Source organism: Streptomyces sp. A0592 (genome assembly GCF_004795115.1).
Classification (GTDB): Bacteria; Actinomycetota; Actinomycetes; order Streptomycetales; family Streptomycetaceae; genus Streptomyces; species Streptomyces erythrochromogenes.
In genome coordinates this window covers 226,781-339,178 of record NZ_SSBM01000006.1, presented here as the reverse complement: position 1 = coordinate 339,178, position 112,398 = coordinate 226,781, and the positions used below count along the sequence as shown (strand labels likewise).

The following is a 112,398-nucleotide window of genomic DNA, read 5'->3' as shown; positions in this document are numbered from 1 at the left end:
CGGTTCTCCTGTACGCCGGCCACCGTGTCCGGGAGCCCGGCGGCGATGGCCGCGATACGGGCGATGTCGGAGCCCTGGTCGCCGACCGGGCCGACGACGCCGAGCACGATGTCGTCGATGGTGGCCGGGTCCAGGCCCGGGTTGCGCTCGCGCAGGGCGTCGATGAGTCCGACGACGAGGTCGATCGGCTTGGTGCCGTGCAGGGAGCCATTGGCCTTGCCGCGGCCGCGCGGCGTGCGGATCGCGTCGTATACGTACGCTTCGGTGCTCACTGGTCAAGCCTTTCGGTGTGCTGGAAGGTCCTGGGAAGGTCCTCGGCGCAGCCGCAGGGGTGGGACGAGGGCTGGGACGGGGACTGGAACGAGGTCTGGGACAAGGGGGTTCAGCTGAGGAGGGACCGGCCGATGATCTCCTTCATGATCTCGGTCGTGCCGCCGTAGATCGTCTGGATCCGGCCGTCGGTGAAGGCCCGCGCCACCCGGTACTCGGTCATGTACCCGTACCCCCCGTGGAGTTGCAGGCAGCGGTCCGCCACGCGCTTCTGCAGCTCGGTGGCCCACCACTTGGCCATCGAGGCGTGCACGTGGTCCAGTTCGCCGTTGGAGTGGTCGGTGATGCACCGGTCGAGGAAGGTCCGGGTGACGGCGACCTCGGTGGCCATCTCCGCGATCTCGAACCGGATGTGCTGGAGCTTGGACAGCGGGCGCCCGAAGGCCTCGCGCTCCTTCACGTACTGCGTGGTGATCTCCACCAGGTACTCGGCGGCGGCGATCCCGGCCATCGCGATGCCCATCCGCTCCTGCGCGAGATTGGTCATCAGGTGGAAGAAGGCGCCGTTCGGTTCACCGAGCAGGTTCTCCTTCGGGACCCGCACGTCGTGGAAGAACAGCTCGGCGGTGTCCTGCGCCTTCTGGCCGATCTTGTCGAGGTTGCGGCCGCGCTCGAAGCCCTCCGCGCCGCGCTCGACGACCAGCAGCGACAGGCCGTGCGCCCCGCCCTCGGGGGTGGTCCTGGCGACCACGATCACCAGGTCGGCGAGGATTCCGTTGGAGATGAACGTCTTGGAGCCGTTCAGCACCCAGTGGTCCCCGCGGTCCTCGGCGGTGGTCCGGATCCCCTGGAGGTCGGAGCCCGCACCCGGCTCGGTCATCGCTATGGCGGTGATGGTCTCGCCGGAGCAGAAGCCGGGCAGCCAGCGGCGCTTCTGCTCCTCGGTGGCGAGCGAGGTCAGATACGGCCCGATGATGTCGTTGTGCAGGCCGATGGCCAGTCCGGGGGCGCCCGCCCTGGTGAACTCCTCGGCGATGACGGCGGCGTAGCGGAAGTCGGTGTTCCCGCCGCCCCCGTACTCCTCCGGGACGGCCAGCCCGAGCAGCCCCTGGCGTCCGGCGGCCCGCCACGCCTCGCGGCTGACGATGCCGTCCTTCTCCCACTGCTCGTAGTGCGGCAGCACCTCCTTGGTGAGGAAGGTGCGGACGGTCTCACGGAACGCCTCGTGGTCGGCGTCGAAGATGCGTCGTTGCATCGGGGCCCCCTAGAGCCAGCTCTTGACGGTTGAGATCAGCTCGGCCGGGTCGGGGCCGACGGGTGTGACGTTGAGCATGGTGACGCCCGCCTCGCGGAAGGCCTCGACACGCTCGCGTACGTAGCCCTCGGGCCCGCACAGGGTCATCAGCTCGCAGAACTCGTCCGGGACGGCGGCTGCGGCGTCGCGCAGGCGCCCGGCGAGGTACAGCTCCTGGATCCGGCGGGCTTCTTCCCCGTACCCGTAGGCGACGGCCAGGTCGTTGTAGAAGTTCTTGCCGACCGCGCCCATCCCGCCGACGTACAGCGCGATCTGCGGGCGTGCGCGGTCCCGTACGGCGGCCGCGTCGTCGCCGATGGCGAGCAGGCCGCCCGCGACCGTCTGCAGCGGTCCGAGCTCCGGCGACCGCCGGGCCGCGCCCTCGGCGAGCGGGCCGCCCCATACCGCTGCGGCCTTCTCCGGGATGAAGAGCGTGGGCAGCCAGCCGTCCGCGATCTCGGCGGTCAGCCGCACGTTGGCCGGGCCGAGCGAGGCGATGTACACGGGGATGGCGGGGCGGACCGGGCGGGTGAGGATCTTCAGCGGCTTGCCGAGCCCGGTGCCGCGCTCCGGCGGGAGCGGCATGTCCGTGAGGCCGTGGTGGTCGATCGTCTCGCGGCGCCAGATGCGCCGGCACAGCTCGACCGTCTCCCGGGTGCGGCCGAGCGGCTTATCGTACGGCTTCCCGTGCCAGCCCTCGACGACCTGCGGGCCGGAGGCGCCGAGGCCGAGGAGCGCCCGGCCGCCCGAGAGGGCGTCCAGGCCGGCGGCCGTCTGCGCGATCAGGCCGGGGGTGCGCGAGTAGACGTTCATGATCGCCGAGCCGATCTTCAGCCGCTCGGTGCGGGCGGCGAGATAGCCCATGATCGTCGGCGAGTCGAAGCCCCAGGCCTCGGCCACCCACAGCGCGTCGAGGCCGGCGGACTCCAGCGCGGCCGCCTCGTCGGCGGCCCGGCGCGGGTCCCCCGCGTAGTCGAGCATCATCGACAGTTCCATCAGGCCTCCTTCGGGAGCAGGGCCGGTACGTCCCAATCGGCGGCCACCGACTCGGTGTGGGCGCCCGGCCGGGCGGGCCCCGCGGTGACGGAGACCGGGGTCGCGGAGAACCGCGGGGCGGGTGCGGGCTGCACGATCCCGCCGAAGTCCGTGAAGGTGCCCCGGGCGGCGAGGTGGGGGTGGCCGGGAGCCTCGCGCAGCGACAGCACCGGGGCCACGCAGGCGTCGGTGCCCTCGAAGACCGCCGTCCACTCCTCGCGCGTACGGGTCCGGAAGCGTGCTGCGACGGCCTCGCGCAGTTCGCCCCAGCGGGCGATGTCCTTGCGGGCCGGCGCCCGGTCCGCGATGCCGAGGAGCTCCGTGAAGGTGTCGTAGAACTGCTGCTCCAGCGCGCCGACCGCCATGTACCCGCCGTCGGAGGTCTCGTAGGTGCCGTAGAAGGGACACCCGCCGTCGAGGAGGTTGGCTCCGCGCCGGTCCTGCCAGCCGCCCGCCGCCATCATCCCGTGGATCATGGCGGTGAGGTGGGCGGTGCCGTCGACGATGGCCGCGTCGACGACCTGCCCGGTGCCTGTGTCCCGGGCGTGCCGGAGGGCGGCGAGGACGCCGATCACCAGGTAGAGCGAGCCTCCCGCGTAGTCCCCGACCAGGTTGGCCGGGACCGCCGGGGGCTCTCCCGGGTTGCCGATCATGCCGAGGGCCCCGGTGACGGCGATGTAGGCGATGTCGTGCCCCGCGGTGTGCGCGAGCGGGCCCTCCTGGCCCCAGCCGGTCATCCGCCCGTAGACGAGGCGGGGGTTGCGGGCGTGGCACTCGGCCGGGCCCACGCCGAGCCGCTCGGCGACCCCGGGGCGGAAGCCCTCGACGAGGACGTCGGCCCGCTCCACCAGGTCCAGGACGCGGGCCGGCCCATCGGCCGACTTGAGGTCGACCAGGACGGAGCGCTTGCCGCGGTTGGTGACGTCGTAGGCGGGGTCGACCGCGAGCCCGCCGCCGCCGGGCCGGTCCACCCGTACGACGTCCGCCCCCAGGTCGGCGAGGAGCATGGCGGCGAACGGTCCCGGGCCGATGCCGGCCAGCTCGACGACGCGCACTCCGGCGAGCGGGCCGCTGCCGCTCGCCGTCCCGGTGCCGGTGCCGGTGCCGGTCCCGTTCCCTGTCACTGCCATCGAGCCCCCAGCGTCTGCGGTGTGGGTGGTGTGCCTGGTGTGCCTGGTATGTGTGGTGTGGCGACTGTGTGACACAACTGATGTAACACCGGTGATGCTAGGAACGCGTTCCACCGAGCACAAGCCCCCGGGCCGCGCTCCCGCGGGATCGGCCGGAAGCGGAGGTTCCACCCCCTCTGGAAGAGCCCGGGATCCAGGGGCGCACCCCCCTGATAGATCGTCCCGCGACTCTGTACTCTGAACGAGCTTTCGAGCTGATCAAGCGTTCAATCAGATAAGTGGGGGACTGGTGCGTCGTCGCCGCCTTGTAATTTCCGCTGCCGCCATCGCGGCGGGCGTTGGTCTCATCCCGGGCGTCGCCCAGGCCGACCCGGCCAAGCCGGACGCACGCGGCACCACCGCGCCGGACCTGGATCTGGGCCTCGGCAAGGACGCGAAGTCCAAGAGCAACACCTTCACCAGCCCCGCCGACCGCACGGTCCGCAAGGCCACAGCCCCGTCCGCCAAGACCGGAGCGGCCGCGGCGCAGTCCGTCGCCTCCGCCAACCCGGACCTCGCTGTCGGCCTGACCGCGTACGGCGTCACGGCGCACGGCGCCGAGGTGGACACCACCATCACGAGCGTGGACACCGCGCTCAAGGTCACCGTCAACTGGGGTGACGGGAAGTCGGACGTCTTCGACGCCTACGGCTCCGAGACCCGGACCACGGCGCACACCTACGCCGAGGTCGGCTCCTACACGGTCAAGGTCACCGTGACGGACGCCGCGAACGCCGTCTCGGCCGTCAACGAGGTTGTCTTCGTCACCGCCGGCGCGGACTTCACCCCGTACGCCCCGACCCGCCTGCTGGACACCCGCAACGGGACCGGCGCGCCGGCGGGCATGGTCCAGCCGTACAGCTCGACCCGCGTGAAGGTCGGCGGCAACGGCGGGATACCGGCCGGCGTCACCGCCGTGGTCCTCAACATCACGGTCACCAACACCTCCACCGAGGGCCACATCACCGCCTTCCCCGAGGGCACCGAGCGTCCGACCACGTCGAACGTCAACTACAAGGCCCGCCAGAGCGTCCCGAACCTGGTCATCGTGAAGGTCGGCAAGAACGGCTACGTCGAGATCGCCAACCGCGGCGGCGCCCCGGTCGACCTGATCGCCGACGTCACCGGCTACTTCTCCAAGACCGAGTCCAGCGGTTACACGCCGGTCACCCCGTCGCGCTTCGTCGACACCCGTGACGGCCTCGGCACGGCGAAGGGCCAGCTCGGCGGCCGGAAGACCTTCACCACCCAGATCAGCGGCCTGCGCGGCGTGCCCCAGGGCATCAGCGCCGTCGCGCTGAACGTGACGGTCACCAACCCGAAGGAGGCCGGCCACCTGTCGGTCTTCCCGGGCGGCGGCGCCACCCCGACCGCGTCCAACCTGAACTTCACCCCGGGCCAGACCATCGCCAACTCGGTGATCGTCCCCGTCAGCGCGGACGGCAGGATCAGCGTCTTCAACGGTGCCTGGGCGGGCACCGACGTCGTCGTCGACGTCGTCGGCTACTACAGCGCCGACAGCAAGGGCGCCTTCCTGCCGCTCTCGCCCGAGCGTCTGGTGGACACCCGCGACCCCCAGGACCCGGTCTACGGGAAGCTGTGGGGCCAGGACTACATCTACATGCCGATGTCCTACGACGACCCGAGCATCACGGGCTTCGTGCTGAACACCACGGTCACCAACCCGGAGGGCGACGGGTACCTCACGGTCACCCCCGACCCGAACTCGCTCGACGACTACATCAACAAGACGGCGGGCTGGCCGACGCCGCCGAACTCCTCGAACCTGAACTGGACGAAGGGCGCCACCGTCCCGAACCTGGTCCAGGCGAGCACCGGCAGCAACGGCATCATCGACCTCTGGAACCGGGGCTGGGACGACGTCGACCTGATCGTCGACCTCTTCGGCCTGTACCAGCAGGACTGATCCACCGGCAGGTGGACCCCACGGCGCCCCGGGCGCGGCCGCACGGCCGTTCCCGGGGCGCCGTCGTCGTGACGGGCCGTCCGGCGTTCCGCCGCACCCGTCCGACGTCGTCGGCGTTGTCCGGCGTTACGCCGTACCCGGCCGACTTTCCGCCACACCGTCCGGCACCTGCCCGCGCGGACGCCGCAGCCCCGCGCTAGCCTCGGCCACCCACACCACCCGCACCACCCACTCGGAGGAGCTCCCATGAACGCAGGGGTCCCGCAGGACCGACCGGAACGCGCCTACGACGTCGTGCTCTTCGGCGCCACCGGGTTCGTGGGGGCGCTGACCGCCGAGTACCTCGCCGCACAAGCGCCCGCCGGCTGCCGGTGGGCCCTCGCCGGCCGGGACCTCGCGAAGCTGGAGCGGCTGCGCGAGCGGCTGGCCGCGATCGATCCCGCGTGCGCCACGCTGCCGCTGCTGCGGGCCGACGCCCAGGACGCCGCCGCCGTGCGCGAACTGGCCGCGTCCACCCGGGTGCTGGCCACGACCGTGGGACCGTACGTCTGGTACGGGGCCGCTCTCGTGGCCGCCTGCACCGAGGCGGGCACGGACTACGTGGACCTCACCGGCGAGCCGGAGTTCGTGGACCGGATGTACGTGGAGCACGACGCGCGGGCCCGCGAGACCGGCGCCCGGCTCGTGCACGCCTGCGGCTTCGACTCCATCCCGGCCGACCTCGGCGCGTACTTCACGGTCCGGCAGCTGCCGGAGGGGGTCCCGCTGGCGGTCGACGGGTTCATGCGGTCCAACGCCTTCTTCTCCGGCGGGACCCTGGCCTCCGCGCTGACCGCGCTGGGCCGCGGCCCCCAGACCCTGGCGGCCGCGCACGCCCGCCGCCTGCACGAGCCGCGGCTGCTGGGACGGCGGGCGCGCGGCCCGCTGGGCGTGCCGCGGTTCAGCCGCGAGACCGGCACCTGGGCGCTTCCGCTGCCCTCGCTGGACCCGCGGATCGTGACCCGGTCGGCCGCCGCGCTGGAGCGCTACGGCCCGGACTTCCGCTACCGGCACTACGCCTCCGTCAAGCACCTGCCCGTGGCACTGGGCGGTACGGCGGCGGTCGGCGCGACGGCGGCCCTGGCCCAGGTGCCGCCGGCCCGGCGGTGGCTCATGAACCGCTGGGAGCCCGGCCGGGGGCCGGACGCGGAACGGCGGGCGCGCAGCTGGTTCACCGTACGGTTCGTGGGCGCGGGCGGCGGGCGCCGCGTGCTCACCGAGGTGTCGGGCGGCGACCCGGGCTACGGCGAGACCGCGAAGATGCTGGCTGAGTCGGCGCTCTGCCTGGCCCACGACACCCTGCCGGAGTCCGCCGGGCAGGTGACGACCGCCGTGGCGATGGGCGACGCCCTCATCCACCGCCTGCAGAAGGCGGGGATCACCTTCCGGGTGGCCGACGCCCGCTGAGGGACCGGCTCAGGAGGCCTCCCGCAGCGCCCTGCGGCACAGCGAGTCGGCGTGGCGGGTGGTCTCCGGGATCCGGAAGCGAGGGCTCAGGGCCAGGGCCTGCGCGCAGGCGTTGTCGAGCGAGACCTTGTGCCCGACGGAGACGTACACCGGCTTGACCGCGTCCTGCGTGCGCAGGGCCCGCCCGACCTCGACACCGTCGGCGGCGACCAGGGCGGAGGCGTCGCCCCGCCGGGTGCCCGGCTCCTCGTAGGTGAAGGTGAACGGGTTCTTCGCGACGCCGATGGACGGGAGCCCGGTGACCACGCCGAGGTGGCACGCGAGGCCGAAGCTGCGGGGGTGGGCGAGGCCGTAGCCGTCGCAGACCACGAGGCCGGGTTCGGCGGTCAGGGCGTCCAGGGCGGCCAGTACGGTCGGCAGCTCGCGGAAGGCGAGCAGCCCCGGCACGTAGGGGAAGCTGACGTGCCCGACGGCGGTGGCCTCCTCGACGACCTCCAGGGTCGCGGCGTCGAGCACCACGGCCGCGGCGGCGACCAGGTCGCGGGTGTCGTCGTAGGCGACGTCCACTCCGGCCACGAGACCTCGGCCGGGCGGGGGGCCGGGCTCGTCGAGCACGACGTGATGGCGCAGTTCGTCCTGTATCGCCCGGGCCTCGGCCTCGTCGGCGGGGGTCTTCACACTCGTCATGATGGACCGAGAGTAGCCTGGCGATCATGTTCGTCATGGAGCTCTCCTACACCGCGCCCCTCGAAGCCGTCGAGGACGAGATGGACGCCCACATCGCCTGGCTGGACGGCTACTACGCCGCCGGCGTCTTCCTCGCGTCGGGACGCAAGGTGCCGCGCGACGGGGGCGTCGTCCTGGCCGGAGGGGTGTCCCGGGCCGAGATCGAGAAGATCGCGGCCGAGGACCCCTTCGTGGTCGCGGGCGTCTGCGTCTACCGCATCACCGAGTTCATCGCGACGAAGACCTCGTCGGACCTGGCAACGGTCCGCGAGAACCCGGTCGTCTAGTGCTGTGACCGGGAACGGCCGGCCGGGGGTCAGCGGCGTTCCAGCCGTGCCACCCTGCCCTTCTCCCCCGCCGCCCAGCAGCCCGTGTCGGGCGCGCAGTCGACCGTGTCGAAGGATCCCGCGTCCAGCGGCCGCCAGGTGCGGCCCCCGTCCGTGGTCACGTCCGTGCCCGTGGGCCCGACCGCGAGGGCCGTCCCCCCGGTGTACGGGTACCAGGCCGCGCCCGACCGGTAGGCCGGCGGCGGGGTCGTCGCCCCGCGCCAGGTGCGGCCCCCGTCCGCGGACACCGCCGCGGCCTGCGGCGAGGCCTGCCCGGTGCGGTAGTCGCCGCCCACGGCGAGGCCCCTCGTACGGTCCCGGAAGGCGAGGGCGAAGACCCCTCGTGCGGGATCTCCCGCCGGAACGGTGGATTCGGCCACCCGCCAGGACCGGCCGCGGTCCGCGGAGTGCAGGACCCGGGCGGTCGCTGCGCCGCCGGTGGCCAGCCAGACGTCGCGCGGACCGGCGCTGACCAGGCACTGGCCGCTCGCGGCGAAGCCCGCCTCGCCCGGCAGCGCCTCGGGCATGCCCTCACTGGGCAGCACCCGCCAGTGGCGGCCGCCGTCGTCCGTGGACAGGATGCGGAACTTCCCGTCCACCGGATCGCTCATGGCCAGCCCGTGGCGGGCGTCGAAGAACGTGAGGCAGTCGTAGAAGGCCCGCGGGTCCGGGTTGCGGAAGGTCTCGGTCCAGGTGGCACCGCCGTCCTCGGTCCGCAGCACCCTGGAGGCCTCGCCCTCGCCGATGGACAGGGCCACGGCGCGCCGGGCGTCGAAGGCCTCGATGTCGCGCAGTTCCAGTTGCTCCGCGACCGCGCCGGGCGGCGAGACATCCTGCCAGCTGCGGCCTCCGTCGAGCGTACGCAGCACGGTGCCCTTGGAGCCGGCGACCCAGGCCGTGCTCCGGCTCACCGCGGCGAGTCCCCGGAAGCGGGAGGTCTGCCCGGTGTCCTTGAGTGCCCAGCCGGTCGCGCGTAAGTCCCGTCCCGGGCCCTGTTCTTCGGCGTGGGCGGGGCCGGCGAGCACCCCGACCGCAAGGATTGCCGCGCACATGCCAATTCCCGCATCCAGAAGTCTCATGGCGCCGGAAGCTAACGCACCCCGGATCCGCCCGTCCAGAGGGCGTCCCGGCCGCTTCCCCGCCGGCGCTCCGGCGCTTCCCCGGCGCCTCCGGCCGCCGCGTCGCCCGGCCCCCGCCACCAGCGCTTGCGACCGTGCGTTGCGCCTGTGGAGTGAGCGACAACCGGCCCTTCTGAAGGGCCCCCGGGCCCTTCGCGGTACACCGCCCCGCCTTCGCGCACTTCCGCCCACCCGGTCACTCTGTGCGATCACACAGGCAGGTTCCGGCCAGTCGGTGACACAGCTCACTCAAACGCCCATGCACGGATTTGCCGATTCCGGCGTCTATCGGGTTGCCGGGCCCCACCCCGCAGTCCGGCAGCAGATCCGCCGCAAGGGAGTGAGCCTTGATCACTGTCATCGAGCAGGCCGCGCAGGCCCGTCTGGTCGCCACCGCGCCGAAGGTCGAGACCGTTCCCGTCACCCTCTGTTACGACCGGGCGGATCCGTTCGCCGTACGCATGGCATTCCCCGCCCCGGCCACGCTGGAGGGAGTCGAGGTCTCGTGGACGTTCTCGCGCGAGCTGCTGGAGTCCGGGCTGGACCGCCCGTCCGGCTGGGGCGACGTGCGCGTGCGGCCGTACGACGGGGACCGGACCACGATCGAGTTCCACGCGGTGGAGGGCGTCGCGATCGTCCTGATGCTGACGGCCGAGCTGCACCGGTTCCTTGAGCGCGCCGCGGCCGTGGTCCCGCCCGGTCTGGAGCACCTCTACCTCGACATGGACCACAGCCTGGCCGAGCTGATGCGCGACACCTGCTGATCACCCCGCCGCGCCCGACCCGCCCCGCCCCGCCCCCGCCCCGCCTTAAATCGTTTGCGGGCGGCCGGGGCCGCCCGTAGCTTCGTTGATGCCCCATTGCCGTCGAACGGAGCAGGACGTTGCTCTTCTGAGGTCCGAGACACCGACCTGCGCGACCAGCGCGACCACCGCGGTCACCACGACCGCCGAGAACCGCCGTGATGCCCGACATCACGGCCACGGTCGCCGCCCCGCCCCTGCCGTGATCGCGTTCGCGATTCCGAGCGTCGGCTGTCTCCCCGCGTTGCACTCACCACTCACGCAACCTGGAGGCCTCCATGAGCCACGCCCCCGCATTCATCACCTGCTCCGCCCTGTCCTTCGACTGGCCCGACGGGACCCCCGTGTTCGACGGGTTCCAGCTGGCCGTCGGTCCCGGACGCACCGGCCTGATCGGACTCAACGGGAGCGGCAAGTCCACCCTGTTGAAGCTGATCGCCGGTGAACTGACCCCGTCCGAGGGACAGTCGTCCGTCGCCGGCTCGGTCGGCTACCTCCCCCAGACGGTCACCCTCGACACCGCGCTGCGCGTGGACGAGGCGCTCGGCATCCGCACCGCCCGCGCCGCGCTGCACGCCATCGAGGCGGGCGAGGCCACGGAGGCGAACTTCGCCGCCGTCGGCGACGACTGGGACGTGGAGGAGCGGGCCCTGGCCACGCTCGACCAGCTCGGTCTCGCCCGGATCGGCCTGGACCGCACCGTCGGCGAGCTCTCGGGCGGCGAGTCCGTCCTGCTGCGCCTGGCCGCACTGCTCCTGGACCGTCCCGACGTGCTGCTGCTGGACGAGCCGACCAACAACCTGGACCTGCGCGCCCGGGGCCGGCTGTACGCGGCCGTCGAGTCCTGGTCCGGGGTGATGCTCCTGGTCAGCCACGACCGCGAGCTGCTGGAGCGGGTCGACCAGATCGCCGACCTGCGCGACGGCGAAGTCCGCTGGTACGGAGGGAACTTCACCGACTACGAGGAGATGCTCGCCGCCGAGCAGGACGCGGCCGAGCGGATGGTCCGGGTCGCGGAGGCCGACGTACAGCGGCAGAAGCGCGAACTGGCCGATGCTCAGGTCAAATTGGCCCGGCGCAAGCGGTACGGCCAGAAGATGTACGAGAACAAGCGCGAGCCGAAGATCGTGATGGGCGCCCGCAAGCGTGCGGCACAGGAATCGGCCGGCAAGCACCGGATCATGCACACCGAGAAGCTGGCCCAGGCGAAGGAGCGGCTGGACCAGGCGGCGGAGGCGGTCCGCGACGACGCCGAGATCCGCATCGAACTGCCCGCCACCCTGGTTCCGCCGGGGCGGCGCGTCCTGACCCTCAGCGATGTGCACCTGCCTCACGGGGCCCGCGTGCGGGGGGAGTGGGAACTGCGGGGCCCGGAGCGGATCGCGCTGGTGGGCCGCAACGGCTCGGGCAAGACCACGCTGCTCCGCACCATCGCGGGCCAGCTCGCACCGGAGTCCGGGACGGCCGAGACGCACGTGACCACGCGGTTCCTGCCGCAGCGGCTGGACGTGCTGGACGAGGACCGCTCGGTGGTGGAGAACGTGGCCCGGTTCGCCCCGCAGGCCACCAACAACCTGATCCGGGCCCGGCTCGCGCACTTCCTCTTCCGGGGCGGGCGGGCGGACCGGCCGGCCGGCACCCTGTCGGGCGGCGAGCGGTTCCGGGCGGCACTGGCGGCACTGCTGCTGGCGGAGCCCGCCCCGCAGCTCCTCATGCTGGACGAGCCGACGAACAACCTCGACCTGTCGAGCGTGCGGCAGCTGACCGATGCGCTGGAGTCGTACCAGGGCGCGCTCGTGGTGGCGAGCCACGACGTGCCGTTCCTGGAGTCGATCGGGGTGACGCGCTGGCTGCTGCTGGACGGCGAGCTGCGGCCGACCACGGCCGAGGAGGTCCGGGAGGTGCTGTGGCACGGCTGACTGACCGGCTGACCGGCTGACCGGCTGACGGAGCAGGGTGCATGCGGGTCCCCTTCCCGCGCGAGGGTGAGTCATACGGGGCGCTACCGTCGCCCCGTGTGAGACTTACGCTACAGACCGTAGCGAAACTCGGTGCAGCGGGAGAGGGGAACCGTGCCGCCCAGGAGCACACCCACCGCCAGGCAGCGGCGCCTCGGCTCCGAGCTGCGCAGACTCCGCGAGGAGTCGGGCACGTCGGTCCAGTGGGCCGCGGCGCTGCTCGCAGTCGACCGCACCCGGATCCCCAACATCGAGTCGGGCCGGATCGGCATCAGCGCCGAGCGCGTGCGCACCCTCGCCCGCCACTACGGATGCCAGGACCCCGAGCTCGTGGACCTGCTCGCGGCGATGGCCCAGGAGCGGGACAAGGGCTGGTGGGAGCGGCACCGGGGGGCACTGCCGCCCGGGCTGCTCGACATCTGCGAGCTGGAGCACCATTCGGTCGGCCTGCACACCGCGGTGACCACGCACATACCCGGACTGCTCCAGACCGAGGCGCATGCGCGCGCCGTCTTCGGCGTCGCCGACCCGCCGCTGCCGGAGTCCGAGCTCCAGGCCCGCCTCGCGCTGCGGATGCGCCGCCAGCAGGTGTTCGCGCGGGAGCGGCCGCCGCTGTACGAGGCGGTGGTGCACGAGGCGGCGCTGCGGATGCGGTTCGGCGGGCCCGGGGTGGTCCGGGAGCAGCTGGAGCACGTACTCGTGCAGTCGGAGCGGGAGCGTACGACGGTCCGGGTCATCCCGTTCAGCGCGGGCGGCTTCCCCGGGTCCGGGCAGTCCTTCACGTATGCCGCGGCGGCACTGAACCGACTGGACACCGTGCAGCTGGACAGCTCGCACGGCTCGATGCTGGTCGACGCGGGTCCGAAGCTGGCGCGGTACCGGGGGCTGCTGGAGCGACTGCGGTCCCTGGCGCTGCCGGCGGCCGCCTCCCGCGATTTCATCCACGCCGTCGTGCGGGACCTGTGACCTGGGCCGGGTCGCGACCCAGGGCCGATGAGGAGACCGGAGATCGAGATGACACCTTCCGAGGCCGCTTCGGCCACCCACCGGGACATCACCTGGTCGGAGCCCTTCTGCAGCGAGGGCGCCAACTGTTTCCGCTTCGGCCGCGACGCCGCCGGGCGGGCGTACATCGGAACGACGGGGTCCGGTGTGCACGTGACCGACTCCGTCGAAGCCCTCCGCGCGCTGGTCTCGGCCGTCAAGGCGGGGGCGGCCGACCACCTCCTGGCGTGATTTCGCCTTTTGCTTTCCCCTTCAGGGCACCCTCAAACTGCATAGATAACGGGAGGCAATCGGACATAGGGACACGGGGGGCTTGGCTGGCCTTGATGTCGCGCTTAACCTACGACTCCGTAGGCTACGGAACCGTAGGTAATTCGCTTTGCACCCAGGAGTACCCGTGACGATCACCTCTCCCCACCTCGGCAGCTCGGAGGCGTGGACCGACGCCAAGCTGCTGTACGCGCTGGAAGAGGTGGTCGAAAAGGAGCTCAACCGCCATTTGAAGGTCACCAAGGACTGGATGCCCCACGAGTACGTTCCGTGGAGCGACGGCCGGAACTTCCCGGGCTTCTTCGAGGACGGCGAGGCCTGGGACCCGGAGCAGTCCAAGGTCACCGACATCGGCAAGATCGCGCTGGTCGTGAACCTGCTGACCGAGGACAACCTCCCCAGCTACCACCACGAGATCGCGTCGCTCTTCGGCCGCAACGGCGCCTGGGGCACCTGGGTGCACCGCTGGACGGCCGAGGAGGGCCGCCACGGCATCGTGATGCGCGACTACCTGCTGGCCTCGCGCGCCGTGGACCCGGACAAGCTGGAAGCGTTCCGGATGCAGCACATGTCGGAGGGCTTCGAGTCCGACAACCGCCACTCCATGCTCCACTCGGTGGCGTACGTGGCCTTCCAGGAGCTCGCCACGCGCATCTCCCACCGCAACACCGGCCACCAGTCCGGTGACCCGGTCTGCGACCGCATGCTGGCACGCATCGCGCAGGACGAGAACCTGCACATGGTCTTCTACCGCAACCTGCTGGGCGCGGCCTTCGAGCTCGCCCCGGACCTGACCATGCAGGCGGTACGGGACGTCGTCGTCAACTTCCGGATGCCCGGACACGGCATGCCGGGCTTCGAGCGCATGGCCGCGCAGATGGCCATCGGCGGCGTCTACAACCTGCGGATCCACCATGACGACGTGCTGTCGCCGGTCCTCCGCTTCCTCAAGGTCATGGACATCGCCGACCTCGGCCCGGAGGGCCAGAAGGCCCAGGACGAGCTCGGCCTGTTCATGAACGGCCTGAACTCCGAGGCCACGAAGTTCGACGAGAAGCTGGCCGCCCGCGCCGCGCGCCTCGCGGCCCGCAAGGGCTGACCGATTTCCGCCCGCTCGGGCGGGTGACGCCGATTGCCCTGGCAGAGCCGTGCTCTGCCAGGGTTTCGCGTCATGACGTCACTCCAGGTGGACATCGACCAGCTGACCCGCTTGACCCGCGCCCTGGACTCCTCGCTGAGCTCCCTGCGGGAAGCCCGTCGGGCCCTGGACCACGTACGGCCCGACGAGCTGGGCACGGCGGATCTCGATGCGGCCTGCGACGGCTTCCAGGAACGGTGGGCCCACGGCACCCGGGAGCTGACCAAGCGCGTCAAGGCCGTACGGGAGGGCGTGGACCGCAGCGCGGCGGAGTACGCGGAGCTGGAACAGGCCATCCGTGCGGCCTTCCTCCGCGCGGCGGCCGCCCATGGCTGAGCACCCGGCACTGGGCTTCGACCCGGCCCCCGGAAATCCGGCCGCGGTCCTGGCGCTGACCAAAAAGCTCGGCGCGTCGGCGAAGTCGCTGGACGAGGCCTCCCGCGTGGTGACGGACCTCGTCTCGCACAGCTCGTCCTGGCAGGGCGAGGCGGCGACCGCCTTCCGGGCCTCCCTCTCCCGGGACCTCCCCCGCTACCTGGCCTCGGCCCACACCTCCCTGGCGGAGGCCGCCCGCCGGCTCACCGGCTGGCACGACACCCTGGTCGCGCACCGCGAGCTGGCCGCAGCCTACGAGGCCCGGGCCGCGGCGGCGAAGACCGAGGAGGCCCTCACCGACACCCGCCGCCTGGCCCGCGAACTCGCCGCCGAACACGCGGCGGCGGCCCGCCGCGTGGCCGCGACGCTGAACGCCGCGACGGACAAACTGGCCCCGAAGGAACCGGGCCTCCTGGCCTCGATCTGGCGCAAGATCACCGAAGACCCGGCAGACGCCCTCTCCAACGCCTCGGCGATCCTGGGCGCAATCGGCGCCGGCGTAGCCCTGTTCTTCCCCCCGGCGGGGCTCGCCATCATGCTGGTGGGCAGCGGCCTGTCCTTGGCGGCCCTGGCCATGCACACCTCGGACCCGAAGTTCCGCAAGTCCCTGACGGACGGCTTCACCAAAGGCCAGTTCGACGCGGACTTCTGGAAGAGCAGCGTGACCCTCCTCGGAGACACCGCAGGATCCGTCCCCGGCGTGGCGGCAGTCGCCTCCGGCGCCAAGGCCGGCACGGCGGCCGCCCGCGCGGCCATGGCAGCCGCACCCGAGGCCAGCGCCCTGACAGGTCTCGCACCGGGCGCCACGGCCTTCCGGCAAGCGGCGTGGTCCACGGCCGATGATGTGCGCCAGGTCGAAAGCCCACTCACGGGGTGGGCATTGCGGACCTCGACTCAGGAGACACGCGACCGGGTAGGTGCGGTCGTCGCTGCTACAGGAGCGGTGACTGCTGGGTCCGACTACGGGACGGACAACGAGGCTGTGGAACACGGCTCCACAGCGGTGGACGGCACCCGTGGGGTCCTCGACGACGCCCCCACAGCAATCAAGAGGACCGGCCACGCCTGGTCGGTGTTGAGGCCATGACACAGCAGATCTCCGCACCGCCGGTCTGGTTCCGCCTGCCTCCCGGATTTCATGACGTGAGCCCCGGCGACAGGGCGGCACTGGACGCGTTCGCCGAGGCCCTGGGTAGCGCCGCTGCCCATCGGGAACTGTGCCAACTCATGGACGGCCTCGACGAACTCGCCAGCCACAACGTCGTGCACACCGCTATCGGCTTTCACCCGGAGGAGCCGGTCGGCGTCGCAACGTCGTTGTTCTCCTTAATCGTGCGGCAGGCCGGTCAACCCAACCCCCGGCTTACCGTGGCACGTACAGCTTTGGCGATCGCACGCTCGCCACACTGGACCAACTCCATCCGCCGGTTCATCGATCTGCCTTCCAAGCTTCCCTGCTGCCTGGTTGCGGGCACCATTTCCGTGCCCGCCGTGGAGCATCGTCTGTTTCAGGCCAGAGTTGCGACTGTGCACCCGGACGGTCTCCACCTGCTGATCTTCGATCTCACCAGCGCCTCGACACAGCACGCTGAGGCTTACACGGACATCCTTGAGGCTGTCACTCACACAGCCCTCTTCTCCGACCCGGAGGTAGGTGCGCCGAAGGCAGACGGGACCTCACGCATCCTGGAGGTACTGCTGTGAGCCCGTCGCTCACCAAAGTGGCCTGGGACCACCCGCCCACAGCAGTCGGCTACAGGAGGTTGGCCGTCCGCCGTCTCGGGTGGGTGCTCAGTCTGGGCGGCCCTCCGCTGGTGGCCTTGGCCTGCATCAATCGCGTCCCCCATGCAGGCATGGCCTTTGCTCTGATCACCCTGCTCGTCGTGCCCTACCTACCCTGGGTGATCATCGCGTACGTCAGGCGCCATCGGGTCAAGGCCGTACTGCGGTCCTACCCCTGGTGCGAGTGGCCGTGCCGGCACCCGATCCGCCCGCCGGGGAGCCCGGCGACGATCGTGATTCCTTTTCGGGAGGACTTCACGGCCACGCTGCGGATCCTGCCGTTCCCCATTGCGCTCGCGCAGTTGGAGAACGATCACCCGGACCGGATCTGGTTCGCGGGCGACCCCCGCTTCGGGGGAGTCGTGTCGCCCGTCGGGGGGCATTACCCCGTGCGGGTCGTGCCCCACACGCCGCGGCGCGAGGAGTGTGGTGGCGAGGGGTTCGACCTCGCGCGGCGGGTGGGGTTGGTCCGTGCCAGCGGGAAGGCCACGCGGACCTGAGTCAGCGGCGGCGGGGGCGCAAGGCGAGGCGCTCCGCCTCCGAAAGGCCGCCCCAGACCCCGAATCGCTCGTCGTTGGCCAGTGCGTACTCCAGGCACGCCACCCGCCCCTCGCACGCCCCGCACAGCCGCTTCGCATCGCGCAATGAGGAGCCCGGCTCCGGGAAGAAGAAGCCCGGGCCGGTCTGGGCGCACAGGGCGAGTTCGTACCAGGCGGAGGTGTCGGTGGTTGCGGTAGAGGTGTTCGTAGACATGCCGCCGATACTGGTCAGCGCGGATGGACGTCCGCTATACGCCCGATCAACATGACGTACGCGGCGGCTTCCAGAGCATCGCATCCCCCGCCGACAACGGCCCTCCCCCGAGTAGGTGGTGAACGTGCGGCAGGATGCGGGCACATGATGCTCTTGTCGCGCTTCGACTTACCGGGACAGATATGGTCCGTCGCCACCCAGCACCCTTCCGGCCCCCTGTACACGACCACCTACGGGGCGAATCCCCTGGAGACGGTCGTCTCGTCCGTCGATCTGGCGGGGCAGGTCCGGTGGCAGCGGGCGTACCCGGGCACCGGACGCCCCCGGTCCCGGCTGTCGCCGGGCGGCACGCTCTGGCTCGCCCGACCGGCGGACGGCGGCGGCCGGACGCTGGAGGGCATCCTCCCCGACGGTTCCGTGGACCGGTCCGTCCCCCTGCCCTGCCGGGCTGGAGAGGAGGTGGCAGCCTTCGTCGTGCTCGGCGTCGGATTCTGCGTCAGTTGGGCCGGCGCCGCCCCGATGCTCCTCGCACCGGGCGTGCGTCCGTCGCGTGTGCCCCGTGTCGCCCGGTACAGCAGGGAGGGACGCTGTCTGTGGTCGACGCCGATCGACCTCGGCCCGGTCTCGCACCCCGGCCTGCTCGAGATGAGCGCGGAGACCGGCTGGGAGGTGCGGACGGCGGCGCCGCGGCCGCCGTCGTGGGTGGAGGCCTCCCGATGGGGGCCGCTGCTGGTGTCCGGCGACCGGGTCGCTGCCGGTTTCGCCGATGGCCGGAGCGGTGTCGGGCGGACCTTCTTCCTGGACCTGGTGAGCGGTGCCCTCGTCGCCGTCACGGACCCCGCGCCGTCGAGCCGCAATGCGATCGCAGGTCCTGGTGCCTTCCTGGTCGGCGCCCTGGGATACGGTGCGTGCGCCATGCGCCGTTTCGGCCGCGACGGAACGGAGAGCGCCCGGTGGGACTGCAACGGGGCGATGACCGTGGACGGGCTCGGCGCCGTGCGCGGCCCCGCGCGGTCGGCCACCCCGTCGGGCACGTCGCGATTGCGTCGACTGACCGCCTTGAACGACCTGGTGGACGGCCCGCATTTGACCGACCACCACACCTCTCATCCGGCGGTGGACACCAACGGCACCACGGTGTTCTGGCATGGCGGAAAACTGCTGGCTGTCGATTCGGACATGGCCATGAGCGAGTTGTTCGTGTCGGACGACGACAGGCGCGTGCTGGGACGCACGCTCCTGCTCGACGGAGGCCGCGTCGTCCAGTCCTTGGGCAGCGAGATCCTCGTCCTCCGGACGGATCTGGCCGCCCTGGCCGACGGCCCGTGGCCGTGCGGCGACGCGAACCTGCTGGGCAATCCCGTGCTGGAGTGACCGGGCCCGGTGGATGGGCGGGGTCAGTCCTTGTGCTTGGCGCGGCTGGGCTGGACGCGTTTGGGTTCGCCCGGCATCTTCGGGTAGTCCGGGGGGTACGGCATGTCGCCCAGGTCGCGTTCGTGTTCGTCGCGGGCCGCGAGTTCCAGAACGGCGTCCAGGGTGAATGCGTGGTCTTCCATGTCCGCGTGCACGTCGCCCAGTTCCGCGAAGCGGGCCGGCATCGTCACGATGTCGAAGTCCCGCGGCTCGGCGTCGTCCACCTCGTCCCAGCGCAGCGGCGCCGAGACCGGGGCGTGCGGGCGGGGGCGGACCGAGTAGGCGGAGGCGATCGTGCGGTCCCGCGCCGTCTGGTTGTAGTCGACGAAGATGCGCTCGCCGCGTTCCTCCTTCCACCAGGCCGTCGTGACCTTGCCCGGCATGCGGCGTTCCAGTTCGCGGCCGAGGGCGATGGCGCACCGGCGGACCTCGGTGAAGGTCCAGCGCGGCTCGATCGGGACGAAGACGTGCAGTCCCCGGCCGCCGGAGGTCTTCGGCCAGCCGCGCAGGCCCAGCTCCTCCAGCAGGGCGCGCAGCTGGTGGGCGGCGGCCACGGCGTGGTGGTAGTCGGTGCCCGGCTGGGGGTCCAGGTCGATGCGCAGTTCGTCGGGCCGGTCGGTGTCCTCACGGCGCACGGGCCAGGGGTGGAAGGTGAGGCAGCCCAAGTTGGCCGCCCACAGGACGGCGGCGGGCTCGGTCGGGCAGATTTCGTCGGCCGTACGGCCGCTCGGGAAGGCGATGTGGGCGGTCGGGATCCAGTCGGGGAGGTTCTTCGGGGCCCGCTTCTGGAAGAAGGACTCGCCCTCCACCCCGTCGGGATAGCGCTCCAGGGTCGTCGGCCGGTCGCGGAGGGCGCGGAGGATGCCGTCCGCGACGGCCAGGTAGTACTCGGCGACGTGCCTCTTGGTGAGCCCGCGCTCCGGGAAGTAGACCTTGTCCGGATTGGACAGCCGTACCGTCCGCCCGGCCGCCTCCAGCTCGATCGCATTGCCAGCAGCACCCATGTCGGCCACCGTAGGCGGCGCGGACCGCGGGCGCATACCGGGCGGGTCCGGACGTACCACCGCAGAATCGAGGGCATGGATCTGCCAGTGATGCCTCCGGTCAAACCGATGCTCGCCAAGTCGGTCGCGAAGATCCCCGCCGGCATGCAGTACGAGGCCAAGTGGGACGGCTTCCGGGCGGTCGTGCATCGCGACGGCGACGAGGTCGAGGTGGGCAGCCGCACGGGTAAGTCCTTGACCAGGTACTTTCCCGAGCTGGTGGAGGCGCTGAAGGCGAATCTGCCCGTCCGCTGCGTCGTGGACGGCGAGATCGTGATCGTCCACGACGGACGTCTGGACTTCGACCGGCTGACCGAGCGAATCCACCCCGCGCAGTCCCGTGTCGCCCTTCTGGCCGAGACGACCCCCGCCAGCTTCATCGCCTTCGACCTGCTCGCCCTCGGCGACGAGGCCCTCCTCGACGCCCCGCTCACCGACCGCCGTTCCGCCCTGGCCAGCTCCCTCTCCACTGCACGGCCCCCCGTCCACCTCGCGCCCGCGACCACCGACCCCGCGCTCGCGCAGGAGTGGTTCGAGCGGTTCGAGGGCGCCGGGCTCGACGGGGTGATCGCCAAACCGCTCGATCTCCCCTACCGGCCCGATGCCCGCCTCATGTACAAGATCAAGCACGAACGTACCGCCGACGTCGTCGTCGCCGGATTCCGTTTCCACAAGAGCGGTCCGATTGTCGGATCGCTCCTGCTCGGCCTGCACGACGATCGGGGCGTGCTCCAGCACGTGGGCGTCTGCGCGGCCTTCCCGATGAAGCGCCGGGCCGAGCTGGTGGAGGAGCTGGAACCGCTGCGGATGCCCGACCCGACCGGCCACCCGTGGGCCGCCTGGGCCGAGGAGTCCGCCCACGAGAGCGCCCGGCTCCCCGGCGCACAGAGCCGCTGGACCGGCAAGAAGGACCTCTCGTGGGTGCCGCTGCGCCCGGAGCGCGTCGTCGAGGTCGCGTACGACCACATGGAGGGGGACCGCTTCCGGCACACCGCGCAGTTCCGGCGCTGGCGGACCGACCGGACGCCTGAGAGCTGCACCTACGCCCAGCTGGAGGAGGTCGTGGGCTACGACCTCGCCGAGGTGCTCGGGCAGGCCGGCTGATGCCTGGCGGCGCGGTCCGCCCGGTGCGCCCAGTCCGCCCGGTGCCCCCGGTCCGTCCGGTGCGCGCCGTCAGCCCGCCGTGAGCTTCTCCCACTCCTCCCGGTCCGGCCCCACCTCGTTCGGCGCGTAGTCCGGCCGCGCCGCCAGCCAGCGCGCCACCCGGGCCCGGACGTCCGGGTCCGCGTACGCCCGCTCCGGCGGCTCCGCCAGGTGCCGGACCCGCGCCCGCGCCCGCATCACCTCGGGGTCCTCCAGCGCGCAGTCGAACAGCGCGGCCACCTCCCGGGCCGTCCCCGTACGCCCCGCCCGCGTCGCGAAGCGCTCGCCGATGGCCGCGTCGGCGACCACCTGGAAGTCGAACCACGGCTTGAGGGTCCGCACCGCCCACTCGTGGTGGTCCACGGCGAACCGGTCCGAGCCAGGTTCCCGGTGCGCCGTACGGGCGACCCTGCGCGCCGCCCACAGCGCGAGGGAGGTGCCCTGCCCGAGGGTCGGGTTGGTGTGCGTGATCGAGTCTCCGACCGGCACCAGGCCGCTCACCACGGGACCGTGCTCGTCCACGAGCGCGCTCCAGCGGTTGTCCAGGCCGGCCGTGGCCAGTACGCCCGACAGGGGCTCGGCGCCGAGTGCCAGCCAGGCCTCGCCGGGCGGGAAGGAACGCGCCGCCCGCTCGAAGACCGCGGGATCGCGCAGCGCCGAGCGCGTGGTGTCCGCGGTGTGCACGAACAGCGTCACGGCGAAGACCCTGTTGTCGGCGGGGAAGACCGCGCACCCGGCGAAGGCGCCGCCGGTCACCGCCCAGGGCCGCCGCGGCCCCTCGTCCATCCCCTCGGGCAACCGGTACCAGCGGCAGAAGTACGCGAGCCCCGTGCGGTGCCGTTCCACGACGGGCGGGCGGCAGCCCACGGCGCCGAGCCTGCGCTCGATGCCGCCGCGGCGGCCGCCCGCGTCCACGACGAGGTCCCCCTGGTAGCCCCCCGCCTCCGTGGTCACCCCCGTCACCCGGACCCTGTCGGCCCCACCAGAGTCCGCCCCGCCGGATTCCGCCCCGGCCGAGTCGGGCGGGACCGTCCCGGCGTGCGACACGGCGGTGAGCCCCGTGACCGGCTCCCCGTGGCGGACGACCACTCCGGGCTCCGCGCGCAGCGCCGTCGCCAGCGCGCTCTCCAGCACGATGCGCCGGGCCTGGAGCATCACGAGGTCCTCGTCCCCGGGCAGCTCCGGCGGCCGTACCTCGAACCAGTCCAGCTCGTGCCGCTCGCGCGCGCCGAGCCGGAGCATCTCCGCGTACACGTCGGGCAGATCGTCCCGCAGGACGTTGCGGGCGGCTCCCAGCAGCGCGTGCGGCTGGACCGCCTGCGGTACCGTCGGCCGCCGCCAGCCGAAGAAGTCGCGGTCGAGGGCGGTACCGGGGGCGCGCGTGTCGCGCTCGAACAGCTCCGCCGTGTGTCCGCGCCGCGCCGTGAGCAGGGCGGTGGCGAGGCCGCCCACGCCGCCGCCGATGACCAGCACATGTGCCATGGAACGTCCCCCCGAACCGTTGGACCGTACGACGATCACACCGCTCAGAGCCTGCACGTACCGGGGCAGGCCGAAACCCGCACACATGTCCGGCGCGCCGCTGCCCGGCCGTGGTCCGCGCGACCCGGGGCGGCCGGGCCCGTACGGTCGGCCGCGGCCCGCGAGGTCGGCCGCGGCCGTACGGTCAGCCGCGGCCCGCGCCCTCCCCCGCGGGTGCCGCCGCGCCCGCGCGACGCGCCTCCACCGCCCGCCGGGTCTGCTCCTCGATCAGGTCGGCGTTGATGGCCGCGGCCGCCTGCGCGCCCTGGGCGGCCGCCCCCGCGACCTTCTCCAGCGGCGCGGTCACGTTGCCCGCCGCCCAGACCCCGCGGAGCGCGGTGGCCCCGGTGGCCGGATCGGATTCGACGCAGCGGCCGATCACGTGGCCGTCCCGCGTCATGTCCGCGGTCGGCAGGCCCAGGCTCGTCAGGACCCCGGAACGGGCGGTGAACCGCGGGGCCACCACCAGCGCCCGGCACTCCACCGTCGCCCCGCCGGCCAGGCTCACCCCGGTCAGCCGGTCGTCCTCGACCGCCAGGCCGGTCACCTCGCCCTCGACGACCGGGATCCCGAGGGCCGCCAGCAGCTCCCGGTCCCCCTCCCCCAGCGGCCAGGTGTGCGCCAGCAGTGTGGTCCGCTCGCACCAGTGCCGCCACATCTGCGCCTGGTGCACGGCCATCGGGCCGTCGGCGAGCACCGCGACGGGCCCGTCCCCCACCTCCCAGCCGTGGCAGTACGGGCAGTGCAGCACGTCCTGCCCCCAGCGCTCCCCGAGCCCCGGCACCGCCGGCAGCTCGTCCACCAGGCCGGTGGCGACCAGCAGGCGCCCCGCCCGCACGGTCGAGCCGTCCCCGCAGCGGACCAGGAAACTCCCGTCGGGCAGCCGGTCCGCGGCGACGGCCGTGCCCGGCCGGATCCGGCCGCCGTAGCCCTCCACCTCCGCGCGCCCCCTGGCGAGCAGCTCGGCCGGGCTCGCACCGTCCAGGCCGAGGTAGCCGTGCATGTGCGCCGCCGGGGCGTTGCGCGGGCTGCCGGAGTCGATCACCAGCACCGAACGGCGGGCCCGGACCAGGGTGAGCGCCCCGGCCAGTCCTGCCGCACCGCCACCGACGACGACCACGTCGAACGAGTCTTCCCTTGCGTTGTCCATGTCTGCGAGGGTCTGCCCGAATGCGCCATTTGACAAATGTTCTTGCCGAAGCAGCAAAATGGAGTCATGGCCCCGGAGAAGCAGGACGAGGAACTCGCCGACGTGCTCACCGCCGTGGGCCCGCGGCTGCGGGCCCTGCGCCGACAGCGCGGCACCACGCTGGCCCAGCTGAGCGAGACCACCGGCATTTCGCTCTCCACGCTCTCCCGGCTGGAGTCCGGGCAGCGCAGGCCGACGCTGGAGCTGCTGCTCCCGCTGGCCAAGGCGCACCGGGTGGCGCTGGACGAGCTGGTCGGCGCACCGGAGACCGGGGACCCGCGGATCCGCCCGCGCCCCTTCGTCCGGCACGGCCACACCTACGTACCGCTGACCCGCAACTTCGGCGGGGTGCACGCCTTCAAGCAGATCCTGCCGCCCGTGGAGGATCCGCCGCCCGTACCCGAGCTGAAGGTCCACGAAGGCTACGAGTGGCTGTACGTGCTGTCCGGGCGGGTCCGGCTGCTGCTCGGGGAACACGACCTCGTGCTCGGGCCCGGAGAGGCAGCCGAGTTCGACACGCGCACGCCGCACGCCTTCTGCAACGCCGGTCCGCAGCCTGCCGAGTTCCTCAGCCTCTTCGGGCCCCAGGGCGAGCGGATCCATGTCCGCGCCCGGCCCACCACTCCTTCGGAAGGACGTCCATGACCACCACCGGTGCGGAACCCCCCGAGCGCCCCGAACGCCCCGAGCGGGCCGTTCCGCAGCCGAACGCCGTCGTCGGCGTGGGCCTCGTCGTCATCGGCCGGGACGGCCGGGTACTGCTCGGACAGGCGCACGACGGCCGCTGGGAGCTGCCCGGCGGCAAGGTCGACCCCGGAGAGGGCTTCGAGCAGGCCGCAGCCCGGGAGCTCGCCGAGGAGACCGACCTGCGGGTGGCCCCCGAGGGCGTGCGTGTCCTGTCCGTCCAGATCGACGCGAAGTCCGGCCTGACCCGGCTGACGGCGGCCGCGGTCACCACCACCGCGGAGGGCGTGCCCGCCGTCACCGAGCCCCACAAGATCGCCCGCTGGGAGTGGTTCGCGCCCGCCGAGATCCCGTCGGCGCTGTACGCCCCCTCGGCGGCGGTGCTCCGCACCTGGCGCCCCGGCCTCACGCAACTGCCGCACGTCCCCTCGTACGACTACCCGACGGCGGGCCCGGCTCCGAGCACCTGAGGAGCCCCCGCCAGCCCTCAGCTGGTAAAATGGGCGAATTGTCCGGTCATTTCATCGTCGAGCACGAGGACCGTGACGTCGGCATGAGGAAACCACGAGCAGTCGCCCGCCGCACCCTTCTGCTGACGCCGTGCGCGGTCCTGCTCGTGGCAGGGCTCGCGCTGCCCCCGGAGCCAGGCTCCGGTTCCGGTTCCGGCTCCGACGCCCCGGCACTGTCCGACGCGCGCACCGCGTCGCGCTCCACCTCGGCGGCGACGGCCGGCTCCCCCTCCCCGGACCCCAGCGGTTCGGCGCTGAAGCAGATCGATCCGGCCGCGCTCCAGGCCGCCGTGGAACGCGCGGCCGAGGCGCTGATGGTCCCCGGCGCCATGGTCCTGCTCCGCACCCCGCAGGGCACCTTCCGGGCGGGCGTCGGCACGACCGAGCTCGGCGCCGCCGACCCGCCCACCGCGGGCACCCACTTCCGGATCGCCTCCAACACCAAGACCCTGACGTCGGCTCTGGTCCTCCTCCTCGCCCAGGAGGGCCGGCTCCGGCTGACGGACCCGGTGTCCGACTACGTCCCCGGCGTGCCGAACGGGCGGAACATCACCGTCGCCCAGCTGCTCACGATGCGCAGCGGGCTCTACAACTACACCGACGCACCCGAGCTGTCGGCCTCGCTGGACGCCGAACCGGCCAAGGCCCGGACGCCGCAGGAGATGCTGGCGATCGCCTTCTCGCGTCCGCCGAACTTCCCGCCGGGCACGTCGTACGAGTACAGCAACACCAACTACGCGCTGTTGGGACTCGTCGCGGAGAAGGCGGGCGGGCAGCCGCTGGAACGGCAGTTCCAGGAGCGGCTGATCGGCCCGCTGGCCCTGAAGGGCACGTCCCTGCCGGGCATCCACGACACCTCCCTCCCGGCTCCCGCCTCGCACGGCTACATGTACGGCGGTACGGCCTACGCGCTGACCGACAAGCCGTATCCGACCGACGTCCGGAAGGCGGCCGAGTCCGGGAAGCTCAAGCCGCTGGACTACACCCACCAGAACCCTTCCTACGCGTACGCAGCGGGCGGCGCCCTCTCCACCGCCGAGGACCTGGCCACCTGGATACGCTCCCTGACGACGGGAAAGGTGCTGAACCCCGCCTTCCAGAAACTGTGGCTCGACAGCCCGCAGGCCGAAAACCCGGCCGCGCCGGAGGGGCAGAAGTACGGGTACGGCATCGCCTACCAGCGCTTCAGCCCGAAGGCGGCGATGTACTTCCACGGCGGCGAACTGCCGGGCTTCAACTCCTTCATGGGGCACGACCCGGACAACGACGTCACGCTCGTCGTCTGGACGAACCTCACCGTGTCACCCGACGGCCGGACGACGGCCAACAGCATGCTGCCGACCGTCCTCAACCAGGTCTACGCGGGCCTCTCCCTCCCCGGCGCCCACTGACCCGCACCGTTTGCCGGACCACTCCCTTCCGCCGTGGCGCGGGCAGGCTGGGCGCATGACAGACGCTTCCCCTCCTCCCCACACCCCTACGGATCCTCCCCACACCCCCACGGACGACCGCCGGGCGGTGGAGCACATTCTCGGCCGCCCCCTGGCGCAGTCCTGGCCGGTGGGTGCGCTGCCCCCGGGCAGCCGCGTCACCGTGGTCCGCGACCCGGACCGGGACGGCCCCTGGCAGGTCGAGTTCCTCGGAACGATCGACGCCATGGGGGCACCCGAACCCAACGACCACGCCCAGGCGCTCAGCGGCGAACTGCTGTACTGGGTCGCCTTCGACGCCCCCCAGTACGACAGCGACGGGCAGGGCCCCTACCGCAAGGCCCAGGTCTGGGGCCGCTGCCTGAGGCCGGAGCCGGATGCCGGACGGCCTGCATCCCCGGCGGGCCGGAAGCCGCTCAGCTGACGGCGACGACCGTGGCCGCCATGATCACCACCATGGCGGCCTGCATGTCGCGGACGGCCGCACGGACGCCCTCGGCCGCCCACTGGCCGTCGGCTATCTCCGCCATCCTCGGCTTCACCGAGGCGGGGCTGTGGTCGGGGAAGGCCAGGCGGTGCAGCTTCGCTCCGTGGAGCAGGGCGATGAGGCCCGCCGTGCGGTCGTCGGGCCGGACGTTCCCGAGAACCGCCGTGGCCAGCCGCTCCCGCAGGGCGCGCTCGACCGTGCCGTCGACCTCGGGGTAGCGCCGCTGGGGGAACACCCCCAGCACCTTGTGCACCTGCTCCGCCACCAGCCCGCGCTCGCCGAGGCGTTCCAGCACGGGGCCGGTCACCTTCATGTAGTCCTTCATCAGCCAGTCCGCCACCCGGCGCCGGCTGAGGCGGCGCAGCCAGGTCTCCATCAGCCGGAGCCGGTCGTCGAGCAGCGGCTCCCCGGTCGGCTCGGTGCTCCTGAGCTCCAGGTGCTTGCCCGAGATCGACACCCTTTCCGCCAGGACCAGTTCGAGCAGGATCGCCCCCGCCAGGGCCGGTGCCACCGACTGGCGCTGCCTCACCGCCCCGGACTCGTCGTCCAAGGACAGGAGCATGATCTCCTCGGCCAGCGTGATCGTGGTCCCCATGTGCGTCGCCCCCAGGTCGTCGTGCGTCTCGAAGGGAAGGACGACCGGAGCCCGCCGCAGAGTTCCGCACCGGCCCGCATGATCGACAGGGCATCCGCTAGTGCCGCACGACCACCTTCGGTGCGAAGCTCCCCTCGCCCAGGTCCTCGGCCAGCAGCCGCTTCGCGATCGCGTCCGCAGCGACCCGCAGTTCGGCGCTGCGCGGCCGGCCGCGGTCCTTCTCCAGTTCGTCGCCCAGCCACTTGCCCCACGCCGCCGAGATGACGTCGGCCTCCCGCTGCCCGGCGGGCGTGAGGCTGAAGAAGGCTTCGTCGCGGGCGAGGAAGCCCTCCTCCACCATCCGGTCGAACACCGGGAGCAGTACCTCCGGCGGCAGCGACCGCCGCCCGGCGACCAGGCCGATGCTGGAGTAGCCGATCGTCCTCGTCATCAGTTCCACCTGCATGACCGTCCACGCGCCCGCGATGTCCAGCCGGGTGTCGGAGGCCTCGACGATCTCCCGCGCCGTGTCCGCCCCCATGTTCCGTACGAGCTTGCCGACCGCCAGCTCCAGCAGCTTGGCCGAGTCGCCCGAGGCCGTGGCCGGCGAGCCGAAGCCGTCGCCCATGTCGGTGGATGCGGCCCGGGCGGTGTCGCGCAGCTTGACCTGCTTGAGGAAGAGCGCCACGACGAACCCGAACACCGCCACCGGCACGGTCCAGAGGAACACGGTCTGCAGGGCCTGCGCATAGGCCTCGATGACGGGTGCCGCGGCGGCCGGATCGAGCTTGTGCACGCCCTGCGGGGTCGAGGCGGCCCTGGCCAGCTCGGCCGGGTCCGTCCCGGTCGTCCTCGCCACGTCCCCGACCGCCTCCTCCAGGGCGGGTCCCAGCTGGTTGGCGTAGATGGTTCCGAAGACCGCCGTCCCGAAGGCGCTGCCGAGGGTGCGGAAGAAGGTGACCCCCGAGGTGGCCGTGCCGAGGTCGGCGTAGTCGACGGTGTTCTGCACGGCGATCGTCAACACCTGCATGGACAGGCCGATGCCGGTGCCGAGCACGAACATGTAGAGCGATTCCAGCAGGCTGTTGGTACCGGGCTCCATCCGCGACAGCAGGTACAGGCCGATGCCCATGACCGCATTGCCGACGATCGGGAAGATCCGGTAGTGGCCGGTCTTGCTGACGACGTTGCCGCTGAAGACGGAGGCGATCAGCAGACCGAAGACCATGGGCAGGGTCCGGACGCCCGAGATCGTGGCCGAGTCCCCGTCGACGTACTGCAGGTAGGTCGGCAGGAACGTCAGCGCGCCGAGCATCGCGAAGCCGACGACGAAGCTCAGCACGGAGCACACGGCGAAGACCGGGTTGCGGAAGAGCCGCATCGGGAGCATCGGCTCCGCGGCGCGCGTCTCGGTCAGGCAGAACAGCGCCAGCGCGATCGCGCCGCCCACGAACAGGCCGATGATCACGGGCGAGGTCCAGGCGTACTCGTTGCCGCCCCAGCTGGTGGCCAGGATCAGGGCGCTCGCGCCGATGGCCACCAGGGCGATGCCGAGGTAGTCGATGACCGGCTTGCCCGAGGCGCGTACCGCCGGGATCGTCCTGGCGGCCGCGATGACCACCAGGATGGCGATCGGGACGTTGACGTAGAAGCACCAGCGCCAGGTCAGCTGGTCGGTGAAGAAGCCGCCCAGCAGCGGACCGATCACGGTGGCGACGCCGAAGACCGCGCCGATCGCGCCCTGGTACTTGCCGCGTTCGCGCAGGGGCACGACGTCGGCGATCAGCGCCATCGCGGTGACCATCAGGCCGCCGGCGCCGACGCCCTGGACGCCGCGCCACACGATCAGGAACGTCATGTTGCTGGACAGGCCGCACAGGAAGGAGCCGCTGATGAAGACGATGGCGGAGATCTGGAAGATCAGTTTCCGGCCGAAGAGGTCACCGAACTTGCCCACCAGGACCGTCGCGACGGTCTCCGCGAGCAGGTAGGAGGTCACCACCCACGACATGTGGTCCCCGCCGCCCAGGTCCCCCACGATCGTGGGGAGGGCGGTTCCGACGATCGTCTGGTCGAGGGCCGCCAGCAGCACGCCCAGCATGATCGTGCCGAAGACGACGTTGCGCCGCCGCCGGTCGAGCACGGGGGGCGCCGCGGCTGCGGCGGGGGCAGTGGTCACATCTCGCACTCTCACAGCACGCCCGTCGCGCCGCATGCCGCACTGGGCCGTCGGAGGGACCCCCGAACGGGCCCCGCCCGCAGCCCGGCCCGGGGGCCGGCGGGGCGGTTCAGCGCAGGTGGGCCAGGCCCGGATGGGCCGTCGCGTAGCCGTCGACCAGCCGCCGGGCCACCGCCACCGAGTCCACCAGCGGGTGGAGCGCGAAGGCTTTCACGGCGTCCGCCCGCGCACCGCTCGAGGCCGCCGCCAGGATCTCGCGCTCCACGGCCTTGACGGCCGTCACCAACCCCACCGCGTGCAGCGGCAGCTGCTCGACGCCCATGGGGTGGGCGCCGTTCGCGTCCACCAGGCAGGGCACCTCGATGACCGCCTCGGCGTCCAGGACGGAGAGCGTCGAGCCGTTGCGGACGTTCAGGATCAGCGTGGCCCGCTCGTCCCGGGCGATGGCCCGCATCAGCGCGAGGGCCACCTTCTCGTAGCCCCCCGACTCCAGGTCGCTCTCGTCGCGCTCGCCCACGCCGGCCGCCTCGCGGTTCTCGGCCATGTACGTGGCCTCGCGCTCGGCCCGGGTCCGGTCCCAGGCGGCCAGAGCCGCACCGGCCGGCAGCCCGGCCCGGCCCGCCTCGGCGTAGAAGCCGCGCTGCTGTTCGCGCAGGAAGGCTCCGCGGGTCTGCTCGGCCTCCTGGTACGCCCGTACAGTGTCACGGTTGAAGTAGTAGTAGTGCAGGTACTCGTTGGGGATCGCGCCGAGCGAGCGGAGCCACTCGGCGCCGAAGAGGCGGCCTTCCTCGAAGGACTCCAGCGCCTCGGTGTCGGCCAGCAGCCGCGGCAGTTCGTCCCGCCCGCCGATGCGCAGGCCCCGCACCCAGCCCAGGTGGTTGAGGCCCACGTAGTCGATCCAGGCCTCCTGCGGCCGGGCGCCCAGCAGCCGGGCGACGCGCCGGCCGAGGCCCACGGGCGAGTCGCAGATGCCGATCACCCGGTCGCCGAGCTCCTCGGCCATGGCCTCGGTGACCAGGCCGGCCGGGTTGGTGAAGTTGATGACCCAGGCCTCGGGGGCCACCCGGGCGATCCTGCGGGCGATGCCACGGGCCACGGGGACGGTCCGCAGTCCGTACGCGATCCCGCCCGCGCCCACCGTCTCCTGGCCCAGGACGCCTTCGGCCAGGGCGACGCGCTCGTCGGCGGCGCGCCCTTCGAGACCGCCGACGCGGATGGCGGAGAAGACGAAGTCGGCCCCGCGCAGGGCCTCGTCGAGGTCCCGGGTGGCCGTGACGGCCGGGGCGTCGGGCACCGCGGCGGCCGCAGCCAGGTCCTCGAGGACCCGAGCCATGGCGGCGAGCCGCGCGGGGTCCTCGTCGTACAGCGTCACGTGGGACACCCGCCCCTCGGCGTGGTCCCCGAGCAGTGCTCCGTAGACGAGCGGTACCCGGAAGCCGCCTCCGCCGAGGATCGTCAGCCGCACGCCCCTACCGCCCTTCGCCAGTGCAGATGCCGGTTGGGACACCCGCCCGGATGCCGGTGCCACGATCGATGACACGATCGGTGGCACGGGACCTCCGGCGGGCGTCCGTCCGCACCAGTCTGCCCCGGTCGGTCACTCTCCCAGCGACGGCACGGCGCGCAGCCTGGCGCCCTGCTGGTGCGGGACGGCCGCGCCGCCCCGCACGGGACCGGTCGGCACGCCCAGCGGGCCGGACAGGATCAGGGTGATCCGGGTCAGCCCCATCTCGTCGAGCATGCGACTGGTCTCGGCCACCATCCGGCAGCGCACCAGGCCCCATCGCGGGTCGGGGTGGCGCACGGTGCGCACCGCCCCGTCCTGCTCGGCGGCCTCCGGCCCGCGCTTGCTCAGCCAGTGCGGGACGCCGTACCGGTAGGCCGCTTCCATGAACGGGTCACGGGCCACCTCCTGGCGGATGCTGCACAGCCCCTCGTCCTCCGGGGCTTCGGCCAGTGCCGCCGCGAACTGCGCGAGCAGCGGTACGCACCAGGCCGGTTCGTGGTCCTCCAGCACGGCCGCGGCGTCCGGGTGGAACAGCACGAAGCGCAGGAAGTTGTCGTCCGGCAGCGCCGTCGGGTGCGGCCGTACCGACTGGAAGAGCTGGTCGAAGGCCGAATTGGTGAGGGCGACGTCCCACCGGTGGTCCACCAGGAAGCTCGGGTACGGCACGGCTTCCATGAGGGCCGCGTAGTCGCACAGGTAGTCGCGCTGCGCCGGGTCCTCGGGGAGCCGGTTCTCGTCGGAGGCCCGCCACGTGGGCGGCGGGTCGCGGTCGACCATGACGCGGAACAGCCAGAAGCACTGGCGCTCGCTCATCTCCAGGGCCTCGGCCAGGGCGAGGAGTTTGCGGTCCGTCCACTCCTTGACCAGGCCGCGTTCCCAGTTGCCGTACGCGCGCACACTGATGCGGAGCCGGGCGGCGAGGTCCTCCTGGCTCAGCCCCAGCTCTTCGCGGCGCTGGCGCAAAATCTCCTTGCGTCGCTCCGACCGCACGGCACCGCGCGCGGACTCCTCGCCCGCCAGGCGTTCTTCACCGGCTCGGGCGAGTCCATCGGACGGGCCCACCGCTGCGAGATGTGGCACTGAGAGCTCCCCCTCCTCCGGTCTGGATCTTCATTTCCGTGTGGCGATCCTGCTACCGACTTCATTCGAGTGTCAACTATTGTGGCAATTCCAGCCTCTTGACAGCTCATTCCCGCCACAGCTGTGGCACGTTCTAGCCCTTCCGGGCGAGAGCGGCTAGATTCCAGAAGCCGACCATGTGCCGTACCGACTTCGCGCGATCTAGGAGAACCACTGGTGACAGACGGCTTCCCGGCTCCCGTCGCGGTGGCCGACGCACCCCTGGCAGCGACCATCACCCGCGTCGCCGAACTCGCGGGCAAGATGGGCCGCGACCTCAGCCAGGTCTTCGACCTGCGACGCCTCTCCGAGGCTTCGGGCGTGCCCACGGATGTGGTGAAGACCCTGCTCGACGGCAGGCCGGCCGGCGAACCCGACCTCCAGGCCCGCTTCCTGCAGCGTCTCGACCTGCTCCGGCGCACCCGCGTCAAGCCGAACGGCCGCCGCTACACGCAGCAGGAGATCGCCGACGGCGCCGGCATGTCGAGGCAGCAGGCGGGGGCCCTCATCAACGGCGACCGCCGCCCCACCATGGAGCACTGCGACGCGATCCAGCGCTTCTTCGGGGTGCACGCCGGGTTCCTCACGGCCCACGACGCCGACGCCCTCACCGACGCGCTCCAGCGGACCGAGCAACAGCTCCTGCAGGACTACGCGGGACGCGCGCGGGAAACCGTACCGGCCTCAGGCGCATCGGCAGGCGATCCGCTGGCAAGACTCCTGCAGAACCACGGTGTACGGGGCATCGCCTGGCGCGCCGCCCAACTGCCCAGCGACAAGCACCGGGACAAGGTGACCGAATGGCTGGACATGCTCCTCGAAAGCGTCAAACCGAATGAGTCCTGACCCAGTCGAAAGTCTGGGTCTGATCCTTGAGTCCTGATCCGGATCCGCGCCGACGGGGAGAACGGTGAGCATAGGCAGAGAGCAGCGGCGGTTGTGCGGGGAGCTGGTGGCCGGCATCCGGCTGACCGCCCCCGTGGAGCCCGTGGACCTCTACGCTGCCCTCTGTGAGGGCATGAGCAGACACCGCGGCCGACGGGTCGACTTCCGGATGGCTTCGTTCCCGCCCCGGACGGCCAGTGGTCTGTGGCTCGACATGGCGGACCGCGATCTCGTGGTCATCGAGGAACGCACCGCACCCGACCATCAACTGGTCATCCTGGGCCACGAGCTGTGGCACATGAAGGCCGGCCACTGCAGCCACCACGTCGACGGCGCCGCCGTCGCGGCGCGGCTGCTGTCCGACGAGGCCGACATCGGCGAGACGGTCCGCCGCGTCGCCGCGCGCACCCGCGCCGACGTCCAGGAGGAGACCGAGGCCGAGACCTTCGGCTTACTGCTGGGCAGCCGCTGCAGGAACTGGCTGGCCGGGTCCGCCGGGCACCGGACTCCCGTCCAGCGCGACGATCTCGCGGGCCGCATCGAGGCCTCGCTCGGCTACCGGGGACTGAGGAACGACCGTTGACCGGTGAGGACTACTACATACCGGCAGCAGCGATGGCGGTCTCACTCGCCTTCAAACTGCCGGCCCTGCGGCACAACTGGCGCGACCCGCTCCTGCGCTCGGTCGTCGCCCTGCTGGCCCTGGCGGGGGCCGTGTTCGCCTTCGCCGCCCCGCCCACCATCGCGGCGGTCAACCGCTGGACCGGGATCGCCAACTTCTCCGCCCCGCTGGTCTACTGCCTGATCACCGCCTTCAGCGCCTCCTGCCTGGTCCTGATGGTCAACTGGCGGGGCGGGTCTCCCGAACGGACCAGGCGCGTCTCGCGCCGCTGGATCCTCGGCTACAGCATCGTGATCGTGGCCCTGGTCGTCCTGTTCGCCCTCGGTGAGACCCCCGAGGAACGCCTGCGGGACTTCGACACCTTCTACGCGAACACGCCGTACGTCGGCCACATGATCGCCCTCTACCTGCTGGCGCACCACGTGGCGGCGGTGGTGATGGTGGTCCTGTGCTGGCGTTGGTCGCTCAAGGTCCGCGGCTGGCTGCGCATCGGGCTGATGATCATCGTCGCCGGGTACCTCTTCAACCTCGGCTACGACGCCACGAAGATGACGGCCGTGGTCGCCCGCTGGCTCGGCGGCGACCTCGACGGCCTGAGCACCTACGTGGCTCCGCCGCTCGCCTCGCTCGGGGCGCTGATCAGCGCGATGGGCTTCGTGGTCCCGCTCGTCTGCCAGCGGCTCTCCGACCACTGGCAGACCTGGGCCACGTACCGCCGGCTCGGCGCGCTGTGGCAGGAGGTGCAGATCTCGGCGCCCGTCGGCACGCCCTCGGTGCAGATGGCATGGTGGTCGGCGGCTGAACTGCGCGTGATCCAGCGGGAGTCCGACATCCACGACGGGTTCCTGCACCTCGGCCCCTACTTCGACAAGGGCCTGCGCGACGACGCCTACGACAGCGCCCTCGCCGAGGGGGCCGACGAGGAGACCGCCCGCGCCGTCGGCGACGCCGCCATGGTCGCGGCCGCCGTACGGGCCCGCTCCGCGGACCCCGACGGGCAGACCATCGGCGAGGACGAGGAGACCCTGCTCGACACCTCCGACGGGCCGCGCGACCTCCTGCGGATCTCCGACGCCCTGCGGCGTTCGCCGGTGGTGCAGGCGGTCCGGCGCCGGGTGGCCGTCTGAGCGGTGGCCGTCCGGCCGGGGCAGCCGGCCGGTGCCCCGACGGGGCACCGGCTGCTCCCCCCGACCGCGTCCCGCTCAACGGGCCGCGGCCACCGCCGTCTTCGGGAACAGCTCCTGGAACGGCCCGGCCGAGTCGTTCCCGTCCCGCCCGTACGGCGCGTCGAAGCTCCACACCATGAACAGCAGGAACACGATCAGCGCGCTGAACAGTCCCGCGAGCAGCAGCTCCCGCCCCGAGCGCCGGATCTGCAGCGTGAAGATCAGCCCCACGGTGACCACCCCGCCGACCAGCAGCCCGAACCACACCACACCCGGCAGCGTGGATTCCGAGCTCTGGGTCCGCGAGTGGCGGGCCTCGTCGGCGGCCGCGATGTGGTCCAGCAGCGGCTGGTAGGCCTGCGCCTGGAGCTCGGTGGCCGGGCTCTGGTGGGTCACGGAGGTGCGGAGCTTGCCGAGCAGCGCGCCGCCCTCGGCCGACGCGCCCTCGCCCGAGGTCAGCAGCGGCCAGTCCACGGCGACGGTGTGGGAGACGTACGCGTCCACCTCGCCCCGGATCCGGTCGCGGACCGCGGCAGGGTAGACGTCGGCGCGCTGGGTCACCTCGTACAGCGCCTGGGCCTCGCGGCGCACGCTGTCCTCGGCGGCGCCGCGCGCCTCCCATACGCCCGCGATGGCCAGGCCCAGCACGATCGCGTAGACCACACCCACCATCATCGTCATGTACTCGATGACGTCGGGGGTTTCGCTGGTGTCCTCGTCTTCGGCGGCCCGGCGGTGCCGGATCGCCGTGATGGCGAGGACGAGGGCGCAGACGAGCGCCATGGCGATGGCCAGGACCAGCCATTCGGACACGTGGATTCTCCCGGTGTGGATCGGTGGACGGACGGGGGTGCGGCGGACGGGGGTGCGGCGGACGGGCCAGCGGTCAGCCGCGGCTCTTGGAGCGCGGGCGCAGGGCGGCGGCGGCGAGTACGGCCGGGGTGGTGACGACGACCATGAGCATCACGGTGGACATCCCGCCCGGGCCGAGCCGCTGCACGGCGACCGAACGGTACGGACGCACGTGGAAGGCGCTCACGGGCGCGGCGGCGGCCCTGGGCCGGGCCGGGGCGGACGCTTCGGCCGGGGCCGCCCCGGCAGCCTCGGCGGGTGCCGGGGCGGACGGCGGCGGCTCCGCCGGCGCCGGCACCGCCTCCGCCGAAGGGTCTGCGGGACCGGTGGCGGCCGACGGTTTGGACGGCGCGGGCGGCGCCACCGCGGGTCCTCCCGGCCGGGGGGCCCAGCCGGGATGGCGCACCGTGAGCCCGGCGTCGGCGCCGGGCACGGCGACCCGTACCGAGGGCCGGCCGGAAGGCGGCGCACCGGGCCGCTTCGGCTGGCCGGCGGGTACGCACAGGTCGACGCGGGCCCCGCGGCCGGGGCCGTCGCCCGCGACCGCCACATGGCCGTGGAGCGGGCAGAGCGCCGCCACCAGACCCGCTCCGGCGAAGTACTGCCAAGCGGTCACCGCGCGTCCTCCCGATTCCGCAGCAGACATGAGGGTTACGTCTGAAGAAACGATCACGTCCCGGCTTCGACACGCGGCGGACCGGTGAAGATCGAAACGGCACACGACCGGGCACACGGGCCGGGTGGCGATGCGGCATGATGGCGCCATGCTGACCGAGGGGGAGAACGCCCGTCTGATCGCCGGGCGTTATCGACTGGATGCCAGACTCGGGCGCGGCGGCATGGGGGTCGTGTGGCGCGCCACGGACCAGTTGCTCGGCCGCAGCGTCGCCGTCAAGGAGATGGTGCTCGATCCGGCGCTGTCCCTGGACGAGGCCCGGCTCCAGCGCGAGCGCACGCTGCGCGAGGCGCGCGCTGCCGCGCAGGTCAAGCACCCCCACATCATCGTGGTGCACGACGTCGTCGAGGACGGCGAACGCCCGTACATCGTCATGGAACTGGTCGAGGGCGGCTCCCTCGCCGACCGGCTGGCCAGGACCGGGCCGGTGGACCCCTCCGAGGCCGCCGGCATCGGAATGGCGCTGCTCGGCGCCCTGCGGACGGCACATGCGGCCGGGGTGCTGCACCGCGACCTCAAGCCGGCCAACGTCCTGCTGGAGGCTCCGGGAGACCGGGCCGTCCTCACCGACTTCGGGATCGCGCAGGTGTCGGGGGCGACGACGCTGACCGCGACCGGGGCGTTCGTCGGCTCTCCCGAGTACACCGCGCCCGAGCGGATGTCGGCGCAGTCGCCGGCCGGGCCGGAGTCCGACCTGTGGTCGCTGGGCGCCCTGCTGTGTGCGGCGGTCAGCGGGGCGTCGCCCTTCCGCCGGGACTCGCTGGGCGGGGTCCTGCACGCGGTGGTCTACGACGAGATCCGGCCGCCCGCCGCATGCGGGCCGCTGCTGCCAGTGGTGCGGGGGCTGCTGGAACGGGACCCCGCAGCTCGGCTCGGTGCGGACCGCGCGGAGGAGATGCTGCGGGCGCTGGCACCCCCGGCCGGCCACACACCGACGCGCCGCTGCGCGCCCGGGGTGTCCGACGCCCGGCCGGCACCCGCGCCGACGCCCGTTCCGCCCCCGGGACCGGCAGGTGAACCGGCACCGGAGCCGGCCCCTCGACCCGCGGCGCAGACCGCTCCCGTGACGGCGCAGCCGGCCGGCGCCCCCGCGCGGCGGCGGCCGGGCGGGGCTCTGATCGCCGCCCTGCTGGTGGCCGCGATCGCGGGCGCGGGCGTGTCGGCCGCAGCCCTGCTGATGAACGAGGACGACCCGGCCGACCGCACCGGCCGGCCCGCGGCCACGAGCGGAGCCGCGGGCGGAGCCGCCGGCGCTGCGGCTGCGACGCCGGGCGGGCAGGTCTCCGCGCCGGTGCCCGGGCCGTCGGCGCCCGGGCAGCCGACCGGTGGTTCGGCGGACGACAAGGCGGCCCCCGCCGGTTACGGGGTCGTCCGGGACCCGGCGGGCTTCGCCCTCGCCGTCCCCGACGGCTTCACGCGCAAGACCGACGGCCCGCGGGTCTTCTACATGTCGCCGGACGACAGCTTCCGCATCGGCATCAAGATCTCCGCCCCTGAATCGGGCGGCCCGCTCGCCGTGCACCAGCGCTCCCACGCCAAGGGGCCGACCAGCAACCCCGGCTACCGGGACGCCGAGGTCTCGGTGAGCACGCACCACGGCCACGAGGCCGCCCTGTGGCTGTTCACCTGGGACGGCTTCTCGACGGCCGAGGGCCCCCGGCACACCCGCGACCTGTGCTGGGAGGAGGGCGGGCGCCTGTACGACGTGTGGGTGTCCGCCCCGGTCGGGCGCGCCGCCGAGGCACGGTCCTACTTCGACACGGCGGTCCGCACCTTCACCCCTGCCGCGGGCTGAGCCCGTCCGGCGTGCGCCCGGGTACGCCGGAGGGGCGCGACCCGTGGTCGCGCCCCTCCGGTCGGACGGATCCTGGGGGCGTCAGCCCGCCTCGGTGCCGCCGAAACGCTCGCGGTAGGACTCCAGGTCCTCCTCGGTGACCCGGGCGAAGAGCACCGGCGGCACGGTGAACGGGGTCCCGGCCGGGACCGCGTCCAGGGCCTTGGCCTGCTCCGGGGTCACCCACGTCGCGGTGTCGTCGGCGAGGGCGAACGCCGAGCGCATGGCGCGCGCCGAGGCCGGGATGAACGGCTCGGAGACCACCGAGTAGAGGTGGATGAGGTTCATCGCGGTGCGCAGGGTGAGCGCGGCGGCGTCGAGGTCGGTCTTGACCTCCAGCCAGGGGGCCTTCTCGTCGAGGTAGGCGTTGCCGGCGGACCACAGGGCGCGCAGCGCGGCCGCGGCCTTGCGGTACTGGAGGGTCTCCATGTGGCCCTCGTACTCGGCCAGCAGCTCGGCGATCTGCTCGCCGAGCTTCGCCTCGGCCTCGCCCGCGGGGCTGCCGGCCGGGACCTCGTCGCCGAACTTCTTGCGGGAGAAGGTCAGTACGCGGTTGACGAAGTTGCCGAGGGTGCCGCCGAGGTCCTTGTTGACCGTGGCCGCGAAGTGCTCCCACGTGAAGGACGAGTCGTCGGACTCCGGGGCGTTGGCGATCAGGAAGTAGCGCCAGAAGTCGGCCGGGAGGATCTCCAGCGCCTGGTCGGTGAAGACGCCGCGCTTCTGCGAGGTGGAGAACTTGCCGCCGTAGTACGTCAGCCAGTTGAAGGCCTTGACGTAGTCGACCTTCTTCCACGGCTCGCGGGTGCCCAGTTCGGTGGCGGGGAACATGACCGTGTGGAACGGGACGTTGTCCTTGGCCATGAACTGGGTGTAGCGGACGTCCTCGGCCTCGTACCACCAGGACTTGTAGTCGCGGTTGTCCGGGTCGGCGTCCGCCCACTCCTTGGTGGAGGCGATGTACTCGATCGGGGCGTCGAACCAGACGTAGAAGACCTTGCCCTCGGCCGCCAGGTCGGGCCAGGTGTCGGCCGGGACCGGCACGCCCCAGTCGAGGTCACGGGTGATGGCGCGGTCGTGCAGGCCCTCGGTCAGCCACTTGCGGGCGATGGAGGAGGCGAGCTGCGGCCACTCCTCCTCGTGCTCGGCGACCCAGGCCTCGACCTCGTGCTGGAGCGTGGACTGCAGGAGGAAGAGGTGCTTGGTCTCGCGGACCTCCAGCTCGGTGGAGCCGGAGATGGCCGAGCGGGGCTCGATCAGGTCCGTGGGGTCCAGGACGCGGGTGCAGTTCTCGCACTGGTCGCCGCGGGCCTTGTCGTAGCCGCAGTGCGGGCAGGTGCCCTCGACGTAGCGGTCCGGCAGGAAGCGGCCGTCGGCGGGCGAGTAGACCTGCCGGATCGCGCGCTCCTCGATGAAGCCGTTCTCCTGGAGCTTGCGCGCGAAGTGCTGGGTGATCTCGGCGTTCTGCGGCGAGGAGCTGCGGCCGAAGTAGTCGAAGGACAGCTCGAAGCCGTCGTAGACCGCCTTCTGGGCGTCGTGGGCCTGCGCACAGAACTCGGCGACCGGGATGCCGTTCTCCTTGGCGGCGAGCTCGGCGGGGGTGCCGTGCTCGTCGGTGGCGCAGATGTAGAGGACGTCGTGGCCGCGCTGGCGGAGGTACCGGGAGTACACATCCGCCGGAAGCATCGACCCGACCATGTTGCCCAGGTGCTTGATCCCGTTGATGTACGGAAGCGCGCTGGTGATCAGGTGTCGAGCCATCCTCGGATGCTCCATTTCCTATGTGCGGTGCAACGTGACATCACGGAGTGTGAGTGCGGTCATCGTATCGAACCGCCGAAAGGCCACGCGCCGCATTTGTTTTCGGGTGGACGTAAAGCAAAAGCGAGGACAGTGACCTCTTACGTCACGGCCCTCGCGATCGGGCCCATGGTACAGCGGGACAGTGGCGCGCCCGACCGGAGGACCGACCGGTGATACGGCGGCACCGGCAGGCGGCATATGCATACGTGCTGGCTGGAGCCTCGGGCGATCGAGACCGATCACGGTTCGATCATCTGCGACGCATTGCTTCCCAGGTTTCTTCTCTGCGCCCTCCGAGTGCGCCCTCACTGCTTTCCTGTTCTGCGCACCAGGGGATGAGGTGGAGCGGTGAGCGATGGCGGACCGGAGGAGTCCGGTGGGGCCGTGGGACTGCCGAGCCGGCGTAGGCGGCCGACTCCCATGAGCCAGTGGGACCCTACGGCACGCCTGTCGTACTGGGCCTTCCATGCCAACCGGCGCCCTGCGTACATGCGCTTCGCGTACTTGCAGCTGGGCTCGGACGCGGCGGCCGAGGCAGCGGTGGACGCCACCTTCGACTCGATCATGGGCGACTGGCTGCGGATGCTCCACATGGACCGGCTGGACGCCTACGCCTGGACCGTCCTCAAGCACTGCCTGGTCGACCGGCAGCACCGGCTCCACCCCTGGCAGCAGGAGCCCGAGCCGATGGACATCAGCGCCTTCGAGGCGGCCCTCAAAGAGGCGCACGCCGACCAGTACGAGGTGCTGACGGACACCATCCGCTTCTACTCCGCCGTCTCCCGGCTCGCCGAGCGCCAGCGCGACGCCGTGCTCCTGCGGTACGGGCTCCAGTGCACCCCCGGTGAGGCCGCCTCCGTGATGGGCGTCGACGAGGCCACGGTGCGCTCCCATCTCGGCCAGGCCCACCGGCGCCTCGCCCGGCTGCTCGACACGTCCGCCGATCCGGCGGAACCGGCCGAACCAGCCGGGTCATGAGGCGCCGCGACCGGCTGGAGCGGCCGGACGGCGACCCGGCGCCCCGCTCACTGGCCGAGTTCCTCGCCCGGGCGGGCGTCCGCGACCGCTACCGCCACTACGACCTGGGCGCGGCCGAGGCCCGGCTGCTGCGCGCCACCCCGCACGCCCATGTCCCGCACCGCGCCCGGCGCCGGGCGGCCCACGGCTGGAGCGACCCGGTCCGGGACCGCCCGCTCGACGCCGAGCGGGCCCGGCGCGACCTCAAGGCGATCTGCCTGGACTCCGTGTGCGCCCCGGACGCCGCCGCGCACCTCGACTCCTTCACCGGCGGACGCACCGACCTGGCCGGCGCCGTCGTGTTCGGCTGTCTGCTGCACCTCGCCGGGATGCGCGAAGGCGCCCGGTTCTGGTGGCAGTTCGCCGCGGCCTCCGGCAGCGCGCGGGCCGCCGCGGCCGCCTACTGCCTCTTCCTCGACCACTCCCGGCGCGGGGAGCACCACGACGCCCGGCACTGGGCGCGGGAGCTGGGCCGCCGCGGGTTCCGCCCGAACGGCCGCCGGGACCTGCGGGAGATCCGGCTGTGCGCACAGGCAGCCGTCCTGCGCTACGTCGACCAGGTCGAGGATCCCGACCTGGGTCCGGTGCCGCTGCCCAGGGCCGGGCTGTCGGGGGCGCTCGGCGCGTTCCTCCCGCCGCCCGCCCCCGTCCCGGTCCTCGCGCCGGTGGCGGCGTCCCGCCCGGCCGCCGGGCCGCTGCGCCACCCCGCGCTGACGGCCGCGGCCCGCGGGACCGTCGTACAGGGCGGTACGGGCGGGGCCCTGGCGGAGGCCCGCCGCGCGCTGGCCGTCGTACGCGTCCTGGAACGGCATCCGCTGGGGGTCCGGGCCGGCCAGCTCGCGCGGGAGTCGGGCCTCGCGGAGGCGGAGCTGCGCCCGCTCCTGGCGATGCTGTGCGAGGAGGAGTACGCGGACCGGCCGGCGGCGGGGGTGTACGGGCGCGGCCCGGCCCTGGGCCGGCTCGCCGCCCCCGGCGGCCACGGCCTGGCCGGGCAGCTCCAGCGCACCCTGGCCCTGGCCCGGGACAGCGTGGGCGCCGCGGTGTACCTCAGCCGGTACGCGGCGGGAGAGGTCCACATCACGCAGATGGCGGCCGGTCCGGCGACCCCGCCGGTGCGGGAGTGGGTCGACTTCCGGGACGCCGCGCACGCCAGCGCGGTCGGCAAGTGTTTGCTGACGCAGCTGGACCACGACCGCCGCGCGGACCACGTGGCCCGGCACCGGCCCGCCCGGCTCACTCCGCAGACCATCACCGACAGCCGGGCCCTGTTCACGGCACTGGACGCGGTGGCTCCGGGCGCGCCCGTCTTCGACCTGCTCGAATACGCCCCGGGGGTCGTCTGCTCGGCCGTTCCCATCGCCGCGGGCGGAGCCGCGGGGAGCCTGGCCCTGTCGCTGCCCGCGACCCACGCCCACCGGCTGCGCCCGGCGACCGAGGCGCTGCGCCGCAAGGCGGTGCCGGTGCTCCTGGCCCTGCTCCTGACGGGCGCGATCCCCCCGGATGCCCCGGACACCGCGGCCGCCCCGGCCGTGGAACCCGGCCCCGGGCCCGAGCGGCCCGAGCCCCGGCCGATGCGTGCTCCGGTCACCCCGGAGACCCTGCGCCACCTCCGGCTGCTCTTCCGCACCCCGCTCGCCGAAGCCGCGGCGGCGGCCCAGGGCCCGCACCTGGTCAGCGACACCACGGCCGCGGCGGCCTACCTCTTCGAAGCCGCCCCGGACGGCGCCACCCCCCGCCTGTCCCTCCCCCACACCTTCACGTCGGTGACCCCGGGCAGCCTGACCCGCCCGACGGGCCTGGTGGTCCTGGGCACGTGACGCGCTCATGCCCGCCCCGGGAAACAAAAGAACCCCACACAGTGTGTGGGGTTCTTGCTGTGTCCGAGGGGGGACTTGAACCCCCACGCCCGATAAAGGGCACTAGCACCTCAAGCTAGCGCGTCTGCCATTCCGCCACCCGGACCGGTGGTCGGCCCCGGTTTCCCGTGGCGACATGGACAACAATAGCAAAGGATCGGCGGGGCTCCGACCACTTATCCGGGCGGCGGGTGGTCCGCCACGCCGGGCTGACCTGCGGGCATGCCGCGGAGGGCACAGCGGGACGGGGCGTCTCGCCGCGAGCGGGGGTGCGGACGGACCGGTGCGGACGGGACCGGCCTGCTGGCGGATATCGGCGTCGGGGTGGACAGCGGCGGCGCCGGGCGGTCGGATGGCTGCGCACACATCCGGGGGGAGCCGCGCATGGAAACCGAGCACCGCGTCAGCACGCTGGAGCTGTTCTTCGACCTCGTCTTCGTCTTCACCATCACGCAGTTGACGGTGCTGCTGGCCGACGACCTGACCCCACGGGGCGCGGGGCAGGTGGTGCTGATCTTCACCGTGCTGTTCTGGATGTACGGGGGCTACGCGCACCTGACCAACCAGGTGCCGCCGGACCGGACCGTCCGGCGCGTGCTGCTCATGCTCGCCATGGGCGCGTTCATGGTGTGCGCGCTGGCCGTGCCCACCGCCTTCGGGGCGGGCGGCGTGGCCTTCGGCCTGGGGTACCTGCTGGTCGTACTCGTCCACGGCGCGCTGTTCACGCAGGCGCACGGCCGCGGGGTGCTGTGGTTCGCGCTGCCCAATGTGCTGTGCGCGCTGGCGGTGACGGCCGCCGGGTTCTTCGACGGGCTGCCGGCCTGGGGCCTGTGGCTGCTGGCGCTGCTGCTGCAGTTCGTGACGCCGGTGGTCGTGCAGCGGGTCGCGGCGAGCGGGGCAGCGGCGGAGCCGGAGGCGGCGGAGCAGACGGTCGGCGACCAGCTCGGCGGCATGAACGCGGCGCACCTGGTGGAGCGGCACGGTCTGCTGCTGATCATCGTCTTCGGCGAGTCCGTGATCGCGATCGGCATCGGGGTGGGTTCGCTGCCCCTGTCCGCCGGCATCGCGGGCGGCGCCTTCCTGTCGCTCACGATCGCGTCCGCGATGTGGTGGATGTACTTCGTGCGCGACGAGGGCCGGGCCGAGGGGGTCTTCGCGCAGACGCCGCCGGAGCGGCGTTTCAAGCTGGCGATGGCCGCGTACTACTACGCCTTCCTGCCCGTGCTACTGGGCATCGCCGTCTTCGCGGCCGGGGTGAAGAAGACGATCGGGCACCTCGGGGAGCACCTGCACACCGGCCCGGCGGTCGCGCTGGCCGGCGGTGTCGCCCTCTACCTGGCCGGGAACCTGCTCTTCCGTGCGGTGCTGGGCATCGGGCCGTCCCGCTACCGCGCGACGGCCCTGGTGCTCGCGCTCGCCACGGTGCCCGTGGGCACCGGCTGGACGGGAGCCGGCCAGCTGGTGGCCCTGGCGGTCGTCCTGGTCGGCGCGGTGGTCGCCGAGGGCGGCCGCTCCCCCGCCGCGCGGGCGCGGGCAACGGCCGCCGAGAGCGTCACGGGCAGCTGATGACCTGGCCCGCGTAGGAGAGGTTGCCGCCGAAGCCGAACAGGAGGACCGGGGCGCCGGAGGGGATCTCGCCGCGCTGGACCAGCTTCGACAGGGCCATGGGAATGCTGGCTGCCGAGGTGTTGCCGGATTCGATGACGTCGCGGGCGACGACGGCGTTGACCGCGCCGATCTTCGCCGCGAGCGGCTCGATGATGCGCAGGTTCGCCTGGTGGAGGACGACCGCGGCCAGCTCCTCGGGGGTGACACCGGCCTTCTCGCACACCTTGCGGGCGAGCGGCGGGAGCTGGCTGGTGGTCCAGCGGTAGACGGACTGGCCCTCCTGGGCGAAGACCGGAGGCGAGCCCTCGATGCGAACCGCGTTGCCCATCTCCGGGACGGAGCCCCACAGCACGGGGCCGATGCCCGGCTCCTCGCAGGCCTCGACGACGGCCGCGCCGGCGCCGTCACCGGTGAGCACGCAGGTGGTGCGGTCGGACCAGTCGGTGATCTCGGCCATCTTGTCGGCGCCGATGACCAGTGCGCGGGTGGCGGAGCCGGCCCGGATGGCGTGGTCGGCCGTGGCCAGGGCGTGGGTGAAGCCCGAGCAGACGACGTTGATGTCCATCACGGCGGGGCTGCCGCCCATGCCCAGCTTGGCGGCGACGCGCGCGGCCATGTTGGGCGAGCGGTCGATCGCGGTGGAGGTGGCCACCAGGACGAGGTCGATGTCGTCCGGGGTCAGGCCGGCGCCGGCGAGCGCCTTGCCGGCCGCCTGGTAGGCCAGCTCGTCGACCGGCTCGTCCGGGCCCGCGATGTGGCGGGTGCGGATGCCGACGCGGGAACGGATCCACTCGTCGGTGGTGTCGACCATGGCCGCGAGGTCCTCGTTGGTGAGCACTTTCGCGGGCTGGTAGTGCCCTAGCGCCACCACGCGTGAACCGGTCATGGGCGGGGTCCCCCCTCGTAGGCAAGTCAGGATCACCCAGCTTTGCCTGCTACCGGTGGGTACGGGTGCGTGTGACCCGACAGGATTCCGGCCCCGGATTTTGGAGCTTCCCGAGGAGCCCCCTGCCCGGGACCAGGTCGGATGCGGAACCGCGAGAATGAGTACGTCGGGCATCGGCGAGAAACAGAAGGGGTGGGCTGATCACCATGGGACGGGTCACCGAACGCCGTCGCGTCGTCCGGATCCGGAGCGGGGCGGCGGGTGTCCGCCCGGACACACTGGTGGCCGAGGAGCCGCTGGAGATACGGCTGAACGGCCGGCCGCTGGCCATCACGATGCGCACGCCGGGTGACGATTTCGCCCTGGCGGTGGGCTTCCTGGTGAGCGAGGGCGTCCTCGGCGCGGCCTCCGACGTCCAGGCGGTCACCTACTGCGAGGGGGCGACGCAGGACGGGTCGAACACCTACAACGTGGTCAACGTGCAGCTGGCGGCCGGGGTCCCGGTGCCGGACATCACGCTGGAGCGGAACGTCTACACCACCTCGTCCTGCGGGCTGTGCGGTAAGGCCAGCCTGGACGCCGTCCGGACGGCGAGCCGCTTCCCCGGAGTCGCCGCCGATCCGGTACGGGTGCCGGCGGAGGTCCTCACCGGGCTCCCGGACCGGCTGCGCGCGGCCCAGAAGGTCTTCGACCGTACGGGCGGCCTGCACGCGGCGGGGCTGTTCACGGCGGAGGGCGAGCTGCTCGACCTGCGCGAGGACGTGGGCCGGCACAACGCGGTGGACAAGATCGTCGGCCGCGCGCTCCAGGCGGGACGGCTCCCGCTGACGGGGGCGGTCCTGCTGGTGTCGGGCCGGGCCTCCTTCGAACTCGCGCAGAAGGCCGTGATGGCGGGCATCCCGGTGCTGGCGGCGGTCTCCGCGCCCTCCTCGCTGGCGGTGGACCTGGCGCTGGAGTCGGGCATGACCCTGGTCGGCTTCCTGCGGGGCCCGGACATGAACATCTACGCGGGCGAGGAGCGGATCACCCTGTAGCGGCGCGCCGGAACACCTCCACCGCACCGCGCTCGTAGTGGAGGAACGTGGCCCGCACGTCGCTGCCGTCGCCCGCGGTGCCCTCTTTCCCGGTGCCGCTCAGCAAGAACCAGTCCGTGCACTCCTGTATCGCGGGGGTTCCGTCGGGGCTGAACTTGAGCAGGATCCCCGGGTCTTCGTCGGTGGGGTGGCCGAGGGTCCAGTTCCCCTCACCGGTGAACACACCGGGCTCCTCGCCCCGGGAGCACTCCCAGCCCGAAGCGTCCGCGAGGCGGGCCCGGCCGTCGGCCATCACCTCGAGCCGGGCTCCGCGGTCGCCGTGCCAGGTCCCGATGACGTCCGCCTCCGTCAGCGGGGAGGACGTGCCACCCAACATGCCGAAGGCCAGGGCCAGCAGCAACAGCAGACCGAACAGCACGCCGAGGGTTATGGTCACCGCCCGGGCGAGGTTGTAGTCGCGCACCTCAGCGCCCCCGCCGGGCGCGGCGGCCGGCGTTGGCCGGCGGCTTCGGGGCCGGTGGGTCGATGCGGTGGAGGTCCAGGGTGGCCGGGAGCGGGGTGGAGCCCGGGCCGCCGGATTCGGCCCAGGCGATGATCTCGTCGGTGGCGGTGTCGTCGAGGGCCCAGCCGAACCACACCGCGCGGGCGCCGCGGCGGCGGGCCTCGGTGGTGGGCTGGACGACGATGACGTTGGCCTGGGCGCACGGGCCGAGGCAGTCGCTCGTACGGACGGCCAGGCGGCCCCCGGAGGCGGCCGCGGCCTCGCGCAGCCGGGCGAGCTGGCCGGCGTGGTCGGTGCCGGGGTTCTTGCGGGGGTCGCCGCAGCAGCAGCCGCGGCAGACCACCAGGGTGCAGGGGCGTTCGGCGTGGGCGCCGAGCGGGCGTATCCAGGTCACCACCGCACGTTACCGGCCCTGGGGAGCCACCTGTTGGGACGGGCGGGAGACCTCCGCCACATGGTCGGCGGCGAGTTCGGGCAGCGGGTCCTGGGCGCGGCGCCGGGCGAGGACCGCGCAGACCATCAGCTGCATCTGGTGGAAGAGCATCAGCGGGAGCACGGCGAGGCCGGCCTGGGCCCCGAACAGCACGCTGGCCATGGGGAGTCCGGCGGCCAGGCTCTTCTTCGACCCGGCGAACTGGATGGCGATGCGGTCCTCGCGGCCGAAGCCGAGGCGGGCCGCGCCGTACCAGGTGACGAGCAGCATGACGGTGAGGAGTACGGCTTCCAGGAGCATCAGCGCGCCCAGGCGCAGCGGGCTCACCTGCTGCCAGATGCCGGCGACCATGCCCGCGCTGAAGGCGGCGTGGACGACGAGCAGGATCGAGCCGCGGTCGACGTATCCGAGGGTCTTCTTGTGGCGGGTGAGGAAGCCGCCGACCCAGCGGCGCACGGCCTGGCCCAGGAGGAAGGGCAGCAGGAGCTGGAGGGTGATCTTGAGGAGGGAGCCGAGCGAGAAGCCGCCCGTGCGGCCGCCGAGCAGGACGGCTGCGAGGAGGGGGGTGAGCACGATGCCGGCCAGGCTGGAGAAGGAGCCGGCGCAGATCGCGGCGGGGACGTTGCCGCGGGCGATCGAGGTGAAGGCGATGGAGGACTGGACGGTCGAGGGGACCAGGCAGAGGAAGATCAGGCCGCTCTGGAGCGCGGGCGGCAGGAGGCCGGGGGCGAGGGCGGACAGGGCGAGGCCGAGGACCGGGAAGAGCAGGAAGGTGCAGGCGAGCACGGTGAGGTGCAGCCGCCAGTGGCGCAGGCCGTCGAGTGCCTCGCGGGTGGAGAGCCGGGCGCCGTAGAGGAAGAAGAGGAGGGCCACGGCCGCGGTGGCGGCGGAGCCGGCGATCGTGGCCGCCGCGCCGCGGGCGGGGTACAGGGCGGCCAGGCCGACGGTGCCGAGCAGGGCCAGGACGTACGGGTCCAGGGGGAGCCAGGCGGGGAGGTGCGGGCGGCGCATGCGCGGTGCTCACTTGCTGTCGGGGCGGGTGGGACCGGGTGCTCTCCGTCCCTTCACGGCGTCCCTCCATCGTCGGGCCTTTCCGGTCATCGGGAAACCCGTACACCGCTCTCACTGTCATCACGGATCGCGATGAGCCGGCCTAGGATGGGGGGATGTACGACCCGGTGCAGTTGCGGACGTTCCTCACGGTGGCCCAGACGCTGAGCTTCACGCAGGCCGCGGGGCGTCTCGGCGTACGGCAGTCCACGGTCAGCCAGCACGTGCGGCGGCTGGAGGAGACGACCGGGCGGGCGTTGTTCCTGCGGGACACGCACAGTGTGGAGCTGACGGAGGACGGCGAGGCGATGCTCGGCTTCGCGCGGACGATCCTGGAGGCGCACGAGCGGGCGGCGGCCTTCTTCACGGGGACGCGGCTGCGGGGGCGGCTGCGGTTCGGGGCCTCGGAGGACTTCGTGCTGTCGCGGCTTCCGGAGATCCTGGAGGGGTTCCGGCACGAGCACCCCGAGGTGGATCTGGAGCTGTCGGTGGAGCTGTCGGGCACGCTCCACGAGCGGCTGGACGCGGGGCGCCTCGACCTGGTGCTGGCGAAGCGGCGGGGGCCCGGGGACGAGCGGGGCCGACTGGTCTGGCGGGACCGGATGGTGTGGATCGGCGCGGAGGGGCTGCGGGTGGATCCCGAGCGGCCCGTTCCGCTGATCGTCTTCCCGCCGCCGGGCATCACCCGGACGCGCGCCCTGGAGGTGCTGGAACGGCACGGCCGGGCGTGGCGGATCGCCTGCACGAGCGGCAGCCTGAGCGGTCTGGTGGCGGCGGCCCGGGCCGGGCTGGGCGTGATGGCGCACACCCGGGGGCTGATCCCGCCGGGTCTGGTGCGCGTCGGCGGGCTGCCCGAGCTGGGGCCGGTGGAGTTCGCGCTGGTGCGCGGGCCGCGTGCGTCACCGGCGGCCGAGGCTCTGGCGGCGGCGGTCCTCTCCGGAGCGGACCGGCTCTCCCGCACCGGCTGACCGCCGCGCGCGGTGCACCGCCCGCCCCCGTGGGCGGACCGCTTCGAACCGCCCGGCGCGCCGACCGGCGCACCCGCCGGCCACCCGGCGCACGGGAGCGGCCGCCGGGCGCACGCCGGGCCGCCCGCGCCCTCTGACCCGCACGTCAGCGGCGTGAATGCCGTGATCACTGGGGAGGTCTTGTGGAGGTATCCGAACGCCGATCAACCCCGATTGACGCTGAGGTACGTTCACCGCGGCGCGCGGAGAGGAGCGGGGCCTTGCGCGAGATCACCGTCCCACCGATCGTCACGGGCGCTCCCGTCGGCGGGCTGGCCGACGTCGTCTTCCAGCACGCCCGGGAGGAGCCGGACCGGGTGGTCCTCGGCCGGAAGACCGACGGGGTGTGGCGGGACGTGACCTCCGGCGAGCTGGCCGCCGAGGTGCTGGCGCTCGCCAAGGGGCTGCTGGCCCAGGGGGTGCGCTTCGGGGACCGGGTGGCCGTCATGTCCCGCACCCGGTACGAGTTCACGCTCTTCGACTTCGCCCTGTGGGCGATCGGCGCCCAGCCTGTCCCCGTCTACCCGACGTCCTCCACCGAGCAGGTGCACTGGATCCTCTACGACACCGACTGCACGGCCTGTGTCGTGGAGAACGAGGACCAGGCCATGACGGTGGGGTCGGTCATCGACCGGCTCCCCCACCTCAGGCGGCTGTGGCAGCTGGACGCCGGGGCCGTGGACGCGCTCGTCGCCGACGGCCGGTCGGTCGCCGAGGACGTCGTGCACCGCCACCGCGGCGCGGTGACGCCCGATGCGACGGCGACCGTGATCTACACCTCGGGAACCACGGGCCGCCCCAAGGGGTGCGTGCTCACGCACGCGAACTTCATGTACGAGGCCGACACGCTGGTGGCCCGCTGGGAGTCGGTGTTCCAGGGCAGGCAGGGCGACCGGCCGTCGACGCTGCTCTTCCTGCCGCTGGCCCACGTCTTCGGGCGGATGGTGGAGGTGGCGGCCGTCCGGGCACGGGTCAAGCTCGGGCACCAGCCGGTGCTGGCGGCGGCCGAGCTGATGCCGGACCTCGCAGCGTTCCGGCCGACCTTCGTGCTCGGTGTCCCCCACGTCTTCGAGAAGGTCTTCGCGGCGGCCCGCCGCAAGGCGGAGGCGGACGGGCGGACGGGGCCCTTCGACCGGGCCGTCGAGACGGCCGTGCGGTACGCGGAGGCGCGCGAGCAGAAGGCCTTCGGCACCGGGCCGGGCCCGTCGGCGGCGCTGCGGATGGAGCACCAGCTCTTCGACAGGCTCGTCTACGGCAAGGTGCGCGAGGCGATGGGCGGGCAGGTGCGGTACGCGATGTCGGGCGGGTCCGCGATGTCGCGCCGCCTCGGGCTGTTCTTCGACGGCGCCGGTATCACGGTGTTCGAGGGGTACGGGCTGACCGAGTCCTGCGCGGCCGCCACGGCGAACCCCCCGGAGGCGACGAAGTACGGGACGGTGGGCCGCCCGATCCCGGGCAGCACGGTGCACATCGCGGACGACGGGGAGGTCTGGCTGCACGGCGGCCACATCTTCTCCGGGTACCTGGGCGACCCGCATGCCACGGAGGCGGTGCTGCGGGGCGGCTGGCTGGCGACCGGGGACCTGGGGCGGCTGGACGAGGACGGCTACCTGACCATCACCGGGCGCAAGAAGGAGATCCTGGTGACCTCCAACGGCAAGAGCGTCGCCCCGGCCGCGCTGGAGGAACGCGTCCGTTCGCATCCGCTGGTGGCGCAGTGCGTGCTGGTGGGCAACGACCGGCCGTACATCGCGGCGCTGCTCACCCTGGACATGGAGGGGATAGCGCACTGGCTGTCGATGCGCGGCAGACCGCAGATGCCGGCCGCGGACCTGGTGAGCGATCCGGAGCTGACGGCGGAGGTCCGCCGGGCGGTGGTGGCCGCCAACACCCTGGTGTCGCAGGCGGAGGCGATCCGCACCTTCCGGGTGCTGGGCGAGCAGTTCACGGAGGAGCGGGGGCTGCTGACCCCTTCGCTGAAGCTCAAGCGCCGGGCGATCGAGAAGGCGTACGAGAAGGAGGTCGCCGCCCTCTACCGGACATGAAGCCCGGACGTGAGGCCCGGACGTGAGGCATCGATCCGGGCATGCCATCAGGCGAATCTGACGGCTCGTCACTTTACTTCGCCATGGATATTGACGATCCGTCAGGTCAGCCACAGAATGCGGGGATTCCGACCGGAGGGGATCCCCGACATGTTGCGACCGATCCGCACCCTGGCCGCCGCGGCAGCGGCCATCGCGCTCGTCTCCGCCTGCAACTCCGCCTCCACCAACGGCACCTCTCCGGGCGGGCCCGACGAAGCACCGGGCAACACGCGCGGAGTGACCGCCGACGCGATCAAGGTCGGCGGCATCGTCTCCATGACCACCGCCAGCGGCTACAGCAAGAAGGACACCGACCTCGGCGCCAAGGCCCGCTACCTGAGAGCCAACGCCGAGGGCGGGGTCAACGGCCGCAAGATCGAATACCTGGGTGCCGAGGACGACGGCCAGGACCCCGCGAAGAACATGGCGGCCGCCCGCAAGCTCGTCCAGCAGGACAAGGTCTTCGCCGTGTCCCCCATGAGCTCCGTGACCTTCTCCGGCGCCGACTTCCTGGAGCAGGAGAAGGTGCCCACCTTCGGCTGGGGCACCCTGCCCTCCTTCTGCGGGCCCCAGTACATCTACGGATTCAACGGCTGCCTGGTCCCCACCCCCGGCGGCACCCTGAACCAGACCTGGCCCGAGGGCATCGGCCAGATCCTCGGCGGCGCCCGGGGCAAGTCCGTCGCGGTCATCGCCAACGACAGCGATGCCGGGAAGTTCGGCATCCGGACCTTCCAGCAGGGCTTCACCAGCGCCGGCTTCAAGGTCTCCTACGCCAAGGCCTCCGTACCGGGCACCGCCGTCCCGAGCGACTGGTCCGCGTACGTGAAGGAGATCCTCTCCAGCAACGACGGCAAGGCCCCGGACGCCGTCGTCTCCGTCATGCAGACGCCCAACAACATCGGGCTCTTCACCGCGCTCAAGCGCAGCGGGTACAAGGGGCTGCTCTCCGACCCCACCGACTACGACCCCGGGCTGCTCGCCCAGGACGCCACCCGGCAGGCCCTCGACGGGATCCACGTCCTGCTGCAGTTCCAGCCGTTCGAGTCGACCGATCCGAAGATGGCGCAGTTCAAGGCCGACATCAAGGCGGCCGCGGGCGGCAAGGACGTCCCGCTCAACATGCACATGTTGACCGGGTACATGTCGGCCGACCTGTTCCTGTCCATCGCGCAGAAGGCGGGCAAGGACCTGACCGTCGAGTCCTTCCAGGCCGCCGCGCAGGGCTTCTCCGACACCGGCACGCTCGTCGGCGACCGCGCACTGCCCAAGGGGCAGAAGGACAGCTTCGGCTGCGGGGCACTCGTACAGCTGAAGAACGGCGCGTACGAGGTCTCCGTCCCGTTCAAGTGCTACGAGCCCATCCCCTTCAAGTAGGGGTGCGGCATGGGGGATCTGCTCGTCTTCGTTCTGAGCGGTCTGGTCTCCGGCGCCCTGTACGCGCTGCTCGCCACCGGGCTGGTGCTCTCGTACTCGGCGTCCGGGCTGTTCAACTTCGCGCACGGGGCCACCGCCTACCTGTGCGCGCTCACCTTCTACGAACTGCACTCCGGGCTGGGCTGGCCGGCGGTCCCGGCGGCGCTGCTGGTGGTGTTCGTCCTCGCACCCGGCCTGGGCTGGGGGCTGGACCGGCTGATGTTCCGGCGGCTCGCACGGGTCGGTGAGACGGCGCAGATCGTCGCGACCATCGGGCTGCTGGTGGCGCTGCCGGCCGCCGGGCTGTGGGCGGTCGAACTGCTGGCGGACGCGGGCGCCCCGGTGAAACCGGCGGAGAACCGGTTCGGGCTGCCGGGCGTGGGGCCGAGCCCGGCGAAGTCCTGGCAGCTCACGGAGGGCGTCGGCATCGACTCCGACCAGCTGATCACCTGGGTGGTCACCGCGCTGGTGGCGGTGGCCCTGTGGGTGCTGATGCGGCACACGCGGATCGGGCTGCTGCTGCGGGCGGCCGTCGACAACCGCTCGCTGACCGAGCTGCGCGGGATCAGCGCCGACCGGCTGTCGTCGGTGGCCTGGATGATCGCTTCGGCGCTGGCCGGGCTGGCGGGTGTACTGGCGACCCCGCTGCTGGGGCTGTCGGCCCACGACTTCACGCTGTTCCTGTTCGTCTCGGCCACGGCCGCGGTCATCGGAAGGTTCGCGTCCGTACCGCTCGCCTTCGCGGGCGGGCTGGGGCTGGGGGTCCTGCAGAACCTGGTGGCGGGGTACGCGTCCTTCGCCGAGTCCATCACCGGCTTCCGTACGGCGGTGCCCTTCCTGATCCTGTTCGGCGGGCTGCTCGTACTGACCCGCAGGGCCCGGACCGCGGGGGTCCCGTCCGTGGACGCCCCGCCGGTGGACCACCTGGCCGGGGCCGCGTGGGGGCGGCGCTGGGGGGTGTGGGCGGCGGGCGCGGGGCTGCTGTGCGTCGCGTTCTACACCGTCACCACGCCCTTCTGGAGCGGGCTGCTGGCGCAAGGTCTGGCCGTGGCCCTGGTGTTCATGTCCTTCACCGTGGTGACCGGGCTCGGGGCGATGGTGTCCCTCGCGCAGGGCACCTTCGTGACCGGGGCCGCGCTCGTGGCCGGGCTGCTGATGAGCCGGGGCTGGCCCTTCCTGGCCGCGCTGGCGGTGGGCACGTGCGCGGCGGCGGTCCTGGGGGCACTGGTGGCGCTGCCGGCGCTGCGGCTCGGCGGCAGGTCGCTGGCGCTGGCCACGCTGGCCCTGGCGTTCCTCGCCGACCAGGTGCTCTTCCAGCTGCGGTGGCTGCGCAACGGCGACACGGGCTGGTCGGTCCCGCGGCCCGTCCTCGGACCGGTGGACCTCTCCGACGACCGGGCGCTCGGAGTGGCCCTGGTGGTGCTCGTCGCGCTCGTGGCCGCCGGGCTGAGCGCGCTGCGCGGATCCCCGTCGGGGCGCGCCATGCTGGCCGTGCGGTCGGCTCCGGCAGCGGCGGCGGCCTCGGGGGTGTCGGTCCTGCGTACGAAACTGCTGCTGTTCACCCTGTCCGCCGGGCTGGCCGGGTTCGGGGGCGTGATGTACGCGTCGTACAACACCCGGATCACGGCTACGGACTTCACGGCGATGACGGGCCTGGTGTGGCTGGCGGTCGTGGTCGCGGCGGGTGTGCGGCGCCCGCAGTACGCGGTGGTGGCCGGGCTGGTGTACGCGGTGGCCCCGCGGCTGCTGTCCGACTACGTGACGGAGTCCGCGCACCTGCCGGTGATCCTGTTCGGCCTGGCCGGACTGGCCCTCGCCACCGACCCCGACGGGTACTGCGCGGCCGTACCGGTCCGGCTCGCCCGGCGGCGGGCCCGGGGCGCTGCGGGGCCGTCGCCCGCGACGGCGGCCCGTCCCGGACCGGGGCCCCTCCCCGGCCCCCGCGCCCCGAACCCCTCGGGGGCGGGAAAGGCCGCGCTCGAACTGCGCGGCGTCACGGCCGGGTACGACGGCGGACTCGTGCTGCACGGGGTCGATCTCACCGTGCGGCGCGGGGAGATCCTGGCCGTGCTCGGGCCGAACGGGGCCGGGAAGAGCACCGCGTGCCGGGTCGCGGCCGGGCTGCTGCCGGCCGACGCCGGTGCGGTGTGCGTGGACGGGCGGGACGCCACGCGCGACGGTGCCGTGCGCCGGGCGCGCGCCGGTGTGGTGCTCGCTCCGGAGGGCCGGGGCATCTTCCCGTCCCTGACCATCGAGGAGAACCTGGCCCTGTACCTGCCGGAGGCCGACGCGCGGGCCGCCGTCTACGCCCGCTTCCCGCGGCTCGCCGAGCGCCGCGGGGTGAGCGCCGGTGCGCTGTCCGGCGGGGAGCAGCAGATGCTGGCCCTGGCTCCGCTCCTGCAGCGGCCGCCCGCGGTGCTGATCGCCGACGAACCCTCGCTCGGGCTGGCGCCGCGCGTGGCGCAGGAGGTGTACCTGCTGCTCACCGAGCTCCGCGACGCCGGCACGGCCCTGCTCCTGGTGGAAGAGAAGGCCGCCGGGATCCTGGGCGTCGCCGACACCGTGGCCTACCTCTCCCAGGGCCGGGTCTCCTGGTGCGGCCCGCGGGACGAGGTGGAGGCCGACCGGCTCACCGAGGCGTATCTGGGAATGGGGACATGAGCGGAGAGGACATGAGCGCAGAGGACATGAGCGGCTACGTGCTCCACGCGGGCGGTGTCGGCGTGCGCTTCGGCGGCGTCAGGGCACTGAGCGGGGTGGACCTCGGAATCCGGGCGGGCGAGGTGTGCGGGCTGATCGGCCCCAACGGGGCCGGGAAGACCACGCTGTTCGACGTCCTGTCGGGGATCCGCCGGCCCGACCGGGGCCGGATCCTGCTGGACGGCGCGGACATCACGCGCCGCTCCCCCGTCTGGCGGGCCCGGCACGGGATGCGCCGGACGTTCCAGCGCCGGCAGCTGTTCGGGCAGCTCAGCGTGGCCGACAACGTGCTGGTGGCGCAGGAGTGGCGGGGCGGCGGGGGCGGGCCGGCGGCCGACCTCCTCGCCCTCCCGGCCCGGCGCGCCCGGGAGCGGGGCCGGCGGGTGCGCGGCGAGCGGGTGCTGGCCGACTGCGGGATCGGCGCGCTGGGGACCGCGTACGCGGGCGGGCTGCCCGTCGGGCAGGCCCGGATGGTCGAGCTGGCGCGCGCGGTGGCCGACCCGCCGCGGGTGCTGCTGCTGGACGAACCGGCGTCCGGCATGTCGGCGCCCGAGCGCGAGCGGCTGGCGGGGGTGGTGCGCCGGCTGGCGGCGGAGGAGGGCTGCGCGGTGCTGCTGGTCGAGCACAACGTGGCCTTCGTCATGGACCTCTGCTCGCGGGTCGTCGTACTGGACCTCGGGACGGTGCTGGCCGAGGGCACGCCGGCCGAGGTACGGGCGGACCCGCTGGTCCGGGAGGCGTACCTCGGAGCCACCTGAGCGACACGGCCCGGATGGCGGGAATACGTCGTGCGGGGGGCCGGTTGTCGCCCCTCGTACGACGCTGTACCACCGCGCACCAACGCGCCGACGTGAGGGAACGACCCGACGTGAACCAGGTCCCGGCCATCAAGCTCAACAACGGCACGCTCATGCCCCAGCTCGGCTTCGGCGTCTGGCAGGTGCCGGACGCGGAGGCGGAGCACGCCGTGGGGACGGCCCTGGAGGCCGGTTACCGCAGCATCGACACGGCCGCGATCTACGGCAACGAGAAGGGCACGGGCAAGGCCGTCGCCGCTTCCGGGCTGCCGCGCGAGGAGCTGTTCGTCACCACCAAGCTGTGGAACGGCCCGAAGCAGACGTGGGGCCGCGACGAGGTGCTGCGCGCCTTCGACGACTCCCTCGCCAAGCTGGGCCTCGACCACGTCGACCTGTACCTGATCCACTGGCCGCGCCCGATGCGCGACGACTTCGTCGCCATCTGGAAGGCCTTCGAGGAGATCGCCGCGAGCGGCCGCGCCAAGGCGGTCGGCGTGTCGAACTTCCGCACCGAGGACCTGGACCGGCTCGCCGCCGAGAGCGCCCTGGTACCGGCCGTGAACCAGGTCGAGCTGCACCCGCTGCACCCGCAGGCCGCGCTGCGCGCCGAGCACGCCGCGCGCGGGATCGTCACCGAGGCCTGGTCCCCGCTGGGCCAGGGCAAGGAGCTCCTGACGCTGCCGGCCGTCACCGCGATCGCCGACGCGCACGGCCGCAGCGCCGCGCAGGTGGTGCTGCGCTGGCACCTCCAGCACGGGAACGTCGTGATCCCGAAGTCCGTGACCCCCGCCCGCATCCGGGAGAACCTGGACGTCTTCGGCTTCGAACTGGACGCGGCCCAGATGGCCGCACTGGACGCCCTGGGCGCGGGCGCGGCGGGCCGCCGGATCGGCCCGGACCCGGCCGAATTCGACGTGTGAGGGCGACCGGGTTGAACCTTCCCGAAGGGATCTACCGGATCCGCAACGTGGACAGCGGGCTGGTGCTCCAGCTGGAGGGCGCCTCCCGGGTGCGGGTCGGCCCGGACGGGCCGCCCGCTCCGGCGGCCGCCCGCCGGTGGCTGATCTCGCCGGTGCACAGCGGCGGCGGGATCTTCCACGTGGTGAGCGAGGACAACGAGCGGCGCCTGGACGTGGCGAACGCGTCGACGGAGAGCGGCGCCCGGGTGCAGGTGTGGCGGGCCAACGCCTTCGGCGCGCAGGAGTGGATCGTCGAGGAGCACCTCGACGCTCCGGGGGTGGTGTCCTTGATCGCCTGTATCAGCGGCCTGCCGCTGGAGGCCGACGCCGAGGGCCGGGTCCGCCAGGGCGAGGACACCGACTCCGCCTCCCAGTGGTGGCGGCTGGAGCCGGCGTAGCACCCGGACCGGACCCGGCACCGGCCCCGGCGCCGCGCGTCACACCCGTACGAAGCTCCGCAGGCGGTACGTCGGCTCCGGGCGCGGGGTGTCCTGGTCGGGCAGCAGCTCCAGCCGGGCGGCCAGCTCCGGTGCGGTGATGCCGCGCGGGACGATGCGCGAGGCGTACCGTCCCGCGAGCAGCGCCTCGGCGGAGCCGCGCGGGGTGCGGCCCTGGCCGTGGCCGGTGAAGTGCGCCTCGCCGCCGGGGCGCAGGCCCGCCCGGGCGGCGTGGGCCTCGACCTCCCCGGAGGCGTCCGAGGGGGTCGGGGTCAGGTGCGCGGCGAAGACGGCGTCGATGTCGCTGCCGACGTCGTGCGCAGAGTCCTTGTCCACGGTGGCGACGAGGACCCCGCCGGGCCGCAGCACCCGGGCCGCCTCGGCGATGACCGCGGGCACCAGCCCGGGCTCCCGCAGCAGGTGCAGCAGCCACACCGCGCTCACCGCGTCCAGCGAGCCCGGGCGCACGGGCAGTCGGGCGGCGTCGGCGAGGGCCACGGGGACGCCGCGGCGCAGTGCGGCGGCGGCCATGCCGTGGGAGGCGTCGGCACCCAGGACGCGCAGTCCGGGGCGCGTGAGCCGGGCGGTGACGATGCCCGTGCCGCAGCCGAGGTCGAGGAGGGTGCCCACGTCCGCCGGGAGGAGGCCGAGGACGGCCGCCGCGGCGGCCTCGGCGCGGGGGGTGCCGCCGCGGGAGGCGTCGTAGACCTCGGCCTCCGCGTCGTAGTCGAGCAGGGTTTTCGCCATCGGTATGTGCGTGGTCATCAGCTCGCGCCGTGGGCGGGGGCGAGGGACTCGACGCGCTCGGCGAGGGCGAAGTCGGTCTCGGTCACCACGCCTCCGGCGTCGTGGCTGTTCACCGAGAGACGTACCGTGTTGTAGCCGAGCGTCAGGTCGGAGTGGTGGTTCAACTCCTCCTGGACGGAGGCGATGTGGGAGACCAGGGCGCTGGCCGCGAAGTGCGTGCCCAGTCGGTAGGTACGGATGATCCGGTCGTTCTCGAAGGCCCAGCCGGGGAGTTCCCTCAGACGGTCCTCGATCTCCTTCTGCGACAGCGGTTCACTCGGCATGCACCCGGCTCCTTTTCCCCGTGACGTGTAGTCAAGGTTCCCACAGTGCACGCCGGATCGAACCTTTCGCGCCATAGTGCGCTCGGGTACTTCTGCACCTTCCGCCCCTGGCGCGCGCCCCCTAGGCTCCTGCGCCGGACGTGACTGTTACCAGCGGTAACGAGGGGGCATTCGCCATGGCCGGCACCGGGAGTTCCAGGCGTACGTTCATCGCGGGCACGGGCGCCGCGGCCTTGTCGGCCCAGGCCGCGGCCGCCCTGGCGGCTCCGGCTGCGGCCGCAGCGACCGACGCGGCGGCACCGCACGGGCAGCAGCCCGGACCGCCCTCGCCGAACGGCCGGCGCGTCGCCGTCCTCGGCGGCGGGGTGGCGGGCCTGACCGCGGCGCACGAGCTCGCCGAGCGCGGCTATGCCGTCACCTTGTACGAACGCCGGGCGCTCGGCGGCAAGGCCCGCAGCATGGACGTGCCGGGCAGCGCCCGCGGCGGCCGCAGACCGCTGCCCGCAGAGCACGGCTTCCGCTTCATCCCGGGCATCTACCACAACCTGCCCGACACCATGCGGCGGATCCCCTTCGCGGGCAACGCGAACGGCGTGTGGGACAACCTGGTGGCCCCGCCCGAGATGATGTTCGCCCGCGCCGGCGGCCGCGAGGACCTGCGGGGCCCCATCCCCTGGCCGGGCCACTCCCCCGCCGCCCTGACGCCCGAGGAGGTGCGGCGCGCCCTCGGTGGCATCCTGCAGACCATGGTGCGGCTGCCGCTGCACGAGACGGCGTACTTCGTCGACCGCGTGCTCGTCTTCCTCACCAGCTGCGACGAGCGGCGGACCGAGGTCTGGGAGAACACCCCGTGGTGGGAGTTCACCCGGGCCGCGCGGATGTCGAACGAGTACCAGCGCATCCTGGCCGTCGGCGTCACGCGCAACATCGTGGCGACCAAGGCGGAGGAGGCCTCCACCCGCACGGTCGGCACCCTCGGCGAGGCCTTCGTCTTCAACCTGCTGGGCCGCGGGGCGGACGGCCCGCCGGACCGGATCCTCAACCTGCCCACCAACGAGGCGTGGATCGACCCGTGGGAGGCCCATCTGCGGTCCCTCGGCGTGGAGTTCAGGATCGGCTGGACGGTACGGGAGGTGAAGCACGGCAACGGCCGGGTGAGCGGGGTCGCCGTCGAGGGGCCGGACGGCACCCGGCAGACCGTGACGGCCGACCACTACGTCAGCGCGCTCCCCGTGGAGCACGCCCGGCGCACCTGGAGCGCGGGGCTGCGGGCCGCCGATCCGATGCTGGGGCGCTGCGACAGGCTGCAGACCGACTGGATGACCGGCATCCAGTTCTACCTCACGGAGCGGGCACCGCTGGTGCACGGCCACCTCAACTGCATCGATTCACCCTGGTCGTTGACGGCGATCCAGCAGGCCGAGCACTGGCCGTCGCGGAACTTCCCCGCGGACTACGGCGACGGGGCGGCAGTCGACTGCCTGTCGGTGGACATCTCCGAGTGGGACAAGCCGGGGATCCTGTACGGGAAGACGGCCAAGCAGTGCACCCGCGACGAGGTGGCGCGCGAGGTGTGGGCCCAGCTGAAGGCCTCCCTGAACGACACCGGGAAGACCCTGCTGTCCGACTCGAAGCTGCACTCGTGGTTCCTGGACCCCGGGGTGGACGGGCTCGGCACCCCGAACCCCACCAACCAGGACGAGCTGCTGATCCACCCGGTCGGCACCCTCCGCAACCGGCCGAGCGCGGGCACGCGCGTACCGAACTTCTTCCTCAGCGGGGACTACGTAGCCGTCGACATCGACCTGGCGACGATGGAGGGCGCCAACGCCTCGGCCCGCGCGGCCGTCAACAGCCTTCTGGACCGGGACGGTTCGGCGGCGCGGCGGTGCACCGTCCGGCCCCTGTACCGGTCGCCGGAGATGGAGTCCGCCAAACGGCACGACCTGTGGAGGTACCGCCTCGGCCTGCGCAACGTCTTCGATGTCGGCTGATCGCGCCGCGGGCCCCGGCCCGGCGGGCTCGGCTACCGTCGGGACCATGACCACCTCGACGCCCACGGTCGGCTCCCTGCTCCGCACATGGCGGGAGCGGCGCGGCATCAGCCAGCTGGAGCTGGCGGGCCGTGCCGACTCCTCGTCACGGCACATCAGCTTCATCGAGACGGGGCGCTCCCGGCCGAGCGAGGAGATGCTGCTCCGGCTCGCCGACCGCCTCGACGTCCCGGTGCGAGAGCGCAACTCCCTGCTGCTCGCAGCGGGTTACGCCCCGCACTACGCGCAGACCGCGCTGGACGACCCGTCGATGGAGACCCTGCGCGAGGGCATCGAGCGCCTGCTGACCGGATACGAGCCCTATCCGGCTCTGGTCGTGGACGCCGTCTACGACGTCGTCGCCGCCAACCGGGGCATCCTGATGCTGCTGGACGGCCTGCCGGAGCACCTGCTGACGCCGCCGCTGAACGCGATGCGGATCACCCTGCACCCCGAGGGCCTGGCGCCGAGGATCCGCAACCTCGGGGAGTGGCGCGGGCACCTGCTCGCGCAGATGGAGCGCCAGATCGCCCTGGCCCGATCCGAGCCGCTGCGCGCGCTGTACGAGGAGGTCTCCTCCTACCCGGTGGCCGAACGCCCGGGCGACGTCGAACCGGAGGAGCCCGTCCCGTACATCGCGCTCCCGCTGCTCATCGAGCACGACGGCCACCTGCTGTCCTTCGTGTCGTCCATCGCGACCTTCAACACCCCGATGGACGTGACCGTCGCCGAGCTGGCCATCGAGACGATGCTCCCGGCCGACCCGGCGACGGTGAAGTACCTGCGCTCACTCGGCGACTGAGCGCAGGGCGAGCTGCTGGAGCACGGCGAAGCCGGCGACGGTCAGGGCCTGCGCGGGGATCCACACGGTCCCGGCGACGGTCGGCGAGAACCACGCGACCAGGGCCACCAGGCTCAGCGCGGCCCAGGCGTAGTTGGTCTCGACGACGGCCTTCACGGCGAGCGCCGGGGGCCGGCTGCGCGAGGCCAGCCCGCCGACGGCGGCGCCGTACAGCACGAGCACGACGCCGAGGGCCAGGAGCAGCTCCTGCCCGACGCCGAGCAGCCGCCCCAGCGGCGCGGAGAAGGCGACGTAGGCGAGGCCGTTGCCGGTGGTGACGACGGCGTCGAGGGCGAGGAAGCGACGCAGCGCGAGCTGCGGCACGGAGGTACGGGCGAAACCGGCGAGCAGGGTCGCGGACATGGGGAATCAGCCTCCGTCGAGGTTGAACGGCCAGGTGGGAGCCGGACCCCGGAACCGAGTGCGCGGCCCCGGAACCCGACGCCCCCACTGTGCCGCGCCCCCTCACCGCCGGTCGATTACCTCCGAGGTCATGCCAACGGTCTTTGAGGTGGGCGGCAGGAAACATTGGGGTTCGCGTGGTTCGGCCGAAGGTGGGGGGCTAGGCTTCACGCAGCCCGATCCACTCGAACGCCTTGTCGACATATGGAGATTCCGCAGGTGCGAGCCGCCGATCGACCCGACCTCGCCGCGATCTGGCGCCGCGTCGGGGCACTCGCGGAGCGGTGCGGCCGGGATCCCGGCGAGGTGCTGGCGGTGGGGCGGCTGAGCCACCTGTCCGGCGTCGAACCCCCGCGCATTCCCTGCGTGGTGGCGGGTACGGCCGCCGAAGTGCCGCTGGAGCGGCGCGTGCACCAGCGGTTCCGGCTGCTGCGCGCGACCCGCCGGGACAAGCACGGCCGGGAGTGGCCGCTCGCCGCAATCGCCCACGACTTCGACGCGCCCGGCGCCTCCCTCGGACCGCTCAACGCGGGCACCGGGCTGCTGCGGATGGGTCATGCGGCGGGCGTGCAGCGGTTCTTCGGCGTCTACGCGGGCTTCCTGCTGGCCGACAGCAAGAGCGCGGTGGAACGGGCCCTCGCCCTGTCGGCGACCACCGTCTCGGACGGCCGCGAGGACCTGGAGCACCTCTCGTACCTGACCGGCATCACGCCCCGGGCCATCCGGCAGACCCTCGACGGCCGGCCGCCCCGGCTCCCCCTGAAGGAACAGGTCCACCAGCGGTTCGAGCACCTGCGGCGCACCCGGCCGCGGGAGGACGGCCAGGCCCACTCGCTGACGGCCATAGCCAAGTCCTTCGACGCGTCGGGGCAGTCGCTGACCCGCCTCGCCCAGGGCGAGGGCATGCCGAACCTCGCCGCGGCCGCCGGGATCCAGCGGTTCTACGGCGTCGACGGCGGTTTCCTCCTCGCCGACGACACCGAGGCGCTCGCCACGGCACTCGCGCTGATCGAGGGCGAACTGGAGTGCGTGGAACGGGCGCGGGAGAATCCGATGCTGGCCGTACTGCGGGCGCACGACGTACGCAGCATCGTGGCGCGGGCCGGCCGGCTGTCGCCCCAGGGCTGGAAGTCGCTGGCCGACCACTTGGACGACCTCCTCGCACGCGAGGGGCAGCTCGGGATTCCGGGCACGAAGAGCGGGGCGCCGACCGAGGGCGCCGCCGCCGAGGGAGAAACACCATGAGGACCACACGGGCCATGCGCAAGCTGGGCTCCGAACTGCTGGAGGGCGCACGCCTGACGGCTCCGGCCGATGTCGGGGAGATCATCGGGGCGCTGTGCGCCGCCTACGCCGGACGGCGCGGCGGGGATCGGAAGGTGGACTTCCACTTCACCTCCTTCCCGCCCGACACCGCGAGCGGACTGTGGCTGGAGCTGGACGACGTCGACCTGATCGTCGTCGAGCAGCACACCCGCCCCGAGCACCAGCTCGTCATCGCGTGCCACGAGCTGTGGCACCTGGACGAGGGGACCTGCGACAGCGTCGGTCCGGGCATGCTGGCGGCCGCCCGCCTGGCGGGTGAGGGACGCCCCGGCCGCCTCGCCGAACTGCTGGCCTCCGGCGCCGGGCTGGACGCGGTCGTCCGCCAGGCGGCCGCACGCGCCGACCAGGGGGATCCGGCGGAGATCCGGGCCGAGACCTTCGGCCTGCACCTCGGCACCCTCCTGCGCTCCTACCTGCCGTCGCCCCGGGAACAGCAGCTCCCCGAGGCGATCGAACGCATCAAGTCCTCACTCGGCTGGGGAAGCCCCGTGCCGCGCCGCGACCAGCACCAGCCGGTCGCCGCATCCCTCACGCCGATGCCCTCAGCACGGCCCTGACAGAGAGCCCGCCACGATGAACCAGTCCTCACCGCCCCGTCACGCCGTCGTCATAGGCGGCAGTCTGGCCGGCCTCCTCGCGGCCGCTGTCCTCGCCGAGCACGCCACGGTCACCGTCATCGACGCCGACCCGCTGCCCGAGGGTCCCGCCCCGCGCCGCGGGCTCCCGCAGGCCCGGCACACCCATCTCCTGTGGTCGGGCGGCGCCCGGGCGATCGAGCGGATCCTGCCCGGTATCACCGACGACTGGACGAAGGCCGGAGCCATCCGCCGCAGCCTGCCCACCGACCTGGTCACCAAGACCGCCCAGGGGTGGATCCCGCGCTGCGGGGAGAAGCAGTTCAACATCTCCTGCAGCCGCGACCTCCTCGACTCGGTGGTCCGCGCCCGCGTCACCGGCCTCGCCGGCGTGTCCACCCTCCAGCAGAGCCGGGTGCGGGGCCTGGAGGGCACGGCGGCCCGGGTCACCGGCGTCCGGGTCGACACCCCCGAGGAGCAGGACCGGCTGGTGACGGCCGATCTCGTGGTCGACGCCAGCGGCCGCGGATCGCGGGCCCGGACGTGGCTCCAGGCGCTCGGCGTCAGCGGCATCCGGCAGGCCGAGGTCGACTCCGGGCTCGTCTACGCGACCCGGATCTTCGAGGCCCCCGCCGGCGCGCACGAGATGGGTTTCCCCATCGTCAACGTGCAGTCCGACCCGCGGGTGCCCGTGCCCGGGCAGACCGCCACGATCGTGCCCATCGAGAACGGCCAGTGGCAGGCCACGCTGTCCGGCACCCGCGGCGGCCAGCCGACGGGCGACCCCGACGCGTTCATCCCGTTCGCCAAGTCCGTGCGCGACCCGATCGTCGGCGAGCTCCTGGAGGGCCGCAAGCCCCTCACGGACGTCGCCGTCACCCAGGGCACCGCCAACCGCCGGATCTACTTCGAGAAGGCCGAGCTGCCCGACGGCTTCTTCGCCGTCGGCGACTCCGTCGCCACCTTCAACCCGCTGTACGGTCAAGGCATGAGCGTCGCGGCACAGGGACTGCTGGCCGTACGCACCCTGCTGCGCGGCAAGGGCCTGGCCCATCCCGGGATCGGCCGCGAGGCGCAGCGCGTGATCGCGCCCCAGGTCGGCACCGCCTGGGAGCTCGCCACGTCGCAGGACATCCTCTATCCGGGTGCCACCGGGATGAAGCCGCGCGCCGGCACCAACGTGCTCAACGGCTACGTCAACCGCCTGATGACGGGTGCCACCACGGACGAGGCGCTCACCGCCGCCCTGTTCAACGTCCTCACCATGAGCATCGAGCCCACCCACTGGCTCCGCCCCGCGGTGGTCTGGCACGTGATGCGCGCCTCCGACCGGGGCGCGCTGAAAGCGCCGCCGCTCACCGCCGCGGAGCGGGCCGTCGCCGGGCTCGACCCGACGCCGGGAGCGGGCACCGGCTCCGGCAGAGGGGGCGATGGCGCCGCCGCCCCCACCGGTCCGGCCACTGGTCCGGTCGGCCCCACCGATCCGGTCGGCCCCGCCGACCCCGTCGGACAGGCCCGATGACCGGCGAGACCGTCCTGCTCCTCCTGCCCGGCTCCCTGATGGTCCTGGCGCTGCTGATCAAGATTCCGAAGCTGCGCCGGGCCTGGGACCAGCCGCTGAACCGGACCGCCTGCGCGCTGCTCGTCGTCGGCGCCCCGATCACCTTCCTGGCCTCGCCGCCGACGATCGCCGCGGTCAACCGGCGCACCGGCGTGGTCAACTTCTCCGCGCCGCTGGTGTTCGGCCTGCTCACGGTGTTCTCCGGGCTCTGCGTCGTCCTGGTCCTGCAATGGCGCGGGGGGCCGCCGGCGGCCGTGCGCCGGGCCACCCGGCTGACCGCGGCCGTGTTCGGCACCGCCACCGCGGCGATCGTCGTCCTGTTCGCGATCGGCGACGCGCCGGTGGAACGGCTCAGGGACCTGGACACGTACTACGCCACGACGCCGTGGATCCGCGAGATGATCGTCTGCTTCCTGGTCGCGCACACGCTGGGCACCTCGGCGCTGACCTGGCTGTGCGCCAAGTGGTTCGCGCGCGCGGACCGCTCTCTGCGCCCGCTGCGCACGGGGCTGGCCCTGATCGTGCTCGCCGGGCTGCTGGACCTGGCCTACCTGGTCGCGAAATGGGCCTCGGTGGCCGCGCGCTGGGTCGGCCGTGACTGCGTGTACCTGTCCACGGACGTGGCGCCGCCGCTGGCCTCTGCCTCCGCGCTGCTGCTCGGCGCCGGGTTCGTCGTACCGCTGGTCGGCGGTTCGGCGACGTGGACGGCCTTCGCCGAGTACCGGCGGCTGCGCCCGCTGTGGAAGGCGCTGCGCGGGTTCGCCGCGGCCCAGGGCCGGACTGTACCGCTGGCCTGGTGGTCCCCGGTGCGGATCCGGCTCGTCCACCGCGAGTCGGTCATCGACGACGGCATCCTGGCGCTGGCCGGCTGGTTCGACCCCCAGGTGCACGCCACCGCGTACGAGGAGGCCCGCGGCCGGGGCATGGACGAGGCGCGGGCCGCCACGGTCGCGGACGCGGCCGTACTGGCTGCCGCGTGCCGCCTCAAGGCGGCCGCCGCCCGCGGCTCCGGGGCGGGACCGGCCCCGCTCCCGGAGCCGCACCGGCTGGGCAACCGCCCCCTGACCGCCCTGGCCCACGCGTTCCGCACGTCCGCCTGAAGGACGGGAGAACGGCGAGCGCCCCGGACCGGGGTCCGGGGCGCTCGCGCAGCGGTGGGGCGAATCAGAGCCCGGCGAGGTCCAGCCCGGCCTGCGCCGCGGCGGCCTGCACGGTCTGCTCCAGCAGGACGGCGATGGTCATCGGGCCGACACCGCCCGGCACGGGCGTGATCAGCGAGGCCCGGGCCGCCGCCGACTCGAAGTGGACGTCGCCGACGTTGCCCTCGTTGTAGCCGGCGTCCAGGACCACCGCACCCGGCTTGATGTCCTCGCCCCGGATGAACTCGGCCTTGCCGACGGCGGCGACCAGCACGTCCGCCTGGCGCACGATCGAAGACAGGTCCTGGGTACGGGAGTGGCAGTAGGTGACGGTGGCGTTCTGCTCCAGCAGCAGCATCCCGGCCGGCTTGCCCAGGATCGCGCTGCGGCCGACGACCACGGCGTGCTTGCCGGTCAGGTCCACGTCGTAGGCGGCGAGCAGGCGCATGATGCCGCCCGGGGTGCAGGAGACGAAGCCCGGCAGGCCGAAGCCCATGGCCGCGAAGGAGTGCATGGTGACCCCGTCCACGTCCTTGCCGGGGGCGATGGCCTCGAAGGCGGCGTGCTCGTCGATGTGGTGCGGGACGGGGTGCTGGAGCAGGATGCCGCTGATCTCCGGGTCCTCGGACAGGGCAGTGATCGCCGCGACCAGCTCCTCGGTGGTGGTCGAGGCCGGCAGCTCCACGTGGCGGGAGGTGATACCGGCCTTCGCGCAGCGGTTCTGCTTCATGCGGACGTAGGTGACGGAGGCGGGGTCCTCACCGACCAGTACGGTCGCGAGGCAGGGCGCGGTACCGGTGCGCTCGGTGATCTTCGCCGCGAGGGCGGCGGTCTGCTCCGAGATGCGGCGGGCGAGGGCGGTGCCGTCCATCAGCCGGGCGGTGCCGGCGGCGGGGGCGGTCTGCTGGGCAGTCGTCACGGGATCTCCTGAACGTCGCTGCGGTGCGCGGTGCACGGATCGCGGTTCGCCCAGGCGCGCGGCAGTCGACGTACGGAAGGTCCTCCGGTACGCCGGGCCGCTCCCCGGTGGTGATCCACCCGAACGCCAGTCACGGCCCGCCGACCACTGTAGTCGACCAAATCGGTGGTCGCCCGGCGCCCGACCTGCGACGATCAGTACATGACGCGTACTTTCGACCATCTTGTCGCCGAGGCCGAGTCCGTGTCCGTGGACGGCTGGGACTTCTCCTGGCTCGACGGGCGGGCCACGGAGCAGCGTCCCTCCTGGGGGTACCAGCGCCTCATGGCCGAGCGCCTGGCCCGGGTCCGGTCCGTCCTGGACATCCAGACCGGAGGCGGTGAGGTCCTCGCCGGGTCCGGTCCCCTGCCGCCCCTGACGGTGGCCACGGAGTCCTGGCCGCCCAACGTCGAGCGGGCGACCCGGCTGCTGCACCCGCTGGGCGCGGTGGTGGTCGCGGACTCCGACGAGCCGCCCCTGCCCTTCGGCGACGAGGCCTTCGAGCTGGTGACCAGCCGGCACCCGGTGGCCATCTGGTGGGACGAGATCGCCCGGGTGCTGACACCGGGCGGAACGTATCTCTCGCAGCAGGTCGGCCCGGCGAGCGTCTTCGAACTCGTCGAATTTTTTCTCGGGCGCCAGCCCGAGGAGGTACGGCGCGCCCGGCACCCCGACGATGCGGTCGCCGACGCCACGAAGGCGGGCCTCGACGTCCTGGACCTGCGCTCCGAACGACTGCGCACCGAGTTCCACGACATCGGAGCCGTGATCTACTTTCTACGGAAGGTGATCTGGATGGTGCCCGGCTTCACGGTCGGGCAGTACCGGGACCGCTTGCGCGAGCTGCACGAACGGATCGAGCGCGACGGTCCGTTCGTCGCGCACACCGCCCGCTTCCTGATCGAAGCCCGCAAAACGGGCTGACGCGGAGGGCGGACGGATCCACGCCGGATCAGGTTGCCCGGCCGTAGCGTGGCGCAGGTCACTCAATTCAGCGCGTAACGAATCGACTCGGGCATGCGATGAACCGACAGGTGTCCTCGCGCGGCCCGGAATACAGACCCCCCTCGGGTCTGTTTCCCGAGTTCGCGCGATGATGTCCCGCCCACTCCCTATTTGTTCGCAACGAGAGGCTCCTTGTGTCGCTCAGCCCGTCCCGTACGTTCCCTCCGGAGATCGCCGAATCCGAGGCCCTCGTCGCGCTCGTCGAGCGCGGCCGCGAGCAGGGTCACATCAACGGTGACGACGTGCGCCAGGCCTTCGAGGCCGGCCGCATCCCGGTGGACCAGTGGAAGCGGGTCCTGCGCAGCCTGAACCAGGTCCTCGACGAGGAGGGTGTCGCCCTTCACGTCAGCGCGGCCCCCGCCACCAAGGCTGCCGCGAAGAAGCCCCGCAAGGCTGCCGCCGCCCCCGCCCGCACCGTGGCCAAGAAGGCCGCCGCCGCGCCCCGCCCCATCGGCGCGCGCAAGACCGCGGCCCCCGCCGCGGCCACCACGGTCACGTCCACGGCTTCGGCGATATCCGCTCCGTCGGCCGCGGCTGCGGAGGCGGCGCCGGCCGAGGCCGCCGCCGAGCCGAAGAAGCGCACGGTCAAGAAGACCGCCGCCAAGAAGACCGCCGTGAAGAAGACCGCCGCGGCGAAGAAGACCAGCGCCAAGGACTCCGACGAGGGCGAGACCCCGGCCGCCGAGGGCGAGGACTGGGCGGCCGAGGACCTCGTCGACGAGGCTGAGGAGGAGGCGGCCCCCAAGGCCGGCGCCCAGGGCTTCGTGCTGTCCGACGACGACGAGGACGACGCCCCGGCGCAGACCGTCATGGTCGCCGGCGCCACCGCCGACCCGGTCAAGGACTACCTCAAGCTCATCGGCAAGGTGCCGCTCCTCAACGCCGAGCAGGAGGTCGAGCTCGCCAAGCGCATCGAGGCCGGTCTCTTCTCCGAGTACAAGCTCGAAGAGGAGGAGGACCACAAGCCCGCATTCAAGCGCGAGCTGGAGATCCTCGTCGAGGACGGCCGCCGTGCGAAGAACCACCTGCTGGAGGCCAACCTCCGTCTCGTGGTCTCCCTCGCCAAGCGCTACACCGGCCGCGGCATGCTCTTCCTGGACCTGATCCAGGAGGGCAACGTCGGCCTGATCCGCGCCGTGGAGAAGTTCGACTACACCAAGGGCTTCAAGTTCTCCACGTACGCGACCTGGTGGATCCGGCAGGCGATCACGCGTGCCATGGCCGACCAGTCGCGCACGATCCGCATCCCGGTCCACATGGTCGAGATCATCAACAAGCTCGCCCGCGTGCAGCGCCAGATGCTGCAGGACCTCGGCCGGGAGCCCACTCCGGAGGAGCTGGGCAAGGAACTCGACATGACCCCCGAGAAGGTCATCGAGGTCCAGAAGTACGGCCGCGAGCCGATCTCCCTGCACACCCCGCTGGGTGAGGAGGGCGACAGCGAGTTCGGTGACCTCATCGAGGACTCCGAGGCGGTCGTGCCCGCGGACGCGGTCTCCTTCACCTTCCTCCAGGAGCAGCTCCAGTCGATCCTGGGCACGCTCTCGGAGCGCGAGGCGGGCGTGGTCTCCATGCGCTACGGCCTCAATGACGGCCAGCCGAAGACCCTCGACGAGATCGGCCGCGTGTACGGGGTCACCCGTGAGCGCATCCGCCAGATCGAGTCGAAGACCATGTCGAAGCTGCGCCACCCGTCGCGTTCGCAGGTGCTGCGCGACTACCTCGACTGAGTCGATCTCCACCAGCACGCCCCCGACCCGCGCACCGAGCGGGCCGGGGGCGTGCTGCGTCGAGGGGTGGGATCGTGGCGTCAGGAGGTTCCGCCCATGGCCGACACCCCGCTCCCGCCCCCTCCCGCGCAGCCCCCGACGTGGGGTCCGCGTCCCGAGGGCCCGCCGGCGCGCCCCGCTCCCGGCCCGAGGAAGCCGCACCGGGTCTTCTTCTGGCTCTTCCTCGCGGTCCAGCTGTTCTTCCTGATCTGGATCATCGCGGCGCTGAACGGCGCCGACGCCGACCCCGAGGCCTGTGCGGGGCTGACGGGGGACGCCCTGCAGGTGTGCCGGGACGCCGGGGACGTCGGCACCGCGCTCGGCGTCTGGCTGCTGGTCGCCTTCTGGGCGGCCGTGGACGTCATCCTCGCCACCACCTACGGCATCTACCGGCTCGGCCGCAGGCAGCGCACCTGAGGCGGTCCTCATGCGAGCCGGAAGACCGGGCCCCTGGGGGTGAAGGGGAGGGAGGCGCCCTCGGGGATCAGGTAGGCGTGTTCGCGGCGGACGCGCAGGGTGTCGCACCAGCCGTCCGTGATCACCAGCAGCGGCGCCGCGGGCGGGAAGTCCTCGGCGCGCTGGAGCAGGTAGACGCCCGGCTGCAGCACCGTGCCGCCGCGGCCGCGGACCCGGACCCGGCCCGCGATCTCGGTCGGCGGCACGTAGCCCGCGTCGTACGGCGCCGCGTCGCAGAACACGACGCGCGCCGCCGGTACGTCCCGGGCCTCGGCGTACGAGGCGATCGCGCCCAGCGCCTTGCCGAGCAGGGCGGCGTTCATCGACCCGGAGGTGTCGAGGACCACGCCGAAGGTGCAGCGGGCGATCTCCTCGGGCGGAAAGTACCGGCCCGCGCGCGGGATGTGCGGGGTCGAGGCCTGGCGGCGCGCCGGGCGGGCGTAGGACCGTACGGCCTGCGGCCTCGGCACGTACTCGTCGAACCAGCGTGCGAGCCGGGCGTCCCAGGGCACGGGCGGGTGGGCGAGGGCCCGGATCTCCTGGACGAGCCCGGCGGGCAGCAGGCCGCGCCCGCCCTGGACGTGCAGGTCGAAGCCCTGGACGAGGCCGCGCCGGTAGAACTCGTCGAGGTCCGCGTACGGGCGCCCCGCACCGTGCGCGAGGGGCTCGCCCAGGATGTCCCCGGCGCCCTTGCCGCGCAGGGTGGCCAGGCGCCGCATCCGGCGCAGGTCGGTGGCGATCCGGTCGTACACCTCCTCGACGGAGAGCCCGCGCAGCGCCGGGTCGTGCAGCAGCCCCTCGGGCATGGTGCCGATCCGCATCTCCACCAGCCAGTCGTTGACGACGTAGTCGGCGGCGACGTTGTGCAGGTACGGGTCGCGGCCGCCGCGGCGCTCGCCGTGGCGCAGGGCGGCGTGCAGCATCTCGTGGGCGAGGATGAACCGCCACTCGTTGTCCTCGAAGGTGCGCAGCGGGTTGATGTAGATCTCCCCGGCGGTGGCGCTGACGGCGGCGACGGCGATGTCCTGGGCGCGGGCCAGCTCGGCGTCGGCGACGACGGTCAGGCCGGCGGCGAGCCCGCCGAGCAGCGGGTAGGAGGACACGAACCAGTTCAGGGCCCGGTCCCAGGGGCGCTGAGCCACCCGTTCGCCGGTGGTCCGGTCACGGCGTCCGCCGGCCACGTCCATGGCGGCGGAGACGCTGCGGGTCAGGGCGGCGGCGAAGGCGGTCTGCCAGTCGGGGACGGCGGTGCCCCAGGTCCGCCAGGTGGTCAGGATCTGGTCGGGGGCGCGCCCGGCCGTGCCGCAGTGCTCGTAGGCGGCCGGGATGCCGTCGCGGCGCCAGCGGGCGGCGAGCTCGTCCTCGTCGCCGCCGGGGTACTGCGCGGGCAGGTGGTCGGGGGCGCGGCCGACCGGGAAGGTCTGCAGGAAGCGGTTGACGACGGTGCAGCGGGCAGCGAGGTCGAAGCCGTCCGGCTGGGTCCGGTTGTCGTCCTTGGCGGCCGGGACGTGGCCGAAGCCGAGGTGGAGCAGGGCGTGGGCGATCGTCCAGGCCCACTCGCGGGGTTCGGCCCGCCGGGTGGGGTGGACGTGGACGACGCCGTTGGAGGTGATGGCGGCCAGGCCCCCGTCCGGGGACTCCGGGCAGCCGGCCTCGCGGCAGATCTTGCCGTCGAGGGCGCCGAGGGCCGGGTTCTGCTTGACCAGGGCCAGGCCCTCGGCGAAGGCCTGGGTGGCCGGATCGGGCTTGGCGGCGGCCTTCGCCCGGGCCTTTCCGCTCCGGCTCACCGGCGGGCCTCGACCAGCCGGGGCATGTCGCGGGCGGCCTCGATGAGGAACCATCCGGGCAGCACGGGCAGCCCGTCGGCGTCGTCGGCGATGACGGTCTGGGCCACCTCGACGGAGATCTCGGCGAGCTGGACGAGGAGCGACTTGAAGCGGTACGTGTGCTGCCGCAGGGCGGGCGAGACGTGTTCCTTCTGCGCGGGGAGCTCCTTGAGCAGGCGGCCCCGGAAGGCCTCCGCGAGGTAGTAGAGCAGGTCGCGGTCCTGGAGCCGGGCGGGCCAGGAGGCGTCGCCCTTCAGGATGGCCTCGATGCCGAAGGTATGGCGGACGATCTTGGCGTAGCCGCAGAAGGAGACGGCGTGCGCGGGGGTGAGCGTGCCGTGGGCGACCACCTTGAGGGTCTGCTCGTCCAGCTCCGTGCCGAAGGAGTGCAGGGCGTCGGAGAGCATGTGCCAGGAGCGCGGGGTGGAGAAGGGCTCCTCGGTCTTGGGCGGCTGCGACCAGAGGTGGTCGGGGCGGTCGGTGAGGTAGTCGGCGACCCAGGGGTGGATGCCGTGCTCGCCCGCCCACACCAGCCAGTCCTGTGCGCACGCCTGGAGGTGGACGTGGGTGAGGCGGTTGACCAGGGCGGAGGCGATGGGCCGGGCCAGCGCGTTGTCCGTGGCGCGGTTGCCCGCCCCGATGACGATGGACCCGGCGGGCAGTTCGTAGGAGCCGATGCGGCGGTCGAGGATCAGCGAGTAGAAGGCCTTCTGGACGTCCGGGCCCGCGGCGTTGAGCTCGTCGAGGAAGAGGCAGTACGGCTCGTCGCGGGCGATGGCCTCGGGCGGGCAGAAGACGGAGCGGCCGTCGCGGATCTGAGGTACGCCGATCAGGTCCTCGGGGGCGAGCTGCGTGCCGAGGAGGCTGACGCACTCCAGGCCGAGGGAGTCGGCGAACTTCCGCACGAGCGAGGACTTCCCGATGCCGGGCGCCCCCCAGAGGAAAACGGGCCGCACGGTGGCGAGGCCGAGCAGCAGTTCGGGGATCTGGGCGGGGGTGACGGCGACGGCAGCCTGCACGGGCGGAGATGTCCTTCGGGGTGGTCCGGTGTGTGGTGCGGCCAGTGTGGTCGCACCACACACCGCCCGGCATCCGGTTTTCCCCGGGAACCCCTCCGGCTCAGGTCTCGATGAGGTGCTTGAGCTTCTCCTCGTTCAACGGCATCTCCTTGCGCGCGTACGGCTTCACGACGAGCGGTACGAGGACCCTGCCGATGCCGTGGCCCTCGAAGTCGAGGCTCAGGGTCAGCCGGGAGCGCGTTCCGTCGCCCAGGGGCTCGACGGCGCCCCGGACGTCACCGCGGACCGGGCCGTCGACGCCGTGCAGGTGCCAGCTCCTGGGCGGGTCGTACTCGGTGAGCTCCATGGTCGTCGGGAACTCGCGCCGACCGATCCGCCGCCGTACGGCGATCAGCGAGCCGACGGCCGGGTGCTCGGCGCCCCGGACGGACACGGCGCTCTTCTGCCACTCCGGCAGATGGGAGGCGTCCGACGCGTAGGAGAAGACCTCTTCGGGACTGCGGTCGATCTCGATGCTTTCTCTGATCGCGGACATGGCGACCCTTTCATGCCCCCTGAAAGGCCCTGTCCTTCCACGCTACCGCGCAGGTCAGGTGACTGTCCGCTGCCTGCGGGCGGCCATCACGGCATAGACCGCGACGCCGGCGAAGAGGAAGAGCACGCCCTGGTAGACGGCGGCGTAACCGGAGCCGGCCACCAGCCACAGGGAGAAGCCGAAGGCCAGGACGGCGAGGGCGCCGTCGCGCACCAGGCGCCCGCGCCGGACCCGCTCACCCTGGCCGGAGAGCAGGAAGTAGATCTGCGCGGCGGTGGAGAGCAGGTAGGGGACGGTCGCGGTGAAGGTGGTGACGAGGACCAGGATCTCGAAGACGCCGTCGGAGCCGGCCGTGTAGTTGTAGACGGTCAGGGCTGAGGCCAGGGAGGTCGTGACGACGACGCCGACCACCGGGACCCCGCGCCGCTTCTTCTCGAAGGCCCGCGGGAAGAGCCCGTCCTTGGCGGCGGCGTACGGGGTCTGGGCGCTGAGCAGGGTCCAGCCGTTGAGGGCGCCGGCCATCGAGACGACGGCGGCGCAGGCGACGAGGGTGCCGCCCCAGGTGCCGCCGAACATGGCGTTGACGGCGTCGGTGAAGGGGGCTTCGGAGGAGACCAGCTTCTCGTGGGCGACGAGGCCGAAGACGGAGAGGGTGCCGAGCAGGTAGACGACGGCCGCCCCGGTGGTGCCGAGGATCGTGGCCCGGCCGACGTTGCGGGCGGGGTCGCGGACCTCGCCGGCGCTGACGGCGGCCGACTCCACGCCGAGGTAGCTGAAGAGGAGGATCGCCGCGGAGGCGGAGAGCGCGCCGGCCGGGCTCTGGTCGGTGGCCTGGAACGGGCCGAGGTTGGCGGGGTCGAAGAAGAACAGGCCGCCCACCGCCACCAGCAGCAGCGGGGCGAACTTCAGCACGGTGGCGACGAGTTGGACCGCGCCGACATAGCGGGTGCCGGCCAGGTTGGCGAGCGCGGGGAGCCATTGCATGGCCAGGGCCGCCAGGCACATGGACCACTTGTGCTCGCCGATGGCCGGGAAGAGGACGGAGAGGTAGCCGACGGAGGCGACGGCGAGGGCCGCGTTCGACACCCAGGAGGTTATCCAGTAGCTCCAGGCGGCGAGGAAGCCGGCGAAGTCACCGAAGGCGGCGCGGGCGTAGACGTACGGTCCGCCGGTCTGCGGGTGCCGGCGGGCGAGGCGGCCGAAGACGAGCGCGAGGGCGATCGCTCCGAGGGTGAGCACCGCGAAGGCGACGAGGCTGATGGTGCCGAAGGGCGCGACCGAGGCGGGGAGGAGGAAGATCCCGCCGCCGATGATGTTGCCCATGACCAGGCAGGTCGCGATGGGGAGGCCGAAGCGCCGGGCATGGGGGTCGCGGCCCGGCTCGGGGGGTGCGGTGGCCTCGGCGGGCAGGGCTGCGGTGCTGGTCATCGGTGGTGCGCCTCGGGTCGTCTCACATGGTGGGCGGGTCGACACATGGTCGGCCACCGTGCGGGACGTACCAAATCAGCGGGTTTCGTCCCGTGCGGGCGACCCATCGGAAGGAAGGATTCCGCCGATGTGGCCCTCCGGCGGGGAATCCTGCGGCACCCCTCGGGAGGTCCCCCCGCCGACCGCCTCCGAGGCCCGGGCCGGCGGGGCGGCCGTGTACCGGCCCGCGTCGCGGGGCGCGGGCTCCCCCGCCCACCGTGTCCCCGGCGGGGCCACCGGCACCTGGGGGCCGTCCGCCTCCCTGAGCCAGCGTCGCAGTACGCCGTGCACGGCCTGCGCACCGACCAGCTCCTCCCCCGGGTCCGACAGCTCCGCGGGCCACATCAGGAACGGGTGCCCCTGCTCCCCGCCCAGGCCGCCGTGCGAGCCGATCTGCTCCTCGAAGGCGTGCACCGCGCCCGTGCGCGGGTCGTACGCCGAGTTCACCATGATGTCGGCGACGTGCGGGAAGGCGTCGGTCCGGCGGACGGCATCGGCCGCGCCCGGGCCGAAGGGGGCCAGCAGTTCCTCCGCCTCACCGGGCACGTCCAGCCGGGCCTCGGCCCCGCCCGGCCCCAGCACCACCCCGTCCACCAGGAGGAAGCCCACACCGGGGTGGTTCGCCAGGGTCGCCAGCAGCGCCGGGTGCGCGTGCTCGATGCGGGCCCGGGAGGCCCTGCCGGGAACGTCCGGGAAGGAGATCAGGGCGAGGTTGCCCGAAGCCAGCACCACCGGGTCGGAACCCGGTCCCGGCCGGGCCTCCTCGCCCTCCTCCACCGGCCGGTGCAGGGCCGCGAGGACCGCCGCGCGGGCCTCGGCCCCGCTGCGCGTACGGCCGGCCTTGCGGGAGACGGGCAGTCCGCAGCCCGCCCGCACCAGGTCCTTGAGGGTCAGCCCGTACCGCGCCAGGAAGGTCTCCCCCGGGCTCTGGCCGTGGTCGGAGAGCAGCACGATCCGGTACGGGCGCGGCGCGTGCTCGGCGACCCGGGCGAGCAGCGCGAGGCTGCGGTCGAGGCGTTCCAGCACCTGGTCGGTGTCCCGGCCGCGCGGGCCCGAGTGGTGCGCGACCTCGTCGTAGGCGACGAGGTCGGCGTAGACCACGGAGCGCCCCGCGAGCATGTCGCCGATCACCGCCGCGACGACCACGTCCCGTTCGACCACGGTCGCGAAGGCCCGGATCAGCGGGTAGAGCCCGCCGCGCGAGACGCGGGGCCGGTCGCCGCGGATCCGTGCCCGCACGGACTGGACGATCTCCCGGGCCGCGTCGGCGACGAAGGACAGGGCCGTGCGGACGGCGTTGGCCGGATCGGAGAAGTACGCGAAGTAGCCGGAGCGGGACCGGTTGGCCCGGCCGCGCCGCGCCGAGACCGAGAGCACGAGCGCCAGCTGGTCCGCGCCCCCGCTGAAGAGGTTGCCCCGGCTGGCCCCGTCGAGCGTGAGCAGTCCGCCGTCGCCGGTGCGCTCGACGGCCCGCCGCTGGAGTTCCGCGGCGCTGGTGGGGCGGTTGCAGACCATCACCTCGCGGGTGTCCTTCTCGTACCAGCGGAAGGCGGGCACGTCGAAGGTGGAGCCGTGCAGGATGCCGAGCTGGCTGGCGCCGGTCTGGCTCGACCAGTCCGTGCGCCAGGACGTGACGCGGTGGCCGCGCTCCAGCCAGTCGGCGACGGTCGGCATCAGTGCGCTGTTGCAGGCCTCGCGCAGCACCTCGTACCCGACCCCGTCGAGCTGGAGGACCAGCAGCCCGGGCACGGCCGCCCCGGCCCGGGGCGCGGCCCCGCGGCCCTGCCGTCGGCGGCGCCGGTCGGCGAGCCGGTAGAGCCGGCGCCGGTAGGCCTCGTCGTCGCGCACCGCGAGCGCGGTGGCGGTCGCCGAGGCCACCGCGGACATCACGGCGGCGACGACGACCGCGGTCTCGGGCGCGGCCTCGCCCCGCCCGTCGGGGATCAGTCTGAGCGCTATCAGCAGGAGCGAGCCGTTCAGGAAGAAGACGAGCAGCCCGAGCACGAGGGCGGGCACGAGCAGCAGGGCCCGCACGACCACGGGCCAGACGAGGGCGCTCAGCAGGCCGAAGGCGCCGGCGCCCCAGGCCGCGGTGAGGCCGATCTGCGTGATGCTGTCGCCGTCGTCGGACTGGAGCCGGAAGTCCGGGAGGATCCCGGCCAGGGCGAGCATGGTGAGGGTGGACACCGCCCAGACGAGGGCCACCCGCACCAGGGCGTTGCCCGTGGTCCGCCATCGTCGTCGCCGCACCGTGCCACCCCCTGGATCGTCCTGCGCTTCCAGGCTCGCACAGCGGGGGCGGCGCGGCCGGGCGACGGGGACGGCGTACAGGAGTGCGCGGCGGGGCGACGGGGTGGCGGGGCGGCGGCGGTCAGGTGCCGTCGTAGCCCGCGGTCGGCATGGACAGCCGCCGGTGCACCTCGGCCTTCATCGCGGAGGTGTACCGGGGCTCTTCGCCCCCGGCGGTCTCCAGGCGCACGCCGCGCCGTTCGCACTCCGCGGTGAACTCCTCGACGCAGCCCAGAGCGCGGGCCAGCACCCGCTGGTTGGCGGCGACGAAGAGGCCGACCCGCCCGATGGCCATCTCGGACCAGAACCCGCAGTGGTCCGCGCGCATCCCGTAGACCAGCAGCTGCTTGGTCACGACGTAGCCCCGGTCGGCCGCCCAGCGTGCGCACACGGCGTGCTGGCCGCGGGTGTCCACGGCGAAGGGGTCTTCGTCCAGGTCTTCGAGCGGGGCCAGGCTGGTGATCGCGGCCACGCGCAACTCTTCCATGCCGCCGGACCCTACTCCGATCCGCCGCCCGAGAGGAGGGGCTGCCGGGTTCGGATTCCGAGGCGGTGGCGGGAGCCTCCGGCCCGGCATGATGGGTAGGACACCCCGAGGCTGGCAGGACGGCGAGGGAGGGAGGGCCTGATGCCGGTGGAGATCACCTGGTGGGGCCATGCGACGTGCACCGTCGAGGATTCCGGGGTGCGGCTGCTGACGGACCCGTTGTTCACGCGGCGGCTCGCGCACCTGCGGCGGCGCCGCGGGGCGCTCCCGCCGCCCGGGGCTGCGGTGGCGGACGTGGTGCTGGTGTCACACCTGCACGCGGACCATCTGCACCTGCCGTCGCTGGGGCGGCTCGCGCCCGGGACCAGGCTCCTGGTGCCGCGGGGGGCGCGGCGAGCGGTCCCGGGGCTGGCCCGGCTGGCCGGGCTGCGCGGGCTGGCGGTGACGGAGACGGCGCCGGGCGAGGAGGTCCGCGTGGCGGAGGGCGTACGGGTCCGGGCGGTCAGCGCCCGGCACGACGGGCGGCGGCTGCCGTTCGGACCGCACCGGACGCCTGCGCTCGGATACGTGGTCCAGGGCGCGGCGCGGACGTACTTCGCCGGGGACACCGGCCTGTTCGACACGATGGCCGAGGAGGTGGGGCCGGTGGACGTCGCCCTGCTGCCGGTGGGCGGCTGGGGTCCGTACCTGGGTCCCGGGCACCTGGATGCCGGGCGGGCGGCGCGCGCGCTGGCACAACTGGCGCCGGCGGCAGCCGTGCCCGTCCACTACGGGACGTACTGGCCGGTGGGGATGGACGCGGTGCGGCCGCACGAGTTCCACGCGCCGGGCGAGGAGTTCGAGCGGCACGCGCGGCGGCTGGCGCCCAAGGTGACCGTGCGGGTACCGGGGCACGGTGAGCGGGTGCGGCTGCCGTGACGCTCCGCGACCTCACGGCGCTGGCAGCGGCGGCGGCCGCGGGAGCCGGCCAGGCGCCGCCGGAGACCACCCGGCAGGCGGTGGGCTACCCGGCGCTGTTCGTACTGGTGGCGCTGGGTGCGCTGGTGCCGGTGATTCCCACCGGCGCGCTGGTGAGTTCGGCGGCGGTGGTGGCGTTCCACCACCAGGCGCCGTACGGGGTGCTGCTGGTGTTCGCGGTGTCGGCGCTGGCGGCCTTCACCGGGGACCTGGCGCTGTACTGGCTCGGGCAGCGCGGGGTGCGGTCCCGCAACGGTTCGCGGTGGTTGGAGGCGTTGCGCGGCCGGGCCACGCCCGAGCGGCTGGCGCAGGCGCAGACCCGGCTGGACGAGCACGGGGTGACGGTGCTGGTGCTCTCCCGGCTGGTTCCGGCGGGCCGGATCCCGGTGATGCTGGCCTGTCTGCTGGCCGAGCTGCCGCTGCGCCGGTTCGCCCGCGGCGACGGCCCCGCGTGCCTGGCCTGGGCGGCCACGTACGGGCTGATCGGCATCCTGGGAGGCTCGCTCTTCTCGGAGCCGTGGAAGGGCGTGGCCGTGGCGGTCGGCCTGGCGCTGCTGATCAGCACGGGCCCGGCGGCCTGGCGCCGACTGCGCCGGAGTCCCTGAGCGGCCGCCGGACCACCGGGCGGGGTCCGGCGGATCAGGATCGGCCGGATCAGGGTCGTCCGGCCCGGGTCGTCCGGTGCCCCGCAGGACCGGAGTCCCGCAGGACGGCAGATCCGCGGGGTGAGGCCGGCACCTCGGAGGAGGGAGCCCCGCGGAGCGTCGGCTAAGGGGCCTCGGGCCGGCCGTGGCCCGGTCGGGCGGTCTGCGGCGGGAACGCGAGGCCCGTCGGCGTGTTGAGGCCGGTGAAGGCGAGCGTGACCTGTCCGCCGCCGCTCTCCCCGACCCGCACGACGCGGTTGTTGAAGCCGTCGGCCACGTACAGGCCGCCGGACCCGTCGAGCGCGAGGCCCAGCGGAGAGTTCAGGCCGACGGTGGGCACCGTGCTCTGCGGGCCGCCGCCCGCGGGCACCTTGACGACACGGTTGTTGCCGCTGTCCGCGATGTAGAGGTCGCCGGCGGCGTTCAGGGCCAGCCCGGTCGGCTGGGAGAGGCCGGTGGTGGGCACGGTGCTCTGGCCGCCCCCGCCCGCCGCGACCTTGACGACCCGGTCGTTGACGAAGTCGGAGACGTACAGGCCCCCGTCGGGCGCGATCGCCAGCCCCCAGGGGTGCAGCAGCCCGGTGGTGGGCACGGTGCTCTGGCCGCTCCCGTCCGCGGCCACCTTCACGACCCGGTCGTTGAAGCTGTCGGCGATGAAGAGGTTCCCGGCCGGGTCGACGGCGAGCCCCAGCGGACGCGACAGGTCCGCGGTGGGAACGACCGACTGTCCCCCGCCGTCCGGAGCCAGGACGACCACGCGGTTGTTGCCGGTGTCGGCGACGTAGAGCCGGCCCGCCGCGTCCCAGGCCAGGCCGGTCGGCCGCACCAGGCCGTCGAGGGGCACGGTGCTCTGGTCGCCGCCGTCCGCGGGCAGGGCGACCACGCGGTTGTTGCCGTAGTCGGACACGTACAAGGGAGGGCCGGCGGGCGACCCCGCACCGGCGGGCTGCGCGGCGCCGGCCACCCCGCCCGCCAGCGCGCACAGCGCCAGCAGCCCCGCGGCGGCGGCCAGCCGCCGGGCCCACCGCCGGGCGGCCGGGCGGCCCGCGGGGGCCGGCGGATCGATCGTTCGCGACTCGGCCGTCTTGCGTTCCACGACTCACCCACCTGATCTGGACGGTCGGCCCGGTGCCGTACCCCCGCCGACCCTAGGAACCGCCGCCCGAGGACACGGGAGCCACGCCACCGCAGCCCGCCCCGGCCACTCCAATGCCCGCCGCCGCGGGGGCTGGACCTCAAGTGCGCTTGAGTTCGTAGGGTTTTGGATCAACGGACCTGAAGGACCTACGGGGAGTCGATCACCATGGAGTACTCGCACGACGACGCCGGACTCCTCCAGCAGCCCATCGGCTACTGGAGCTGGGCCGCCTACGACGCGGTCGTGACCCGCACCCGGGGCGCGCTCGCCTCGATCGGCACCACCCAACCCCAGTGGTGGATCCTGGCCCAGGTGGCCCGGGCCGGGGAGGCGCGGACCCGCGACGAGGTGACGCGGACCCTGCGGGGCTACCTCTCCGTGGGCGACGAGGCACTGGCGGAAGAGATCGACACGACCGTCGCGCGGGGCTGGATCACGCAGGACGCCGAGGGCCTCCTCGCGCTCACTCCGGAGGGCCTGGAATTCTTCGGCCGCGCGCAGGCACTGCAGAAGCAGCTGTGGGACGAGCGGCACGAGGGCATCTCGGACGAGGAGTACCTGGCCACCCTCAAAGTGCTGCAGCGCTTCATCCACAACACGGGCGGCCGTGCCTGGCACCACTAGGCCGGATCCGGGACGGCGTCCGGGTTCGGGAGGGTGCGGGAGGCTCCGACCGGGAGGTCCCAGAGGTCCTCGCGGGGCAGTCCCGATCGGGCCCATGCGGCCAGGGTGCGGTGCAGGGGCTCCATGACCGGTTCGGCGGAGAGCACGAAGGCGGCCCAGTGCATGGGGGCCATCCTCCGGGCCCCGAGGTCGAGGCAGGCCTGGACGGCCTCCTCCGGGTCGGCGTGGACGTCGCCGAGCCACCAGCGCGGGGCGTACGCGCCGACGGGCAGCAGGGCGAGGTCGATGCCGGGGTGGCGGCGGCCGATCTCGCGGAACCACCGGCCGTAGCCCGTGTCCCCGGCGAAGTAGACCTTCCTCGGGACCGGGCTCAGGGTGTCGGTGAGGATCCAGCCGCCCCACAGGGACCGGCAGGTGTCGGTCAGGGACCGCTTCGACCAGTGGTGGGCGGGGACGAACTCGAACCGCACACCGCCCAGTTCGGCCGACTCCCACCAGTCGAGGTCGGTGACCCGGGTGAAGCCGCGGCGCCGGAACCAGCCCGCGAGGCCCGCAGGGACGAAGAGGGCGGTGTCCCGGGGCAGTCGCCTGAGGGTGGGGGCGTCGAGGTGGTCGTAGTGGTTGTGGCTGATCACGACCGCGTCCACCGGCGGCAGGTCTTCCCAGCGCACCCCGACGGGCGTCATCCGGGACGGGGTGCCGAGGATCCGCCGGGACCAGACGGGGTCGGTCAGTACGGTCAGTCCGCCGGTCCGCAGGACCCAGCTGGCGTGCCCGGCCCAGGTGACGGACAGCGCGCCGGCGGCCGTCGCGGGCAGTGGGCCCGGCTCGTACGGCAGGTCCGGGATGCCGCGCAGCCCTTCCGGGCCGGGCCGGAAGGCGCCCTCACGGGCGAGCCGGGCGAAGGCGCGGACGCCGGGGAGCGGGGTGGTCAGCCGGTCGGCGAACGAGCGGGGCCAGCGGCGGTGTTCGCCGAGCGGGCGCGGGGCGGACCCGTGCGGGGCGGACCCGTGCGGGGCGGACGGTTGCGGGGCGGACGGTTGCGGGGCGGACTGTTGCGGGGCCGGCCGGGTGGCGGCTCGGCGTACGGGCCCCGCGGCGGGGGCGGCCGGGGCGGGTGCGGGGGCGGCGTCCGTCCGGTCGCTCATCGGGAGGTCTCCGTTCACCGTGGTCGCGGGTGCGGGGTGGGGGTCGCGGCGGGCCGGGCGGCCCGCGTGGTCAGGCCAGCCCGGTCAGGACCGATCCGAGGAGATCCAGGGAGCTCCGCACGTGCGGCAGTTCGAGCGGATCGCGGGCGTTGAGCACGGCCAGCCGCTCCTCGGGCGTGGCGCCCAGCAGCGGCCCGGTGGACAACCTGACCCGCAGCGCGCCCAGTTCGTCCGCGAACCGCTGCCCGCCGGGGGTGGGCGCCCCGAGCCGGCCGCCGAGCCAGTCCTCCAGTTCCATGGCGTCGCCGACGCCGTGCCGGGCGAGTCCGGCGCGCAGCGGGGTGAGGTCTGCGTACAGGTGGCGTCCGGCCTGCGGGGGTCGGGCCAGGGCCCCCGCGGCGCGGATCTCGCGGTGCGCGGCGGCGGCCACCAGGCCGTGCATGCGGGCGGCCGCGTACGCGCGTGCGGCGACGGCGTCGGGTTCGTGGAGGGCGTGCGCCGCGGCGCCGGCCACGGGTCCGGCTACCACTGCGCCGGTGGCGGTGAGCACGTCGAGGGTGCCGGCCCGCAGCCGGGCCCCGCGCGCGGTGGCGGGGAAGCGGACCACGGCGGCGGGCCAGCCGGCCGGCAGCAGCGCGCCGGACAGGTCGACGAGGACCGCCGCCTGTTCGGGCAGCATCTCGGCGGGGCTCAGGACGAGGTCGTCGTGGGGCCGGTGGACGGTGTCGCGCCAGCTCTCATCGCTGACGACGAACAGCCCGGCGGTCTCGGCGGCCTCGCACGCCTCGCGCACCAGCTCGGGCGGCGGGACAGTCGCGGTCGGATCGTCGGCCACCGACAGCAGCAGCACCCGCGGATCGCCGCCCTCGGCGCGCACCCGCCGGACGGTCTCCAGCAGGGCGTAGGGGTCGGGTACGCCGCCGCACTCGGCCGGGGTCGGCACGTGGTAGGCCCGCCGCCCGAGCAGCCGGACCTGCGGGGTCCACCATGCGGGGCAGGGCCGGGGCAGCATCACGTCGCCCCCGTACGCCCCGAGGAGCGCCAGGAGCAGCGCCGGGGCGCCGGGGCCCGCCGCCACGTGCTCCGGGGTGGTGGCCAGTCCGCGCCGGCCCCAGTACCGGCAGGCCGCCTCGCGCAGCGACAGCCCGCCGCCCAGGGGCTGCGGGGAGGAGCGTCCGGCGGCCGCGCCGAGGACGGAGACCAGCTCGGAGAGCACGGGCAGGCCGGGCTGCGGCGCGGGCGGGCCGTAGCGGACCGGGCCGCGTCCCTCCGCCGCCGTGCGCTGCATCCCCTCCACCGCTGTCCGCCTTCCGCGTTCGTCGCGCCGCACTCCCCGACCCTGACCTTTATACGATTGTTCGCCCGCATATGCCCTGTCGGATGCCGCCCGTCGGCCCTCAGGCTCAGCCCGTCCGCCCCACCATCGCGAGCAGCCTGGTCTGCGCGTCCGCGCCCGCCGGAACCTCGACCGGCTCGGCGAACATGCCACTGGCCGCGAGTCCGTCGGCGTACGGCATGACCTCCTTGATCGAGAACTCGACGAGGGTGTCGGGCAGCCGGTCGTCGGCCCCGATGCCGCGGCAGAGGTCCCAGGTGTGCACGACGCAGTCGGCGGTCAGCTCCGAGCAGTACGCCGACCCGAGCGCGGGCCCGTAGGAGAGCCGTACGGTCCGCTCCAGCGCGCCGGACGCGGCGAAGGCGGCGTGCGCGGCGCCCGAGGCCCGGTCCCACGCGGCGACCGGGTCGTCGCCCAGCACGTCCCCGGAGAAGGCGTCGCCCAGTTCTTCGAGGGTGCGGCCCTCGGTGATCAGCGGCGGGATCCAGAGCTGCTCCCCGGTGACGTGGTTGACCAGGTCCCGCACGGTCCACTCCGTGCACGGCGTGGGCGCCGCCCACTGGTCGCCCTGCACGGCGCGCACCCGCTCGCCGAAGAACCGCAGCGCTTCGGCGTGCCGTTCGAGCAGCGTGTCGGACATGGCTCCCACCGCCCTCCGCCGGGGGTGACTTCCCCCTGCTGCAACTCTCCTCGCCCCCGTACGGCCCTGCCACCGACCCACCCGATCCCCTTGCCAATCAAGGATGGCGTCCACATGTCAAAACACATATCTCAAATGACGAACTGATCGCTACGGTGGTGCCCACGCTTCGACGAGGAGGGGTACGGCCATGGACGCCACGAACGCCGCCAAGGAGACCGCCGTCTACACGCACGGCCACCACGAGTCGGTCCTGCGCTCGCACCGCTGGCGCACGGCCGAGAACTCCGCCGCCTACCTGATCGGCGAGCTGCGCCCCGGTCTGTCGGTGCTGGACGTCGGCTGCGGCCCGGGCACCATCACGGCGGACCTGGCGGAGCTGGTCGCACCGGGCGGCCGGGTGACCGCCGTCGACGCGGCCGAGGACGTCCTGGCCCAGGCCCGGGCGCACGTGGCGGAGCGCGGCCTGGACGACGCCGTGACCTTCGCCGTCGCGGACGTGCACGCCCTGGACTTCCCCGACGACTCCTTCGACGTGGTCCACGCCCACCAGGTGCTGCAGCACGTCGGTGATCCGGTACGGGCGCTGCGCGAGATGCGGCGGGTCTGCCGGCCGGGCGGGGTCGTCGCCGCACGCGACGCCGACTACGCGGCGATGACCTGGTACCCGGCGACGCCGGGGCTGGACGCATGGCTGGACCTGTACCGGCGGGTGGCCCGCGCCAACGGCGGCGAACCGGACGCGGGCCGCCGGCTGCGGGCCTGGGCCCGGCAGGCCGGCTTCACGGACGTGGCCTCCTCGGCCACCTCCTGGTGCTTCGCCACCCCGGAGGAGACGGCCTGGTGGTCAGCCTTGTGGGCCGACCGGACGAGGGCCTCCTCCTACGCCGGCATCGCCGTCCGGGGCGGCCATGCGACGACCGGCGACCTGGAGGCCGCCGCGGACGCCTGGCGCACCTGGGGCGCCGACCCGGACGCCTGGTTCTCGGTCCTGAACGCCGAGATCCTGTGCCGGGCCTGACCCCCGCCGGCCTCACCGGCAGAGGGCGTCACCGGGTGCTATAGCGTGCGCACGTCAACACGCGCCGCACACCCGCGCACACCCGCGCGCATCCCGGGAGACCACCCCATGAACCCACCGCAGCCGTCCGCCCTGCCAGCGCCACCGTCCCGGAGCCGGAAGGCGGGCATCGCGAAGATCGTCGTGATCGCCGATGTCGCGATCGCCCTCGGCGTCGGCGCGGTGAGCTGGTTCGCCGGTCGCGACGATGTCGACCGGGCCGAAGTCGGCGACTGCCTCGCCAACGAGGGGAACACCATCTTCCCGGACCTGCGGGTGGTCGGGTGCGGGAGCGAGGACGCGAGCTTCAAGGTGGTCCGGGTGTTGCCCGACACGATGGACACCTCCCGGTGCCAGGGCCTGACGGACGTCGCCTTCAACGAGGAACTCGACAGGAACCGGCACCGGTCCGGCAAGCAGTACGTGCTCTGCCTCGACGGGATCAAGGGGTAGGCGGCCGCATGCGGAAGTCGTAGCGGGCGGGCAGCGGGCAGTCCGTGAGGACGGACCAGGCCTCGGACAGGGTTTCCTCGCCCTCCCGCAGGTCGGGCAGTTCCAATCCGTCCTCGAAGACCCGGCGGGCCGCCCGCACGTGGCCCTCCGCCGCGAGCAGCCGGGCCGCCAGCAGCCGGAAGCGGCCCTGTTCGCGCAGGGCCGGCCGGAGCCGGTCCCAGACGGCCCGCGCCTGGGGCAGCCGGCCCGCCGTCAGGAGCGCGGCCATCGCCTCCTGGCCGAGGGCCGACTCCGCGGCCGTCCACGGCTCGCCCCCGCGGCTCTCCACCAGCAGGTCCTCGAAGGCCGCCGCGAATCCGTCCGCGGCCCGCCCCACGTCGCCGGCCAGCGCGTCCGCCACCGCGAGACAGCGCAGCAGGGGCCACTGCGACGGGGCCAGCGCCAGGCCGCGCTCCCAGCTCCGTACCGCCTGGGCGGTGTCGCCCGCGTGCCACTGTGCCACCCCCAGGTGGTACTCCGTCAGGGGATCGGCGGGAGCCGTCTCCAGCATGTCCCGCCAGTGCGCGGCGACCAGGCTCGGCCCCGGCGGAACCACCCGGCGCGGGGCGGGCAGGACGCCGGTGCGCCACAGCTCCAGCCACGGCTCCTGCTCCTCGCCCAGCGTGGACTCCTCGAAGGGCGTGCCCGGCAGCCGGTGGCCCGCGCACAGCACCTCCAGCGCTCCCCAGCCCGAGCCGACCGCGAGCCGCTCCCCCGGTTCGGTGTCGGCGCCGGCGCGCCACGCCTCGTACGCCGCGTCCACGTCCTCCCGCGGCAGCACGGCTTCCAGCGCGTCCTGCGCCGCGCAGCGGGCCGCCGCCCAGTCCGCGCCGTGCACCGCCGAGGGCTCCGCGGACAGCGGCCCGTACGCCTCCAGCCAGCTGAACTCCGCCCCGCCCTCCAGCCGTACGTGCTCCAGCTGGGTCCGGGCCAGCCCGGCCTGGATCTCCGCATAGCCGCCCGTGCCCGGCTCGGTCAGCCACTCCTGCCAGCGTCGGCCGCCGCCGCCCGCGCCCCACACGAACAGCTTGCGGCCGCGCAGCCGTCCGGTGGAGGTCTGCACCAGGCCCCGCCCGTCGGCGTCCAGGGAGGCGATCCAGGGCCGGGCTCCGTCCGGGACCTCGTAGAAGAAGTCGGCCGGATACTCGCTGCGCAGCGGGTACGTGCGGTCGGCGGACTCCCACTCCGGCACCGGGATGCGGCGCAGCGAGCGCTCGTACCCGAAGTGCCAGGCCTCGTCGGCCGGGGCCAGGACCCGGCTGCCCGGGTCCTCGGGGACGGCGATGTTGGACCACCAGTACACGGGCGCGGGCCGCTCGTGCGGGTTGCGCACGCGGACGCCGACGTACAGGAACCGCGAGTCCGCGGGCAGCCACAGGTCCACCTGGAACGGCAGGTCGCGCAGCCGCTCCCACTCCCACAGCCGGACCATCACGCCGCCGTCCGGGGCGGGGACCAGGGCGGCGTGCAGCGGGGCGCAGGACAGGGTGGTGTGGCCGGTCGCGCCGGTGTTCCACTCGATGCCGCCGGAGAACCAGGCACCGTTGAGCGCGAAGTTGGCGGGCTGAAACACCGGGTTGCGGTAGAGCAGTTCGCGCCCGGTGGGCAGGTGGACGAGCGAGTGGACGCGCCCGCCCAGGCCCGGCAGCACGGTGACCCGCAGGTGCTCGTTCTCGATGACGACGGCCTCGAACTCGCGCTCCGCGCGCTCCCGCCGGTAGCCGTCGCGGATCCGCACGGGCAGCAGCGAGCGCAGCGGCTCGTAGCCGATCTGCCGGGCCATGTCGCGCGGGAGGCCGTCGCGCGAGCGCTCGTCCACGTCGTGCACGCCGTCGGGAGCGCGCAGGGCGGGCAACGGGTTGTCGGAGCCCAACGGGGCTGCGGGGAGGGTCAGTACGGCGCGTCGGACGGTGGTGGCCATGGGGAAATGGAACACGCCACGGCGTCCGGTGCACAGGGGTTCCGCGGATCACCACCGGTCAGGATTACGCAAAGGCCCCCGCCACCAGATCCGCGAGGAGCGCGCCCGCACGGCCGTCCGGGTCGAGGTCCGGGTCGTAGATGGTGACGTTCAGTCCGACGCAGCGCGGTGACCCGACCAGTACGCCGAGCAGTTCGGCGACCTCCTGCGGCAGCAGGCCCCCGGGGTCGGGGCTGTCCACGGCGGGCATCACCTCCGGGTCGAGCACGTCGGCGTCCAGGTGCACCCAGAACCCGTCGGTCACCGGCGGGTGCAGGCCGTCCAGCCCGGAGCGGGCGACGGCCGCCGCGCCCCGGCGGCGGATCTCGCCGACGGTCGCGGTGAAGATCCCGGCCTCCGCCAGCTCAAGGAGGTCCGCGTCCCCGTCGCGGATCCCGAACAGCCGGACGTCCTCGTCCCGCAGGTAGGGCGCGAGCCCCTCCAGGTCGCTGAGCGAGGGCTGCCCGCGGCCGGTGGCCAGGGCCAGCTCCTCGCCGCCCGCGGCCCCGACGGGCCCGTTGACGGCGGTGTTGCCCGGGTGGCGGAAGTCGGCGGAACCGTCGACGGCGGCCAGGCCGTAGCGGCCGGTCCGGCGCATGGCGAGGGAGGCACCGAGCTGGATGGAGCAGTCCCCGCCGAGGACGACGGGGAACTCGCCGGCCTTCAGGTGCCGTTCGATCCGGTCGGCGAGGGCGACGGTGTACGCGGCGAGGGCGTCGGCGTTGAAGACGCCGTCCCCCTCCTTCCAGTCGCCGCGGTCGTAGCGGGGCGGGACCACGACACCGCCCTCGCGCGCCCCGAGCCTGGCGAGCAGGCCCTGCTCGCGCAGGGCGCCCGCGAGCTTGTAGACACCGGGGACGGTCCCGGGCGCGGGCGGCCGCAGACCCAGGTTGGACGGGGCATCGAGCAGTACGAGGGTGCGCATCCCCTCATCCTGCGCGATGCGGCGCCGCGGCGGAGGGAATCCTCGCGGCCGGATCCGCGACGACGCCGGACCCGGCCCGTACGGACGCCGGACCCGGCCCGTACGGTCGGCGGATCCCTCCCGCGGAGCCGGGCCCCGCAGGGGCCTCAGCGTGCGCGCGGCATCCCGGCGGTGACGGCCCAGCGCTCGTGGTCGCGCCAGGCGCCGTCGACGTACAGGAAGTCGGGGGAGAGGCCCTCCAGCCGGAAGCCGGCGCCCCGGACCAGTGCGATCGAGGCGGTGTTGCCGGGCTGGACGTTGGCCTCCAGCCGGTGCAGGCCGAGGCCCTTCCCGGCGGGGGCGAAGGCGTGGTCGAGGACCAGGTCCAGGGCTTCGCGCAGGAGCCCGCGGCCGGCCGCGTGCGCGAAGGCCCCGTAGCCGAGGGCCCCGCACCGGAAGGCGCCCCGCACGATGTTGTTGACGTTGACGAATCCGGCCAGGGCGCCCGTACCCAGCTCGCACACGAGGTACCCGGCGCGGGCGTCGCCCTCGGCCAGCCGGGTCGCGTAGGGCTCGTACTCCTCGACGGTGGCGGGCGGGAACAGCCAGGGGCGGTGGAGGTCCCGGCTCTCGCGGACGCGCGCGGTGAACTCGGTCCCGTCGGCGAGCCGGTAGGGCCGCAGGCCGACGCGCTCGCCCTCCCGGACGTAGATCGAAGCGGTCATCCGCCCAGGCTAGGGCGTTCGACCTCGCGGGCCGCGCCCGGGCCGGATCGTCGCCGGGGCCGCCCCCGCGCACCGGCGGCGGCGCGGTCGGCGTCTCCCACCTGTTCGCCCGTGACGGGGGACCGCGTGACGGCCGCCCTCACGACCCCGTGATTTCCCGTCAGGCTCCGTTGTCAGTGCCTCCCCCTAGTGTGGAGTCATCACTCGGGGAGCTTCGGAAAAGGGGCGCAATCATGTCCGCAAACAGGATCCAGCACAAGGTGAATCATGTCGCGCTGGTAGTGGACTGTTCGGGTTCCATGCATCAGCACCAGAATCAACTCATCCGTGTCGTGGATGAGTTCGTTTCGGGGCTGAAGGCCGAGTCGGACAACCTCGGCCATGAGACGCGGATCAGCCTCTACGCCTTCGACCACAGGGTGGAGAATCTGGTCTGGGACATGGACGTGAAGCACCTGCCGTCCATGCGGGGCCTCTACAAGGTGAGGAACGGAGCGACCGCCCTCATCGAGGCCTCCCTGAAATCCCTGGACGACCTGGGCCACATCTGGGAGGAATACGGTGAGCACAGTTTCCTCCAGATCGTGGTGACGGACGGCGAGGAGAACGCCTCCGGCGGCGACCGGCGGCACGACGGCGACATGGCCGTCCTCGGCCCCTGGCTCGACCGGATCACCACGAAGATGGGCTCGCTCCCGGGCCACTGGACCTCCGCGATCCTCGTCCCGAACTCCCTGGCGAAGCGGACCGCCCAGAACTACGGCTTCCCGGCGGGGAACATCGCCATCTGGGACGCGGACTCCCAGGAGGGCGTCAAGGAGGCCATCGGCACCGTCCGCGCCGCCGCCACCAGTTTCCTGCGCGGCCGCGAGAAGGGCGTGCGCGGTACGAAGAACCTCTTCGCGGTCGGCCAGGACGTTTCCGTCGACGACGTACGCGCCCAGCTCGAACCGATCGCGGCCGACAAATACCGGCTGCTGGAGGTCGACGCGGACACGGCAATCCGCTCCTTCGTCGATTCCCACCCCGATGTGACGTATGAACGCGGCTCCTGTTATTACCAGTTGGGAAGCCGGGTCCAGGTGCAGCCCGACAAGGAGGTCGTCGTCGTCGAGAAGAACACCGACCGGGCCTACACGGGCGACGCGGCGCGCAGCCTCCTTTTCGGCGCCGGTATCCGGGGGACCGTCTCCGTGAAGGCGGGCCACAACCCCGAATTGGAGGTCTACGTGCAGAGCCTTTCGGTGAACAGGAAGCTGAAGGCGAACACGCGCCTGCTCGTCATGGTCTGAGATTCACGAAGAGGCCTCCAGGGGGACCCTGGGGACGTCGGTGCGTTCGATCCCGAAGACCTGCGCGTACAGCGACAGTTCGGCCTCCAGCGCCCGGACCATGGTGTCGGCGCGGCGGAAGCCGTGGCCCTCGCCCTCGAAGGCCAGGTAGGCGTGCGGCACCGGCCGGCCCCGCATCGCGGCCGTCAGCCGCTCCGCCTGGGCCGGCGGGCAGACCGCGTCGTCCAGCCCCTGGAGCAGGACGAACGGAGCCGTGATCCGGTCGGCGTTGGCCACCGGCGAGCGCTCGCGGCTCACGACGGCGAGGGTCTGCGGCGGCCCGGCCAGGCCGTCGATGTAGCGGGATTCCAGGTCGTGGGTCTCCTCGGCGAAGCCCAGCAGGTCCAGCACCGGGTAGATGATCGCCGCGCAGGCGTACAGGTCGGTCGAGGCCAGCGACGCCGCCGCCGTCCAGCCTCCCGCGCTGCCGCCGCGGATGGCGAGCCGGGCGGGATCGGCGGTGCCCTCGGCGGCCAGCGCCCGGGCCACCGCCGCGCAGTCCTCCACGTCCACCACGCCCCACTGTTCGCGCAGCCGCTCCCGGTAGGCGCGGCCGTAGCCGGTGGAGCCGCCGTAGTTCACCTCGACCACGCCGATCCCGCGCGAGGTGAAGTAGGCGATGTGCAGGTCGAGTACGGGCGGCACATGGTCGGTGGGCCCGCCGTGCGCCCACACCACGTACGGGGGCAGTTCGTCGGCGGCGGCCCGGCAGGCCGGGTGGTGCGGCGGGTAGACGTGCGCGTGGATCTGCCGGTCGTCCGGGCCGAGGAAGGTGCGGCTCTGCGGCTCGGGGTAGTAGGCCGGGTCCACCGGGTCCGCGCCCTGCGCGCCGACGACCCGGGCGTGCCCGCTGGCGGTGTCCAGCTCGACCACTTCGTAGGCGCTGCGCGGGCTGGCGGCGACCCCGTAGACCCGGCTGCCCTGCACGGCGAGCGTCGGCTGCCACGCCGTCCACGGCCCGGCCGCGTCCACCAGGTCGCCGCTCTCCGGGTCCAGGATGCCGAGCACCGAGGAGCCCTGGCCGTGCAGCACGGCGACGAGCCCGTCGGGGAGCGGGGCGATCCAGCGCAGCCCGGGCTTCCACAGGGCTCCCCCGAACTCCTCTTCCCGCAGGCACAGGTTGACGGCCCACCCCGTGTCCGGATCCACCCGGTACGGGTTCCACCAGCCGCCGCGGTCGCTGACCGCGAGGAGGGCTCCGTCGGTCGTCCACTCCACCTGGGCGACGGACTCGTCGGGGCCGCCGAGGACGGTCCGGGCCCCGGCCAGTCCCCCGTCCGCGGTGACCTCGGCGAGCTGCAGCTCGGTGCCGTCCCAGGGCATCAGCGGGTGGTCCCACACCAGCCAGGCCGCCCGCCGCCCGTCCGGGGAGAGCCGGGGGCCCGTGGTGAAGCGGTGGCGGTCGTCGGTGAGCTCCCGTACGGCCGTCCGGTCCGCGGCCGCCGACCCGTCCAGCGGCACGGCGGCCAGCACCCGGCGCACATCGGTCGGCGCGGATCCGGTGAACTCCTCCAGCACGCACCACACTTCGTCGCCGCGCAGCACCGGGTCGGCCCAGCGCAGCCCGCCGCCCGTCGCGGACACGGGGGTGAGGGGCCGCGGTTCGGGGGCTCCGGGCGCGTCCGGCTCGTAGGCGTACAGCCGCTGATCGGCGAAGTGGACGAAGACCAGCAGGGGTCCGCCGCTCGCCCGCTCGGCCCCCGCCCAGGGCAGGCCGCCGTACTCGGTCAGCCGGCTGCGCACGTTCCACGGCGCGGGCAGCTCGCTGACCTCGGTCCCGGCGCCGGCGGGGCGGCGGCGTACGAGGGTGCGGCGGCCGGCCTCCTGCGGCCGGGGCTCGGTCCACCACACCTCGGGGCCGACCGTACCGAGGTATTCGGGGCGTCCGTCGAGCGAGGCCGCGAGGCCGGCGTCGATCGGCGAGGGCCAGCTCCCGTACGGGCAGGTCTGCAGGGCGGCCATCACCGGGCCCCGCTCACAGGGTCCGCAGCGCGCGGTCGAGGACGCGGACGCCGAAGTGGAGGGCCTCGACGGGGACCCGCTCGTCCACTCCGTGGAAGAGGGACCAGTAGTCGAAGCCGGGGGGCAGCTTCAGCGGGGAGAAGCCGTAGCCGGTGATGCCGAGGCGGGAGAACTGCTTGGCGTCGGTGCCGCCCGCCATACAGAAGGGCACCACGTGCCCGTCCGGATCGAACCGCTCGACGGACTCGCGCAGGACGGCGTACGTCCGCCCGTCCACGGGGGCTTCGAGCGCGACCTCCCGGTGGTGGAACTCCCACGTGACGTCGGGGCCGGTGAGCGCGTCGAGGGTGGCGATGAACTCGGCCTCGCCGCCGGGCAGCATGCGGCCGTCGACGAAGGCGGTGGCCTGGCCCGGGATCACGTTCAGCTTGTAACCGGCGCTGAGCATCGTCGGGTTGGCGCTGTTGCGGACGGTGGCCTCGACGAGGGCTCCGGCCGGGCCCAGCTTTCCGAGGACCGCATCGAGGTCGAATCCGGGGCGCCGCGGGTCGACCGACAGGCCCTGGAGGGAAGCGAGTTCGGTGATGCAGGCGGTGACCGTGTCGGTGAGCCGGACCGGCCACTCGTACGCGCCGATCCGGGCGACCGCGGCGGCGAGCCGGCTGACGGCGTTGGCCCTGTTGGGCTTGGAGCCGTGGCCGGTGGTGCCGTGCGCCGTCAACTTGAGCCAGGCGGTGCCGCGTTCACCGGCGGCGATCGGGTAGAGGGCCCGGCCGGGGCCGGTGTGGACGGTGAAGGCGCCGGACTCGCTCAGGCCCTCCGTGCAGCCTTCGAAGAGTTCCGGATGGTGGTCGGCGAGGAAGCCGGAGCCGTCGACGGCACTGTCCTCCTCGTCGGCGGTGTAGGCGATCACGATGTCCCGGCGCGGGCGCACTCCCGCGCGCGCCCAGGCCCGTACGACGGCCAGCACCATCGCGTCCATGTTCTTCATGTCGACGGCGCCGCGGCCCCAGACGACACCGTCCCGGACCTCGCCGGAGAAGGGGTCCGTGCTCCAGTCGGCGGCCTCGGCGGGGACCACGTCGAGGTGGCCGTGGACGAGGAGCGCGTCCGCGGCCGGGTCGGTGCCCTCGATCCGGGCGACCACGTTGGTGCGGCCCGGGGTGCGCTCCAGCAGGAGCGGCTCCAGACCGGCGGCGGCGAGCCGTTCGGCGACGTATTCGGCGGCGGGCCGCTCGCGGCAGTCACCACCGCCCCGGTTGGTGGTGTCGATCCTGATGAGGTCCGAGGTGAACCCGACGGCCTCGTCGAGGGCCACCGCGTCCACCGCGTCCACGGCGTCCACGGCGTCCACGGTGTCGCCGGCTTCGACGGGAACCCCGGTGTCGATTGCGCGCATGTCAGCCATACTGCTCCTCCACGGCCGCCGAGACGACCGTCGTGACCGCCTTGAAGGCGCGGATCCCCTCGTACATCGTCTCGCTGGTGTACGCGACCCTGCGCTCCCCACTGCGCTGCACCCCCGGAACCACGGTGGCGGACATGGCCAAGTGCTCGGCGTCGAACTCCAGCTCCACGGTGTACGGGCCGCCGCCGGGCACGGGCTCGCGCCGGCCGGCGAGGGCGGTGGCCTCCTTGGCCGCGGTCCGGATGTCGGCGGCGGTGCGGGCCGGGGTCCGGCAGACGGCGGCGTAGCGCGAGACGTGGTCCTTGACCGCGACGGTCACCGCTTCGGGGGCGTAGCCGGCGGCGTCCACGCAGGTCAGGTCGTCGCCCGTGACCAGGATGACCGGGACGCCGTACTCCGCGACGACGTGGGCGTTGAGCAGTCCCTCGCTCGCACGGGTCCCGTTGAGCCAGACCCCGGTGATGGAGTTGGCGAGGTAGGTGTGGGCGAGCACGCCCTCGGATCCCGCGCCCGTGTGGTAGCCGACGAAGGCGATGCCGTCGACGTCTCCGCGCTGGACGCCCTCGACCATGGAGAGGGACTTGTGGCGGCCGGTGAGCATCTCCGCGCGGGCGTCGAGGCGCTCCAGCAGCAGATTGCGCATGGTCCAGTGGGCCTCGTTGACGACGACCTGGTCGGCGCCGCCGTCGTAGAAGCCGAGCACGGCGGCATTGACGTCGGAGGTGAACATCCCGCGGCAGCGCTCCCACTGGGGCGTGCCGGGCAGCACGTCCGCGGGCCAGGTGACGCCGGTGGCGCCTTCCATGTCGGCGGAGATGAGGATCTTCATCGGGCCCCCGGGCAGTCGGTTGCGCGGTCGCGCGCGACGCGGCCGGCACGCGCTGCGCCCAGCCTAAGGGCTGTCCCCCCGTCCGGGGTGGATCAGCACGCGGCGTCGGTTCCGGGTCGCGGGCGGAGCGCGGCCGGGTCGCGGCCGGGTCGCGGCCGGGTCGCGGCCGGGTCGCGGCCGGGGCGGGCCCGGAGGGCGCCGGGGCGGGCCCGGAGGGCGCCGGGGCGGGCCCGGAGGGCGCCGGGGCGGGCCCGGAGGGCGCCGGGGCGGGCCCGGGACGGAAAGTCCACCCGATCCGGTGAGGCGCCCGGACCCCGCCCGGGCAGGGTCCGGGCGGGGGCAACAGCCTTGCTCAGGCCTTGCCTTCGACTTCCGCGGCGAGGTTCGCCAGCAGGGTGTCGTAGATGCGGCCGAGACCCTTGGGCGCGAAGGTGCGCTCGAAGAAGCCGCCGATGCCGCCGGCGCCGTCCCACACGGTGGTGACGACGGCCTTGGACCGGCCCTCGCCGGCCGGGGTGACCACCCAGGTGGTGACCATGGAGGAGTTGCGGTCCTTCTCCACGAGCTGCCCGTCGGTGGGCTCGGTGACCTCGAGCAGGCAGTCGCGCACGCGCTTGCTGGTGGCCTGGAGCTTCCAGTGCACCACGGTGCCCTCGCCGTCGCCGCCCTCACGCACCTCGTACTCGCTGAAGTGCTCGGGAAGCAGCTTGCCCCGGGTTCCGCTGTAGTCGGCCAGCGTGTCGAAGACCGTCTCCGCGTCGGCCCCGATGATGCGCTCCGTGGTGGCCTCGACCTGCGCCATACCTGTTCCTCCAGCAGTTGTGTCCGCTCGTCACGGCGAAGCCAACCACCTCCGGGGCGGTGGCCCAAATCCGGGTCGGCCGCCGACCGGCAAGGTTCCACGCCCGCACGATCATGGGAACATCTGTTCTATTCTCTCGGCAGAGCCAGCAAGGGAGGCGCACCATGCGCTGGGAGAACCTGACCGACGGCCCCGCAGGGCCGGCCGCGCTCTTCGGGGCCGGCGCCGTCGTGACCCGCACCATCGACACCCCCGAGTTCCGGGGGATCACCTTCCACGAGGTGCGGGCCCGGTCGATCGTCAACCGGGTCCCCGGCGCCTCGCGCATGCCGTTCGAGTGGACCGTCAACCCCTACCGCGGCTGCAGCCACGCATGCGTGTACTGCTTCGCCCGCAAGACGCACAGCTATCTCGACCTCGACACCGGCCTCGGCTTCGACTCCCAGATCGTCGTCAAGACCAACGCCCCCGAACTGCTGCGCCGCGAGCTCGCCGCGCCCCGCTGGACCGGCGCGCACATCGCCATGGGCACCAACGTGGACTGCTACCAGCGCGCCGAGGGCCGCTACCGGCTGATGCCCGGGATCATCGAGGCCCTGCGCGACCGCGCCAACCCCTTCTCGATCCTCACCAAGGGCACGCTGATCCTGCGGGACCTCCCGCTCCTGCGCGAGGCCGCCGAGGTCGCCGAGGTCGGGATCTCGGTCTCCGTCGGCTTCACCGACACGGCCCTGTGGCGGACCGTGGAGCCCGGGACGCCCTCCCCCGCCGCCCGGCTGAACGCCGTACGGACGCTGACCGACGCCGGGATCGAGTGCGGGGTGCTGATGGCCCCGGTGATCCCCTTCCTCGGCGACTCCCCCGCGCAGCTGCGGGCCACCGTGCGGGCCGTCGCCGAGTCCGGCGCCACCTCCGTGACACCCCTGGTACTCCATCTGCGGCCCGGGGCCCGCGAGTGGTTCACCGCCTGGCTGGGCGAGCACCACCCGCACCTCGTCGAGCGCTACGAGCGGATGTACGCGGGCGGCTCGTACGCGCCCACCTGGTACCAGCGCATGATCACCCGCCAAGTCCACGAACTGGCGGCCGAATTCGGTATCGGCCCGGCCCGGCGGGGCGCGGCGCGCGGGACCGCCGGCCCCGAACGCCCGGAGGGACCCGAGCCGGCCGGGGCCACCCAGCTCACCCTCCTCTGACGTCCATCACGCCCTGAACGGTCATCACATCGGGCCAATAGCCCTTCCAATCCCGCCTTCCAGGCGTGGTTTCCGGGACGATTCCGCCCAGAACCCTCGGCTGGGAGGCCCCATGCTCCACCCCTTGAAGAAGCGCGCCGCCGTCCTGCTGGCGATCTCCACCGTCGCCGCCGCCCTCGCGAGTCCGGTGACGGCCGCCCCGGCCTCACCCGTCCCGGCCGCGGCGGCCGCGCAGGCCGCCCTGCGCTGGACCGGTTGCGCGACGCCCCGCTACCCGACGCTGCAGTGCGCGTCCCTCAAGGTGCCTCTCGACCACGACCGGCCCGCCGGCCGGACGATCACGCTCGCGCTGACCCGGGTCCCCCACACCGCCAAGACCTCCCAGGGCCCGTTGCTGGTCAACCCGGGCGGTCCGGGCGGCAGCGGGCGCGCGCTCGCCGGGTTCGTCGCCTCCACCCTGCCCAAGGACGTGGCCGCGCAGTACGACGTCATCGGCTTCGACCCCCGGGGCGTCGGCAAGAGCGAGCCCGCCCTCGACTGCGGGTCCGGGCACTTCTCCCCGGTACGGCCCGACTCCGTGCCCCAGGACGCGGCCACCGAGCAGGCCAACCTGGACCGCGTACGGGCCTTCGCCGAATCCTGCGGCGCCAAGCACGCGGACGTGCTGCCGCACATCGGCACCGTCTCGGCCGCCCGGGACATCGAGGTGCTGCGCACCGCCCTCGGCGCGGAGCGCATCAGCTACTTCGGCTACTCCTACGGGACCTACCTGGGCGCGGTGTACGCCAAGCTCCACCCGGGCCGCGTGCACCGGCTCGTCCTGGACTCCGTCGTCGACCCGAACGGCGTCTGGTACCAGGACAACCTCTCCCAGGACCTCGCCTTCGACGCCCGCCACAAGGCGTTCCTGGCGTGGGTGGCCCGGCACGACGCCACCTACCGGCTCGGCACCGACCCGGCGGCGGTCGAGGCCCGCTGGTACGCGATGCGGCAGGCACTGCGCGGGACCCCGGCCGGCGGCAAGGTGGGCCCGTCGGAGCTGGAGGACACCTACATGCCGGGCGGCTACTACAACGGCTACTGGCCCAACCTGGCCGAGGCCTTCGCCGCGTACGCGGTGAAGAAGGACCCGAAGCCCCTGGTGGCGGCGTACGAGCGGTTCGGCGCGGTGGAGCCCTCGGCGGGCAACAGCTACAGCGTCTACACGGCGGTCCAGTGCCGGGACTCGGCCTGGCCCCGGGACTGGAACGAGTGGCGTGCGGACATGTGGCGAACCCACACCAAGGCGCCGTTCATGACCTGGAACAACGCCTGGTACAATGCGCCGTGCGCGTTCTGGCCGACCGAGCCGCTCCAGGCCCCGGACGTGACCAACGCGGATCTGCCGCCCGCGCTGCTCCTGCAGGCGACGGACGACGCGGCGACCCCGTTCGACGGCGCGGTCAGCATGCGGGAGAAGCTGTCGGGGTCGGCCCTCGTGGTCGAGGAGGGCGGCGGCAACCACGGCATCGCCCTGAGCGGGAACAAGTGCCTGGACGAGAAGGTGGCGGCCTACCTCAGGACCGGGCAGGCCGCGGACGCCACCTGCCCGGCCCAGGCGGCCCCGCAGCCGACGACGGCGACCCGGGCCGTGCCGTCCTCGGCGGGCGGCGCCGCCCTGCACGGCCTGCTGGGCTTCCGCGGCTGACCCTCGGCGGGCGGGGCGGGGCCGTCGGCGACGGCCCCGGCCCGGCCGCGGTGCACCGGTCTAGAGGGTGTCCGGAGGCAGGCCGCGCAGCGCGGTCGTCGCGGCCACCGCCAGCCGGGGGTGGGACTGGGCGCGGGCGAGGAGTTCGCGTGCGCGGGGGTCGCCGAGGGCGCCCAGGCCCTCGACGCAGGCCAGGGCCACCCGCCAGTAGGGGTCGTTCGGGGACAGCAGCCGCGACAGGGTGGCGAGCAGGGCCGGTACGGACTCGGGGGCGCGCAGCGCGGTGAGAAGCCGGACCGGCTGGAGGGCGTAGGCCGTGCGCAGGCCGTTGGTGGCGAGGGCCGCCGCCGCACGGGCGGTGCGCGGGTCGCCGAGGACGGCCAGAGCCTCGGCGGCGGCCGCGCAGCGGGGCGGGTCCCGGTGGTTGAGGAGCAGCACGAGGGATTCGAAGGCGCGCCGGTCCCCGGCGAGCCCGAGTCGGTACGCGGCCAGCTCGCGGGCCCACAGGGGCAGCCCGGCCGAGGTCAGGGAGTCCGCCAGCGCGTCGGGGCCGGCCGCGAGCAGGACCTCGTACTCGGGCGCCCCGCCCGCCTCCGCCCGCAGGCGCTCCAGCACGTCGTTCACGCGGCCCACCCTAGGGGGGCGGGGCGGTCGGCACGCGGGGTTCCCACAGATGATCAGGCCCGGCTGATCGATGATCGATGATCGGTACATTTCGGCGGTACAGGTCACATCTCCGCGCTCTGGCGCATGAGTTACCGGCGAGTTACTGTCGTTGCAACACGTACGAGGGCGGCCTGGTGACGCAGCCGCCTCGTGTCGGTCGGTTCGTTTCGCATGCACGGTACGACCCCGGGACAGGGTCCTGCCGCTTCCAACCCCCGGGATCCCTTCCCGCCGGGTTCCCGTCCGGGCCGCTCCTGCCCGGGCTCCTCACCGCACGGCATTCCGTACGGCATCCGCGCGCGCTGTGCGCCGCGCGCCCCCTCAGTCGTCACCCTCTTCCACTGGAGTCCCTCGATGGACCGTCAGTCCAGTCAGCCCACCCTCCAGACCATCGCCGTCGTCGGCCTCGGCACGATGGGCACCGGCATCGCCGAGGTCCTCGCCCGGGCCGGCCGCGAGGTCATCGGCATCGACATCAGCGAGAGCGCCGCCCGCCGGGCCTCGGCCTCCCTCGCCGCGGCGACCGCGCGTTCCGTCGCCCGGGAGCGCCTCACCGAGCAGGAGCGGGCGGACGTCCTGGCCCGCTTCCGCACCTTCACCGACCTGGCCGCCGCGGCCGAGGCCGATCTCGTCATCGAGGTCGTGCCGGAGTCGTACGAGGTCAAGCAGCAGGTGTTCCGCGAGCTCGACGCGGTCGTGCGGCCCGACACGATCCTGGCCACGGGCACCAACGCCTTGTCGGTGACCCGGCTCGCCGCCGAGTCCCAGCGCCCCGAGCGCGTGCTGGGCCTGCACTTCTTCAATCCGGTCCCGGCGATGAAGCTGGTCGAGGTCGTCTCCTGCGTCCTGACCGCCCCGACGGCCGTGGAAGCGGTCACGGAGCTGGCCCGCGAGCTCGGCAAGGAGCCCGTGGCGGTCGGCGACCGGCCCGGATTCGTCGCGGACGGCCTGCTCTTCGGCTACCTCAACCAGGCCGCGGCCATGTACGAGGCGAAGTACGCCTCCCGCGAGGACATCGACGCGGCGATGCGGCTCGGCTGCGGCCTGCCCATGGGCCCGCTCGCGCTGCTCGACCTGATCGGCGTGGACACGGCCCGCACGGTCCTGGAGGCCATGTACGCCTCCTCCGGCGACCGGCTGCACGCCCCGGCCCCGATCCTGGGGCAGCTGGCCGAGGCCGGGCTGGCGGGGCAGAAGTCCGGGCGCGGCTTCTACACGTACGAGGCTCCGGGCAGCTCGGTGATCGTCCGCGACCTGCAGACCCCGCTGGACGGGTCCCTGCTGGGCGCGGGCCGCCCGGTGAGCTCGGTCGGCGTGGCCGGTTCCGGCACCATGGCGAGCGGCATCGCGCAGGTCTTCGCCCAGTCCGGGTTCGACGTGGTGCTGGCGGCGCGCAGCCAGGAGAAGGCGGAGGCCGCCAAGGCCGCCATCGGCAAGTCCCTGGGCCGTGCGGTGTCCAAGGGCAGGCTGACGCAGGAGGCGGCGGACGAGACCCTGGGCCGGATCACCCCGGCCGGGTCGCTGGACGCCTTCGCCGAGGTGGACCTGGCGGTGGAGGCGGTCGCCGAGGACCTGGCGGTCAAGCAGGAGCTGTTCACGGCGCTGGACAAGGTCTGCAAGCCGGGTGCGGTGCTGGCCACCACCACCTCCTCGCTGCCGGTGATCGCGGTGGCGCGGGTGACCTCGCGTCCGCAGGACGTGATCGGCATGCACTTCTTCAACCCGGCCCCCGCCATGAAGCTGGTCGAGGTGGTCCGGACCGTCCTGACGGCCGACGACGTGCACGCCACGGTCCGCGAGATCTGCGTGAAGGTGCGCAAGCACCCGGTGGACTGCGGCGACCGGGCCGGCTTCATCGTGAACGCGCTGCTGTTCCCGTACCTCAACAACGCGATCAAGATGGTCGAGGAGCACTACGCGAGCCTCGACCAGATCGACGCGGCGATGAAGCTGGGCGGCGGCTACCCGATGGGGCCGTTCGAGCTGCTCGACGTGGTCGGCCTCGACGTCTCGCTGGCCATCGAGAAGGTCCTCCACAAGGAGTTCCGCGACCCGGGCCTGGCCCCGTCCCCGCTGCTGGAGCACCTGGTGGCGGCGGGCTGCCTGGGCCGGAAGACCGGCCGCGGATTCCGTGAGTACGCCCGGCGGTAACCCAGCGGGCCATGAGCCGGATGCGTGGGGAGGGCTGCTCGGGTCCGCCGGACCCTCACGGCGGACTGACCCTCCCGAGCCCAGTGCGGGCTCTCCCCCGCATCCACCCCTCTCCCACCCCCCTCAGGCGCGCTCCCCTGCGCGAATGAAGTACTTTCGCTCTATGTCCCAGCCCGCCAAGACCTCGCCCCGCGCCTCCTCGGCCGCCGACGCCCCGGAGAGCGCGGCCGGCACCCGGGCTGCCGCCCAGCGGCTCAAGATGCGCCGCGAGCTCGCCACGGCGGCCATGGAGCTGTTCGCCACCAAGGGGTACGAGGCGACGACGGTCGACGAGATCGCCGCGACGGCCGGCGTCGCGCGGCGGACGTTCTTCCGGCACTTCCGGTCGAAGGAAGAGGCGATCTTCCCGGACCACGACGACACCCTGATCCGTGCCGAGGCGGTCCTGGACGTGGCCCCGGCGCACGAGCACCCGCTCGACACGGTGTGCCGCGGGATCAAGGAAGTCATGAAGATGTACGCCGCCTCGCCCGCGGTGTCGGTGGAGCGCTACCGGCTGACCCGCGAGGTGCCGGCGCTGCGGGAGCGGGAGATCGCCTCCGTGGCCCGGTACGAGCGGCTGTTCACGCGCTACCTGCTGGCGCACTTCGACGAGACCGACCACCACGACGGCAACGACGACCCGCTGCTGGCCGAGGTGGCCGCCTCGGCGGTGGTCACGGCCCACAACCACGTGCTGCGGCGCTGGCTGCGGGCCGGCGGCCAGGGCGACGTGGAGGCGCAGCTGGACCACGCCTTCTCGATCGTGCGCAAGACCTTCGGCACGGGGATCGGCGCGGGCCGCACCCTGAGCCCGGCGGCGCCGTCCGCGCCGGCGGCCGTCCGTACGGAGGGCGAGGTGCTGGTGGCGGTGGCCCGCACCGACGCCCCCCTGGACGAGGTCATGCGGACCATCGAAGAGGCACTGCGCGCGAGGTAGCACCGCCGGAAGCGATGCTCGTCACAGCGGCCGTCCCCGAGGAGGGGGCGGCCGCTTTCGTATGTCCGGCTTGCCCCTACTCGGCGGTAACACTGATCGATCATCGCTCATCTGCGCAGGTCAATAGGCAAATGAGAGAAAGTTTTGGCACGCGGTGCCTTGCCGGGTGACACGGGGTGCCATACGTTGAATCTCGTCCGGATGTCCCCGCGACCCACGCCCACACGGCACGGAACGCGCCCCGGACCGCCTGCGTCACCAGGCACCCGCACGCCCCACCACGGGCGGCGCCCAGCACCACAGCACAGCCGGACCGACGGCACACCGCACCCGCTCCACGCACCCGTTCACCTCAGCGCACCCTCATCAGCGCTAGCCGGAGGCTCACCGTGAAGGACATCCTGGACGCGATTCAGTCGCAGTCCGCCACCGCCGCAGACTTCGCGAACCTGCCGCTCCCCGACTCCTACCGCGCGGTCACCGTGCACAAGGACGAGGCGGAGATGTTCGCCGGGCTCACCACGCGCGAGAAGGACCCGCGCAAGTCCCTGCACCTGGACCACGTCCCGCTCCCCGAGCTGGGCCCGGGCGAGGCGCTGGTGGCCGTCATGGCCTCCTCGGTCAACTACAACTCGGTGTGGACGTCGATCTTCGAGCCCGTCTCCACCTTCAGCTTCCTGGAGCGCTACGGGCGCCTGTCGGAGCTCACCAAGCGCCACGACCTCCCGTACCACGTCATCGGCTCCGACCTCGCGGGCGTCGTCCTGCGCACCGGCCCCGGCGTCAACGCCTGGAACCCGGGCGACGAGGTCGTCGCGCACTGCCTGTCCGTCGAGCTGGAGTCCTCCGACGGCCACAACGACACGATGCTCGACCCCGAGCAGCGCATCTGGGGCTTCGAGACCAACTTCGGCGGCCTGGCCGAGGTCGCGCTCGTCAAGTCGAACCAGCTGATGCCGAAGCCCGACCACCTGAGCTGGGAGGAGGCCGCCTCCCCCGGCCTGGTCAACTCCACCGCCTACCGCCAGCTGGTCTCCAACAACGGCGCCGGCATGAAGCAGGGCGACAACGTCCTGATCTGGGGCGCCAGCGGCGGCCTCGGCTCCTACGCCACCCAGTTCGCCCTGGCCGGCGGCGCCAACCCGATCTGCGTCGTCTCCTCCCCCGAGAAGGCCGACATCTGCCGGTCCATGGGTGCCACCGCGGTCATCGACCGCAACGCCGAGGGCTACAAGTTCTGGAAGGACGAGCACACCCAGGACCCCCGCGAGTGGAAGCGCTTCGGCTCCAAGATCCGTGAGCTGACCGGCGGCGAGGACATCGACATCGTCTTCGAGCACCCGGGCCGCGAGACCTTCGGCGCCTCGGTCTACGTCACCCGCAAGGGCGGCACCATCACCACCTGCGCATCGACCTCGGGCTACATGCACCAGTACGACAACCGCTACCTGTGGATGTCGCTGAAGCGGATCGTCGGCTCGCACTTCGCCAACTACCGCGAGGCGTGGGAGGCCAACCGCCTGATCGCCAAGGGCAAGATCCACCCCACGCTGTCGAAGGTCTACTCCCTGGAGGAGACCGGCCAGGCCGCCTACGACGTCCACCGCAACCTCCACCAGGGCAAGGTCGGCGTCCTCGCGCTGGCCCCCGAGGAGGGCCTGGGCGTCCGCGACCACGAGATGCGCGCCAAGCACCTCGACGCCATCAACCGCTTCCGCAACGTCTGAGACCGTTCAAAGGCCTAAGGGACAGCCTGAGATGACAGAGCGCCAGAAGGACCGTCCGTGGCTCATGCGGACGTACGCCGGCCACTCCACGGCCGAGGCGTCCAACGAGCTGTACCGCCGCAACCTCGCCAAGGGCCAGACCGGCCTGTCGGTCGCGTTCGACCTGCCGACGCAGACCGGCTACGACCCCGACCACATCCTCGCCCGCGGCGAAGTGGGCCGGGTCGGCGTCCCGGTCTCCCATCTGGGCGACATGCGGCGGCTGTTCCAGGACATACCCCTGGAGCAGATGAACACCTCGATGACGATCAACGCCACCGCCATGTGGCTGCTGGCGCTCTACCAGGTGGCCGCCGAGGAGCAGGGCGCGGACATCGCCCAGCTCCAGGGCACCACCCAGAACGACATCGTCAAGGAATACCTCTCGCGCGGGACGCACGTCTTCCCGCCGGGGCCGTCCCTGCGGCTGACGACCGACATGATCGCGTACACGGTCAACCACATCCCGAAGTGGAACCCGATCAACATCTGCAGCTACCACCTGCAGGAGGCCGGGGCCACCCCGGTCCAGGAGATCTCGTACGCGATGTCCACGGCGATCGCCGTCCTCGACTCGGTGCGCGACTCGGGGCAGGTTCCCGAGGAGCGCTTCGGCGAGGTCGTCGCCCGTATCTCCTTCTTCGTGAACGCGGGCGTCCGCTTCATCGAGGAGATGTGCAAGATGCGCGCCTTCGGCCGCATCTGGGACAAGGTCACCAAGGAGCGCTACGGCATCGAGAACGCGAAGCAGCGCCGCTTCCGTTACGGCGTCCAGGTCAACTCCCTGGGACTCACCGAGGCGCAGCCCGAGAACAACGTCCAGCGCATCGTGCTGGAGATGCTCGCGGTCACCCTCTCCAAGGACGCCCGCGCCCGCGCGGTGCAGCTGCCCGCCTGGAACGAGGCGCTGGGCCTGCCCCGGCCCTGGGACCAGCAGTGGTCGCTGCGCATCCAGCAGGTCCTCGCACTCGAGAGCGACCTGCTGGAGTACGAGGACATCTTCGCCGGCTCCCACGTCATCGAGGCCAAAGTCGACTCCCTGGTCGCCGACTGCCTGGCCGAGATCGACCGGATCCAGGAGATGGGCGGCGCCATGGCGGCCGTCGAGTCCGGTTACCTGAAGGGCGAGCTGGTCTCCTCGCACGCCGAACGGCGGGCGCGGATCGAGGCCGGCGAGGACAAGATCGTCGGTGTCAACTGCTTCGAGCAGACCGAGGAGAACCCGCTCACGGCCGACCTGGACGGCGCCATCATGACGGTCGACGCCGCCGTGGAGGCACTGACGGTCGAGCGCATCGGCCGCTGGCGCGCCGAGCGCCAGGAGTCCTCGGACCGCCAGGGGAACGGCGACCCGTTCGTCTTCCCCACCACCCAGCAGGCGCTGGAGCGCCTCAAGGAGGCCGCGGCGGGCACCGAGAACCTGATGGAGGCCACCCTGGAGTGCGCCCGCGCCGGTGTCACCACCGGCGAGTGGGCGAGCGCCCTGCGGGAGGTGTTCGGCGAGTTCCGGGCCCCGACCGGCGTCTCCTCGGCCCCCGTCGCGGTCACCGCCGAGCCCGGCACGCCGATGCACGAGGTCCGCGAGAAGGTGTCCCGCACCGCCGACGAGCTCGGCTCGGGCCGGCTGCGCCTGCTGGTCGGCAAGCCCGGCCTGGACGGGCACTCCAACGGCGCCGAGCAGATCGCCGTCCGCGCCCGCGACGCCGGCTTCGAGGTGGTCTACCAGGGCATCAGGCTGACGCCGGAGGAGATCTCCTCCGCCGCGCTGGCCGAGGACGTGCACTGCGTGGGACTGTCCATCCTGTCCGGATCGCACAGCGCCCTCGTCCCGGACGTCCTGGAGCGGCTGCGCGGGGCGGGGGCGGGTGACATCCCCGTCATCGTCGGAGGCATCATTCCGAACGCCGACGCCGTCGCGCTCAAGGCCGCGGGGGTCGCCGCGGTCTTCACCCCGAAGGACTTCGGCATCACGGAGATCATCGGCCGTATCGTCGACGAGATCCGCAAGGCCAACAAGCTCGCCCCCCTCGACACAGACAACGCACTCGTTGCAAGCACGGAGGTCCCCGCATGACCACGCCAGTCCACCCGGTGAACCGCCTTCGCCCGCGTCGCTCCTGCCTCGCGGTGCCCGGCTCGAACCCGCGGTTCCTGGAGAAGGCCCAGGGCCTGCCGGCCGACCAGGTCTTCCTGGACCTGGAGGACGCCTGCGCCCCGCTCGCCAAGGAAGGCGCCCGCCACACCATCGTGGACGCGCTGAACAACGGCGACTGGACCGGCAAGACCCGCGTCGTGCGCGTCAACGACTGGACCACCCACTGGACCTACCGCGACGTCGTCACCGTCGTCGAGGGCGCCGGCCAGAACCTCGACTGCATCATGCTGCCGAAGGTCCAGGACGCCCAGCAGGTCGTGGCCCTCGACCTCCTCCTGACCCAGATCGAGAAGACCATGGGCTTCGAGGTCGGCAAGATCGGCATCGAGGCGCAGATCGAGAACGCCAAGGGCCTGGTGAACGTCGACGAGATCGCCGCCGCCTCGCCCCGGCTGGAGACCATCATCTTCGGCCCGGCCGACTTCATGGCCTCCATCAACATGAAGTCCCTGGTCGTGGGCATGCAGCCGCCCGGCTACCCGGCGGACGCCTACCACTACATCCTCATGCGGATCCTGATGGCGGCCCGCATGCACAACCTCCAGGCGATCGACGGCCCCTTCCTCCAGATCCGCGACGTGGACGCCTACCGCGAGGTGGCCGGCCGGGCGGCGGCGCTGGGCTTCGACGGCAAGTGGGTGCTGCACCCCGGCCAGGTCGACGCGGCCAACGAGGTCTTCTCCCCCTCCCAGGAGGACTACGACCACGCCGAGCTGATCCTCGACGCGTACGACTGGTGCACGTCGGAGGCCGGCGGCAAGAAGGGCTCCGCGATGCTCGGCGACGAGATGATCGACGAGGCCAGCCGCAAGATGGCCCTGGTCATCGCGGGCAAGGGCCGCGCCGCGGGCATGGAGCGCACCACCAAGTTCGAGATCCCGGAGGCCTGATCCCGATGCAGTTCGGACGCACGTACGAGGAGTTCGAGGTCGGGGCGGTCTACAAGCACTGGCCCGGGAAGACGGTCACGGAGTACGACGACCACCTCTTCTGTCTGCTGACCATGAACCACCACCCGCTCCACATGGACAGCAATTACGCGGAGAACACGACCGACTTCGGCAAGAACGTGGTCGTGGGCAACTACATCTACTCGCTGCTGCTCGGCATGTCCGTGCCGGACGTCTCCGGGAAGGCCATCGCCAACCTGGAGATCGAATCCCTGCGGCACGTGGCGCCGACCTTCCACGGCGACACGATCTACGGCGAGACCACGGTCCTCGACAAGACCCCGTCGAAGTCGAAGAACGACCGCGGCATCGTCTACGTCGAGACCAAGGGCTACAAGCAGGACGGCACCCTCGTCTGCGTCTTCCGGCGCAAGGTGATGGTCCCGACCGAGACGTACATCAAGGAGCGCGGCGGCGAGCAGCCCGGCCGCCCCCAGCTGAAGACCCAGGAGAAGTAGCCATGGCCCGACTCGCCCAGACCGCCGGGCTGACCGACGTCCAGCGGGAGATCCTCAAGACCGTCCGCGAGTTCGTCGACAAGGAGATCATCCCGGTCGCCACCGAGCTGGAGCACCGCGACGAGTACCCGCAGCAGATCGTCGACGGTCTCAAGGAGCTCGGCCTCTTCGGGCTGATGATCCCGGAGGAGTACGGCGGCCTGGGTGAGTCGCTTCTCACCTACGCCCTGTGCGTCGAGGAGATCGCACGCGGCTGGATGTCCGTCTCGGGCATCATCAACACGCACTTCATCGTGGCGTACATGCTCAAGCAGCACGGCACGCAGGAGCAGAAGGACCACTTCCTCCCGCGCATGGCCCTCGGCGAGGTGCGCGGCGCGTTCTCGATGTCCGAGCCGGCGCTCGGCTCCGACGTGTCGGCCATCAGCTCCAAGGCGGTGAAGGACGGCGACGAGTACGTCCTGAACGGCCAGAAGATGTGGCTGACGAACGGCGGCAGCTCCACCCTGGTGGCCGTTCTCGTGCGAAGTGACGAAGGACACCCCGAGGGCACCGCGCCCCACAAGTCGATGACGACCTTCCTCGTCGAGAAGGAGCCCGGCTTCGGTGAGGTCCGCCCGGGCCTGACCATCCCCGGCAAGATCGACAAGATGGGCTACAAGGGCGTCGACACGACCGAGCTCATCATGGACGGACTGCGCATTCCGGCCAATCGCGTCCTCGGCGGACAGACAGGCCGAGGGTTTTACCAAATGATGGACGGCGTCGAGGTCGGCCGCGTCAACGTGGCGGCCCGTGGCTGTGGCGTCGCTCAGCGTGCCTTCGAACTGGGTGTCTCGTATGCCCAGCAACGTCACACTTTCGGCAAGGCGATCGCCGAGCACCAGGCCATCCAGTTCAAGCTGGCCGAGATGGCTACCAAGGTCGAAGCCGCTCATGCGATGATGGTGAATGCAGCACGCAAAAAGGACTCCGGGGAACGAAACGACCTCGAAGCAGGGATGGCGAAGTACCTCGCCTCCGAGTACTGCAAGGAGGTCGTGGAGGATGCCTTCCGGATCCACGGTGGATACGGATTCTCGAAGGAGTACGAGATCGAGCGCCTCTACCGCGAGGCCCCGATGCTGCTGATCGGCGAGGGTACCGCCGAGATCCAGAAAATGATCATCGGGCGACGCCTGCTCGAGGAGTACCGACTCCAGGGCTGAAAGTACCTTTTGCGGCGGATCCTCCCCGGGTCCGTCGCAGCAAGGTCACTACCAGTCACTGGCCGGCGGTCATCGACTCGGCTTCTGGCTTGCCCAGTTGTTGCGCGCAACCGATAGCATTCCAGTAAAGCCGCCGTCCCGTCCCCCTGTTTGCGGCGCGGCAATCACCCGCTACGAAGGTCATCCATGCCCCACAGCCAAACCTCTGCATCCCGCGACAGCCGACTCGGCGTACGTCTCGCCCGCGGAGCATCGCCGTGGCTTCTGCCGACCGTCGCCACCGCGGCGCTCAGCCTCACCCGGGCCCGCAAGTCCGGACGCTGGGCCGCTGTGGCCGTGCCCGCAACCGCGCTCGCCGCGGGCATGCTGTGGTTCTTCCGCGACCCGGAGCGTGAGATCGCTCAGGGCCGTGTCATCTCGCCCGCCGACGGTGTGGTGCAGAGCATCATGCCGTGGAAGGACGGACGGACCCGGGTCGCGATCTTCATGAGCCCGCTCAACGTCCACGTCAACCGCGCGCCCCTCGCGGGCACGGTGACGTCCGTGGAGCACATCCCCGGCGGATTCGTCCCGGCCTTCAACAAGGAGAGCGAGAACAACGAGCGCGTTGTCTGGCACTTCGACACCGAGCTCGGTGACATCGAGATGGTGCAGATCGCCGGCGCCGTCGCCCGGCGCATCGTCCCGTACCTGCCGGCCGGCACCAAGGTGGAGCAGGGCGAACGCATCGGTCTGATCCGCTTCGGCTCCCGCGTCGACATCTACCTCCCGGAGGGCGTCGAGGTCGCGGTCGAGGTCGGTCAGGCCACCACCGCGGGGGTGACACGAATTGACCGTGACTGACCCTGAGACTCCGGCCACCGGCTGGGTGCCCGAGTCCGCCGAGGAGGAGTCCGCAGAGGACGACATGCCGCTCTCGCTGCGGCTGTCGATAGCGGACACCCTCACCCTCGGCAACGCCACGTGCGGATTCATGGCGGTGTACTTCACCACCACCGGAATCCTCATCCCGCACCTGACCGGGAGCGGCGAAACGGGCATGGCCCGCAACAGCGCCGCCACGGCGGTGATACTGATGCTGCTCGCCGCGGTCTTCGACCTCTTCGACGGCATCGTGGCCCGCAAGCTGCGCAGCTCCCCGATGGGCGCCGAGCTGGACAACCTGTCCGACCTGATCAGCTTCGGTCTGGCCCCGGCCTACTTCGTCCTCGTCTACGGCATGGTCGCCGTCGACGCGGACCAGAAGATGTCGGCGCTGGCCGCGATCGTGGTGCTGCTCGCCGTGGTGCTCCGCCTCGCGAGATTCAGCTGCGTGACGATGAAGGACGGCATGTTCCAGGGCATGCCGAGCCCGTTCGGCGCGCTGACGGTCGTCTCGATCGTGCTGCTGGAGCTCCCGTTCATCCCGACGCTGCTGGCGATCATCGGGGTGGCGTGGCTGATGGTGAGCCGGGTCGAGTACCCCAAGCCGCGGGGTGTCCTCGCGGTGGCGATGCTCTGCTGGATCATCGGCGCGATGGGGCTGCTGGCGGCCTGGGCGTTCGACGCCCCGGGCGGTCAGCTGCTGCTCCAGACCGGCTGTGCGCTGCAGATCGCGATGGCGGCGACCATTCCGCTGTTCGCGACGACGCGGAGGGCCAACACCTTCCGCCACAACCGCCGCGAAGCCCGCGCCACGTCGCTGCGCTAGCTGTACCGATGAGGGCCCCCGGATGCCATGGGCATCCGGGGGCCCTCTGCGTGTCCGGGGGCAGGGCGGGGCCGGGCGGCGGCGGGGGGGCGGGGCCGGGACCTGCGGCGGGGCGGGGAGGGTCCGGGGTAGGCATGATTTATGGCCCCCGAGCGGGACACCAGGGAACCCCGCACACGAGGGCCACAAATCACGTTTTACACCCCGGACCCTCCCCGCCCCACCGCCGCCCCCGACCCCGCCCCCGACCGGCCCCCGTAGCCTTCCCGCCCCCGTGGGCCCCGGAGGGGGCCCTCCGGGGCCCACGGGGGGCACTCCAGGGCTCCTTCCGGGCACCTCCGGCCCCCCCGGGCGGGAGGGCGGTACGCGGGCCCCAGTAGGGGCGGTGGGGCCGGCCTGAGGCAGGAGGGGCCGGGGCCGGGGCGCCACGAGGAAGGAGACGGGGCGGCCTGAGGGCGGGGACGGGGTCGGTGGTGGGGCGGGGGCCGTCCGGGGTGTAAAACGTGATTTGTGGCCCTTGTCGCGGGGCGCCTTCCCATCCGGCCAGGGGGCCATAAATCATGCCTACCCCGGACGGCCCCCGCCCCGCCGCCGGCCACGGCCCCGCCCGACCCCGCGGACCCGCCACCACACCCCGCCGAGCCCCCGGCAGGGTTAGCCTTGATGTCGGAAAACCGCCAGCCGCCGGGCACCACGCCCCGGATCCTGGAGCCATGCACACCGACACCGAGCGCTGCGTAAGGGCCGTGCAGTCGAAGGACGCCCGCTTCGACGGCTGGTTCTTCACCGCCGTCCTGACCACCCGGATCTACTGCCGGCCCAGCTGCCCCGCCGTGCCGCCGAAGGTCGAGAACATGACCTTCCTGCCCAGCGCCGCCGCCTGCCAGCAGGCCGGGTTCCGCGCGTGCAAGCGCTGCCGACCCGACACCAGCCCCGGCTCCCCCGAGTGGAACGCCC

103 protein-coding genes, 1 tRNA gene and 1 riboswitch (2 of these 105 only partly in view) are annotated in these 112,398 nt (G+C 72.8%); of the genes, 60 read left to right on the top strand and 44 right to left on the bottom strand.

From position 1 onward, the window contains the following. The 4 genes from E6U81_RS12540 to E6U81_RS12525 all read right to left on the bottom strand — a co-directional run. On the bottom strand, window positions 1-272 hold the 5' portion of the coding sequence (locus E6U81_RS12540) for an acetyl-CoA C-acetyltransferase (protein WP_136230150.1). It extends 943 nt beyond the left edge of the window; only the first 272 of its 1,215 coding nucleotides appear in the window; the start codon lies at window positions 270-272; its stop codon lies off the left edge, out of view. A gap of 110 nt (window positions 273-382) precedes the next feature. Beyond that, on the bottom strand, window positions 383-1,525 hold the full coding sequence (locus E6U81_RS12535) for an acyl-CoA dehydrogenase family protein (RefSeq protein ID WP_136230149.1): 1,143 nt from the start codon (window positions 1,523-1,525) through the stop codon (window positions 383-385). Between the two features lie 9 nt (window positions 1,526-1,534). After that, window positions 1,535-2,560 carry an LLM class F420-dependent oxidoreductase gene (locus E6U81_RS12530; RefSeq protein ID WP_136230148.1) on the bottom strand — a complete coding sequence of 342 codons (1,026 nt, stop codon included), beginning with the start codon at window positions 2,558-2,560 and terminating at the stop codon, window positions 1,535-1,537. Beyond that, entirely contained in the window at window positions 2,560-3,729 is a 1,170-nt protein-coding gene (locus tag E6U81_RS12525) for a CaiB/BaiF CoA-transferase family protein (protein WP_136230147.1), read from the bottom strand. The genes E6U81_RS12530 and E6U81_RS12525 overlap by 1 nt, the downstream gene beginning before the upstream one ends. 289 nt (window positions 3,730-4,018) lie before the next feature. Here E6U81_RS12525 and E6U81_RS12520 point away from each other — a divergent pair, with 289 nt between their 5' ends. Together E6U81_RS12520 and E6U81_RS12515 are read left to right on the top strand one after the other, a co-directional pair. Beyond that, the gene (locus tag E6U81_RS12520) at window positions 4,019-5,695 is read left to right on the top strand and encodes a PKD domain-containing protein (RefSeq protein ID WP_136230146.1); all 1,677 of its coding nucleotides are present in this window, start codon (window positions 4,019-4,021) and stop codon (window positions 5,693-5,695) included. Between the two features lie 246 nt (window positions 5,696-5,941). Continuing rightward, window positions 5,942-7,141: a saccharopine dehydrogenase NADP-binding domain-containing protein gene (locus E6U81_RS12515; RefSeq protein WP_136230145.1), complete on the top strand. Its 1,200-nt coding sequence runs from the start codon at window positions 5,942-5,944 to the stop codon at window positions 7,139-7,141. Window positions 7,142-7,150: 9 nt separating this feature from the next. Here the strand turns inward: E6U81_RS12515 and E6U81_RS12510 are convergent, their stop codons facing one another. Next, window positions 7,151-7,828, bottom strand: a complete 678-nt coding sequence (locus E6U81_RS12510) for an endonuclease V (protein WP_136230144.1) — start codon at window positions 7,826-7,828, stop codon at window positions 7,151-7,153. A 26-nt stretch (window positions 7,829-7,854) separates the two neighbouring features. Between E6U81_RS12510 and E6U81_RS12505 the strand changes: the two genes are divergently transcribed. Then, window positions 7,855-8,154, top strand: coding sequence for a YciI family protein (locus tag E6U81_RS12505; protein WP_136230143.1), 300 nt, complete (start codon window positions 7,855-7,857; stop codon window positions 8,152-8,154). 29 nt (window positions 8,155-8,183) lie between these two features. On the opposite strand, the gene E6U81_RS12500 is transcribed toward E6U81_RS12505, so the two are convergent. Then, window positions 8,184-9,272 (bottom strand): oxidoreductase, encoded by a 1,089-nt coding sequence (locus tag E6U81_RS12500; RefSeq protein WP_136230142.1) that lies wholly within the window; start codon window positions 9,270-9,272, stop codon window positions 8,184-8,186. A gap of 386 nt (window positions 9,273-9,658) precedes the next feature. On the opposite strand from E6U81_RS12500, the gene E6U81_RS12495 reads away from it, so the two are divergent. The 9 genes from E6U81_RS12495 to E6U81_RS12455 all read left to right on the top strand — a co-directional run bounded on the left by E6U81_RS12495 (window position 9,659) and on the right by E6U81_RS12455 (window position 17,142). Continuing rightward, on the top strand, window positions 9,659-10,075 hold the full coding sequence (locus E6U81_RS12495) for an SsgA family sporulation/cell division regulator (protein ID WP_136230141.1): 417 nt from the start codon (window positions 9,659-9,661) through the stop codon (window positions 10,073-10,075). Between the two features lie 317 nt (window positions 10,076-10,392). Next, the gene (locus tag E6U81_RS12490) at window positions 10,393-12,033 is read left to right on the top strand and encodes an ABC-F family ATP-binding cassette domain-containing protein (protein WP_168714612.1); all 1,641 of its coding nucleotides are present in this window, start codon (window positions 10,393-10,395) and stop codon (window positions 12,031-12,033) included. Between the two features lie 153 nt (window positions 12,034-12,186). Further along, on the top strand, window positions 12,187-13,038 hold the full coding sequence (locus tag E6U81_RS12485) for a helix-turn-helix transcriptional regulator (protein WP_136230140.1): 852 nt from the start codon (window positions 12,187-12,189) through the stop codon (window positions 13,036-13,038). A gap of 48 nt (window positions 13,039-13,086) precedes the next feature. Next, complete coding sequence (locus tag E6U81_RS12480; protein ID WP_136230139.1) at window positions 13,087-13,308, top strand: hypothetical protein; 222 nt, start codon at window positions 13,087-13,089, stop codon at window positions 13,306-13,308. Window positions 13,309-13,474: 166 nt separating this feature from the next. Next, on the top strand, window positions 13,475-14,446 hold the full coding sequence (locus E6U81_RS12475; RefSeq protein WP_136230138.1) for an acyl-ACP desaturase: 972 nt from the start codon (window positions 13,475-13,477) through the stop codon (window positions 14,444-14,446). Window positions 14,447-14,518: 72 nt separating this feature from the next. Continuing rightward, window positions 14,519-14,821, top strand: a complete 303-nt coding sequence (locus E6U81_RS12470) for a hypothetical protein (protein WP_136230137.1) — start codon at window positions 14,519-14,521, stop codon at window positions 14,819-14,821. Then, window positions 14,814-15,947 carry a hypothetical protein gene (locus E6U81_RS12465; protein ID WP_136230136.1) on the top strand — a complete coding sequence of 378 codons (1,134 nt, stop codon included), beginning with the start codon at window positions 14,814-14,816 and terminating at the stop codon, window positions 15,945-15,947. Before E6U81_RS12470 ends, E6U81_RS12465 begins: the two co-directional genes overlap by 8 nt. Beyond that, window positions 15,944-16,564: a hypothetical protein gene (locus tag E6U81_RS12460; RefSeq protein ID WP_136230135.1), complete on the top strand. Its 621-nt coding sequence runs from the start codon at window positions 15,944-15,946 to the stop codon at window positions 16,562-16,564. The genes E6U81_RS12465 and E6U81_RS12460 overlap by 4 nt, the downstream gene beginning before the upstream one ends. A 149-nt stretch (window positions 16,565-16,713) precedes the next feature. Beyond that, window positions 16,714-17,142 (top strand): hypothetical protein, encoded by a 429-nt coding sequence (locus E6U81_RS12455; protein WP_136230134.1) that lies wholly within the window; start codon window positions 16,714-16,716, stop codon window positions 17,140-17,142. 1 nt (window position 17,143) lies between these two features. Here E6U81_RS12455 and E6U81_RS12450 read toward each other — a convergent pair whose 3' ends face one another. Beyond that, window positions 17,144-17,395, bottom strand: a complete 252-nt coding sequence (locus E6U81_RS12450) for a WhiB family transcriptional regulator (RefSeq protein WP_136230133.1) — start codon at window positions 17,393-17,395, stop codon at window positions 17,144-17,146. Window positions 17,396-17,539: 144 nt separating this feature from the next. On the opposite strand from E6U81_RS12450, the gene E6U81_RS12445 reads away from it, so the two are divergent. Continuing rightward, entirely contained in the window at window positions 17,540-18,769 is a 1,230-nt protein-coding gene (locus E6U81_RS12445) for a hypothetical protein (protein ID WP_136230132.1), read from the top strand. 23 nt (window positions 18,770-18,792) lie between these two features. Here the strand turns inward: E6U81_RS12445 and ligD are convergent, their stop codons facing one another. Then, window positions 18,793-19,812 carry a non-homologous end-joining DNA ligase gene (gene ligD, locus E6U81_RS12440; RefSeq protein WP_136230131.1) on the bottom strand — a complete coding sequence of 340 codons (1,020 nt, stop codon included), beginning with the start codon at window positions 19,810-19,812 and terminating at the stop codon, window positions 18,793-18,795. A 75-nt stretch (window positions 19,813-19,887) separates the two neighbouring features. On the opposite strand from ligD, the gene E6U81_RS12435 reads away from it, so the two are divergent. Beyond that, complete coding sequence (locus tag E6U81_RS12435; protein WP_136230130.1) at window positions 19,888-20,955, top strand: ATP-dependent DNA ligase; 1,068 nt, start codon at window positions 19,888-19,890, stop codon at window positions 20,953-20,955. Between the two features lie 69 nt (window positions 20,956-21,024). Here E6U81_RS12435 and E6U81_RS12430 read toward each other — a convergent pair whose 3' ends face one another. Further along, the gene (locus E6U81_RS12430; protein WP_136230129.1) at window positions 21,025-22,476 is read right to left on the bottom strand and encodes an NAD(P)-binding protein; all 1,452 of its coding nucleotides are present in this window, start codon (window positions 22,474-22,476) and stop codon (window positions 21,025-21,027) included. Between the two features lie 184 nt (window positions 22,477-22,660). Then, window positions 22,661-23,665: an NAD(P)/FAD-dependent oxidoreductase gene (locus tag E6U81_RS12425; protein ID WP_136230128.1), complete on the bottom strand. Its 1,005-nt coding sequence runs from the start codon at window positions 23,663-23,665 to the stop codon at window positions 22,661-22,663. A 66-nt stretch (window positions 23,666-23,731) separates the two neighbouring features. On the opposite strand from E6U81_RS12425, the gene E6U81_RS12420 reads away from it, so the two are divergent. Genes E6U81_RS12420 through E6U81_RS12405 form a run of 4 tightly spaced genes read left to right on the top strand, consistent with a single transcriptional unit; the run spans window position 23,732 to window position 26,751 of the window. Next, complete coding sequence (locus E6U81_RS12420) at window positions 23,732-24,349, top strand: XRE family transcriptional regulator (protein ID WP_136230127.1); 618 nt, start codon at window positions 23,732-23,734, stop codon at window positions 24,347-24,349. Continuing rightward, window positions 24,346-24,858 carry an NUDIX hydrolase gene (locus tag E6U81_RS12415; RefSeq protein ID WP_136230126.1) on the top strand — a complete coding sequence of 171 codons (513 nt, stop codon included), beginning with the start codon at window positions 24,346-24,348 and terminating at the stop codon, window positions 24,856-24,858. The genes E6U81_RS12420 and E6U81_RS12415 overlap by 4 nt, the downstream gene beginning before the upstream one ends. 38 nt (window positions 24,859-24,896) lie before the next feature. After that, on the top strand, window positions 24,897-26,288 hold the full coding sequence (locus E6U81_RS12410) for a beta-lactamase family protein (RefSeq protein ID WP_240803776.1): 1,392 nt from the start codon (window positions 24,897-24,899) through the stop codon (window positions 26,286-26,288). 55 nt (window positions 26,289-26,343) lie between these two features. Then, complete coding sequence (locus E6U81_RS12405; protein WP_136230125.1) at window positions 26,344-26,751, top strand: ferrous iron transport protein A; 408 nt, start codon at window positions 26,344-26,346, stop codon at window positions 26,749-26,751. Here E6U81_RS12405 and E6U81_RS12400 read toward each other — a convergent pair. The 4 genes from E6U81_RS12400 to E6U81_RS12385 all read right to left on the bottom strand — a co-directional run bounded on the left by E6U81_RS12400 (window position 26,744) and on the right by E6U81_RS12385 (window position 32,037). After that, the gene (locus tag E6U81_RS12400) at window positions 26,744-27,409 is read right to left on the bottom strand and encodes a GPP34 family phosphoprotein (RefSeq protein WP_136230124.1); all 666 of its coding nucleotides are present in this window, start codon (window positions 27,407-27,409) and stop codon (window positions 26,744-26,746) included. The genes E6U81_RS12405 and E6U81_RS12400 overlap by 8 nt on opposite strands. Before the next feature lie 97 nt (window positions 27,410-27,506). Next, window positions 27,507-29,603 (bottom strand): MDR family MFS transporter, encoded by a 2,097-nt coding sequence (locus tag E6U81_RS12395; protein WP_136230123.1) that lies wholly within the window; start codon window positions 29,601-29,603, stop codon window positions 27,507-27,509. Window positions 29,604-29,676: 73 nt separating this feature from the next. Then, window positions 29,677-31,032, bottom strand: a complete 1,356-nt coding sequence (locus tag E6U81_RS12390) for a 6-phospho-beta-glucosidase (protein WP_136230122.1) — start codon at window positions 31,030-31,032, stop codon at window positions 29,677-29,679. A 132-nt stretch (window positions 31,033-31,164) separates the two neighbouring features. Next, the gene (locus E6U81_RS12385) at window positions 31,165-32,037 is read right to left on the bottom strand and encodes a helix-turn-helix domain-containing protein (RefSeq protein WP_136230121.1); all 873 of its coding nucleotides are present in this window, start codon (window positions 32,035-32,037) and stop codon (window positions 31,165-31,167) included. A 333-nt stretch (window positions 32,038-32,370) separates the two neighbouring features. Here E6U81_RS12385 and E6U81_RS12380 point away from each other — a divergent pair, with 333 nt between their 5' ends. From E6U81_RS12380 to E6U81_RS12370, 3 genes are all read left to right on the top strand, one after another. After that, complete coding sequence (locus E6U81_RS12380) at window positions 32,371-33,039, top strand: helix-turn-helix transcriptional regulator (RefSeq protein WP_031157952.1); 669 nt, start codon at window positions 32,371-32,373, stop codon at window positions 33,037-33,039. A gap of 64 nt (window positions 33,040-33,103) precedes the next feature. Further along, entirely contained in the window at window positions 33,104-33,661 is a 558-nt protein-coding gene (locus E6U81_RS12375; protein ID WP_168714611.1) for a toxin-antitoxin system, toxin component, read from the top strand. Next, window positions 33,658-34,827 carry an MAB_1171c family putative transporter gene (locus tag E6U81_RS12370; RefSeq protein WP_136230120.1) on the top strand — a complete coding sequence of 390 codons (1,170 nt, stop codon included), beginning with the start codon at window positions 33,658-33,660 and terminating at the stop codon, window positions 34,825-34,827. Before E6U81_RS12375 ends, E6U81_RS12370 begins: the two co-directional genes overlap by 4 nt. A 75-nt stretch (window positions 34,828-34,902) precedes the next feature. Here E6U81_RS12370 and E6U81_RS12365 read toward each other — a convergent pair whose 3' ends face one another. Together E6U81_RS12365 and E6U81_RS12360 are read right to left on the bottom strand one after the other, a co-directional pair. After that, window positions 34,903-35,679, bottom strand: coding sequence for a DUF4239 domain-containing protein (locus E6U81_RS12365; protein WP_136230119.1), 777 nt, complete (start codon window positions 35,677-35,679; stop codon window positions 34,903-34,905). Between the two features lie 73 nt (window positions 35,680-35,752). After that, window positions 35,753-36,334, bottom strand: coding sequence for a hypothetical protein (locus tag E6U81_RS12360; protein ID WP_136230118.1), 582 nt, complete (start codon window positions 36,332-36,334; stop codon window positions 35,753-35,755). A 148-nt stretch (window positions 36,335-36,482) separates the two neighbouring features. On the opposite strand from E6U81_RS12360, the gene E6U81_RS12355 reads away from it, so the two are divergent. Continuing rightward, a complete protein-coding gene (locus E6U81_RS12355; RefSeq protein ID WP_136230117.1) occupies window positions 36,483-38,189 on the top strand; it encodes a serine/threonine-protein kinase in 1,707 nt (568 codons plus the stop codon). Window positions 38,190-38,270: 81 nt separating this feature from the next. Here E6U81_RS12355 and metG read toward each other — a convergent pair whose 3' ends face one another. Next, window positions 38,271-39,986, bottom strand: coding sequence for a methionine--tRNA ligase (gene metG, locus E6U81_RS12350; RefSeq protein WP_136230116.1), 1,716 nt, complete (start codon window positions 39,984-39,986; stop codon window positions 38,271-38,273). A gap of 462 nt (window positions 39,987-40,448) precedes the next feature. Here metG and E6U81_RS12345 point away from each other — a divergent pair, with 462 nt between their 5' ends. Together E6U81_RS12345 and E6U81_RS41915 are read left to right on the top strand one after the other, a co-directional pair. Further along, entirely contained in the window at window positions 40,449-41,006 is a 558-nt protein-coding gene (locus tag E6U81_RS12345) for a sigma factor-like helix-turn-helix DNA-binding protein (protein ID WP_240803775.1), read from the top strand. Beyond that, complete coding sequence (locus tag E6U81_RS41915) at window positions 41,003-42,862, top strand: IclR family transcriptional regulator C-terminal domain-containing protein (RefSeq protein ID WP_346766139.1); 1,860 nt, start codon at window positions 41,003-41,005, stop codon at window positions 42,860-42,862. The genes E6U81_RS12345 and E6U81_RS41915 overlap by 4 nt, the downstream gene beginning before the upstream one ends. A gap of 60 nt (window positions 42,863-42,922) precedes the next feature. On the opposite strand, the gene E6U81_RS12335 is transcribed toward E6U81_RS41915, so the two are convergent. Then, window positions 42,923-43,007 (bottom strand) — tRNA-Leu (locus tag E6U81_RS12335). Window positions 43,008-43,285: 278 nt separating this feature from the next. On the opposite strand from E6U81_RS12335, the gene E6U81_RS12330 reads away from it, so the two are divergent. Next, window positions 43,286-44,467, top strand: a complete 1,182-nt coding sequence (locus E6U81_RS12330; RefSeq protein ID WP_136230114.1) for a low temperature requirement protein A — start codon at window positions 43,286-43,288, stop codon at window positions 44,465-44,467. Here the strand turns inward: E6U81_RS12330 and E6U81_RS12325 are convergent. Continuing rightward, window positions 44,454-45,395, bottom strand: a complete 942-nt coding sequence (locus E6U81_RS12325) for a beta-ketoacyl-ACP synthase III (protein WP_136230113.1) — start codon at window positions 45,393-45,395, stop codon at window positions 44,454-44,456. The genes E6U81_RS12330 and E6U81_RS12325 overlap by 14 nt on opposite strands. Window positions 45,396-45,601: 206 nt before the next feature. On the opposite strand from E6U81_RS12325, the gene fdhD reads away from it, so the two are divergent. Beyond that, window positions 45,602-46,429 carry a formate dehydrogenase accessory sulfurtransferase FdhD gene (gene fdhD / locus E6U81_RS12320; protein ID WP_136230112.1) on the top strand — a complete coding sequence of 276 codons (828 nt, stop codon included), beginning with the start codon at window positions 45,602-45,604 and terminating at the stop codon, window positions 46,427-46,429. Here fdhD and E6U81_RS12315 read toward each other — a convergent pair. The 3 genes from E6U81_RS12315 to E6U81_RS12305 are packed head-to-tail and all read right to left on the bottom strand — an operon-like array spanning window position 46,419 to window position 48,375. Further along, window positions 46,419-46,865 carry a hypothetical protein gene (locus E6U81_RS12315; RefSeq protein ID WP_136230111.1) on the bottom strand — a complete coding sequence of 149 codons (447 nt, stop codon included), beginning with the start codon at window positions 46,863-46,865 and terminating at the stop codon, window positions 46,419-46,421. The two genes, fdhD and E6U81_RS12315, sit on opposite strands and share 11 nt — an antisense overlap. A 28-nt stretch (window positions 46,866-46,893) precedes the next feature. Further along, window positions 46,894-47,325 carry a (2Fe-2S) ferredoxin domain-containing protein gene (locus E6U81_RS12310; protein ID WP_206309908.1) on the bottom strand — a complete coding sequence of 144 codons (432 nt, stop codon included), beginning with the start codon at window positions 47,323-47,325 and terminating at the stop codon, window positions 46,894-46,896. 9 nt (window positions 47,326-47,334) lie between these two features. Beyond that, the gene (locus E6U81_RS12305) at window positions 47,335-48,375 is read right to left on the bottom strand and encodes a bile acid:sodium symporter family protein (RefSeq protein WP_136230110.1); all 1,041 of its coding nucleotides are present in this window, start codon (window positions 48,373-48,375) and stop codon (window positions 47,335-47,337) included. Between the two features lie 155 nt (window positions 48,376-48,530). On the opposite strand from E6U81_RS12305, the gene E6U81_RS12300 reads away from it, so the two are divergent. The 7 genes from E6U81_RS12300 (at window position 48,531) to E6U81_RS12270 (ending at window position 57,778) form a co-directional block, all read left to right on the top strand. Further along, window positions 48,531-49,382 carry a LysR substrate-binding domain-containing protein gene (locus E6U81_RS12300; RefSeq protein WP_136230109.1) on the top strand — a complete coding sequence of 284 codons (852 nt, stop codon included), beginning with the start codon at window positions 48,531-48,533 and terminating at the stop codon, window positions 49,380-49,382. A 260-nt stretch (window positions 49,383-49,642) separates the two neighbouring features. Further along, window positions 49,643-51,466, top strand: a complete 1,824-nt coding sequence (locus E6U81_RS12295) for an AMP-dependent synthetase/ligase (RefSeq protein ID WP_136230108.1) — start codon at window positions 49,643-49,645, stop codon at window positions 51,464-51,466. 150 nt (window positions 51,467-51,616) lie between these two features. Continuing rightward, on the top strand, window positions 51,617-52,885 hold the full coding sequence (locus E6U81_RS12290; protein WP_136230107.1) for an ABC transporter substrate-binding protein: 1,269 nt from the start codon (window positions 51,617-51,619) through the stop codon (window positions 52,883-52,885). A 9-nt stretch (window positions 52,886-52,894) separates the two neighbouring features. Then, a complete protein-coding gene (locus E6U81_RS12285) occupies window positions 52,895-55,585 on the top strand; it encodes an ATP-binding cassette domain-containing protein (protein ID WP_136230106.1) in 2,691 nt (896 codons plus the stop codon). Between the two features lie 26 nt (window positions 55,586-55,611). Next, complete coding sequence (locus E6U81_RS12280; RefSeq protein WP_136230180.1) at window positions 55,612-56,382, top strand: ATP-binding cassette domain-containing protein; 771 nt, start codon at window positions 55,612-55,614, stop codon at window positions 56,380-56,382. A gap of 110 nt (window positions 56,383-56,492) precedes the next feature. Next, a complete protein-coding gene (locus tag E6U81_RS12275; RefSeq protein ID WP_206309907.1) occupies window positions 56,493-57,341 on the top strand; it encodes an aldo/keto reductase in 849 nt (282 codons plus the stop codon). 11 nt (window positions 57,342-57,352) lie between these two features. Further along, complete coding sequence (locus E6U81_RS12270) at window positions 57,353-57,778, top strand: RICIN domain-containing protein (RefSeq protein ID WP_136230104.1); 426 nt, start codon at window positions 57,353-57,355, stop codon at window positions 57,776-57,778. A gap of 39 nt (window positions 57,779-57,817) precedes the next feature. Here E6U81_RS12270 and E6U81_RS12265 read toward each other — a convergent pair whose 3' ends face one another. After that, complete coding sequence (locus tag E6U81_RS12265; RefSeq protein WP_136230179.1) at window positions 57,818-58,552, bottom strand: class I SAM-dependent methyltransferase; 735 nt, start codon at window positions 58,550-58,552, stop codon at window positions 57,818-57,820. Window positions 58,553-58,581: 29 nt separating this feature from the next. After that, complete coding sequence (locus E6U81_RS12260) at window positions 58,582-58,887, bottom strand: 4a-hydroxytetrahydrobiopterin dehydratase (RefSeq protein ID WP_031157999.1); 306 nt, start codon at window positions 58,885-58,887, stop codon at window positions 58,582-58,584. Window positions 58,888-59,063: 176 nt separating this feature from the next. Here E6U81_RS12260 and E6U81_RS12255 point away from each other — a divergent pair, with 176 nt between their 5' ends. Together E6U81_RS12255 and E6U81_RS12250 are read left to right on the top strand one after the other, a co-directional pair. Beyond that, window positions 59,064-60,881: an FAD-dependent oxidoreductase gene (locus tag E6U81_RS12255; protein ID WP_136230178.1), complete on the top strand. Its 1,818-nt coding sequence runs from the start codon at window positions 59,064-59,066 to the stop codon at window positions 60,879-60,881. Between the two features lie 46 nt (window positions 60,882-60,927). Next, window positions 60,928-61,722 carry a helix-turn-helix domain-containing protein gene (locus E6U81_RS12250; protein ID WP_136230103.1) on the top strand — a complete coding sequence of 265 codons (795 nt, stop codon included), beginning with the start codon at window positions 60,928-60,930 and terminating at the stop codon, window positions 61,720-61,722. On the opposite strand, the gene E6U81_RS12245 is transcribed toward E6U81_RS12250, so the two are convergent. Continuing rightward, window positions 61,708-62,124 (bottom strand): hypothetical protein, encoded by a 417-nt coding sequence (locus E6U81_RS12245; RefSeq protein WP_136230102.1) that lies wholly within the window; start codon window positions 62,122-62,124, stop codon window positions 61,708-61,710. The genes E6U81_RS12250 and E6U81_RS12245 overlap by 15 nt on opposite strands. Before the next feature lie 258 nt (window positions 62,125-62,382). On the opposite strand from E6U81_RS12245, the gene E6U81_RS12240 reads away from it, so the two are divergent. From E6U81_RS12240 to E6U81_RS12225, 4 genes are read left to right on the top strand one after another with little or no spacing between them, the layout of a single operon-like run. After that, window positions 62,383-63,408, top strand: coding sequence for a hypothetical protein (locus E6U81_RS12240; RefSeq protein ID WP_136230101.1), 1,026 nt, complete (start codon window positions 62,383-62,385; stop codon window positions 63,406-63,408). Then, a complete protein-coding gene (locus E6U81_RS12235; RefSeq protein WP_136230100.1) occupies window positions 63,405-64,046 on the top strand; it encodes a toxin-antitoxin system, toxin component in 642 nt (213 codons plus the stop codon). Before E6U81_RS12240 ends, E6U81_RS12235 begins: the two co-directional genes overlap by 4 nt. Before the next feature lie 16 nt (window positions 64,047-64,062). Beyond that, entirely contained in the window at window positions 64,063-65,586 is a 1,524-nt protein-coding gene (locus tag E6U81_RS12230) for an FAD-dependent oxidoreductase (protein WP_168714610.1), read from the top strand. Beyond that, entirely contained in the window at window positions 65,583-66,725 is a 1,143-nt protein-coding gene (locus tag E6U81_RS12225; protein ID WP_136230099.1) for an MAB_1171c family putative transporter, read from the top strand. The genes E6U81_RS12230 and E6U81_RS12225 overlap by 4 nt, the downstream gene beginning before the upstream one ends. A 64-nt stretch (window positions 66,726-66,789) precedes the next feature. Here E6U81_RS12225 and E6U81_RS12220 read toward each other — a convergent pair whose 3' ends face one another. Further along, window positions 66,790-67,635, bottom strand: coding sequence for a bifunctional 5,10-methylenetetrahydrofolate dehydrogenase/5,10-methenyltetrahydrofolate cyclohydrolase (locus E6U81_RS12220; protein WP_136230177.1), 846 nt, complete (start codon window positions 67,633-67,635; stop codon window positions 66,790-66,792). Between the two features lie 89 nt (window positions 67,636-67,724). Continuing rightward, window positions 67,725-67,827: riboswitch (ZMP/ZTP riboswitch) on the bottom strand. A gap of 57 nt (window positions 67,828-67,884) precedes the next feature. Between E6U81_RS12220 and E6U81_RS12215 the strand changes: the two genes are divergently transcribed. The 3 genes from E6U81_RS12215 to E6U81_RS12205 all read left to right on the top strand — a co-directional run bounded on the left by E6U81_RS12215 (window position 67,885) and on the right by E6U81_RS12205 (window position 70,913). Next, on the top strand, window positions 67,885-68,646 hold the full coding sequence (locus E6U81_RS12215; RefSeq protein WP_136230098.1) for a methyltransferase domain-containing protein: 762 nt from the start codon (window positions 67,885-67,887) through the stop codon (window positions 68,644-68,646). Window positions 68,647-68,861: 215 nt separating this feature from the next. Continuing rightward, the gene (locus E6U81_RS12210; protein WP_136230097.1) at window positions 68,862-70,457 is read left to right on the top strand and encodes an RNA polymerase sigma factor; all 1,596 of its coding nucleotides are present in this window, start codon (window positions 68,862-68,864) and stop codon (window positions 70,455-70,457) included. Between the two features lie 96 nt (window positions 70,458-70,553). Continuing rightward, complete coding sequence (locus E6U81_RS12205) at window positions 70,554-70,913, top strand: hypothetical protein (protein ID WP_136230096.1); 360 nt, start codon at window positions 70,554-70,556, stop codon at window positions 70,911-70,913. An 8-nt stretch (window positions 70,914-70,921) separates the two neighbouring features. Here E6U81_RS12205 and E6U81_RS12200 read toward each other — a convergent pair whose 3' ends face one another. The 6 genes from E6U81_RS12200 to E6U81_RS12175 form a co-directional block, all read right to left on the bottom strand. Further along, a complete protein-coding gene (locus tag E6U81_RS12200; RefSeq protein ID WP_240803774.1) occupies window positions 70,922-72,739 on the bottom strand; it encodes a hypothetical protein in 1,818 nt (605 codons plus the stop codon). Further along, window positions 72,736-73,797, bottom strand: coding sequence for a MoxR family ATPase (locus E6U81_RS12195; RefSeq protein WP_136230094.1), 1,062 nt, complete (start codon window positions 73,795-73,797; stop codon window positions 72,736-72,738). Before E6U81_RS12195 ends, E6U81_RS12200 begins: the two co-directional genes overlap by 4 nt. Window positions 73,798-73,897: 100 nt before the next feature. Next, on the bottom strand, window positions 73,898-74,332 hold the full coding sequence (locus tag E6U81_RS12190; RefSeq protein WP_136230093.1) for an SRPBCC family protein: 435 nt from the start codon (window positions 74,330-74,332) through the stop codon (window positions 73,898-73,900). A gap of 54 nt (window positions 74,333-74,386) precedes the next feature. After that, window positions 74,387-75,760, bottom strand: a complete 1,374-nt coding sequence (locus E6U81_RS12185; RefSeq protein ID WP_136230092.1) for an amino acid permease — start codon at window positions 75,758-75,760, stop codon at window positions 74,387-74,389. A gap of 75 nt (window positions 75,761-75,835) precedes the next feature. Then, on the bottom strand, window positions 75,836-78,049 hold the full coding sequence (locus tag E6U81_RS12180) for a phage holin family protein (protein ID WP_136230091.1): 2,214 nt from the start codon (window positions 78,047-78,049) through the stop codon (window positions 75,836-75,838). A 121-nt stretch (window positions 78,050-78,170) separates the two neighbouring features. Continuing rightward, entirely contained in the window at window positions 78,171-78,575 is a 405-nt protein-coding gene (locus tag E6U81_RS12175) for a hypothetical protein (protein WP_136230090.1), read from the bottom strand. A gap of 141 nt (window positions 78,576-78,716) precedes the next feature. On the opposite strand from E6U81_RS12175, the gene E6U81_RS12170 reads away from it, so the two are divergent. Continuing rightward, window positions 78,717-79,493 (top strand): MBL fold metallo-hydrolase, encoded by a 777-nt coding sequence (locus E6U81_RS12170; protein ID WP_136230089.1) that lies wholly within the window; start codon window positions 78,717-78,719, stop codon window positions 79,491-79,493. Between the two features lie 20 nt (window positions 79,494-79,513). After that, window positions 79,514-80,137 (top strand): VTT domain-containing protein, encoded by a 624-nt coding sequence (locus tag E6U81_RS12165; RefSeq protein ID WP_136230176.1) that lies wholly within the window; start codon window positions 79,514-79,516, stop codon window positions 80,135-80,137. Between the two features lie 163 nt (window positions 80,138-80,300). On the opposite strand, the gene E6U81_RS12160 is transcribed toward E6U81_RS12165, so the two are convergent. Continuing rightward, window positions 80,301-81,272 carry a hypothetical protein gene (locus E6U81_RS12160; protein ID WP_136230088.1) on the bottom strand — a complete coding sequence of 324 codons (972 nt, stop codon included), beginning with the start codon at window positions 81,270-81,272 and terminating at the stop codon, window positions 80,301-80,303. A gap of 207 nt (window positions 81,273-81,479) precedes the next feature. On the opposite strand from E6U81_RS12160, the gene E6U81_RS12155 reads away from it, so the two are divergent. Then, window positions 81,480-81,938 (top strand): MarR family winged helix-turn-helix transcriptional regulator, encoded by a 459-nt coding sequence (locus E6U81_RS12155; protein ID WP_136230087.1) that lies wholly within the window; start codon window positions 81,480-81,482, stop codon window positions 81,936-81,938. Here the strand turns inward: E6U81_RS12155 and E6U81_RS12150 are convergent. The 3 genes from E6U81_RS12150 to E6U81_RS12140 form a co-directional block, all read right to left on the bottom strand. After that, entirely contained in the window at window positions 81,935-83,086 is a 1,152-nt protein-coding gene (locus E6U81_RS12150) for an MBL fold metallo-hydrolase (RefSeq protein WP_136230086.1), read from the bottom strand. The two genes, E6U81_RS12155 and E6U81_RS12150, sit on opposite strands and share 4 nt — an antisense overlap. A 70-nt stretch (window positions 83,087-83,156) precedes the next feature. After that, window positions 83,157-84,374 (bottom strand): aminotransferase class I/II-fold pyridoxal phosphate-dependent enzyme, encoded by a 1,218-nt coding sequence (locus E6U81_RS12145; RefSeq protein ID WP_136230175.1) that lies wholly within the window; start codon window positions 84,372-84,374, stop codon window positions 83,157-83,159. Between the two features lie 115 nt (window positions 84,375-84,489). Continuing rightward, window positions 84,490-85,062: a TIGR03086 family metal-binding protein gene (locus tag E6U81_RS12140; protein WP_136230085.1), complete on the bottom strand. Its 573-nt coding sequence runs from the start codon at window positions 85,060-85,062 to the stop codon at window positions 84,490-84,492. 190 nt (window positions 85,063-85,252) lie between these two features. Between E6U81_RS12140 and E6U81_RS12135 the strand changes: the two genes are divergently transcribed. Further along, window positions 85,253-86,083: a methyltransferase domain-containing protein gene (locus E6U81_RS12135; RefSeq protein ID WP_136230084.1), complete on the top strand. Its 831-nt coding sequence runs from the start codon at window positions 85,253-85,255 to the stop codon at window positions 86,081-86,083. Between the two features lie 108 nt (window positions 86,084-86,191). Next, a complete protein-coding gene (locus E6U81_RS12130) occupies window positions 86,192-86,575 on the top strand; it encodes a hypothetical protein (protein WP_136230083.1) in 384 nt (127 codons plus the stop codon). On the opposite strand, the gene E6U81_RS12125 is transcribed toward E6U81_RS12130, so the two are convergent. From E6U81_RS12125 to E6U81_RS12115, 3 genes are all read right to left on the bottom strand, one after another. After that, complete coding sequence (locus E6U81_RS12125) at window positions 86,565-88,535, bottom strand: DUF5107 domain-containing protein (protein WP_136230082.1); 1,971 nt, start codon at window positions 88,533-88,535, stop codon at window positions 86,565-86,567. The genes E6U81_RS12130 and E6U81_RS12125 overlap by 11 nt on opposite strands. Window positions 88,536-88,599: 64 nt before the next feature. Then, window positions 88,600-89,499, bottom strand: a complete 900-nt coding sequence (locus tag E6U81_RS12120) for an arginase family protein (protein WP_136230081.1) — start codon at window positions 89,497-89,499, stop codon at window positions 88,600-88,602. 146 nt (window positions 89,500-89,645) lie between these two features. Then, window positions 89,646-90,203: a GNAT family protein gene (locus E6U81_RS12115; protein ID WP_136230080.1), complete on the bottom strand. Its 558-nt coding sequence runs from the start codon at window positions 90,201-90,203 to the stop codon at window positions 89,646-89,648. A gap of 233 nt (window positions 90,204-90,436) precedes the next feature. Between E6U81_RS12115 and E6U81_RS12110 the strand changes: the two genes are divergently transcribed. After that, entirely contained in the window at window positions 90,437-91,495 is a 1,059-nt protein-coding gene (locus E6U81_RS12110) for a vWA domain-containing protein (RefSeq protein WP_136230079.1), read from the top strand. A 3-nt stretch (window positions 91,496-91,498) separates the two neighbouring features. On the opposite strand, the gene E6U81_RS12105 is transcribed toward E6U81_RS12110, so the two are convergent. The 4 genes from E6U81_RS12105 to E6U81_RS12090 form a co-directional block, all read right to left on the bottom strand. Continuing rightward, window positions 91,499-93,496 carry a prolyl oligopeptidase family serine peptidase gene (locus E6U81_RS12105; RefSeq protein ID WP_136230078.1) on the bottom strand — a complete coding sequence of 666 codons (1,998 nt, stop codon included), beginning with the start codon at window positions 93,494-93,496 and terminating at the stop codon, window positions 91,499-91,501. A gap of 13 nt (window positions 93,497-93,509) precedes the next feature. Further along, window positions 93,510-94,895: a M20/M25/M40 family metallo-hydrolase gene (locus E6U81_RS12100; RefSeq protein ID WP_136230077.1), complete on the bottom strand. Its 1,386-nt coding sequence runs from the start codon at window positions 94,893-94,895 to the stop codon at window positions 93,510-93,512. Window position 94,896: 1 nt separating this feature from the next. Continuing rightward, window positions 94,897-95,733 (bottom strand): M55 family metallopeptidase, encoded by an 837-nt coding sequence (locus E6U81_RS12095; RefSeq protein ID WP_136230076.1) that lies wholly within the window; start codon window positions 95,731-95,733, stop codon window positions 94,897-94,899. A gap of 352 nt (window positions 95,734-96,085) precedes the next feature. Next, window positions 96,086-96,535: an SRPBCC family protein gene (locus E6U81_RS12090; RefSeq protein ID WP_136230075.1), complete on the bottom strand. Its 450-nt coding sequence runs from the start codon at window positions 96,533-96,535 to the stop codon at window positions 96,086-96,088. Window positions 96,536-96,699: 164 nt separating this feature from the next. Here E6U81_RS12090 and E6U81_RS12085 point away from each other — a divergent pair, with 164 nt between their 5' ends. Together E6U81_RS12085 and E6U81_RS12080 are read left to right on the top strand one after the other, a co-directional pair. Then, on the top strand, window positions 96,700-97,731 hold the full coding sequence (locus E6U81_RS12085; protein ID WP_136230074.1) for an Rv2578c family radical SAM protein: 1,032 nt from the start codon (window positions 96,700-96,702) through the stop codon (window positions 97,729-97,731). 112 nt (window positions 97,732-97,843) lie between these two features. Continuing rightward, window positions 97,844-99,418 carry an alpha/beta hydrolase gene (locus E6U81_RS12080; protein WP_136230073.1) on the top strand — a complete coding sequence of 525 codons (1,575 nt, stop codon included), beginning with the start codon at window positions 97,844-97,846 and terminating at the stop codon, window positions 99,416-99,418. A gap of 60 nt (window positions 99,419-99,478) precedes the next feature. Here E6U81_RS12080 and E6U81_RS12075 read toward each other — a convergent pair whose 3' ends face one another. Next, on the bottom strand, window positions 99,479-100,042 hold the full coding sequence (locus tag E6U81_RS12075) for an adenylosuccinate lyase (protein WP_136230072.1): 564 nt from the start codon (window positions 100,040-100,042) through the stop codon (window positions 99,479-99,481). A 396-nt stretch (window positions 100,043-100,438) separates the two neighbouring features. Between E6U81_RS12075 and E6U81_RS12070 the strand changes: the two genes are divergently transcribed. The 10 genes from E6U81_RS12070 to E6U81_RS12020 form a co-directional block, all read left to right on the top strand. Next, the gene (locus tag E6U81_RS12070) at window positions 100,439-102,235 is read left to right on the top strand and encodes a 3-hydroxyacyl-CoA dehydrogenase (RefSeq protein WP_136230071.1); all 1,797 of its coding nucleotides are present in this window, start codon (window positions 100,439-100,441) and stop codon (window positions 102,233-102,235) included. Between the two features lie 163 nt (window positions 102,236-102,398). Beyond that, entirely contained in the window at window positions 102,399-103,214 is an 816-nt protein-coding gene (locus E6U81_RS12065) for a TetR family transcriptional regulator (RefSeq protein ID WP_136230070.1), read from the top strand. 389 nt (window positions 103,215-103,603) lie between these two features. Beyond that, entirely contained in the window at window positions 103,604-104,941 is a 1,338-nt protein-coding gene (gene ccrA / locus E6U81_RS12060; RefSeq protein WP_136230069.1) for a crotonyl-CoA carboxylase/reductase, read from the top strand. Between the two features lie 31 nt (window positions 104,942-104,972). Then, window positions 104,973-107,054 carry a protein meaA gene (locus E6U81_RS12055; RefSeq protein ID WP_136230068.1) on the top strand — a complete coding sequence of 694 codons (2,082 nt, stop codon included), beginning with the start codon at window positions 104,973-104,975 and terminating at the stop codon, window positions 107,052-107,054. Then, the gene (locus E6U81_RS12050) at window positions 107,051-108,025 is read left to right on the top strand and encodes a CoA ester lyase (RefSeq protein ID WP_030010164.1); all 975 of its coding nucleotides are present in this window, start codon (window positions 107,051-107,053) and stop codon (window positions 108,023-108,025) included. Before E6U81_RS12055 ends, E6U81_RS12050 begins: the two co-directional genes overlap by 4 nt. Window positions 108,026-108,030: 5 nt before the next feature. Beyond that, window positions 108,031-108,543, top strand: a complete 513-nt coding sequence (locus tag E6U81_RS12045) for a MaoC family dehydratase (RefSeq protein ID WP_030715386.1) — start codon at window positions 108,031-108,033, stop codon at window positions 108,541-108,543. A 2-nt stretch (window positions 108,544-108,545) separates the two neighbouring features. Next, a complete protein-coding gene (locus E6U81_RS12040; protein WP_030027413.1) occupies window positions 108,546-109,751 on the top strand; it encodes an acyl-CoA dehydrogenase family protein in 1,206 nt (401 codons plus the stop codon). A gap of 186 nt (window positions 109,752-109,937) precedes the next feature. Then, window positions 109,938-110,594 carry a phosphatidylserine decarboxylase gene (locus E6U81_RS12035; protein WP_031158098.1) on the top strand — a complete coding sequence of 219 codons (657 nt, stop codon included), beginning with the start codon at window positions 109,938-109,940 and terminating at the stop codon, window positions 110,592-110,594. Window positions 110,595-110,619: 25 nt separating this feature from the next. Next, complete coding sequence (gene pssA / locus E6U81_RS12030; RefSeq protein ID WP_185559593.1) at window positions 110,620-111,441, top strand: CDP-diacylglycerol--serine O-phosphatidyltransferase; 822 nt, start codon at window positions 110,620-110,622, stop codon at window positions 111,439-111,441. 713 nt (window positions 111,442-112,154) lie between these two features. Further along, window positions 112,155-112,398, top strand: the 5' end (the start) of a protein-coding gene (locus E6U81_RS12020) for an AlkA N-terminal domain-containing protein (RefSeq protein WP_136230067.1). Its footprint extends 1,241 nt past the window's final position; the window shows 244 of its 1,485 coding nt (coding positions 1-244); its start codon is at window positions 112,155-112,157; its stop codon lies off the right edge, out of view.

What these genes read in the sequence shown, in the direction of transcription:
- E6U81_RS12535 (WP_136230149.1), bottom strand. Translation starts at nt 1,525, where the DNA reads ATGCAACGACGCATCTTCGACGCCGACCACGAGGCGTTCCGTGAGACC.
- E6U81_RS12530 (WP_136230148.1), bottom strand. Translation starts at nt 2,560, where the DNA reads ATGGAACTGTCGATGATGCTCGACTACGCGGGGGACCCGCGCCGGGCC.
- E6U81_RS12525 (WP_136230147.1), bottom strand. Translation starts at nt 3,729, where the DNA reads ATGGCAGTGACAGGGAACGGGACCGGCACCGGCACCGGCACCGGGACG.
- E6U81_RS12515 (WP_136230145.1), top strand. Translation starts at nt 5,942, where the DNA reads ATGAACGCAGGGGTCCCGCAGGACCGACCGGAACGCGCCTACGACGTC.
- E6U81_RS12510 (WP_136230144.1), bottom strand. Translation starts at nt 7,828, where the DNA reads ATGACGAGTGTGAAGACCCCCGCCGACGAGGCCGAGGCCCGGGCGATA.
- E6U81_RS12505 (WP_136230143.1), top strand. Translation starts at nt 7,855, where the DNA reads ATGTTCGTCATGGAGCTCTCCTACACCGCGCCCCTCGAAGCCGTCGAG.
- E6U81_RS12500 (WP_136230142.1), bottom strand. Translation starts at nt 9,272, where the DNA reads ATGAGACTTCTGGATGCGGGAATTGGCATGTGCGCGGCAATCCTTGCG.
- E6U81_RS12490 (WP_168714612.1), top strand. Translation starts at nt 10,393, where the DNA reads ATGAGCCACGCCCCCGCATTCATCACCTGCTCCGCCCTGTCCTTCGAC.
- E6U81_RS12480 (WP_136230139.1), top strand. Translation starts at nt 13,087, where the DNA reads ATGACACCTTCCGAGGCCGCTTCGGCCACCCACCGGGACATCACCTGG.
- E6U81_RS12470 (WP_136230137.1), top strand. Translation starts at nt 14,519, where the DNA reads ATGACGTCACTCCAGGTGGACATCGACCAGCTGACCCGCTTGACCCGC.
- E6U81_RS12465 (WP_136230136.1), top strand. Translation starts at nt 14,814, where the DNA reads ATGGCTGAGCACCCGGCACTGGGCTTCGACCCGGCCCCCGGAAATCCG.
- E6U81_RS12460 (WP_136230135.1), top strand. Translation starts at nt 15,944, where the DNA reads ATGACACAGCAGATCTCCGCACCGCCGGTCTGGTTCCGCCTGCCTCCC.
- E6U81_RS12455 (WP_136230134.1), top strand. Translation starts at nt 16,714, where the DNA reads ATGGCCTTTGCTCTGATCACCCTGCTCGTCGTGCCCTACCTACCCTGG.
- E6U81_RS12450 (WP_136230133.1), bottom strand. Translation starts at nt 17,395, where the DNA reads ATGTCTACGAACACCTCTACCGCAACCACCGACACCTCCGCCTGGTAC.
- E6U81_RS12445 (WP_136230132.1), top strand. Translation starts at nt 17,540, where the DNA reads ATGATGCTCTTGTCGCGCTTCGACTTACCGGGACAGATATGGTCCGTC.
- ligD (WP_136230131.1), bottom strand. Translation starts at nt 19,812, where the DNA reads ATGGGTGCTGCTGGCAATGCGATCGAGCTGGAGGCGGCCGGGCGGACG.
- E6U81_RS12435 (WP_136230130.1), top strand. Translation starts at nt 19,888, where the DNA reads ATGGATCTGCCAGTGATGCCTCCGGTCAAACCGATGCTCGCCAAGTCG.
- E6U81_RS12430 (WP_136230129.1), bottom strand. Translation starts at nt 22,476, where the DNA reads ATGGCACATGTGCTGGTCATCGGCGGCGGCGTGGGCGGCCTCGCCACC.
- E6U81_RS12425 (WP_136230128.1), bottom strand. Translation starts at nt 23,665, where the DNA reads ATGGACAACGCAAGGGAAGACTCGTTCGACGTGGTCGTCGTCGGTGGC.
- E6U81_RS12420 (WP_136230127.1), top strand. Translation starts at nt 23,732, where the DNA reads ATGGCCCCGGAGAAGCAGGACGAGGAACTCGCCGACGTGCTCACCGCC.
- E6U81_RS12415 (WP_136230126.1), top strand. Translation starts at nt 24,346, where the DNA reads ATGACCACCACCGGTGCGGAACCCCCCGAGCGCCCCGAACGCCCCGAG.
- E6U81_RS12405 (WP_136230125.1), top strand. Translation starts at nt 26,344, where the DNA reads ATGACAGACGCTTCCCCTCCTCCCCACACCCCTACGGATCCTCCCCAC.
- E6U81_RS12400 (WP_136230124.1), bottom strand. Translation starts at nt 27,409, where the DNA reads ATGGGGACCACGATCACGCTGGCCGAGGAGATCATGCTCCTGTCCTTG.
- E6U81_RS12395 (WP_136230123.1), bottom strand. Translation starts at nt 29,603, where the DNA reads ATGCGGCGCGACGGGCGTGCTGTGAGAGTGCGAGATGTGACCACTGCC.
- E6U81_RS12355 (WP_136230117.1), top strand. Translation starts at nt 36,483, where the DNA reads ATGCTGACCGAGGGGGAGAACGCCCGTCTGATCGCCGGGCGTTATCGA.
- metG (WP_136230116.1), bottom strand. Translation starts at nt 39,986, where the DNA reads ATGGCTCGACACCTGATCACCAGCGCGCTTCCGTACATCAACGGGATC.
- E6U81_RS12345 (WP_240803775.1), top strand. Translation starts at nt 40,449, where the DNA reads ATGAGCCAGTGGGACCCTACGGCACGCCTGTCGTACTGGGCCTTCCAT.
- E6U81_RS41915 (WP_346766139.1), top strand. Translation starts at nt 41,003, where the DNA reads ATGAGGCGCCGCGACCGGCTGGAGCGGCCGGACGGCGACCCGGCGCCC.
- E6U81_RS12330 (WP_136230114.1), top strand. Translation starts at nt 43,286, where the DNA reads ATGGAAACCGAGCACCGCGTCAGCACGCTGGAGCTGTTCTTCGACCTC.
- E6U81_RS12325 (WP_136230113.1), bottom strand. Translation starts at nt 45,395, where the DNA reads ATGACCGGTTCACGCGTGGTGGCGCTAGGGCACTACCAGCCCGCGAAA.
- fdhD (WP_136230112.1), top strand. Translation starts at nt 45,602, where the DNA reads ATGGGACGGGTCACCGAACGCCGTCGCGTCGTCCGGATCCGGAGCGGG.
- E6U81_RS12305 (WP_136230110.1), bottom strand. Translation starts at nt 48,375, where the DNA reads ATGCGCCGCCCGCACCTCCCCGCCTGGCTCCCCCTGGACCCGTACGTC.
- E6U81_RS12300 (WP_136230109.1), top strand. Translation starts at nt 48,531, where the DNA reads ATGTACGACCCGGTGCAGTTGCGGACGTTCCTCACGGTGGCCCAGACG.
- E6U81_RS12290 (WP_136230107.1), top strand. Translation starts at nt 51,617, where the DNA reads ATGTTGCGACCGATCCGCACCCTGGCCGCCGCGGCAGCGGCCATCGCG.
- E6U81_RS12285 (WP_136230106.1), top strand. Translation starts at nt 52,895, where the DNA reads ATGGGGGATCTGCTCGTCTTCGTTCTGAGCGGTCTGGTCTCCGGCGCC.
- E6U81_RS12280 (WP_136230180.1), top strand. Translation starts at nt 55,612, where the DNA reads ATGAGCGGCTACGTGCTCCACGCGGGCGGTGTCGGCGTGCGCTTCGGC.
- E6U81_RS12260 (WP_031157999.1), bottom strand. Translation starts at nt 58,887, where the DNA reads ATGCCGAGTGAACCGCTGTCGCAGAAGGAGATCGAGGACCGTCTGAGG.
- E6U81_RS12255 (WP_136230178.1), top strand. Translation starts at nt 59,064, where the DNA reads ATGGCCGGCACCGGGAGTTCCAGGCGTACGTTCATCGCGGGCACGGGC.
- E6U81_RS12250 (WP_136230103.1), top strand. Translation starts at nt 60,928, where the DNA reads ATGACCACCTCGACGCCCACGGTCGGCTCCCTGCTCCGCACATGGCGG.
- E6U81_RS12245 (WP_136230102.1), bottom strand. Translation starts at nt 62,124, where the DNA reads ATGTCCGCGACCCTGCTCGCCGGTTTCGCCCGTACCTCCGTGCCGCAG.
- E6U81_RS12235 (WP_136230100.1), top strand. Translation starts at nt 63,405, where the DNA reads ATGAGGACCACACGGGCCATGCGCAAGCTGGGCTCCGAACTGCTGGAG.
- E6U81_RS12230 (WP_168714610.1), top strand. Translation starts at nt 64,063, where the DNA reads ATGAACCAGTCCTCACCGCCCCGTCACGCCGTCGTCATAGGCGGCAGT.
- E6U81_RS12225 (WP_136230099.1), top strand. Translation starts at nt 65,583, where the DNA reads ATGACCGGCGAGACCGTCCTGCTCCTCCTGCCCGGCTCCCTGATGGTC.
- E6U81_RS12220 (WP_136230177.1), bottom strand. Translation starts at nt 67,635, where the DNA reads ATGGACGGCACCGCCCTCGCCCGCCGCATCTCGGAGCAGACCGCCGCC.
- E6U81_RS12215 (WP_136230098.1), top strand. Translation starts at nt 67,885, where the DNA reads ATGACGCGTACTTTCGACCATCTTGTCGCCGAGGCCGAGTCCGTGTCC.
- E6U81_RS12205 (WP_136230096.1), top strand. Translation starts at nt 70,554, where the DNA reads ATGGCCGACACCCCGCTCCCGCCCCCTCCCGCGCAGCCCCCGACGTGG.
- E6U81_RS12190 (WP_136230093.1), bottom strand. Translation starts at nt 74,332, where the DNA reads ATGTCCGCGATCAGAGAAAGCATCGAGATCGACCGCAGTCCCGAAGAG.
- E6U81_RS12185 (WP_136230092.1), bottom strand. Translation starts at nt 75,760, where the DNA reads ATGACCAGCACCGCAGCCCTGCCCGCCGAGGCCACCGCACCCCCCGAG.
- E6U81_RS12175 (WP_136230090.1), bottom strand. Translation starts at nt 78,575, where the DNA reads ATGGAAGAGTTGCGCGTGGCCGCGATCACCAGCCTGGCCCCGCTCGAA.
- E6U81_RS12170 (WP_136230089.1), top strand. Translation starts at nt 78,717, where the DNA reads ATGCCGGTGGAGATCACCTGGTGGGGCCATGCGACGTGCACCGTCGAG.
- E6U81_RS12155 (WP_136230087.1), top strand. Translation starts at nt 81,480, where the DNA reads ATGGAGTACTCGCACGACGACGCCGGACTCCTCCAGCAGCCCATCGGC.
- E6U81_RS12150 (WP_136230086.1), bottom strand. Translation starts at nt 83,086, where the DNA reads ATGAGCGACCGGACGGACGCCGCCCCCGCACCCGCCCCGGCCGCCCCC.
- E6U81_RS12145 (WP_136230175.1), bottom strand. Translation starts at nt 84,374, where the DNA reads ATGCAGCGCACGGCGGCGGAGGGACGCGGCCCGGTCCGCTACGGCCCG.
- E6U81_RS12140 (WP_136230085.1), bottom strand. Translation starts at nt 85,062, where the DNA reads ATGTCCGACACGCTGCTCGAACGGCACGCCGAAGCGCTGCGGTTCTTC.
- E6U81_RS12135 (WP_136230084.1), top strand. Translation starts at nt 85,253, where the DNA reads ATGGACGCCACGAACGCCGCCAAGGAGACCGCCGTCTACACGCACGGC.
- E6U81_RS12130 (WP_136230083.1), top strand. Translation starts at nt 86,192, where the DNA reads ATGAACCCACCGCAGCCGTCCGCCCTGCCAGCGCCACCGTCCCGGAGC.
- E6U81_RS12125 (WP_136230082.1), bottom strand. Translation starts at nt 88,535, where the DNA reads ATGGCCACCACCGTCCGACGCGCCGTACTGACCCTCCCCGCAGCCCCG.
- E6U81_RS12120 (WP_136230081.1), bottom strand. Translation starts at nt 89,499, where the DNA reads ATGCGCACCCTCGTACTGCTCGATGCCCCGTCCAACCTGGGTCTGCGG.
- E6U81_RS12115 (WP_136230080.1), bottom strand. Translation starts at nt 90,203, where the DNA reads ATGACCGCTTCGATCTACGTCCGGGAGGGCGAGCGCGTCGGCCTGCGG.
- E6U81_RS12110 (WP_136230079.1), top strand. Translation starts at nt 90,437, where the DNA reads ATGTCCGCAAACAGGATCCAGCACAAGGTGAATCATGTCGCGCTGGTA.
- E6U81_RS12105 (WP_136230078.1), bottom strand. Translation starts at nt 93,496, where the DNA reads ATGGCCGCCCTGCAGACCTGCCCGTACGGGAGCTGGCCCTCGCCGATC.
- E6U81_RS12100 (WP_136230077.1), bottom strand. Translation starts at nt 94,895, where the DNA reads ATGCGCGCAATCGACACCGGGGTTCCCGTCGAAGCCGGCGACACCGTG.
- E6U81_RS12095 (WP_136230076.1), bottom strand. Translation starts at nt 95,733, where the DNA reads ATGAAGATCCTCATCTCCGCCGACATGGAAGGCGCCACCGGCGTCACC.
- E6U81_RS12090 (WP_136230075.1), bottom strand. Translation starts at nt 96,535, where the DNA reads ATGGCGCAGGTCGAGGCCACCACGGAGCGCATCATCGGGGCCGACGCG.
- E6U81_RS12085 (WP_136230074.1), top strand. Translation starts at nt 96,700, where the DNA reads ATGCGCTGGGAGAACCTGACCGACGGCCCCGCAGGGCCGGCCGCGCTC.
- E6U81_RS12080 (WP_136230073.1), top strand. Translation starts at nt 97,844, where the DNA reads ATGCTCCACCCCTTGAAGAAGCGCGCCGCCGTCCTGCTGGCGATCTCC.
- E6U81_RS12070 (WP_136230071.1), top strand. Translation starts at nt 100,439, where the DNA reads ATGGACCGTCAGTCCAGTCAGCCCACCCTCCAGACCATCGCCGTCGTC.
- E6U81_RS12065 (WP_136230070.1), top strand. Translation starts at nt 102,399, where the DNA reads ATGTCCCAGCCCGCCAAGACCTCGCCCCGCGCCTCCTCGGCCGCCGAC.
- E6U81_RS12055 (WP_136230068.1), top strand. Translation starts at nt 104,973, where the DNA reads ATGACAGAGCGCCAGAAGGACCGTCCGTGGCTCATGCGGACGTACGCC.
- E6U81_RS12050 (WP_030010164.1), top strand. Translation starts at nt 107,051, where the DNA reads ATGACCACGCCAGTCCACCCGGTGAACCGCCTTCGCCCGCGTCGCTCC.
- E6U81_RS12045 (WP_030715386.1), top strand. Translation starts at nt 108,031, where the DNA reads ATGCAGTTCGGACGCACGTACGAGGAGTTCGAGGTCGGGGCGGTCTAC.
- E6U81_RS12040 (WP_030027413.1), top strand. Translation starts at nt 108,546, where the DNA reads ATGGCCCGACTCGCCCAGACCGCCGGGCTGACCGACGTCCAGCGGGAG.
- E6U81_RS12035 (WP_031158098.1), top strand. Translation starts at nt 109,938, where the DNA reads ATGCCCCACAGCCAAACCTCTGCATCCCGCGACAGCCGACTCGGCGTA.